At 71.5% G+C, this 110,981-nt stretch carries 112 protein-coding genes, 5 tRNA genes and 2 pseudogenes (1 of these 119 running past the window's edge); 50 read left to right on the forward strand and 69 right to left on the reverse strand.

Annotated features, from left to right (window positions below):
• The 3 genes from FQ330_RS03635 to FQ330_RS03645 all read left to right on the forward strand — a co-directional run.
• Positions 1-814, forward strand: an 814-nt coding sequence (locus FQ330_RS03635) for an SDR family oxidoreductase (RefSeq protein ID WP_146355368.1), incomplete at its 5' end; no start/stop codon positions are given.
• Between the two features lie 262 nt (positions 815-1,076).
• Positions 1,077-2,039, forward strand: a complete 963-nt coding sequence (locus tag FQ330_RS03640) for a rhamnan synthesis F family protein (protein WP_192575835.1) — start codon at positions 1,077-1,079, stop codon at positions 2,037-2,039.
• Between the two features lie 2 nt (positions 2,040-2,041).
• Positions 2,042-5,452: a glycosyltransferase gene (locus FQ330_RS03645; RefSeq protein ID WP_146355372.1), complete on the forward strand. Its 3,411-nt coding sequence runs from the start codon at positions 2,042-2,044 to the stop codon at positions 5,450-5,452.
• Positions 5,453-5,814: 362 nt separating this feature from the next.
• Here FQ330_RS03645 and FQ330_RS03650 read toward each other — a convergent pair whose 3' ends face one another.
• The 3 genes from FQ330_RS03650 to wecC form a co-directional block, all read right to left on the reverse strand.
• A complete protein-coding gene (locus tag FQ330_RS03650; protein WP_146355374.1) occupies positions 5,815-6,810 on the reverse strand; it encodes a glycosyltransferase family 61 protein in 996 nt (331 codons plus the stop codon).
• Between the two features lie 273 nt (positions 6,811-7,083).
• The gene (locus FQ330_RS03655; protein WP_192575836.1) at positions 7,084-10,356 is read right to left on the reverse strand and encodes a glycosyltransferase; all 3,273 of its coding nucleotides are present in this window, start codon (positions 10,354-10,356) and stop codon (positions 7,084-7,086) included.
• Between the two features lie 64 nt (positions 10,357-10,420).
• Entirely contained in the window at positions 10,421-11,665 is a 1,245-nt protein-coding gene (wecC, locus tag FQ330_RS03660) for a UDP-N-acetyl-D-mannosamine dehydrogenase (RefSeq protein ID WP_146355378.1), read from the reverse strand.
• A gap of 151 nt (positions 11,666-11,816) precedes the next feature.
• Here wecC and FQ330_RS03665 point away from each other — a divergent pair, with 151 nt between their 5' ends.
• A complete protein-coding gene (locus tag FQ330_RS03665; RefSeq protein WP_146355380.1) occupies positions 11,817-12,593 on the forward strand; it encodes a DUF6270 domain-containing protein in 777 nt (258 codons plus the stop codon).
• 22 nt (positions 12,594-12,615) lie between these two features.
• On the opposite strand, the gene FQ330_RS03670 is transcribed toward FQ330_RS03665, so the two are convergent.
• A complete protein-coding gene (locus tag FQ330_RS03670) occupies positions 12,616-14,505 on the reverse strand; it encodes a glycosyltransferase family protein (protein ID WP_146355382.1) in 1,890 nt (629 codons plus the stop codon).
• A 94-nt stretch (positions 14,506-14,599) separates the two neighbouring features.
• Between FQ330_RS03670 and galE the strand changes: the two genes are divergently transcribed.
• Entirely contained in the window at positions 14,600-15,619 is a 1,020-nt protein-coding gene (gene galE, locus FQ330_RS03675; RefSeq protein ID WP_146355384.1) for a UDP-glucose 4-epimerase GalE, read from the forward strand.
• Between the two features lie 12 nt (positions 15,620-15,631).
• Here galE and FQ330_RS03680 read toward each other — a convergent pair whose 3' ends face one another.
• Positions 15,632-16,291 (reverse strand): arsenate reductase/protein-tyrosine-phosphatase family protein, encoded by a 660-nt coding sequence (locus tag FQ330_RS03680; RefSeq protein ID WP_225792678.1) that lies wholly within the window; start codon positions 16,289-16,291, stop codon positions 15,632-15,634.
• Between the two features lie 163 nt (positions 16,292-16,454).
• Between FQ330_RS03680 and FQ330_RS03685 the strand changes: the two genes are divergently transcribed.
• Complete coding sequence (locus FQ330_RS03685; protein ID WP_146355386.1) at positions 16,455-16,949, forward strand: VanZ family protein; 495 nt, start codon at positions 16,455-16,457, stop codon at positions 16,947-16,949.
• Positions 16,950-16,979: 30 nt separating this feature from the next.
• Here FQ330_RS03685 and FQ330_RS03690 read toward each other — a convergent pair whose 3' ends face one another.
• A complete protein-coding gene (locus FQ330_RS03690) occupies positions 16,980-17,402 on the reverse strand; it encodes a MarR family winged helix-turn-helix transcriptional regulator (protein WP_146355388.1) in 423 nt (140 codons plus the stop codon).
• Positions 17,403-17,533: 131 nt separating this feature from the next.
• On the opposite strand from FQ330_RS03690, the gene FQ330_RS03695 reads away from it, so the two are divergent.
• From FQ330_RS03695 to FQ330_RS03705, 3 genes are all read left to right on the forward strand, one after another.
• Positions 17,534-18,982 (forward strand): HNH endonuclease signature motif containing protein, encoded by a 1,449-nt coding sequence (locus FQ330_RS03695; protein WP_146355390.1) that lies wholly within the window; start codon positions 17,534-17,536, stop codon positions 18,980-18,982.
• A gap of 145 nt (positions 18,983-19,127) precedes the next feature.
• The gene (locus FQ330_RS03700; RefSeq protein ID WP_146355392.1) at positions 19,128-20,654 is read left to right on the forward strand and encodes a hypothetical protein; all 1,527 of its coding nucleotides are present in this window, start codon (positions 19,128-19,130) and stop codon (positions 20,652-20,654) included.
• A gap of 60 nt (positions 20,655-20,714) precedes the next feature.
• Positions 20,715-21,311 (forward strand): NADPH-dependent FMN reductase, encoded by a 597-nt coding sequence (locus tag FQ330_RS03705; RefSeq protein WP_146355394.1) that lies wholly within the window; start codon positions 20,715-20,717, stop codon positions 21,309-21,311.
• 30 nt (positions 21,312-21,341) lie between these two features.
• On the opposite strand, the gene FQ330_RS03710 is transcribed toward FQ330_RS03705, so the two are convergent.
• Together FQ330_RS03710 and FQ330_RS03715 are read right to left on the reverse strand one after the other, a co-directional pair.
• Entirely contained in the window at positions 21,342-22,181 is an 840-nt protein-coding gene (locus FQ330_RS03710) for a phosphatase PAP2 family protein (protein ID WP_146355396.1), read from the reverse strand.
• A gap of 87 nt (positions 22,182-22,268) precedes the next feature.
• Positions 22,269-23,543, reverse strand: a complete 1,275-nt coding sequence (locus FQ330_RS03715; protein WP_146355398.1) for a glycosyltransferase — start codon at positions 23,541-23,543, stop codon at positions 22,269-22,271.
• Positions 23,544-23,608: 65 nt separating this feature from the next.
• On the opposite strand from FQ330_RS03715, the gene FQ330_RS03720 reads away from it, so the two are divergent.
• Positions 23,609-24,085 (forward strand): hypothetical protein, encoded by a 477-nt coding sequence (locus tag FQ330_RS03720; RefSeq protein ID WP_146355400.1) that lies wholly within the window; start codon positions 23,609-23,611, stop codon positions 24,083-24,085.
• A 51-nt stretch (positions 24,086-24,136) separates the two neighbouring features.
• On the opposite strand, the gene FQ330_RS03725 is transcribed toward FQ330_RS03720, so the two are convergent.
• The 5 genes from FQ330_RS03725 to FQ330_RS03745 form a co-directional block, all read right to left on the reverse strand.
• A tRNA-Ala gene (locus FQ330_RS03725) sits at positions 24,137-24,212 on the reverse strand.
• Positions 24,213-24,272: 60 nt separating this feature from the next.
• Positions 24,273-25,481 (reverse strand): hypothetical protein, encoded by a 1,209-nt coding sequence (locus FQ330_RS03730; RefSeq protein ID WP_146355402.1) that lies wholly within the window; start codon positions 25,479-25,481, stop codon positions 24,273-24,275.
• A 57-nt stretch (positions 25,482-25,538) separates the two neighbouring features.
• The gene (locus FQ330_RS03735) at positions 25,539-26,204 is read right to left on the reverse strand and encodes a GNAT family N-acetyltransferase (protein ID WP_128188590.1); all 666 of its coding nucleotides are present in this window, start codon (positions 26,202-26,204) and stop codon (positions 25,539-25,541) included.
• Positions 26,205-26,214: 10 nt separating this feature from the next.
• Positions 26,215-27,135 (reverse strand): NAD-dependent epimerase/dehydratase family protein, encoded by a 921-nt coding sequence (locus tag FQ330_RS03740; protein WP_146355404.1) that lies wholly within the window; start codon positions 27,133-27,135, stop codon positions 26,215-26,217.
• The gene (locus tag FQ330_RS03745; RefSeq protein ID WP_146355407.1) at positions 27,132-28,121 is read right to left on the reverse strand and encodes a GDP-mannose 4,6-dehydratase; all 990 of its coding nucleotides are present in this window, start codon (positions 28,119-28,121) and stop codon (positions 27,132-27,134) included. Before FQ330_RS03745 ends, FQ330_RS03740 begins: the two co-directional genes overlap by 4 nt.
• Positions 28,122-28,257: 136 nt before the next feature.
• Between FQ330_RS03745 and FQ330_RS03750 the strand changes: the two genes are divergently transcribed.
• From FQ330_RS03750 to mscL, 3 genes are read left to right on the forward strand one after another with little or no spacing between them, the layout of a single operon-like run.
• Positions 28,258-28,848, forward strand: coding sequence for a 5-formyltetrahydrofolate cyclo-ligase (locus FQ330_RS03750; RefSeq protein WP_225792679.1), 591 nt, complete (start codon positions 28,258-28,260; stop codon positions 28,846-28,848).
• A gap of 10 nt (positions 28,849-28,858) precedes the next feature.
• The gene (locus tag FQ330_RS03755; RefSeq protein ID WP_128188586.1) at positions 28,859-29,131 is read left to right on the forward strand and encodes an FmdB family zinc ribbon protein; all 273 of its coding nucleotides are present in this window, start codon (positions 28,859-28,861) and stop codon (positions 29,129-29,131) included.
• A 39-nt stretch (positions 29,132-29,170) separates the two neighbouring features.
• The gene (gene mscL, locus FQ330_RS03760; RefSeq protein WP_146355411.1) at positions 29,171-29,575 is read left to right on the forward strand and encodes a large conductance mechanosensitive channel protein MscL; all 405 of its coding nucleotides are present in this window, start codon (positions 29,171-29,173) and stop codon (positions 29,573-29,575) included.
• A 107-nt stretch (positions 29,576-29,682) separates the two neighbouring features.
• Here mscL and FQ330_RS03765 read toward each other — a convergent pair whose 3' ends face one another.
• Positions 29,683-29,892, reverse strand: coding sequence for a hypothetical protein (locus tag FQ330_RS03765; RefSeq protein WP_128188584.1), 210 nt, complete (start codon positions 29,890-29,892; stop codon positions 29,683-29,685).
• Positions 29,889-33,740 (reverse strand): AAA family ATPase, encoded by a 3,852-nt coding sequence (locus FQ330_RS13220; RefSeq protein WP_192575837.1) that lies wholly within the window; start codon positions 33,738-33,740, stop codon positions 29,889-29,891. Before FQ330_RS13220 ends, FQ330_RS03765 begins: the two co-directional genes overlap by 4 nt.
• Before the next feature lie 162 nt (positions 33,741-33,902).
• On the opposite strand from FQ330_RS13220, the gene FQ330_RS03775 reads away from it, so the two are divergent.
• Positions 33,903-34,394 carry a DUF305 domain-containing protein gene (locus tag FQ330_RS03775; protein ID WP_225792680.1) on the forward strand — a complete coding sequence of 164 codons (492 nt, stop codon included), beginning with the start codon at positions 33,903-33,905 and terminating at the stop codon, positions 34,392-34,394.
• Positions 34,395-34,485: 91 nt separating this feature from the next.
• Entirely contained in the window at positions 34,486-34,896 is a 411-nt protein-coding gene (locus FQ330_RS03780) for a four-helix bundle copper-binding protein (protein WP_128188582.1), read from the forward strand.
• Positions 34,897-34,975: 79 nt separating this feature from the next.
• Here FQ330_RS03780 and FQ330_RS03785 read toward each other — a convergent pair whose 3' ends face one another.
• Together FQ330_RS03785 and FQ330_RS03790 are read right to left on the reverse strand one after the other, a co-directional pair.
• Positions 34,976-36,040, reverse strand: coding sequence for a lipid II:glycine glycyltransferase FemX (locus FQ330_RS03785; RefSeq protein WP_146355413.1), 1,065 nt, complete (start codon positions 36,038-36,040; stop codon positions 34,976-34,978).
• A 145-nt stretch (positions 36,041-36,185) separates the two neighbouring features.
• Positions 36,186-36,707, reverse strand: a pseudogene (locus FQ330_RS03790) (AAA family ATPase).
• A gap of 69 nt (positions 36,708-36,776) precedes the next feature.
• On the opposite strand from FQ330_RS03790, the pseudogene FQ330_RS13715 reads away from it, so the two are divergent.
• Both FQ330_RS13715 and FQ330_RS03800 read left to right on the forward strand, forming a co-directional pair.
• Positions 36,777-36,974 (forward strand): annotated as a pseudogene (locus FQ330_RS13715) (hypothetical protein); the annotation flags it as partial.
• A 19-nt stretch (positions 36,975-36,993) separates the two neighbouring features.
• Entirely contained in the window at positions 36,994-37,185 is a 192-nt protein-coding gene (locus FQ330_RS03800; RefSeq protein ID WP_128188579.1) for a hypothetical protein, read from the forward strand.
• A 47-nt stretch (positions 37,186-37,232) separates the two neighbouring features.
• Here the strand turns inward: FQ330_RS03800 and FQ330_RS03805 are convergent.
• Positions 37,233-37,304, reverse strand: a tRNA-Arg gene (locus FQ330_RS03805).
• 100 nt (positions 37,305-37,404) lie between these two features.
• Between FQ330_RS03805 and FQ330_RS03810 the strand changes: the two genes are divergently transcribed.
• The 3 genes from FQ330_RS03810 (at position 37,405) to FQ330_RS03820 (ending at position 39,485) form a co-directional block, all read left to right on the forward strand.
• On the forward strand, positions 37,405-37,824 hold the full coding sequence (locus FQ330_RS03810; protein ID WP_128188578.1) for a DUF6153 family protein: 420 nt from the start codon (positions 37,405-37,407) through the stop codon (positions 37,822-37,824).
• A 97-nt stretch (positions 37,825-37,921) separates the two neighbouring features.
• Positions 37,922-38,527: a DUF305 domain-containing protein gene (locus tag FQ330_RS03815; RefSeq protein WP_128188577.1), complete on the forward strand. Its 606-nt coding sequence runs from the start codon at positions 37,922-37,924 to the stop codon at positions 38,525-38,527.
• Positions 38,528-38,630: 103 nt separating this feature from the next.
• Entirely contained in the window at positions 38,631-39,485 is an 855-nt protein-coding gene (locus FQ330_RS03820; RefSeq protein ID WP_128188576.1) for a WD40/YVTN/BNR-like repeat-containing protein, read from the forward strand.
• On the opposite strand, the gene FQ330_RS03825 is transcribed toward FQ330_RS03820, so the two are convergent.
• The 5 genes from FQ330_RS03825 to FQ330_RS03845 form a co-directional block, all read right to left on the reverse strand.
• Positions 39,482-42,589, reverse strand: a complete 3,108-nt coding sequence (locus FQ330_RS03825; protein ID WP_146355415.1) for an HAD-IA family hydrolase — start codon at positions 42,587-42,589, stop codon at positions 39,482-39,484. The genes FQ330_RS03820 and FQ330_RS03825 overlap by 4 nt on opposite strands.
• Before the next feature lie 115 nt (positions 42,590-42,704).
• Complete coding sequence (locus FQ330_RS03830; RefSeq protein WP_146355417.1) at positions 42,705-45,095, reverse strand: heavy metal translocating P-type ATPase; 2,391 nt, start codon at positions 45,093-45,095, stop codon at positions 42,705-42,707.
• Positions 45,096-45,345: 250 nt separating this feature from the next.
• Positions 45,346-46,137: an NlpC/P60 family protein gene (locus FQ330_RS03835; RefSeq protein WP_146355419.1), complete on the reverse strand. Its 792-nt coding sequence runs from the start codon at positions 46,135-46,137 to the stop codon at positions 45,346-45,348.
• Between the two features lie 99 nt (positions 46,138-46,236).
• On the reverse strand, positions 46,237-47,034 hold the full coding sequence (locus FQ330_RS03840) for a C40 family peptidase (protein ID WP_146355421.1): 798 nt from the start codon (positions 47,032-47,034) through the stop codon (positions 46,237-46,239).
• A 144-nt stretch (positions 47,035-47,178) separates the two neighbouring features.
• On the reverse strand, positions 47,179-47,850 hold the full coding sequence (locus FQ330_RS03845) for a metal-dependent transcriptional regulator (RefSeq protein ID WP_146355423.1): 672 nt from the start codon (positions 47,848-47,850) through the stop codon (positions 47,179-47,181).
• Between the two features lie 80 nt (positions 47,851-47,930).
• On the opposite strand from FQ330_RS03845, the gene serC reads away from it, so the two are divergent.
• Complete coding sequence (serC, locus tag FQ330_RS03850; RefSeq protein ID WP_146355425.1) at positions 47,931-49,031, forward strand: phosphoserine transaminase; 1,101 nt, start codon at positions 47,931-47,933, stop codon at positions 49,029-49,031.
• On the opposite strand, the gene FQ330_RS03855 is transcribed toward serC, so the two are convergent.
• Together FQ330_RS03855 and FQ330_RS03860 are read right to left on the reverse strand one after the other, a co-directional pair.
• On the reverse strand, positions 49,032-49,646 hold the full coding sequence (locus FQ330_RS03855) for a DUF3027 domain-containing protein (RefSeq protein ID WP_146355427.1): 615 nt from the start codon (positions 49,644-49,646) through the stop codon (positions 49,032-49,034).
• A complete protein-coding gene (locus FQ330_RS03860) occupies positions 49,630-50,004 on the reverse strand; it encodes a cold-shock protein (RefSeq protein ID WP_146355429.1) in 375 nt (124 codons plus the stop codon). The genes FQ330_RS03855 and FQ330_RS03860 overlap by 17 nt, the downstream gene beginning before the upstream one ends.
• Before the next feature lie 95 nt (positions 50,005-50,099).
• Here FQ330_RS03860 and FQ330_RS03865 point away from each other — a divergent pair, with 95 nt between their 5' ends.
• The 6 genes from FQ330_RS03865 to FQ330_RS03890 all read left to right on the forward strand — a co-directional run bounded on the left by FQ330_RS03865 (position 50,100) and on the right by FQ330_RS03890 (position 56,563).
• Positions 50,100-50,411 carry a hypothetical protein gene (locus FQ330_RS03865; RefSeq protein WP_146355431.1) on the forward strand — a complete coding sequence of 104 codons (312 nt, stop codon included), beginning with the start codon at positions 50,100-50,102 and terminating at the stop codon, positions 50,409-50,411.
• A complete protein-coding gene (locus FQ330_RS03870; RefSeq protein WP_146355433.1) occupies positions 50,411-52,087 on the forward strand; it encodes a helicase-associated domain-containing protein in 1,677 nt (558 codons plus the stop codon). Before FQ330_RS03865 ends, FQ330_RS03870 begins: the two co-directional genes overlap by 1 nt.
• A 102-nt stretch (positions 52,088-52,189) precedes the next feature.
• Positions 52,190-53,842 carry a DNA repair helicase XPB gene (locus FQ330_RS03875; RefSeq protein WP_146355435.1) on the forward strand — a complete coding sequence of 551 codons (1,653 nt, stop codon included), beginning with the start codon at positions 52,190-52,192 and terminating at the stop codon, positions 53,840-53,842.
• Between the two features lie 64 nt (positions 53,843-53,906).
• Positions 53,907-54,602 carry a response regulator transcription factor gene (locus FQ330_RS03880; RefSeq protein ID WP_128188567.1) on the forward strand — a complete coding sequence of 232 codons (696 nt, stop codon included), beginning with the start codon at positions 53,907-53,909 and terminating at the stop codon, positions 54,600-54,602.
• On the forward strand, positions 54,603-56,210 hold the full coding sequence (locus FQ330_RS03885) for a sensor histidine kinase (protein ID WP_225792681.1): 1,608 nt from the start codon (positions 54,603-54,605) through the stop codon (positions 56,208-56,210).
• Positions 56,211-56,272: 62 nt separating this feature from the next.
• On the forward strand, positions 56,273-56,563 hold the full coding sequence (locus tag FQ330_RS03890; protein WP_146355437.1) for a WXG100 family type VII secretion target: 291 nt from the start codon (positions 56,273-56,275) through the stop codon (positions 56,561-56,563).
• A gap of 314 nt (positions 56,564-56,877) precedes the next feature.
• On the opposite strand, the gene groL is transcribed toward FQ330_RS03890, so the two are convergent.
• The 3 genes from groL to FQ330_RS03905 all read right to left on the reverse strand — a co-directional run bounded on the left by groL (position 56,878) and on the right by FQ330_RS03905 (position 59,500).
• On the reverse strand, positions 56,878-58,497 hold the full coding sequence (gene groL, locus FQ330_RS03895) for a chaperonin GroEL (protein ID WP_128188565.1): 1,620 nt from the start codon (positions 58,495-58,497) through the stop codon (positions 56,878-56,880).
• 110 nt (positions 58,498-58,607) lie between these two features.
• Positions 58,608-59,150 carry a LytR C-terminal domain-containing protein gene (locus FQ330_RS03900; RefSeq protein ID WP_146355439.1) on the reverse strand — a complete coding sequence of 181 codons (543 nt, stop codon included), beginning with the start codon at positions 59,148-59,150 and terminating at the stop codon, positions 58,608-58,610.
• Positions 59,147-59,500 (reverse strand): DUF3263 domain-containing protein, encoded by a 354-nt coding sequence (locus tag FQ330_RS03905; RefSeq protein WP_146355441.1) that lies wholly within the window; start codon positions 59,498-59,500, stop codon positions 59,147-59,149. The genes FQ330_RS03900 and FQ330_RS03905 overlap by 4 nt, the downstream gene beginning before the upstream one ends.
• Before the next feature lie 73 nt (positions 59,501-59,573).
• Here FQ330_RS03905 and msrB point away from each other — a divergent pair, with 73 nt between their 5' ends.
• Positions 59,574-59,972 (forward strand): peptide-methionine (R)-S-oxide reductase MsrB, encoded by a 399-nt coding sequence (gene msrB / locus FQ330_RS03910; RefSeq protein WP_146355443.1) that lies wholly within the window; start codon positions 59,574-59,576, stop codon positions 59,970-59,972.
• Here msrB and FQ330_RS03915 read toward each other — a convergent pair.
• A complete protein-coding gene (locus FQ330_RS03915; protein ID WP_128188561.1) occupies positions 59,956-60,939 on the reverse strand; it encodes a DMT family transporter in 984 nt (327 codons plus the stop codon). The two genes, msrB and FQ330_RS03915, sit on opposite strands and share 17 nt — an antisense overlap.
• Positions 60,940-60,987: 48 nt before the next feature.
• On the opposite strand from FQ330_RS03915, the gene FQ330_RS03920 reads away from it, so the two are divergent.
• Together FQ330_RS03920 and FQ330_RS03925 are read left to right on the forward strand one after the other, a co-directional pair.
• A tRNA-Thr gene (locus tag FQ330_RS03920) sits at positions 60,988-61,062 on the forward strand.
• A 122-nt stretch (positions 61,063-61,184) separates the two neighbouring features.
• Positions 61,185-62,006, forward strand: coding sequence for a DNA-methyltransferase (locus FQ330_RS03925; protein ID WP_146355445.1), 822 nt, complete (start codon positions 61,185-61,187; stop codon positions 62,004-62,006).
• Here FQ330_RS03925 and FQ330_RS03930 read toward each other — a convergent pair.
• On the reverse strand, positions 62,003-62,578 hold the full coding sequence (locus tag FQ330_RS03930) for a PDDEXK family nuclease (RefSeq protein ID WP_146355447.1): 576 nt from the start codon (positions 62,576-62,578) through the stop codon (positions 62,003-62,005). The genes FQ330_RS03925 and FQ330_RS03930 overlap by 4 nt on opposite strands.
• A gap of 64 nt (positions 62,579-62,642) precedes the next feature.
• On the opposite strand from FQ330_RS03930, the gene FQ330_RS03935 reads away from it, so the two are divergent.
• Positions 62,643-63,056, forward strand: coding sequence for a hypothetical protein (locus FQ330_RS03935; protein ID WP_146355449.1), 414 nt, complete (start codon positions 62,643-62,645; stop codon positions 63,054-63,056).
• 102 nt (positions 63,057-63,158) lie between these two features.
• On the opposite strand, the gene FQ330_RS03940 is transcribed toward FQ330_RS03935, so the two are convergent.
• The 11 genes from FQ330_RS03940 to FQ330_RS03990 all read right to left on the reverse strand — a co-directional run bounded on the left by FQ330_RS03940 (position 63,159) and on the right by FQ330_RS03990 (position 70,348).
• Positions 63,159-64,295 (reverse strand): tyrosine-type recombinase/integrase, encoded by a 1,137-nt coding sequence (locus tag FQ330_RS03940; RefSeq protein ID WP_146355451.1) that lies wholly within the window; start codon positions 64,293-64,295, stop codon positions 63,159-63,161.
• Positions 64,279-64,521 carry a hypothetical protein gene (locus FQ330_RS03945; protein ID WP_146355453.1) on the reverse strand — a complete coding sequence of 81 codons (243 nt, stop codon included), beginning with the start codon at positions 64,519-64,521 and terminating at the stop codon, positions 64,279-64,281. The genes FQ330_RS03940 and FQ330_RS03945 overlap by 17 nt, the downstream gene beginning before the upstream one ends.
• A 107-nt stretch (positions 64,522-64,628) precedes the next feature.
• Positions 64,629-65,267, reverse strand: coding sequence for a recombinase family protein (locus FQ330_RS03950; protein WP_225792682.1), 639 nt, complete (start codon positions 65,265-65,267; stop codon positions 64,629-64,631).
• On the reverse strand, positions 65,264-65,503 hold the full coding sequence (locus FQ330_RS03955) for a DUF4314 domain-containing protein (RefSeq protein WP_146355455.1): 240 nt from the start codon (positions 65,501-65,503) through the stop codon (positions 65,264-65,266). Before FQ330_RS03955 ends, FQ330_RS03950 begins: the two co-directional genes overlap by 4 nt.
• A 107-nt stretch (positions 65,504-65,610) precedes the next feature.
• Positions 65,611-66,081 (reverse strand): HGGxSTG domain-containing protein, encoded by a 471-nt coding sequence (locus FQ330_RS03960; RefSeq protein WP_146355457.1) that lies wholly within the window; start codon positions 66,079-66,081, stop codon positions 65,611-65,613.
• Between the two features lie 182 nt (positions 66,082-66,263).
• Entirely contained in the window at positions 66,264-68,405 is a 2,142-nt protein-coding gene (locus FQ330_RS03965; protein ID WP_146355459.1) for an AAA family ATPase, read from the reverse strand.
• The gene (locus FQ330_RS03970) at positions 68,398-68,628 is read right to left on the reverse strand and encodes a MerR family transcriptional regulator (protein WP_146355461.1); all 231 of its coding nucleotides are present in this window, start codon (positions 68,626-68,628) and stop codon (positions 68,398-68,400) included. The genes FQ330_RS03965 and FQ330_RS03970 overlap by 8 nt, the downstream gene beginning before the upstream one ends.
• A gap of 254 nt (positions 68,629-68,882) precedes the next feature.
• Positions 68,883-69,359 (reverse strand): hypothetical protein, encoded by a 477-nt coding sequence (locus FQ330_RS03975; RefSeq protein ID WP_146355463.1) that lies wholly within the window; start codon positions 69,357-69,359, stop codon positions 68,883-68,885.
• Between the two features lie 72 nt (positions 69,360-69,431).
• Positions 69,432-69,875 (reverse strand): hypothetical protein, encoded by a 444-nt coding sequence (locus tag FQ330_RS03980; protein WP_146355465.1) that lies wholly within the window; start codon positions 69,873-69,875, stop codon positions 69,432-69,434.
• On the reverse strand, positions 69,872-70,099 hold the full coding sequence (locus tag FQ330_RS03985) for a hypothetical protein (RefSeq protein WP_146355467.1): 228 nt from the start codon (positions 70,097-70,099) through the stop codon (positions 69,872-69,874). Before FQ330_RS03985 ends, FQ330_RS03980 begins: the two co-directional genes overlap by 4 nt.
• Before the next feature lie 12 nt (positions 70,100-70,111).
• Positions 70,112-70,348, reverse strand: a complete 237-nt coding sequence (locus FQ330_RS03990; protein WP_146355469.1) for a hypothetical protein — start codon at positions 70,346-70,348, stop codon at positions 70,112-70,114.
• A 168-nt stretch (positions 70,349-70,516) separates the two neighbouring features.
• On the opposite strand from FQ330_RS03990, the gene FQ330_RS13225 reads away from it, so the two are divergent.
• Positions 70,517-70,693: a hypothetical protein gene (locus tag FQ330_RS13225; protein ID WP_192575838.1), complete on the forward strand. Its 177-nt coding sequence runs from the start codon at positions 70,517-70,519 to the stop codon at positions 70,691-70,693.
• Between the two features lie 156 nt (positions 70,694-70,849).
• Positions 70,850-71,080, forward strand: a complete 231-nt coding sequence (locus FQ330_RS03995) for a DUF2188 domain-containing protein (RefSeq protein ID WP_146355470.1) — start codon at positions 70,850-70,852, stop codon at positions 71,078-71,080.
• Between the two features lie 457 nt (positions 71,081-71,537).
• Here the strand turns inward: FQ330_RS03995 and FQ330_RS04000 are convergent, their stop codons facing one another.
• Both FQ330_RS04000 and FQ330_RS04005 read right to left on the reverse strand, forming a co-directional pair.
• Positions 71,538-72,527, reverse strand: a complete 990-nt coding sequence (locus tag FQ330_RS04000) for a DsbA family protein (RefSeq protein ID WP_146355472.1) — start codon at positions 72,525-72,527, stop codon at positions 71,538-71,540.
• Entirely contained in the window at positions 72,527-73,411 is an 885-nt protein-coding gene (locus FQ330_RS04005) for a DsbA family protein (protein WP_128188559.1), read from the reverse strand. The genes FQ330_RS04000 and FQ330_RS04005 overlap by 1 nt, the downstream gene beginning before the upstream one ends.
• A 174-nt stretch (positions 73,412-73,585) precedes the next feature.
• Here FQ330_RS04005 and FQ330_RS04010 point away from each other — a divergent pair, with 174 nt between their 5' ends.
• Positions 73,586-74,659: an ABC transporter ATP-binding protein gene (locus FQ330_RS04010; RefSeq protein ID WP_146355474.1), complete on the forward strand. Its 1,074-nt coding sequence runs from the start codon at positions 73,586-73,588 to the stop codon at positions 74,657-74,659.
• Positions 74,660-74,766: 107 nt separating this feature from the next.
• Positions 74,767-76,071 carry a DUF4032 domain-containing protein gene (locus FQ330_RS04015; RefSeq protein WP_146355476.1) on the forward strand — a complete coding sequence of 435 codons (1,305 nt, stop codon included), beginning with the start codon at positions 74,767-74,769 and terminating at the stop codon, positions 76,069-76,071.
• A gap of 30 nt (positions 76,072-76,101) precedes the next feature.
• Here FQ330_RS04015 and rlmB read toward each other — a convergent pair whose 3' ends face one another.
• From rlmB to FQ330_RS04035, 4 genes are all read right to left on the reverse strand, one after another.
• Positions 76,102-77,073 (reverse strand): 23S rRNA (guanosine(2251)-2'-O)-methyltransferase RlmB, encoded by a 972-nt coding sequence (gene rlmB / locus FQ330_RS04020; RefSeq protein ID WP_146355478.1) that lies wholly within the window; start codon positions 77,071-77,073, stop codon positions 76,102-76,104.
• Positions 77,070-78,479, reverse strand: a complete 1,410-nt coding sequence (gene cysS / locus FQ330_RS04025; RefSeq protein ID WP_146355480.1) for a cysteine--tRNA ligase — start codon at positions 78,477-78,479, stop codon at positions 77,070-77,072. The genes rlmB and cysS overlap by 4 nt, the downstream gene beginning before the upstream one ends.
• Positions 78,480-78,585: 106 nt before the next feature.
• Entirely contained in the window at positions 78,586-79,731 is a 1,146-nt protein-coding gene (gene ispD / locus FQ330_RS04030) for a 2-C-methyl-D-erythritol 4-phosphate cytidylyltransferase (protein ID WP_146355482.1), read from the reverse strand.
• A 134-nt stretch (positions 79,732-79,865) separates the two neighbouring features.
• Positions 79,866-80,354, reverse strand: coding sequence for a CarD family transcriptional regulator (locus FQ330_RS04035; protein ID WP_128190352.1), 489 nt, complete (start codon positions 80,352-80,354; stop codon positions 79,866-79,868).
• Positions 80,355-80,567: 213 nt separating this feature from the next.
• On the opposite strand from FQ330_RS04035, the gene FQ330_RS04040 reads away from it, so the two are divergent.
• Complete coding sequence (locus FQ330_RS04040; RefSeq protein ID WP_146355484.1) at positions 80,568-81,032, forward strand: hypothetical protein; 465 nt, start codon at positions 80,568-80,570, stop codon at positions 81,030-81,032.
• 6 nt (positions 81,033-81,038) lie between these two features.
• Here the strand turns inward: FQ330_RS04040 and FQ330_RS04045 are convergent, their stop codons facing one another.
• Positions 81,039-81,719, reverse strand: a complete 681-nt coding sequence (locus FQ330_RS04045; protein ID WP_146355486.1) for a response regulator transcription factor — start codon at positions 81,717-81,719, stop codon at positions 81,039-81,041.
• A complete protein-coding gene (locus tag FQ330_RS04050) occupies positions 81,716-82,861 on the reverse strand; it encodes a sensor histidine kinase (protein WP_146355488.1) in 1,146 nt (381 codons plus the stop codon). Before FQ330_RS04050 ends, FQ330_RS04045 begins: the two co-directional genes overlap by 4 nt.
• Positions 82,862-83,001: 140 nt before the next feature.
• Between FQ330_RS04050 and phoU the strand changes: the two genes are divergently transcribed.
• Positions 83,002-83,703: a phosphate signaling complex protein PhoU gene (gene phoU / locus FQ330_RS04055; protein ID WP_146355490.1), complete on the forward strand. Its 702-nt coding sequence runs from the start codon at positions 83,002-83,004 to the stop codon at positions 83,701-83,703.
• 68 nt (positions 83,704-83,771) lie between these two features.
• On the opposite strand, the gene FQ330_RS04060 is transcribed toward phoU, so the two are convergent.
• On the reverse strand, positions 83,772-84,518 hold the full coding sequence (locus FQ330_RS04060; protein WP_128190699.1) for a phosphoglyceromutase: 747 nt from the start codon (positions 84,516-84,518) through the stop codon (positions 83,772-83,774).
• Between the two features lie 24 nt (positions 84,519-84,542).
• Between FQ330_RS04060 and FQ330_RS04065 the strand changes: the two genes are divergently transcribed.
• The 3 genes from FQ330_RS04065 (at position 84,543) to FQ330_RS04075 (ending at position 87,052) form a co-directional block, all read left to right on the forward strand.
• Complete coding sequence (locus FQ330_RS04065; protein WP_225792683.1) at positions 84,543-85,562, forward strand: DUF305 domain-containing protein; 1,020 nt, start codon at positions 84,543-84,545, stop codon at positions 85,560-85,562.
• 122 nt (positions 85,563-85,684) lie between these two features.
• Complete coding sequence (locus FQ330_RS04070; RefSeq protein WP_225792684.1) at positions 85,685-86,182, forward strand: DUF305 domain-containing protein; 498 nt, start codon at positions 85,685-85,687, stop codon at positions 86,180-86,182.
• Between the two features lie 30 nt (positions 86,183-86,212).
• Entirely contained in the window at positions 86,213-87,052 is an 840-nt protein-coding gene (locus tag FQ330_RS04075) for a class I SAM-dependent methyltransferase (RefSeq protein ID WP_146355492.1), read from the forward strand.
• 8 nt (positions 87,053-87,060) lie between these two features.
• Here the strand turns inward: FQ330_RS04075 and ygfZ are convergent, their stop codons facing one another.
• Genes ygfZ through FQ330_RS04090 form a run of 4 tightly spaced genes read right to left on the reverse strand, consistent with a single transcriptional unit; the run spans position 87,061 to position 89,168 of the window.
• Positions 87,061-88,128: a CAF17-like 4Fe-4S cluster assembly/insertion protein YgfZ gene (gene ygfZ / locus FQ330_RS04080; protein ID WP_146355494.1), complete on the reverse strand. Its 1,068-nt coding sequence runs from the start codon at positions 88,126-88,128 to the stop codon at positions 87,061-87,063.
• Positions 88,125-88,745, reverse strand: coding sequence for an FABP family protein (locus FQ330_RS04085; RefSeq protein WP_146355496.1), 621 nt, complete (start codon positions 88,743-88,745; stop codon positions 88,125-88,127). Before FQ330_RS04085 ends, ygfZ begins: the two co-directional genes overlap by 4 nt.
• A 3-nt stretch (positions 88,746-88,748) precedes the next feature.
• Positions 88,749-88,871, reverse strand: coding sequence for a hypothetical protein (locus FQ330_RS13625; RefSeq protein ID WP_263970107.1), 123 nt, complete (start codon positions 88,869-88,871; stop codon positions 88,749-88,751).
• A gap of 36 nt (positions 88,872-88,907) precedes the next feature.
• On the reverse strand, positions 88,908-89,168 hold the full coding sequence (locus FQ330_RS04090) for a hypothetical protein (RefSeq protein WP_128190066.1): 261 nt from the start codon (positions 89,166-89,168) through the stop codon (positions 88,908-88,910).
• A gap of 79 nt (positions 89,169-89,247) precedes the next feature.
• Between FQ330_RS04090 and FQ330_RS04095 the strand changes: the two genes are divergently transcribed.
• From FQ330_RS04095 to FQ330_RS04120, 6 genes are all read left to right on the forward strand, one after another.
• The gene (locus FQ330_RS04095) at positions 89,248-89,889 is read left to right on the forward strand and encodes a winged helix-turn-helix domain-containing protein (protein ID WP_146355498.1); all 642 of its coding nucleotides are present in this window, start codon (positions 89,248-89,250) and stop codon (positions 89,887-89,889) included.
• Positions 89,886-90,689: a mycothiol synthase gene (gene mshD / locus FQ330_RS04100; protein WP_146355500.1), complete on the forward strand. Its 804-nt coding sequence runs from the start codon at positions 89,886-89,888 to the stop codon at positions 90,687-90,689. The genes FQ330_RS04095 and mshD overlap by 4 nt, the downstream gene beginning before the upstream one ends.
• Positions 90,690-90,701: 12 nt before the next feature.
• On the forward strand, positions 90,702-92,960 hold the full coding sequence (locus FQ330_RS04105; RefSeq protein WP_146355502.1) for an RNA degradosome polyphosphate kinase: 2,259 nt from the start codon (positions 90,702-90,704) through the stop codon (positions 92,958-92,960).
• Positions 92,957-93,904, forward strand: coding sequence for an NUDIX hydrolase (locus FQ330_RS04110; RefSeq protein ID WP_146355504.1), 948 nt, complete (start codon positions 92,957-92,959; stop codon positions 93,902-93,904). Before FQ330_RS04105 ends, FQ330_RS04110 begins: the two co-directional genes overlap by 4 nt.
• 211 nt (positions 93,905-94,115) lie before the next feature.
• Entirely contained in the window at positions 94,116-94,463 is a 348-nt protein-coding gene (locus FQ330_RS04115; RefSeq protein ID WP_146355506.1) for a GIY-YIG nuclease family protein, read from the forward strand.
• Between the two features lie 337 nt (positions 94,464-94,800).
• Complete coding sequence (locus FQ330_RS04120; RefSeq protein WP_146355508.1) at positions 94,801-95,865, forward strand: IS110 family RNA-guided transposase; 1,065 nt, start codon at positions 94,801-94,803, stop codon at positions 95,863-95,865.
• Positions 95,866-95,931: 66 nt separating this feature from the next.
• On the opposite strand, the gene pstB is transcribed toward FQ330_RS04120, so the two are convergent.
• The 8 genes from pstB to FQ330_RS04160 form a co-directional block, all read right to left on the reverse strand.
• Positions 95,932-96,711 carry a phosphate ABC transporter ATP-binding protein PstB gene (gene pstB, locus FQ330_RS04125; protein ID WP_146355510.1) on the reverse strand — a complete coding sequence of 260 codons (780 nt, stop codon included), beginning with the start codon at positions 96,709-96,711 and terminating at the stop codon, positions 95,932-95,934.
• 7 nt (positions 96,712-96,718) lie between these two features.
• On the reverse strand, positions 96,719-97,804 hold the full coding sequence (gene pstA, locus FQ330_RS04130) for a phosphate ABC transporter permease PstA (protein WP_146355512.1): 1,086 nt from the start codon (positions 97,802-97,804) through the stop codon (positions 96,719-96,721).
• Between the two features lie 3 nt (positions 97,805-97,807).
• Positions 97,808-98,740, reverse strand: coding sequence for a phosphate ABC transporter permease subunit PstC (gene pstC / locus FQ330_RS04135; protein ID WP_146355514.1), 933 nt, complete (start codon positions 98,738-98,740; stop codon positions 97,808-97,810).
• A gap of 109 nt (positions 98,741-98,849) precedes the next feature.
• A complete protein-coding gene (locus tag FQ330_RS04140) occupies positions 98,850-99,950 on the reverse strand; it encodes a phosphate ABC transporter substrate-binding protein PstS (RefSeq protein WP_146355516.1) in 1,101 nt (366 codons plus the stop codon).
• 341 nt (positions 99,951-100,291) lie between these two features.
• Entirely contained in the window at positions 100,292-100,876 is a 585-nt protein-coding gene (locus FQ330_RS04145) for a hypothetical protein (protein WP_146355518.1), read from the reverse strand.
• A 111-nt stretch (positions 100,877-100,987) separates the two neighbouring features.
• Positions 100,988-101,617: a DNA-directed RNA polymerase subunit beta gene (locus FQ330_RS04150; RefSeq protein WP_146355520.1), complete on the reverse strand. Its 630-nt coding sequence runs from the start codon at positions 101,615-101,617 to the stop codon at positions 100,988-100,990.
• 32 nt (positions 101,618-101,649) lie between these two features.
• On the reverse strand, positions 101,650-102,234 hold the full coding sequence (locus FQ330_RS04155; protein WP_146355521.1) for a hypothetical protein: 585 nt from the start codon (positions 102,232-102,234) through the stop codon (positions 101,650-101,652).
• Positions 102,235-102,299: 65 nt separating this feature from the next.
• On the reverse strand, positions 102,300-104,849 hold the full coding sequence (locus FQ330_RS04160) for an HAD-IC family P-type ATPase (RefSeq protein WP_192575839.1): 2,550 nt from the start codon (positions 104,847-104,849) through the stop codon (positions 102,300-102,302).
• Positions 104,850-104,970: 121 nt separating this feature from the next.
• On the opposite strand from FQ330_RS04160, the gene FQ330_RS04165 reads away from it, so the two are divergent.
• Positions 104,971-105,043: transfer RNA gene (locus FQ330_RS04165), tRNA-Lys, on the forward strand.
• 15 nt (positions 105,044-105,058) lie between these two features.
• Here the strand turns inward: FQ330_RS04165 and FQ330_RS04170 are convergent.
• The 4 genes from FQ330_RS04170 to FQ330_RS04185 form a co-directional block, all read right to left on the reverse strand.
• A complete protein-coding gene (locus tag FQ330_RS04170) occupies positions 105,059-105,364 on the reverse strand; it encodes a transcriptional regulator (protein ID WP_146355525.1) in 306 nt (101 codons plus the stop codon).
• A complete protein-coding gene (locus FQ330_RS04175) occupies positions 105,357-105,821 on the reverse strand; it encodes a hypothetical protein (protein WP_146355527.1) in 465 nt (154 codons plus the stop codon). The genes FQ330_RS04170 and FQ330_RS04175 overlap by 8 nt, the downstream gene beginning before the upstream one ends.
• A gap of 66 nt (positions 105,822-105,887) precedes the next feature.
• Entirely contained in the window at positions 105,888-106,517 is a 630-nt protein-coding gene (locus tag FQ330_RS04180; protein ID WP_146355529.1) for a phosphoribosyltransferase, read from the reverse strand.
• 13 nt (positions 106,518-106,530) lie between these two features.
• Positions 106,531-107,622 carry a baeRF11 domain-containing protein gene (locus FQ330_RS04185; protein WP_146355531.1) on the reverse strand — a complete coding sequence of 364 codons (1,092 nt, stop codon included), beginning with the start codon at positions 107,620-107,622 and terminating at the stop codon, positions 106,531-106,533.
• Between the two features lie 149 nt (positions 107,623-107,771).
• Here FQ330_RS04185 and FQ330_RS04190 point away from each other — a divergent pair, with 149 nt between their 5' ends.
• Positions 107,772-108,197, forward strand: a complete 426-nt coding sequence (locus tag FQ330_RS04190) for a universal stress protein (RefSeq protein WP_128190082.1) — start codon at positions 107,772-107,774, stop codon at positions 108,195-108,197.
• A 33-nt stretch (positions 108,198-108,230) separates the two neighbouring features.
• On the opposite strand, the gene FQ330_RS04195 is transcribed toward FQ330_RS04190, so the two are convergent.
• The gene (locus tag FQ330_RS04195) at positions 108,231-109,163 is read right to left on the reverse strand and encodes an aldose 1-epimerase family protein (RefSeq protein ID WP_146355533.1); all 933 of its coding nucleotides are present in this window, start codon (positions 109,161-109,163) and stop codon (positions 108,231-108,233) included.
• Between the two features lie 108 nt (positions 109,164-109,271).
• Between FQ330_RS04195 and FQ330_RS04200 the strand changes: the two genes are divergently transcribed.
• Complete coding sequence (locus tag FQ330_RS04200; RefSeq protein ID WP_146355535.1) at positions 109,272-110,060, forward strand: helix-turn-helix transcriptional regulator; 789 nt, start codon at positions 109,272-109,274, stop codon at positions 110,058-110,060.
• On the opposite strand, the gene FQ330_RS04205 is transcribed toward FQ330_RS04200, so the two are convergent.
• On the reverse strand, positions 110,057-110,488 hold the full coding sequence (locus FQ330_RS04205) for a hypothetical protein (protein WP_146355537.1): 432 nt from the start codon (positions 110,486-110,488) through the stop codon (positions 110,057-110,059). The two genes, FQ330_RS04200 and FQ330_RS04205, sit on opposite strands and share 4 nt — an antisense overlap.
• A gap of 103 nt (positions 110,489-110,591) precedes the next feature.
• Positions 110,592-110,665: transfer RNA gene (locus tag FQ330_RS04210), tRNA-Leu, on the reverse strand.
• 159 nt (positions 110,666-110,824) lie between these two features.
• Between FQ330_RS04210 and FQ330_RS04215 the strand changes: the two genes are divergently transcribed.
• On the forward strand, positions 110,825-110,981 hold the start of the coding sequence (locus FQ330_RS04215) for an extracellular solute-binding protein (protein ID WP_146355540.1). The gene runs 1,202 nt beyond the window's last position; 157 of the gene's 1,359 nt are visible here — the first part of the coding sequence; its start codon is at positions 110,825-110,827; its stop codon lies beyond the right edge, outside the window.

The following is a 110,981-nucleotide window of genomic DNA, read 5'->3' on the forward strand; positions in this document are numbered from 1 at the left end:
GCTGCGGCACCGCTGGGCCGACCGCGCCGACGTCGAGTTCGCCGGCCGCGACCGCATCGACCTCGCCGACCCGGCGGCGCTCGAGGGCATCCGCTGGTCGGGCTACGACACGATCGTGAACGCCGCCAGCTACACGGCGGTGGATGCGGCCGAGACCGACGAGGGACGCCGCGACGCGTGGGCGGTCAACGCCGTCGCCCCCGCCCGGCTCGCCGCGATCGCCGCCGAGCACGGGCTCACGCTCGTGCACGTGTCGAGCGACTACGTCTACGCCGACCGCGAGGGCGAGCGCCGCGAGGACGACCCGCTCGGCCCGCTCGGCGTGTACGCGCAGACGAAGGCCGCCGGCGACCTCGCCGTCGCCGCCGCCCCCCGCCACTACATCGTCCGCACCTCCTGGGTCGTCGGCGAGGGCAGGAACTTCGTCGCCACCATGGCCTCCCTCGCCCGCCGCGGCGTCGCCCCCGAGGTCGTCGACGACCAGGTCGGCCGGCTCACCTTCGCCGACGAGCTCGCCCGCGCGATCGACCACCTGCTCGCGACCCGCCCTGCCTCCGGCGTCTACAACGCCTCCAACGGCGGCGAACCCGCCAGCTGGGCGGCGATCGCCCGGCGCCTGTTCGCGCTCGTCGGCGCCGACGAGGGCGCGGTGCGCCCGGTGACCACCGACGCCTACTTCGCCTCGAAGACGGGCATCGCGCCCAGGCCGCGCCACAGCGCGCTCAGCCTCGCCAAGCTCGAGGCCACCGGCTTCGAGCCCCGCGACCAGCTCGCGATGCTCGAGGAGTTCGTGGCGGCCCTGCCCTCGGCGTGAGGAACCAAGAGCTCGAGGTTCTCCGGCGGCCGCGACGGCATTCACTCGAAGATGATCTTCGCGATACATGGCGACGGCTGGACGCCTACCTCGTGTCCCGACTGCACAGGCCCCAACCACAGCCTCTATAGACTCCTCCTGGGCGCTGCGGCTCGGACAGTGTCGAAGTGACCTCGCTCTGACGGTCCACCGCCCAGCCCCATGATGATCGGAAGCGATCGGTCCTTGCGGCCGAGGTCTGGACTTACTTATGAGCTTGCTGGTGGTTGCCGCCCACTTCGACGCGTTCCGCGTGCTTCGTGCGCACGTCCGTCAGACGCTGGAGAACTACGCTGCTCACGCCGATCGAGTGGTGGTGGTATCGACCTCTGGCATCGATGCCAGTTCGATGGAAAGGCTCCCCGAACAGGTCGAGTTCGTCGAGCGCAGGAACTTCGGGTACGACTTCTTCAGCTACAAATGGGGCCTCGACATCGTCGGAGACTACGCCGACTACGACCAAATCCTCATCGCCAACGACAGCTTCGTGGGCCCAACGATCCCGTTGGCAGAGATCACCGGAAGCCCGCAGGCCCACACTCATGATCTCATGGGAATGACACTCTCTCACAACCATGGCGATCACGTTCAGAGCTTCTTCATGCTCGCGAATGGATTTGTGGCACGCTCCAAGGCCTTCCGTAGCTTTTGGAAGGACATGGTCCCGGTGAGTGACCGCATGGATGTCATTCAGCGATACGAGTTCGGATTCTCGCGAGCAATCACGGACGCAGGCTTCCGGTTGGGCTCATACTTCCAGCCGACCGCGCAAGAAGAGCAGCTGGCGGCGGCACGCTTCCAATGGCACGCCGAGCACCGGCTAGATCGAAAGTATCCGGACCGGACCATCGCGGAGATGCGCCAGATTGATCTGGAAAGCAGGCCCTGGAACCCAGGACTCGCCTACGCGGATCGAGTGCTGCTTGACGATCGGCTGCCTTTGCTGAAGTTCGATGCCCTTCGCTTTGACCCCTATTCGCTCGGCGCCGACCACCTGCTGGCGATGAGTGTGGAGCAGAAGCCCGAGCACTTCGGTTCCATCCCGAACTTCCTGAGCGAGACGCGCTCCCGCTACCCGACTCGCCCGGGCGAGCAGAACAGGCCGACGACGCGAGAGTCCCTCAGGCAGTCAGGCCTGGGGTATGGCTTCGATGCAGAGTTCGCGAACCCGGCGGAGGAGAACTAGTCATGAACATCAGGTCAGTTGCACTCGCTGGCGTTGCCATAGTGGTCCTTGCCATCTATGTGGCTGCCGCGCTGCTCGAATGGGACGGCCTGCTCTGGGTGGCGACTGCGACACTACTGCTTGCAAGCCTGGCGCTCCAGATCAGCAGCCGGGCAGTCATCAGTGACCGCCTCTTCGCAGTTGGACGGAAGCTCGAGCGTCTCGTCACGCGGAATCAGCAGGTGCTCGCGAAGAGGACGCCGAATGCCACCGTCACCAAGACATCGTCCTCAGCGATCGAGCCGGTGAGTCCGACCGCTTCCCGGACCGCCGTCGCACCGCCAGCACCCGCAGCAAGATCAGTCTCTTCAGCGACTTCTCTGAAGTCGGCGGCAGAGCCGCAGGATCCGGTCACTCGAATCGCGCAATCGGGCATCTTTGACGTTGAACTGTACTCGATGCAGGTCAGTTTCCACTTTGACGAAGCGGAAGCTGCCATCCGTCACTACCTGCGTCGAGGGCGACGATCGGGTTTTCTGCCGCACCCGCTGTTTCTGCCGTCTTTGGTCGATTCCAATTGGTCCAAGAGCGACGTTGATCCTCTGGTGGCCTATTTGTCAGACCCGAAGGCGGCTCGTGAGACCGTAACGCACCCCCTCTTCGATCCATCCGAGCTCGATCTGGAGGCTCTGCCGGATGGAGAGACCCCCTTGGAGTGGTTCCTTCGTACATCCGACCCGGCCTTCTCCCTGCCCTCGTCCCCCGGCGCGCTGAGGACTGACAGGACTGTCGCGGACGTTCGCGAAGAAGTCATCCAGAGCTTCAGCGAGCTGCGGCGCGTGCACCTGAACTTCGATCCGCTACGCGGCTCCAGTGAGCCTCCCGCGTACGACGCCGCCCTTCAGGCCAAGGTTCGAGAGTTCACTCGGTCACGCTCGCGACCGCTCGTCTCAATCGTCCTTCCGACGTGGAACCGCGGAGCGTCCATTCGAACTGCGATCGAGAGCGTCATCGAGCAGACCTACGCCGAGTGGGAACTGTTGATCGCTGACGACGGCTCGACTGACGACACGTGCCTCGTGGTTGATTCGATCGCGGCACGAGACGCTCGAGTACGGCTTCTACGGCTGCCCCACCGCGGCGTGAGCGCGGCTCGAAACGCTGCGCTAGCGGCCTCGGCCGGTGAGTTCATCGCGTTTCTCGACTCTGACAAGCGGTGGGATCGGCGGTTCCTGCGCACGATGCTTGCCGTGCTGCAGATCGACAACGTGGACGCGGCCGTGGCCGCCTGCGAAGTCACGTACGGCGACAAGGTCGTGTACCGCGCGATCCAGCCAACCGTCGGCTCACTGGCGATCGCGAACTCTGTCGACCAGACCGCCATCGTCGCTCGCCGGTCGCTCATCCTAGAAACGGGCGGCTTCGATGAGTCGCTTCGCCGAGCGGTAGACTACGACCTAGTGCTCAAGATTGCCGAGCACACGACCTTGCATCAGGTGCCGTACGTTGGCTTGCGCTACTCGGAGGACGACACCGATCCGAACCGCATCAGCGAGTTCGAGACTAAAGCCTGGAACCATCACGTCAGCGACCGGCACGCATGGTCTGCCTTCCGAGCGGCGAGAGAGCACCGCTCGCTGGACGAAGACTTGGTCACAGTCATCGTGGACGACGTTCGCTCGCTGCTCGACGCGAAGGCGCAGATAGACTGGCTGCACGAGCATCGCGGTCGGTTCGAGTTGGAAGTGATCCTCGTGCCGCACTCCGGCGGGTGGGCGCTTCGCGCGGCCCTGGGATCCCTGACGCATGCCACGTTGGATGTCCGTGTTCTCACAACCGGCTTCCGCGCGGATCGCCCGCGATACCTCAACGCAGCTATCCGCATGGCTCGTGGCGCCACATGCGTCATCTTGGAAGCTAGACAGCGTGTACTGGCAGGTGACGTCGAGGCGCTGTGCTCGCGACTGGACCGGGCTAGCGCCACTCACCCTGTGGTGCTCGGGCCTACCCGACTGATCGACAACGCAGGCGTGATTTACCCGGAGTACGGGAGCGACCCCATCGCGTTCCTCCGAGGCATGCCGGCCGACATCCTGCACGGCATCGACGATCTGCCAGTTCCCGCGGCGCCGTTTCCACTCGCTGCACGTACGCGGGACCTGTTCGACGTGGAGGGCGCGACCGCCCTGCTGGATTCGCTGATGGCAGACGTCGAGTTGTCACAGAAGCTCGCACGCCACACCAAGCGAGATGTCGTTGTCGCCTCAGACGTGCTCGTGCAGCAAGGGGGCGTGATTTGGACGGCGCGCTCGGATAAGGCACCCGACGACGTTCGCACGCTGCGCCAGCTCTGGCCATCGCCTCCCGAGGGCTCGCGTAAAGCGATGGACGCAGTCGGAGTGGATGCAGCGTTCAACGGCTTCACCGCACTCTCATTCCCCACTGACCATCGCAAGTGGTCGAACGCCGTGCTCACGCCACAGGTGTCGAGGGTCGCTCACCGCGAAGCTCCTCTGCGGTTCGCGATCCGTACGGCGGCACCATCGGACGAAAGAGCTGTCAACTGGGGCGACTACCACTACGCGCAGTCGCTCGCCGACGCCTTCCGCCGCGCTGGCCAAATCGCCAGCGTCGATTACCAGCCCAACGCCGACCGGGGCACGAGTGGCTTCGACGACGTCGTCATCAACCTCAGGGGCCTGCGAGACGTCCCGGTGCCGAGTAACGCGACGAGCATCCTTTGGATTCTCAGCCACCCGGACATGGTGACTGCGAAGGAGGTTGAAAAGTACGATCTCGCTTACGCGGCAAGTGTCAGCTGGGCCAAGCGCCAATCGGAGCAGTGGGGGCTACCGATTCAGGCGCTCCTGCAGAGCACAGACCCGACCCGATTCCACCCTGCCGCGGGCGAGCGTTCCGAATTGGCCGACTCGATCGTCATGGTTGGCAACTCGCGTCGGCAGTTCCGCCCCGCCGCGTGGCACGCCGCCAACGCTGGCTACCCCGTGAAGATCTGGGGCACGCTCTGGGAGGGAATGGTTCCCGACGAGTGCATCGTAGGACAGAGCTTGCCGAACCAGGACCTCGCTCCCGTCTACCGTTCGGCGCGCTGGACGCTCAACGATCACTGGTCGGACATGCGCGACGACGGTTTCATTTCGAACCGCATTTTTGACGTCCTGGCGGCGGGAGGTCGACTGATCACAGACGATGTGGCCGGGCTGGACCAGGTGTTTGGTGATCGGCTCGCGGTCTTCCGTTCCCCTGCGCAGTTGCTGGAGTTGCTCGACGCAGATCCGAATGCCGTCTACCCGAGCGAGACACTTGAGGCCCTGTCCGCCGAGGTGCGCGAGTTCCACTCCTTCGACGCTCGCGCTGTCCGGCTCCTCGAGGACGTGCGGCAGCACCGCGCTCTCCGACGAGCGGGATGGTGAACGTTGCGTCGCGGAGTGAGGCGACATCCGACTCAACAGACGACGTCTCGTTGTGAGGGCCGACGCGATCGCGTTGGCGCCTGAAACGGCTCTCGCAACAACGCTCAGGGTTGGAAGCGGTCTACTTCGCCAGGAGGCCCGCGTCTAGCCGTACTTCCCCGGCGCCCGGACCGGGTTGCCAGGCCTGGTGGCGTGGGTCAAACCCCACCAGGCGCTCTATCGCCGCTCGGCCCGTACGCCGCTCGCGCAGGAAGCGACGGCGCCGCGCTGCTGCTCCGTGGGGTACGGCGCCTCACGCCGCGAGCGGGCGCCTCCAACGTTCAGCAAGTCACGCCCGTTTGAACTAACCGCGTGCCCAGACCTCACAGCAAGACGAGTTCCCGGATATCTCGCACCATTTGAGAAATGGGCCCGAAGGGCACCAGCGCAACCCGATTCCCGACAGCTCTGTCGATGGCAGGCTGAGCACGGTTTCCACCCGGGCGGCGCTCCGTACCGAGAACCAGCACCTTTGTGCCGGGATGGGCGAAGGCAGAGAGATGCAGCGCAGAGCCCTCGAACCCAGCGAGGATCGAACTGCTGCGAGCGATCTCAATCTGCTCCCGAATGGACAAGGTCTCGGGGAAGATCACCTCAAAACCGAGGGACGCGAACTCGTCGTCAAGCTCGCCGAATCCTAGTGTCCGGTTGACGGCTGCTCCCCCTGCTTCCGCCTGAGTCCGAGACAGCCACACGCGTCTGGAGCCAGACGCGTCCCCCGCGGCAGCGCGTGCCACACGCCTCCAAAGCCGAACAGCCGCTGGGGACGCGAAGCGGTTAAGCGACACGGGCCGGCTGGGCACAACCAGATGCTCCACGCGGAGCGCACGGTCGACAAAAATTGGTTCGCTCGTCACGCCACAGAGGTCTAATAGTTCACGCTTGAAAGAGTCAACGTCACCCAGGCGGTGGAAGAGGACCGGCTGAACCCCGTCGTGCGCCCACAGAGTCGGGAGCGTCTCGATCAGAAAGTGACCGAAATGCTGCATCCAGAGCCCGCCGTAATAGAACGACCCTTCGATACGGTCGGCACCGGGGGGCAGTTCGACGTACTCCTGATCCAGGGAGTGCAAGAAGTCCCCGCGATAGCCGCCTGCCCGCCGAGCGCTGCTGACGAGCTTCCCTTCAGCGTCGTATGGGGCCCCCACATGCCACGTGATTCGGCGGCCGCTAGTGAGCTCAAGCGTGCCGTGATCCTCTGCGGTCAGCTGCGCCTCTGTCACGTACTGAATCGAGTCATCAAGGGTCAGGTTGGGTGGGCTTGGGAGGCTCCACCAGCGGCGCGAGTTTGGAGCCGGGGAGTCGTCGTGCTCCGTCATCGTAGGGCCTTTCGCCGGTCAGATCGCGACTGGCATCTCAGTGCTCCAGCGTCGCTGTCAGCCTAGCGATCGTGCAAGACGGTCGCACGTTGGAGCGCAAGCGCGACCCGCGCGCCGCGCTTGGCCCGTCCCATGTCGGAGAGCGCTTGGCGCGTCGAAACACTCCGCAGCGAGAGCGCCGGGAGGATCGCCGTCGCGCACTGGCTGGCAGGTCTCGGTGAAGTCTCACATTGCATCTGTGCCTCTGAGATTTCGCTAGGATTCGCCACTACATCAAGTGGTTCGAATCCCCTCGTGCCGCATCTCATCGACGTGGCTGACCAAGGTGGTCGCTCTCGCGTCGAATGAATGTTGACTTCGAATACTCTGCGCTAGCGCCCGTCGTGCCGCCCAGTCGCCTGCGGGGTGGCTGAAAGAAGCGGCGCAGAATTTCGCAAGGTCTTCCTGCGAATTGTAGATCGCAACAGCACCGCCGAAGGTTTCGTCCAGTCCTTGCACCGGGTCGCTAATGACTGGAGCGGCACAAGCCAGTGCGTCAAAGATGCGATTCTGGATGAAACCTTCGTCCGCCATCGTCCGCCAGTGGTCCGCGAGGACTCGTGACGCAGATCGGTAGACTTCGGCAAGGCGCGCGGAGTCGACAAAGTCGCGCTCGAGGACTCCGGGCGGCAGCGACGAATCCCAGCCTTGCCCTATCACGGTCAGTGCCACACCAGCCGCTACCGCGTCCGCCACCACCCTACGTCGTCGCCCAGGGTGCACGCTTCCAACGAATACCGCCGGCCTGCTCGCCTCTAGTTCGCGATCCGCCGGGAAAAATCGCGTTGCATCGGTGCACTGCAGCAACGTTCGGATCTCCACACCAGAGTCCTTTGACCGGCGCGCAGCCCAAGAGGCAGACGCTGCGTAGACGATGTCGAACTCCGCCAGTTCTTCGTCGCTCACCTCGTCGGGATGGCTGATCACCCAGAGGATGTTGCACGCTCCCGGAACGGGTGGCAACCGCTTCTTCCCACGCAGCACGACCGAAACATCATCGTGCATGTCATCGAGTCGCTCGTTGGCACCGTCTCGGTAGGTGACAACGTTCTTTCCCTCGGCGCGAAGAGCGTCGGCGAGAGCGGCGACAAAGATTGTGTCGCCCCACGCGTCGCCGGCGGCGCCCCCCGGGGCGGCATGACGGATGCCCCAGCGAGCCGGGAGTTCCCCCCGATCGAAATGAAACCGCGGCAAGGGGCTCGGGATGGCCATGTTGTCGTGCTCGATCTCGGCAAGCACCAAGCCGTGGTTCCGAAAAATCTCGTGGCTGGGACGGGGCAGCCGCCCCGACCAGCGGTCCATGAACAGGCGACGGTTCTCGTCCTTGTGCCGCGAGCGGCCCGGAGTCCTGCCCTCGTCGTGCACGACCTGAGCCCGCGGCAAGACCCTGAACACGCCGCCGTGCAGCTCTCGGAGACGAAGACAGAAGTCGACATCTTCCATACCGTTGCGGTACCTGGGGTCGAACCCATGAAGCGCCAGTGCCTCATGCGCGCGAACCGCCAGCGCCGCGGCAGTCAGCGCCGGGAACTCGTCGAGTTCCAGGCCGGCAGCGTCTTCTGGAGGATGGCCGGTCATGAAGTGGACGGGCAGGACATTGTCCTCCACCCAGACTGTGCCTCCCGTCTGGATCGAGTTGTCGGGGTACACAAGGAGCGGCTGTACCCCAGCTACGTCCCGTGATTGCAACGCGTCCACGAGCGGCGTGAGCCAACCAGGGCGAACGATGGTGTCGTTGTTGAGGAAGACGACGAACTGTCCGGTCGAACGCGATAGGCCGACATTCGAGCCAATGGAGAAATCGAGGTTGCGGTTGATGTACGCCACCCGAACACGCGCTTCTCCGCACAATGCGCTCGCCAGCTGTACCCGGCTCGCAAAGCTCGATCCGTTGTCGACGACGACTACTTCTACATCAAGCACCCTGGTTGTCTCTAGAGCGGCACGGACTGCCCGAACCGTCATGTCGGGCTGATCCTTCATCGGAATCACGATCGATACTCGACCGGACACGCGCCCCTCCACGCAGCTCTGCGCCTCTTCCCACCGCGACCACGCCTTATCGAGGACTACGCGTTCCCAGTCTCCGCTCTCGCGCTCAGAGATGCGGTTCACGTCGTCACTGTCGGAATACTCGCAACCCACAAAAGGCAGGAGTTCAGGAACCGCGTGCTCACTCAAACGCAAAGCGAAATCGTGATCGACCCAGCGGCGCAGGCTCTCGTCGAAACGCCCAACGCGCTCGAGCAGACTGCGATGAACTATCAACGAGTTCAGATCGATGTGGTTCTTGGTGAGAAGCTCGTCACGGCCACCTTCGAAGGCGAGGTATCGAGCTGCGTCCGCGCGCTGGCTCTTCAGCACCGCGTGTCCGATGAGCCCGCTCGATCGCTGCAGGGCAGCGATTCCGCAGGAGAGGAAGTCCTCACGCCAGATGTTGTCCGAATCGAGGAAGGCGACCCACGAGCCTCCAGCTAGATCTAGCCCACGATTCCTCGCCGCCGAAACTCCAGCGTGCTCACTTCGCACAACCTTGATCCGCCTGTCGAGTTCCGCGATGGCCTGGACAGCTTCGAAGCTGCCATCCTCGGAGCCGTCATCGACGACAATCAGCTCCCACGCACTCCACCGTTGTGCCTGCACTGACGCGATTGCCTTGCGCACGGCTCGTCGCCGATTCCAGACCGGCATGATTACACTGACCAACTCCGAGGGCTCCGCAGCTGAACGGCGTGAAGCATTCAAGGTGCGCTTCCAACTCTTTTCCGCGGCCTCGTCCCAGACCGCGGTCCAGCGAGCTTCGTCGAGCCGCCACCTTGCGTGTTCGGCGGCGACAGCCGACTCGGTCGCCGCCGTGAACTGCGACCAGCGCGCGTGCACCTTGCGAGACGGCAACAGGTCATCGTGTCGCGCGTTCTCGACGAACCAGCCGAGCGCGCCTCCCGGATGCGTGCGGAGGTGCTCAGCGGATGCCTCCACCATGGAAGGCGAGAAGGAGTCGCTCAGTCCGGGTAGCGATGCAGGCGACTGGCGAAGGAACTCAAGTAATGCGACAAGATCGCCCTCTCTGTAGCGCTGCTGCAGGGTGCCCGGTAAGCGCGCCGGATCGAGCAAGCGATTGGGCGACTCCAGGCGGCCCATGCCGGAGCCCAGAAAGTCAAGGCGCGCGGCCCTTGCGTCTGCAAAAGCGTGTCTCCGCTGCGCCTCGTAGTAGTCCTGCTCGAAGATGCGCGAGCTCTGCAGCAGGACGTCGAGCACGTCCAGGCCCACGTCGTTCGAACTGCCGTCGCGCTGCGGCATCGCCTGCCCACCCCGTCTATCAGCGCTTGCACGAGGCGCCTGCCTCTGCGCTAGCGCGATGCGCTTCAGCCATCGCTGCGACTTGATTGCGCTTCGGCGCTGGTAGAAGGCCAGCATCACGATCGCAGGCAACAGGATGGCCACCGTGACGCCCGAGCCACGATCCGCAGTCCACGCTAGAACGGTGCCGAGCGCAACGGTCGCCACGATTGCCGCAAGGATCGCGGCGCGTCTTGCTCGAGCCAAACCTGTCATCCGTCCTCCCGCACGCTCATCGCAGCAAGCCCTTCGTGTCGACGACGACCTTGCCGGTCAGGGCTTTCGGATCCAGTTGCTTGAAGAGCTGATGGTCGACCAAGATCAGAACCACATCGGCGAGCGCTATTGCCTCGTTCAACTCCGCAAGCTCTACGTTAGCCAGCGACTCGAGCTCGCTGGGCAGCCGCTCGATGTGAGGTTCCACCACCAGCAGGCGCGCTTCAGGAAGCTTCTCGGCCAAGCGCCCGACGATCGCGCGGGACGGCGACTCACGCAGGTCTTCGATGTCGGCTTTGAAAGCGATGCCAAGCGCGACGATCCTCGGTGCTCGGAACGCAGACGCCTCTGCGACCACTTTCTCCACCACGAAGTCGGGCTTCTGGTCATTGACCTCACGGGCAAGGCGAATAAGGCGCGCTTCATCTGGCGCCGCGGAGACGATGAACCATGGGTCCACCGCGATGCAATGCCCCCCGACTCCGGGTCCCGGCTGCAGGATGTTCACCCTCGGGTGCCGATTCGCCAGCTCGATGAGCTCCCAAACGTCGATCCCGAGTCGATCGCAGATGACGGACAACTCGTTCGCGAAGGCGATATTGACATCTCTGAACGAGTTCTCAGCAAGCTTTGCCATCTCGGACGTGCGGGCATCGGTCACGAGCAGCGAACCCTTGCAGAAGGTGGCATACAGAGCGCGGGCGCGCTCACCGGCTAGCGGCGTAACGCCACCGATGATGCGGTCGTTATCGACGATCTCTGTCATAATCCGGCCAGGCAAGACGCGTTCAGGACAGTGTGCGAAATACAGGCTGTTCGGCATGCCACCATCGCCTGACAGATCTGGTCGCTGCTCGAGTACGAATGCAGCCATTTCTTCCGTCAACCCTGGGGGCGATGTCGACTCCAGGATGATCAGCTCATCACCGCGGAGCACAGGCGCAATAGCGGCAGCGGCAGCCCGAACGAAGCTCGGGTCGACGTCTCGATCGTGCCCGAACGGAGTCGGCACCGCGACGATGAAGACGTCAGCGGCGGGCACGTCCAGTTGCGCCGACAGCCTACCCTGCGCCACGACGCCAGCAACCACAGACTCAAGGTCGGGTTCGACAAATGGAACCCTGCCGGCGTTGATCTCGGCAACGCGGTGCGCGTCGACGTCAACGCCGATGACTCTGCTGCCATTCGCGGCCAAGATTGCAGCGCTAGGCAAACCGATATAACCGAGTCCGATGACACACACTGTGCTGGACGATTCCATGCGATTCCTTCTGCTCGACGGAGCACCCGGCCGACTGGCGCCCCTTAGCCGATTCCAATGTACCCACCCCTCAGCGCGCTCCACGCGCAGCAGGGTCGCCCTGGCTAGGCTTGGTACGTGGCCAACCTCCTCAACGACCTTCTGGAGTGCTGTGGCTGAGCATGACCGGGCGAGCGCCCGGATCCTTGTGTACGGCAGCTGCGTCGCCCGCGACACCGTCGAGTTCGCGGCGTCCGACACTGTCGACCTGCGCGGCTACATCGCCCGCCAGTCGCTCATCTCGGCGGGCAACGACGCCTCGACGCACCTCCCGGAGCACATGACGGTGTCGTCGAAGTTCCAGGAGCGCATGATCCGCGCCGACTTCTCCGGCGGGCTCTTCTCGCGGCTCGAGACGCTCGCCGCCGACGTCGACGTGCTGCTGTGGGATCTCGCCGACGAGCGCCACGGCGTCTACCGCTTCGCCGACGGCACCGTCGCGACCCGCAGCATCGACACCATCCGCATCCCCGAGCTCGAGGAGCGCTTCGCCGAGGCCGAGCACATCGAGTTCGGTACCGATGAGCACTTCGCCATCTGGTCGTGGCACGTCCACGACTTCGTGCAGCGCCTGCGCGCGCTCGACCTCTTCGTGCGCACCGTCGTGCTGGAGGTGCCGTGGGCGGTGCTCACGACAGAGGGCAAGCCCTCCCCCTGGAGCATGGGCGTGCGCGCCGCCGAGGCGAACAAGCGCTACCGCCCCTACTACGACCATCTGCGGTCACTCGGCTTCCGCATGGTCGAGCTGCCTGAGGAGGTCGTGCTCGCCGACCCCGAGCACAAGTGGGGCCTCGCCCCGTTCCACTACACGCCGGCGGTCTACCGCGAGGTGCTGCGGCAGCTGCGCGAGGTGCACGGCGTGGCAGGCCTCGAGGACGCCGGCGCCTGAGCGCCCTCCTTCCCGGAGCGCGTCAGACCAGCACGTGCTCCGCGGCCAGGCCGAAGCTCAGCACCTGGCTGTTCGCCAGGATCCGCTCGTCCTCGGTGCTCCAGGTGTGCCCGTCCCGGGCGCCGCGCATCTGGATGAAGCCGAAGCGGTCGGCGCTGTAGATGCCGCCTCCAGCCGCGAGGATGCCGCGCTGGAAGGTGGTGTCCTCCCCCAGCGTGCGATCCTCGAACGGCGTCGCGAGCCACGTCGAGCGCGGGCCGACCATCGTCGGGCCGCCGACGAGATCCACCCACCGGTGCTCGCGATGCGGGTTCTGCAGCACGGTGGCGCCCACCGCCTCGAGGTGCAGATAGCGCGCCTCCTTGCCGACCAGCTCCGCCCCCGAGTAGTCGAGCGCGAAGCACGCGTCGGCGAGGTAGTGCTCGCCGTAGAGGTCGTCGTCGTCGAGCTTCGCGATCACGTCGCCGTCGCTCGCCGCGACGAGCGCGTTGAGGTTGGCGCCGAGCGAGCGATCCATACCTGCGCGCAGCACGACCAGTTCGGCGAGCCCCGCCTCGCGTGCGAGCGCCTGCAGCTCGGCCTCGTCCTGGTCGAAGCCATGCAGCAGCAGCAGCAGCTGCACGTCGACGCCCACCTGCTTCGCCGCGGTACGGATGATGCCGGACACGAGGTGCGGGCGGATGGTCGGGGCGATCACGCTGACGCTGGGCCGCCGCCACGCGGCAGGGTCGTCGACCCCGAGCGCGCCGAGCACCTGTGTCGCACGATGCGAGAAGGTGTGGTGCCGCCAGATGTGGCGCTGCGCCAGATGCACCTGCCGGTCGCGCAGCTCGGGGCTGCGCACGAGGGCGCGCAGCATGAGCTCCGCCTCCTCCCGATCGTCGACGATCGTCACCTCGCCGTTGGGGAACCAGTGCTCCACCGCGGCGCTGCGCGTCGACACGACGGGCGTGCCGCTCGCGAGGATCTCGAAGACGCGGCGCGCGAGCATAGTCGGGCTGTCGACGACCGAGTTCACGTTGAGCATGACCTTGTGCGCGCGGTACGCGGTCAGCATCCGCTCGTAGTCGAGGGAACCGCGCACGTACGGCAGGAAGGCCTCCGGGAAGCGGTACTTCGGGTCGTTCTCGAAGCGGGAGTAGATGTCGAAGCCGATCCCACGCCGCTCGGCGACGTCGGCGGCCGCGCCCAGCAGCAGATCCATCTGCGCCTGGCGCTCGGGGAACTTGTGCGACCAGTAGCTGCCGCCGAAGCCGATGTCGCGCACCTGGTGCAGGCCGCGCTGCCGCATCGGGTGGTGCAGCGCCGGCTGCGCCGCGAACGCGAGCTCCTCGACCCGGTCGTGGCCGAGCGCCGCGCGGTAGCGGTCGATCAGCGCCGCATCGGTGGTGAACACCTGGTCGAAGATGCGCGCCGTGTCGAGGAAGTCCTCGAAGTGCGGCGGATCCTCCTTGTTCCAGAAGGCGGTCGGGATGCCCTGCTCGCGGCAGTGCGCGACGAGCGCGCGCAAGGGCTCGCTCGGGGCCTTCGAGCCCGTCAGCTGGTAGCGCCAGGCGCCGCCGGAGCCGGCCCAGGCTGACTCGACGAGCAGCAGGTCGATCGGCGCCTCTCCGAGCTGCCGCCGCCAGCCGTCGGGCGTGAGCTCGACGACCTCGAACTCGTACCCCCACGCGCTCGCCGAGAAGGTGTCCATGATCACGCCGACCCGCACGCCCGGGCGCCGCGTCGGCCGGTCGGCGACGGGCCAGACCGGCATGTCGTCGGTGAGGCTCCTCCGGGCGACGGGCACGACGTCGCCGTTCCGCGCCGCGGCCCCGCGTCGCAGGCGCCACGAGCGCAACTGCTGCACGCCTCCCTTGCGCAGATGCCACAGGCCGGTCCTCAGGGTCTGCAGCGTCTTCACGGTCTCCATCCACGGTCGCGTCGTGCTCTGCCCGCCATCCTAGGCGGCTGCACGAGCGGCCTCATTAGGCTGAAGCGACCCCTGAACGTGATCTGGAGAGTGCATGCGCGTCCTTCTGACTGGCGGAGCCGGCTACATCGGCTCCCACACAGCCATCGCGCTGCTCGAGAGCGGGCATGACGTCGTCGTGCTCGATGACTTCTCGAACTCCAGCTCCGAAGCGATCAGTCGCGCCGGCGAGATCGCAGGCCGAGAGATACCGCTGGTCCGTGGCGACGCGGCCGATCGTTCGCTGGTGTTGGAGGTGCTGCGCGGCTACCAGATCGATGCGGTCGTGCATTTCGCAGGCCGGAAGTCGGTCGGCGAATCGGTGGATGACCCGCTTCGGTACTACAGCGTCAACCTCGGCAGCGCTCTCGCGACGCTGGTAGCGATGGCCGACGCGGGAGTGCACCGGTTCGTGTTCTCGTCCTCCGCGACGGTCTACGAGCGGCCGGGCGAGGGGTTGGTCGAGCATGACCCGGTCGGCATCGACCTGCCGAACCCGTACGGGCGCACGAAGGCGATGATCGAGGCCATCATCGCCGACGCGGCGAGAGCCGACGCCCGGCTTCACGCAGCGGTGCTCCGCTACTTCAACCCGGTCGGCGCGCACCCCTCCGGCCGCATCGGAGAGGACCCCAAGGGCGTCCCGAACAACCTGATGCCGTTCGTCGCCCAGGTGGCGGTCGGCGAGCGCGAGCGGGTGCGCGTCTTCGGCGACGACTACCCGACCGCCGACGGCACAGGCGTGCGCGACTACATCCACGTCGTCGACCTCGCGCTAGGGCACGTCGCGGCGCTTGAAGCACTCGAGCCCGGTCTCTTCACGGTGAACCTCGGCACCGGTCGCGGCGCATCGGTGTTCGACGTGCTGCGAGCCTTTGAGGCGGTCGCGGACCGCGCGGTGCCGTACGAGGTCGTCGAGCGACGTCCTGGCGACGCAGCGGTCTCGACGGCTGATCCCTCGCTCGCGCACCAGCGCCTCGGCTGGAAGGCCCAGCGGTCGCTCGACGATGCCGTGCGGGACGCATGGCGGTGGCAACGGGCGAACCCGCACGGCTACCGCGAAGGTGAAGAGTAGCTCGATCCCGCTTCAGGCCGCGTTCGCGCGCGCGAGCGAGGCCAGCGCGACGACCAGTCGGTCGACCTGCCGTGCCACCGCATCCGCCGACCGCCGGTAGACGGCCGCCGATCGCCGATACGGATCCTCGATGTCGAGGTCGGCCCGCTGCGCGTGGTCGATCATCGAGCGGTCGGCGCACGCTGCGACGACGCGCGACAGGAAGGCGGGGATGCCGTCCTCGCCGAGCGGCCGCACCTGCGCGCCGCGATGGCCGGCGGCGACTCGCTCCGCCAGGCACGCGAACTCGACGAGCGTGAACGCCCGTCGATGCGCGGTCGGCGCCGCGGCGACGGCGGCGCTGCGATGCTCGCGCGCGAGGGCGAGCACCAGGTCGGCGCGCTCGACGAGCGCGGGCTGCAGCCGCCGGGCGCGGTGGCCGTCGGCCCCGTGCAGGCCGAGACGGCCCGCCTCCGCCACCGCGAGCGGCTCCATACGATGGCCGTCGATCGCCATCATGCCGGCGCTCGTCACCTCGATCACTGCCGGGTCCCACCCGGGGAAGGCGCTCGGCAGGCGCTGCCGCAGCAGCAGCTCGGCCTGCGGCGAGCGGCAGATGTTGCCGGTGCAGACGGTGAGGATGCGGAACGTGGGCGCCGTCGACCGGATCATCGCGTGTCGAGGTCCCGTCATGATCCGAACGGTAGACCCGGCGCCGTCGCGGCGGGCGGTGCTCGGCGAGGGCTGATCGAGGCTTCGCACACGGGTGCGGATGCAGTGTGGTCGGTGCTGAGGATCGGTGCCGTTGCGCGCCCTTCATCAGGTCGCGCAAAGCCTCCCGCGACAGACTCGACGCATGCCCTCCGAGCCTCGCGTCGTCGTCGTGCCCCGCGCGCGACGTGCGCCGCTGCGGCGGCTCGGCATCGTCGGACTGCTGCTCGGCATCCCCGTGGTGCTCGTCGTGACGCTGTGGCCGACGCACTTCCTGCTGCGGGCGAAGCCGCGCGTCGTGCGCGGCATCGAGTGGCTGCAGGCGCGCGACCTCGCCGACTGGCTGAGCTGGACGCGGCTCGAGGTGCTCGCCAACGTCGCGATGTTCGTGCCGCTCGCGCTCCTGCTCGTCTTCGTGCTCGGCGCCCGGCGCTGGTGGATCGCGGTCGCGCTGTGCGTCGCGCTCAGCCTCGGCGTCGAGGTGGTGCAGCACTTCCTGCCTGGGCGCGTGGCCTCCGTGCGCGACATCGTCGCCAACAGCATCGGTGCGCTGCTGGGGGCGCTGCTCGGCGTCGTCGTTCGGGCTGTGCAGCGTCGCGGGGCGCTCGCAGAGGCGCAGCGCCGAGCCAGCGCGGGCTGAGACGCCCACGAGTCGCCGCGACCGCGCGCGTCAGGGCCGGTCGCGCTCGAGCGTCGATGCCAGGATCAGCGCCGCCCGCTCCAGCGCCGCGCGCTCGCGCCGCCCGAGGTGGGTGAAGCGCGGCTCGAGCAGCACGCCGTCGGCCTCGCGCTGCGCGTCCCGGGCGGCGATGCCCGCGGCCGTCGGCTCCAGCCGGGTCGTCCGTGCTGAGCCGCGCCGGCGCATCCAGCCCGCCTCCTCGGCCTGCCGCACGAGCGCCGTCATCGTCGGCTGCGCGACGTGGCAGCGGCGTGCGAGCGCGGTGACACCCATCGGGCCCTCGAGCTGCAGCACGACGAGCGCGCGCACGGTCACCGGCGACATGCGGTGCGCAGTGCGCTCGCCTGCCAGCCGACCGAGCAGATGGCCGCTCTCGGCGAGCCGCACGAGGGTGGTTGCGAGTCTGGTGGGCATGGCGCGACTCTATAGCGACCAGATGCCTGAACGGCACGCCTGCGCAAGTCTAAGCGAGACTGTGGAAAGTTCGCGCGTGTCGTAGATACGTTCGATAGACTAGCCGCATTCCAACGTTGGAGGGGGCGACCATGGCACAGCAGCCGACCGGCCACACCTCCGATGCGCTGCGCTCCCTCGACATCGCGCTCGACGCCATCGCGGCCGCCGCGGGCACCCTCGACGCCCTGCTGCCGCACCTAGACGACGCGCAGCGGCGCGACGTGGTCGCCCGGGTCGGCGACATCGGTCGCGGAGGCGACGCGCTCAAGGTGCGCGTCGCCGACGACCTCGCGAAGCGCCACGACGGCCTGCCGAAGGACGAGCGCTTCCCGCTGTGCTGCGGCTACAAGGATCCGCTCGAGATGCTCACCGCCGAGCTCGGCGCGTCCCGGCGCACGGCTCGGCAGCTGCTGCGGGCCGCGAGCGCCACGCGGGCGTCGATCGGCATCACCGGGGCCACCGTGCCCGCGAGGTTCCCGATCCTGGGCGGCGCGCTCGAGACCGGCGCCATCTCGCTCGAGGCGGTCGGGGCGGTGCTCGATGCGCTCGGCGATGCACCCGATCGCGCGCACGCCGACGACGTCGCGGCTGCCGAGGAAGCGCTCGTCGCATCCGCCATCGGCGACCGGGGCACCCACCGCGACGACACCGCCACCGACGCGCCGATGCCGCCCGAGCTGCTCGCGCGCCTCGCACGCATGTGGCGCGACGCGATGGATCCGGATGGCGCTGAGCCCCGCTACGAGCGGCAGCTGGCCGAGCGGGGCTTCACCTTCGGCACCCGTCCCGATGGCATGGTGCAGGGCCGGCTCGTCTGCACGCCCGACCAGGGCGCCGTGCTCGCCGCCGCCTTCGACGCGTTCACCGGACCACGCACGAAGCCGCGCTTCCAGAGCGACGACGAGCGCGCCGCAGCAGCGCTCGAGGTCGATGATCGCTCGCGGCCGCAGCAGATGGTCGACGCGCTCATCGCCATGGTCGGGCGGTCCGTCGAGCAGCGCGACGTGCCGCGGGTCGGCGGTGAGGCGCCGGTCGTCGTCGTGCACGTCGCCAAGCAGAGCCTCGAGGCCGCTGCGACGGGCACCCCGGGCTGCACAGCGACGGTCGAGCGCACGGGCGACTGCATCCCCGTGCACCTCGCCGCCGCGATGCTGTGCGACGGCCGCATCCAGAGTGCCGTGACCGGCGCCGACGGCCTCCCGCTCCACCTCGGCCGCACCGACCGCCTCTTCTCCCGTGCCCAGCGGCGCGCGCTCGCCATCCGCGACGGCGGCTGCCGCGCCCCGGGCTGCACCTTCCCCGTCGGCTGGACGGAGGCGCACCACATCGTGCCGTGGGAAGCGGGCGGCCCGACCGACCTCGACAACGGCATCCTCCTCTGCTCCCACCATCATCACGAGGTCCATCGCGGCACGCTCGAGGTGCAGTGGGCATCCGGAGGCTGGGTCGTCGTACCGAGGATCAGGCGCCCCCGGCGCATCCGCGGCTTCAGTCGCCGCATCACCGGCGCCGCACCGCAGCTGCAGCCCACCGCGTAGGCACTCGCCGCCGGCGCGCCTCGCGAGCGCCGCAGGCCGCACCGCCCGCCGAGCCGAGCCGCGCAGGCAGCCGTCGGATACGCTCGATCGAGCCGCAGCGACCCGGTCGCGACCGGCGCACGACGCCGACCACGGGAGCCCGACGATGCTGGAAGCGCTGCTCGGCGACCGCCACGAGCGCCGACAGCGCCAGGCGATGCAGGCGTTCCGCCGCCGCGAGCAGCAGCTGCGCCCCGCCTACAAGGTCTGGGGCTACAAGAACGTCTTCGCCAAGGGCTTCCTCGTCACCCGCGGCCCGACCGCCCACACGCCCGTCGAGACGTGGGCGCACGATGCGGTCGGCCCCTGGCACGTGCGCGTCGACCCGGTGCTCGACCGGCAGGTAGCGCGCGGCGAGCGTGCCGAGGTGCTCGTGCTCGGGCAGGCGTTCGACGACGGCGGCCCGAAGACCCGCGACCGAGTGGCCGAGCGCATCCTGCGCGCGGTCACCGCGCATCCCGACTCCGCCGCGCAGACGCGCGCGCTCGACGAGACGATCGCCTGGCTCTCGGGCCGCTATGTCGTGCTCGTCGCCCGCGGCGAGCGGCTCGACGCCTGGGGCGACCCGCTCGCCACCCGCTCGCTCTACTGGCACCGCTCCGCGGCGGGCGTCGCGCTCGCCTCGCACAGCGCGATCCTGGCCGAGCTCGCCGGCGGGCTCGACAGCAGCCGCATGCGCTGGGTGCTCGAGCACCCTCACTACCGCTCCCCCGCCGGCCGCTGGCTGCCGGGCCTCATCACGCCGCACGACGAGGTCGGGCAGCTCTACGCCAACGGGCGGCTCACCGTCGAGGGCTCGACCGTCTCGAACGAGCGCTTCTTCCCGCTCGCCGACCGCGTCGAGCTGAGCACGGCGGATGCGTCGGCGCGGTTCCGGGACGACCTGCGGCAGCAGGTGCGCAACTGGATCTCGGTCGCTCCCGTCACCGTGCTCTCGCTCACCGCGGGCCGTGACTCGCGGGCCGTGCTCGAGGCCGGGCTCGTCGACCTGCAGCGGGCCGGTGCGCTGACGCTCACCTACCACCCGTTCCACGTCGCCTCGAAGAGCACCTACGCCGACTTCCTCACCGCCGGGCGGCTCTCCGCCGCCGCCGGGCTGCCCCACATCGGGCTCGACGTGCCCATCCTGAAGCCCACCTCCGAGATGTCGCGCCTCTACCGCGCCACCTTCCCCACCTGGCAGCGCTACGCCAACCTCGCCGGCGCGCTCTACCTGCACGCGCCCGCGCGGGCTGCCACGATCTTCGGGGTCGGCGGCGCCATCGTCACCGGCATGTGGAAGGACACCTCGGTCCGCGAGCTCACCCCGCAGCTGCTCGCCGCCAAGTACGCCGCATCGCCCTTCCAGCACGACCCCGAGCTGCACGACGAGCTGGCCCGCTGGATGGACTTCACGGGCTTCTCCGACGACGCCCTGCGAGGCTACGACTTCTACGACTTCTTCCACTGGGAGCACCGCATGACCAAGTGGGGCGGCAGCGGCTACAGCGAGTACGACCTCGCGACGATCCCCGCACCGGTGCTCAGCTCCCGGCGCCTCCTCACCGCGGCGCTGTCGCTCCCCAAGGAGCAGCGGGTCGCGGCCGAGGTCTACCGCGCCATCTCGGAGACCGGGGCGCTCGCCGCCCGGTAGCGCCCCGCGCATCCGCCCCTCCCCCTCGACGCATCCAGGGAACGGGTGCAGGGTGGAGCCATGCCTGAGACCTACAGCCACGAGCCCCCGTACACGATCGGCGTCATCTGCGGCAGCATCGCCGCCTCGTCGATCAACCGCCGCCTCGCCCGCGCGCTCATGAAGCTCGCGCCCGCCGACCTCGAGTGCTCCTTCATCGAGATCGACCAGCTCGCCCTCTACGACCGCGATCGCGACGACGCGTACCCGCCCGAGGCGACCGCCTTCAAGGAGGCCATCCTCGCCGCCGACGGCATCCTCATCGTCACGCCCGAGTACAACCGCTCGATCCCCGGCGCCCTCAAGAACGCCATCGACTGGGCGTCGCGCCCGTACGGCGAGAACGCCCTCACGCGCAAGCCCGTCGGCGTCATCGGCGCCTCGCCCGGCGGCATCGGCACGGCCGTCGGCCAGCAGCACCTGAAGACGATCCTGTCGTTCTGCAACGCCCCGATGATGAACGAGATCGAGGCGTACGTGCAGTACCCCGACGGCCTCGTCGACGACGACGACGAGGTCACCGTCGCGTCGACGAAGGATTTCCTCAGCACCTACATGCAGGCGTACGACGACTTCGTGCGCCGGGTGCTGACGGTGGTGCCGCAGCAGCAGGCCTGAGCGGCGCCGCCGCGCGAGGCCGGGCCCGCCCTACGGCGCGGGCACGGCCTCGCCGTCGGGCTCGACGGAGGCGCGCCTGACGGTCAGGTAGAGGCGGTGCGCCGTGATCACGAGCACGAGCCACGCCGCCCCGAGCGCCCACGCCGCGACCACGTCGGTGAGCCAGTGGTGGCCGAGCACCACGCGGCTCAGCCCGATCGTGATCGCGAAGACCGCGGCGACCGCGATCGTGAGCACCCGCTGCCAGCGGCGCTCGAGCCGCAGCACGATGAGGTACGCGACGATGCCGGCGATCACGGTCGCGTTGAGCGTGTGCCCGCTCGGGAACGAGGCGGAGTGCTCGTACGGCGGCACCGCGAGCTCGAGCTGCGGCCGCGAGCGGCCGATGAAGCCCTTCGCGACGATCGTCATCAGCAGCGAGCCGAGGCCCGCCGACAGCATGAGGATGACGGGCGTCCACGAGCGGCGGCGGATCGCGAGGAGGAGCATCACCGCGATCGCCAGCACCGGCATGCCGATGACGCCCGCGACATCCGTGTAGGCCGTCACCGCCGGCCCGAACCACCCGGGCCGCCAGTCGGCGAACCACGCCGTGATGGGCATGTCGAGGTTGGCGAGACCGTCCTCGTCGGTGACCGCCTCGTACACCTCGGCACCGCCCGCGGCGAGCCCGGCCGCGAGCGCGAGGCCGATCGCGAGCGTCAGCAGCAGCGCCGCGTGCGGGCCGAGCCTGCGCCCGAGCTGCTCGACGAGCCGCGCCACCGCGCGACCGATGCGCGTCGTCCAGTGCGTGAGGTCGCGCCCGCCCACGTAGCGGTCGCGGCGCACCTCCCCCGCCGGTCCCTGCTCCGGTCGCGCGTCGTCGTCCATGCCCACCCCGTCCCGATCGTGGCGACGATCCTCTCGCGCGCGCCTGAGCGGCGGCCCGCAGCGCGCCGGTGCTCCGTCGCCCGGTGCTCAGTCGCATGGGGGCGTCGGCACGAGCAGGCACTCGACGAGCTCAGCAGCGCGCGACGCCCCGCCGAGCGCCGAGAGCTCGTCGGCGATCTGACGGGCTCGCGTGCGGTAGCGCGGCTCCCGCAGCACCTTGCGCACCGCCGCGAGCACGCGCGGCGGCCGCGGACGCCCGGTGCGCAGGTCGATGCCCGCGCCCGACCACGCGACCCGCGCGGCGACCTCGGGCTTGTCGGCCGAGCCGCCCGCGACCACGAGCGGCACGCCGCACGCGAGCATCTCGAGCACGCCGCCCCAGCCCCCGTTCGTCACCCCGACGTCGGTGTGCGGCACGACCGCCGAGTAGGGCACGAAGTCGACCAGCCGCGCGTTCGCCGGCACCTCGCGCTCGATGGAATGCCCGGCGGTCGTGCCGATGACGCGCACCGGCACGTGCGCGAGCGCCTCGATCGTGGGCAGCAGCAGGGCGCTCGGGTCGGTGTCGACGGTGCCCTGCGTGACGAACACGACCTGGCGCGGCTCGTCGGCGAGCGTCTCGGCCCACAGCGGCGGCGGCGCGAGCGGCCCCGTCCTCGGCTCGAGCCAGCCCACGAAGCGCACCGAGGCCGGCAGGTCACCGGGGTCGTACTCGAGCGACGGCGAGCCCGTCGCGAGCACCAGCTTCGGCGAGTAGAGCGCCTCGTCGAACGGGCGCCCCGGCCCGAGCCCGAGCTCGGCGCGGGCGGCGCGCAGCGAGCGGTCGAGGGGGCCGGATGCGTTGCGCACGACGGCGCGCAGCATGCGGTCGCGCGCGCGGCCGAGCCACGTGCGCGCGGGCTGCATCGCGAGGCCCGGCGGCGGCAGGTCGCGGCTGCGCATGGTGAGCGGCATGAGCGACACGCTCGCCCACGGCAGCCCGAGCACCTCGGCCGCGAGGCCGGTGCCGACGGCCATCACGTCGCCGACCAGCGCGTCGAAGGGCGTGCGCTCGTGCGCGGCGCGGATGTCGCCCACCTGGCCGGGCGCGGTGCCGATGAAGAGCTCGCCGAGGTTGGCGAGGGTGCCGAGAGGCCCCGGGGGCGCGACGCCGGGGAACGCCTCGGCGAGGCGATGCTCGTCGAAGTCGAGCGCGTCGCGCCAGACGAGCGTCTCGCAGCCGAGCCGGTCGAACGCCTCGACGTGGCGGTCGCCGGTGTAGGCGGTCACCCGGTGCCCCCGCGCGAGCAGCGCAGCGGCGACTGCCGTCATCGGCCGGACGTGTCCGGCGAACGGCATCGCAGTCACGAGCAGGTGCGCCACCTTCGCACGATACGCCCGCGGCGCGCCGATTGAGGGGATTAGTAGAACACTGTTATGGTTACGCTGTGCCTCGAGCCCTGCAGCTCGCACTCGGCATCGTGGCGGTCGTCGTCGGGCTGGCGCTGGGTGCGGTGATCGCTACGGTGTGGCGGCCCTGCGCCGCCGCGGTGATGCCGCTCGATCCCGTCACCTCACCGGCGTGCGCGCAGGTCGCGAGCGGCCCGAACACCGCGTGGATCGGGCTGCTGCTGTGGCCGGTCGCGCTCGCCGCCGCCGGCCTCGCCGCGATCCGTGCGATCTCGCGCGGATGGGGCGCCGTGACCGCCGCGGTGGTCGTCGTGCTGGCGCTCGCCGCGCTCGCGGCGAACCCCATGGTCGAGTACGTGCTGCTCAACCAGGTGCCGCAGTCGTGGGACGAGCCGCCCGGCACCGGGTCGCTCACCGCCGCCCTGTTCGTGCTGGCGGGGCTCGTCATCGCCACGACGCTCGTGCCGCGGCCCCGCGGCAGGCCGCGCATGGCGGAGGAGCGGCGCTGGGTCTGACGGATGCGCCGGAGACGACGAGAGCCCCGCCTCGCGGCGGGGCTCTCGGTGTGGTGGACCCGGGGGGAATCGAACCCCCGACCTTCTCATTGCGAACGAGACGCGCTACCAACTGCGCCACGGGCCCGGACCGGTTCAGAGTACCCGACACCCGCCCCAGCGGCGAAATCGGGGCGGCCGCTCGGGCTCAGACGACGCGACGCGCGAACGCGGCGTGCACGTCGAGCCCGTCGAGGTCGTCGTCGACGAGCCCCATGGCGGCGAATCGGGAGCCGCCTGCGGGCGCCGGGCGGCGCGCCGGAGCCTCGCGACGGATCGCGTGCTCGTCCTCCTGCGTCTCGAGCGGCGCATCCGACCGCACGACGTCGAGCGACTCGGCCGCGCCGATCGCGGCGTCGAGCTGCACCTCGCGGATCGGCACCGCGGGCGCGGTCGGCGCCATGCGTCGCTCGGTCTCGGTCGGCACCTGGGCGAGCTCGCCCGTGACGATCTCCTCGAAGCTCGGCTCGAGCCGCGTGACGCGCGCGAGCGGGCCGGAGATGGCCTTGCGGTCCTCGGCCAGTTGCTGGCGCGCCCGGCGCAGCAGGTCGTCGCTCGGCGACGGCGCCTGGTACTGCACCCGCGTCCGCGGCTCGGGCAGCGGCTGCGGCGACCAGGCGCGCGAGGCGAGCACCTCGTCGGTGCGGAGCGCAGCCGCCGGCGCGGCGGCCGCGACGCGCGGCGCCTCGCCCGTGCGCGACGCCTGGCGCGCCACGACCTGCTCGGCCATGCGCGCCTCGGACGCGACCGCCTCGGCCGCGACCTGCCGTGCCTCGACGAGCGTGCGCACGTGCGGCGCCGTGGCCTCGGCGACCCGGCGCATCCGCGCCGACGACGCGTTCACCGCGACGAGCCCGGCAGCACCGAGCACGGCGACCGCGCCGCCGACCGCGAGCAGCACCTGCATGCCCGGCACCGCGGCGCCCACGACCATCGCGGCGACCGCGACGAGCACGAGCGCGAAGCACGCCAGGCGCGTGCGGCGCAGCCGCTGCGCGCGCGACACCGACGACTTCACGGCGGCGCGCACCTCGCGCTCCACCGCCTTGATCTGCTCGTCGAGCTCGCGGGCGCGGGCGACGGCCTTCGCGTGCTCCATCGCCTGCTTGAGGCGGGCCTCCTTCGCGACCGCGCGCTGCTGCACGGCGATGGTGCGCGCGTCGGCCTCGAGCCGCACCTCCTCCGGCGACTCGGCCGACTCGGCCATGATGCGGAGCGTCTGCTGCAGCCGGATGGCGTTGCGCTCGGTCGCCAGGTACTCGCGCTTCCGCGTCCACACGGGCACGAGGTAGACGACCCAGAGCACGACGGCGACGATGAGGATGAGGGTCGTCCCGAGACCTGCGAACTCTGGCATGCCCTGCACGGTAGTGGCGCGGCGCACCCGATCATGGGAGGGCGCGCGGCGGTTCGATCAGGCGCGCGGCGAACTTCCCGCGCGCGGGTCGCCGCCGACCGGCACGGGGTAGACCGAGCGGTCGAACGGCGGCACCCGACCGGCCTCGAAGCGCTGCAGGAGCGGCTCGGCGAGCTCCTCGCGCACGAGCGCGAAGCACAGGTGGTCGCGCCAGTCGCCGTCGATGTGGATGTAGCGGCGGCGGCAGCCCTCGTAGCGGAAGCCGAGCTTCTCGACCACGCGCAGGCTCGCGACGTTCTCGGGCCGGATGCAGATCTCGACGCGGTGGAGGCCCATGCCGAGCATGAGGTGATCGGTGACGAGCGCGACCGCCGTGGTCGTGGCGCCGCGGCCCGCGAAGCGTCGCGCGATCCAGTAGCCGAGCGTCGAGGAGGCGAGGGCGCCGCCGGAGATGTTGGCGACGTTCAGCTGGCCGGCGAACTCGCCGTCGACCTCGATCGCGAAGGCGAGGCCGCTGCCGTCGCGGTCGCTCTCGAGCAGCGACCGGATCGACGAGCGGGTGTCGAAGCGGCCGCTCGGGCGCGTGCCCGGCAGCGTCGCCTCCCAGCGCTCGAGCCAGGGCCGGTTGGCGAGCAGCTCGCCCTCGAGGGTCTTCGCGTCGCGCATGCGGATGCCTCGCACGGTGACGGCGCCGTGCGAGAGTCGGGGCGCGCTGTCGAACACGCTGTCGAGCCTAGAGCGTCGCCGCGCGCATCCCCTGGGCCGCGAAGTCGCGCACCGTCTCGGCGAGGCCGATCCGCGGCCGCCAGCCGAGCTCGTCGCGCAGGCGCCCCGCGTCGCCGACCACCTCCTGGGCGTCGACCGGGCGACGCTCGCCCGCGATCCGCACCCGCGGCGGCATCGGCACGCCGAGCGCCGCGCAGAGCGCGGCCAGCACCTCCTCGCCCGATCGTGCGATGCCCGAGGCGACGTTGTAGAGCGGATGCTCGAGCACGGGCGCCTCGCACAGGGCGAGGTAGGCGGCGGCGACGTCGCGCACGTCGGTGTAGTCCCGCCGGGTGGTGAGGTCGCCGACGGGCAGCGCCTCCCCCGGCCGCAGGCGCCGGAGCCCCGCGGCGAGGTCGGGCAGCAGGAACCCTTCGCCCTGGCCCGGCCCCAGGTGGTTGAAGGGCCGCACGGCGATCGTCTCGAGTCCGCGGCCCCGGTAGTAGTCGAGCTGCAGCTCGACGAGCAGCTTGCTGACGACGTAGGGCGACGCGCACGCGGTCGGCGCCCGCTCGTCGAGCGGGCCCTCCCCCGGCGCGTAGACGGCGCCGCTGCTCGCGCCGATGAGCCGCGGCCGCTCGTCGGCCTGCAGCAGCGACTCCGCGAGGTGCGTCACCATCGCGGAGTTCTGCTCGAGGTAGCGCTGCGGCTGCGCGAACGACGGCCCCACGGCGGCGAGGCCCGCGAGGTGCAGCACGACGTCGACGGGCGGGAGCGCGGAAGCCGCGTGCGCGAGGTCGGCGACGACCGCCTCGTCGAGGTCGGGCGGCGGCTCGCGCCGCTCGGAGCGCAGCACCCCCACCACGCGGTGGCCGCGCTCGGCGGCGAGCCGTGCGACGTGCCGGCCGACGAAGCCGTCGGCGCCGGTGATCGCGATCCTGAGGCTCATGCAGGCACGCGCCCGCTGACGAGCTCGCGGTCGTGCGCGACCATGCGCCGCACGAGCCCCTGGAAGTCGACGTCGCGGCGCCAGCCGAGCAGCGCCTCCGCCTTCGAGGGGTCGCCGAGCAGGATGTCGACCTCCGCGGGCCGCATGTACTCGGGGTTCTGCCGCACGTAGGGGCGCCAGTCGTCGACGCCGATCTCGGCGAACGCCCGCGCGAGGAAGTCCTCGATCGAGTGCGTCACGCCGGTGGCGAGCACGAAGTCCTCGGGCGTCGGGTGCTGCAGCATCTGCCACATGCCGCGCACGTAGTCGCCGGCGTAGCCCCAGTCGCGCTTGGGCCACAGGTCGCCCAGCTCGATCGCGTCCTGCAGGCCCGCCTCGATGCGCGCGACCCCGTCGGTGATCTTGCGGGTGACGAACTCGACGCCGCGGCGCTCCCCCTCGTGGTTGAAGAGGATGCCGCAGGAGACGAACATGCCGTAGCTCTCGCGGTAGTTCTTCGCCGTCCAGTGGCCGTAGAGCTTCGCGACGCCGTAGGGGCTGCGCGGGTGGAACAGCGAGTCCTCGGCGTAGCCCCGGCCGGGGCGGTTGTAGTCGAGGCCGCCGAACATCTCGGAGGTCGACGCCTGGTAGAAGCGCGTCAGCCCGCCGCGGCCGGTGACCCGCACCGCCTCGAGCAGGTTGAGCACGCCCTTGCCGGTGACCTCGGCGGTGAGCGCCGGGTTCTTGAAGGAGTAGCCGACGTGGCTGATCGCGGCGAGGTTGTAGAGCTCGTCGGGCGCCGCCATCTCGACGGCGCGGATGAGCGAGGTCGGGTCGGTGAGGTCGCCCTCGAGCAGCGTGACGGCCGGGAACTCCTCCCGGACGGCGTGGCGCTTCGGGTTGTGCTGCCCGCGGATGAGGCCGAACACCTCGTAGCCCTGCGCGAGGAGCAGCTCGGCCAGGTGTCCGCCGTCCTGCCCCGTGATGCCCGTGACCAGCGCTCGCATCGCACCCTCCGTCGCTCCTGCCCTCACAGTACGGTTTGCGTCACACCTTTATCAAACAGTGTTCCGCAACGTCGGCTCAGGAGAGCGGCAGGACCCAGGCGAAGCCCGTTCACCGGCACGCGCTAGATTCCGGGGCGTGAGCGACCCGGAGCACGACGTCGAGGAGGCCAAGAGCGCCCTGCGCCGACGCCTGCGCACCGAGCGAGCCGAGCGCGGCGCGGCCTTCGCCGCCGAGCGCGCCGACGGCCTCGCTGCCAACCTGCAGGCGCTCACGCGCGCGCTCGGCGCCCGCACGATCTCGGCCTACCTCTCGCTCCCGGAGGAGCCCGACACGCGCGCCTTCCTCCGCTGGGCCGACGCCCAGGGCATCCGCGTGCTGCTGCCGGTCATCCGCCCCGACGGCCTGCTCGACTGGGCCGAGCACGACGGCACCGAGACCGTCGAGGCGACGCTCGGCATGCCCGAGCCCACCGCCGATGCGCTCCCGCCGACCGCGCTCGACGAGGTCGACCTCATGCTCGTGCCCGCGACGGCGGTCGGCCGCGACGGCTCGCGCCTCGGCGGCGGCCGCGGATTCTTCGACAAGACCATCGCCGCGATGGCAGAATGTCCTCCGGTCTATGCCGTCGTGCACGACGAGGAGCTCTTCGACTCCGTGCCGCACGCGGCCTACGACCAGCCGGTCGACGGCGTCGTCACGCAGTCCGGCATCCACCACACGTCCTGAGGAGCGCACCGTGCCCGTCTACGCCTACGCCTGCACCGCCTGCGGCCACGCCTTCGATGCGCGCCAGAGCTTCGACGAGCCGTCGCTGACCGTCTGCGAGGTCTGCGGCGGCGCGCTGCGGAAGCAGTTCGGCACCATCGGGGTCACCTTCAACGGCTCCGGCTTCTACCGCACCGACTCGCGCGCGAAGAGCGCACCCGCTTCCGGATCCCCCCAGCCCGGTATGGCGAAGACGTCCGCATCGACGACCCCGTCGTCGGGCGGCGCCGGCACGGCCACCTGACCGCGCCGGGTTCCCCGCACCCACACAGAGGAGGACCCCATGGAGGGCTTCAAGAAGTTCCTGATGCAAGGCAACGTCGTCGAGCTCGCCGTCGCCGTCGTCATCGGCACGGCGTTCACGGCCATCGTCGCCGCGTTCACCGAGGCGATCATCAATCCACTGCTGGCGCAGGCCTTCAACGCCGACGACCTCGCCGGAGCAACGGTCGGCATCTTCAAGATCGGCCTGCTCATCGCGGCCATCATCAACTTCCTCGTCATCGCCGCCGTCGTCTACTTCGTGCTCGTGCTGCCGATGGCGAAGCTCAAGGAGCGCCAGGACCGCCGCCGCGGCGTCTCGCCCGAGGAGCCGGCCGAGACCGACGTCGACGTGCTGCAGGACATCCGCGAGCTGCTGCGCGCGCAGCAGGCGCCGGGCGCGGCGCCCGGCTCCCCGCGCGGCTGACGCAGCTACCGCGAAGCTCGGGCCCGTAGCGGATGTAGGGCCAACGGCTCCCATCGGGCCGCCCTGGCATCCGCCTGCACCTGCATCTGCGGGTGCAGGTGGATGCGTCAGCCCCAGTGGGGCGGGACGTCACGACGCAGCTGCTCGTCGTTCTCGCTCCCGCGCTCCTGCCGCTCGACCGGCGGCTCGCCCGTGTACCCGGGCGACGGCTCGGTCGAGACGCGCTTGCCCCGCCGGCGGATGACGAGCGGCGCGGGCTGCGGCGCCGCCGCATCCGCTGCCTCCCCGCCGTCGGCCGGGCCGCCCTCGTGCGTCACGACGACGCATCCGCCCCGACGAGCTCGGCGATGCGGTCGGCGACGCCCTCGGGGTCGGTGAAGAGCTCGAAGGCGTGCACGCGCATCGTGTGCCAGCCGAAGCGGCGCAGCACCTCGGGCCGCAGCCGCAGCGCCTCGCGGAGCGTGCGGTCGCCGTCGTCGTGGTCGGCCTCGATCGCGGCGCAGATGCCGCCGTTCGCCACCACGAGCGGCAGCTGGTCGTCGTAGGAGACGTCGGCGCGGAGGCCCCGGCGGCGCAGGCGCGTCGCGAGGTCCACCATGAGCGGGTCGCCGCCGAAGAACGTCGGGGCGCGATCCTCGGCCGCGATGTCGAGCAGGATCTCGCGCAGCATCGCCGCGCCGTGCGCGAGCCGCTCGGGGTCGAGCTCGGCCGCGTCGAACGACGTGACGATCTGCAGCGCCTTGCGGGCGCGGGTCATCGCGACGGCGAGCAGGCGCTCGCCGCCCGGCTGCCCCAGCGTGCCGAAGTCGACGTTGCGGCCGTGCTTCGTGCGGCCGTAGCCGACCGAGAAGATCACCCGGTCGCGGCTGAGCGCGCTCGCGTGCGTGACGTCGACGATGACGAACGGCTCCTCGCGGTCGGCGACCACGAAGTCGGTGAGCTGGTTCGACGACGCGAGCGCCGCCATCACCGCCTGCTGGATGCGCACCTCGTGCTTCTCGTTGGCGGTCACCACCATGAGCGATTCCTGCGGCCGCGAGCGCGCGTGCTGCGTGACGAGCTGCACGACCCGGTCGACCTCGGCGTCGGGGCTCTCGACCGTCGCCGCGCCCTGCTCGGGCAGCCCGTGGGCGCCGTGCACGATCGAGGCGGTGAGCGAGGCGTGCCCGAGGTAGGCGCCGGCCCACGGCAGCGCCTCGATGCGGCCCTCGTAGAAGCGCTCGTTCACGGCCGCGACGAGGTCGGCGCCGCCCGTGCGGTACGAGCGCGTCAGGTGCAGCGTCGGCAGCACCTGCCCGAGCCGCGACAGCGCCGACTCGGCGTGCAGCTCGTCGGGCGTCGCGAGCTCCTCGCTCGGGCGGATGCCGAGGGTCGAGATGCCCACGTCGAACGGCGCGGGCGTCTGCGTCGCCGAGTCGCCGAGCGCGATCACCTGCCGCGCGCGGCTGATGGCGCCGGCGGCCTCGGCGATCGTGATGGCGCCGGCGTCGGCGATGATCACGGCGTCGAAGGGGAGGCGCTTCGGCACCCGGTGCAGGTCGTACGGCGAGGCGAGCCACACGGGCGCCACCGAGCGCGTCAGGTGCGGCGCGAGGCGCTGCAGCTCGTCGGCGTCGACGGGACCGGCCTTGATGAGGCGACGCAGCGCATCCGCCTCGTCCGGGTGGTCGTCGACCGCGAGGCGCCATCCCTGCGCGACCTGGTGCGCGAGGCGTGCGCTCGACGCGTCGACGTGCGCCTCGTCGACGAGCGCGAAGTCCTGCTCGAGGCGTCGCAGCACGTCGGTGTTGCCGCGCAGCAGCGCCCGCTCCCGGCCCAGCATCGACTGCAGCGCCGACTGCCACCATGCGAGGTCGAGCTCGTGCTCGACCTGGTCGTCGGCGACGTGCCGGTCGGCGAAGTCGGTCAGCAGCGCGTCGAGGCCGAGCCGCTCGACCGAGCTCATCAGCTCGGCCCGCTCCTGGATGTTCTGCAGCGCGTCGCTCGGAGCCGCGAGCTCGGCGATGCGCGCCTCGAGCTCCTCGATCGGCAGGTCGACGCTGCGCACCTCGGGCTTGAGGGCCGCGTCGAGGCGGTCGAGCCGCACGACGACGTCGCGCAGGCGCGCGTCGAGCGCGGCGAGGCCCGCCGGCACCGACGGGATCGAGCCGTCGGGCGCGAACTTCGCCCACAGCCGCCGCTGCTGCTGCGCGGCGACGAGCACGTCGTGCAGGTCGGGCACGTGGCTGCCGGGGCGGATGTACTCCTCGGCGAGCTTCTTGAGCCGCCGGCGCTGCATCGCGCCGAGCGACTGGATCGCCTCGCGGCGCGGGCCCGTCGCGGTGATGAGCTCGCCGAGCGGGCGGTCGTAGAGCGACGGCGTCATGACGTCGAGCGTGGCCCGCACGTCGGTGAGCAGCGCGACCTGGATGCCGAGCTCGGCGAGGGTCGCCGCGGGCCGCAGCTTCGTGTCGCCGATCACGCGGCGCGCCTCGGTGAGCAGCGCCTCGAGGTCGCCGCCGGAGGTGCCCGGCCCGGTCGTCGCCGACCCGGCGAGCGCCTGCGAGTCGGCGAGGGCGGCGGATGCGTCGCCCGAGGAATCGAAGGAGGCCCCGTACCAGGGCGTGTCGCTCGGCCCGTAGCGGAACTGCCCGAGGGCCGCGGCCTTCCGCATCGTCGCCGCCACGCGCGGCCGGTCGGTCGCGAGCGCGACCGTCGCCTGCTCGCTCAGCCGCGCGCGCGTCGACGGCGGCGTCGGCAGCATCGCGAGCCGCGACAGCTCCTTGAGCGCGTCGAGCACCGACACCTGCAGCTTCGGGTCGACCCGCTGCAGCGCGGCACGGTAGTCGAGCAGCACCTTCCGCAGGCGCAGCATCGCCTCGTCGATCTCGCCGGTGTCGGGGCGCTCGGACTGCTCGATGCGGCGGATCGCGCCGATGAGGTCGCGCCGCAGCGTCGCCTCCGAGACGGCGAGCGACTCGAGCTTCGTGCTCGCGAGCCGATCGCCGATGTCGCGCAGCGTCGCTCGGCGGGGGCTGACGACGAGCACGCGGCGGTCGTCGCCCACGAGCGCCGCGATCACGTTGACGATCGTCTGCGTGAGGCCCGTGCCGGGCAGCGCCTCGACGACGAGCGAGTTGCCGGCGGCCGCCTCGGCGATCACTGCGTCCTGCTCGGCGTCGGCGTCGAGCACGAGCCGGTCGACCTCGGGGTCGCGGCTGTCCTGCGGGGTCTCGTCGACGCCCGCGCGGCCCTCGCGCACGCGCCACGCTGCCTGCTCGTCGCCGCGCACCGCGTCGAGCACGTCGTGCGGCTGCTGCTGCAGGTCGGCGGCCATCGGCTCGCCGACGTCGGCGAAGGTCGAGGCGAGCAGTCGCGCCTCGACGGTGAAGCCGGGCACGTGCGCCGCCGCCTGGCGCAGCGCGTCGAGCACGGCGTTGGGCGTGAAGGTGCCCTCGCCGGAGCCGAGCTCGATCAGCTGCCGCTCGTCGAGCCGCACGCCGTGGTGGCCGCGCAGGATGCTCGCGATGCGCGGGTTGACGAAGGGGCGGCCGAGCAGCTGCAGCTCGAAGTCGCGCCCGCGGCGGCGCACGACGAGCGGGCGCAGCAGCACCGGGCCGTACACCTCGCCGCGGCCGCCGCCGGCGTCGGCGTGCGGGAACCGCGCCATGCCGATGCCGAGGTGCACGGCGTCGATCGAGCGGGCGGCCGCGAGCTCGATGCCCTTCGACGCGATCGCCGCGGCCGCCGAGCGGGCGGCGCGGAGCGCGAGGTCGTCTCGGATGAGGCTCGAGAGCGCCGTCGGCCGGCCGGTGATGAACTGGGCGAGGCCGCCCGGATGCGTCGTCGAGAGCTCGATGCGGGTCGCGGTCGTGTCGATGAAGTCGGTCAGCGGGCTCCGCCCGCCCACGCGCCGGAGCGCATCCGCCCACGCCTGCCACTCCCCCTCGCGCCGGCGCACGCGCGGCGCCGGCTCGGCGGCGGCCGGCTCGGGCGCGAGGCTGCGGTCGGGGCCGGGCTCGGGGGCGTCGTGGGCGTCGAGGATCGCGTCCTCGGCGGCGTCGGCCACGGCCTCCGCCTCGTTCAGCGCAGCGCGGTCGACGGCGGCGCCGCGGGCGCCCGCCGTCTCGTGCGTCGCCTCGTCGACGGGCCCGTCGCCCCGGATCTCGGTCTCGTCTTCACGCACACCGTCACGATAGCCACGCGGCCGGGAGCCGCGCGGGTGCCACACCGCCTGGTGCCACGGCGCGTGGAGGACACTCCAAGGTGGACCCGGTTCCATGGCCTGCGTCAGCGACGGGCAGCTGGGTGCTGCCCGATCCGACACCCCGACCAGGGAGGAGCAGCCATGACCCGCTCGGAACAGACCGACGCACACGAGCAGTCCGGGCATGGCCCAGCACGGATGTACCTCAAGTTCGGCGCGATCCTGCTCGTCAGTCTCGGGCTCATGTGGGTGCTCTCGATGTCGATGATCCGCGAGCTCGGGCACTTCACCTTCAACATCAGCAACTTCTACATGGCGCTCATCATGGTCGCCGCGATGGGGATCGTCATGACGATCGGCATGTGGTCGATGTTCCCCAGCAGGAAGGCGAACATCGCCATGGTCGTCGGGTTCGCTGCCCTGTTCGTCGTCGCCCTCCTCATGGGCAGGAGCGAGGCGTTCGTCGGAGACAAGGGCTTCCTCGAGTCGATGATCCCGCACCACTCGCGGGCGATCCTCGTGTGCCAGGAGTCGGACATCACCGACCCGGAGATCGTGCAGCTGTGCGACGACATCGTCGAGGCCCAGCAGGAGGAGATCGCGCAGATGGAGGAGATCCTCGAGCGCTACTGACGTCGGACGGGCCGGCGGCGCGAGCTGCGCCGCGGGACCGGACGGACAGGCTGCGACCGTCGCAGCCGAACTGGAAGAAGGAGAGAGAACGATGACCCATCACGTCATGTCGATGCTCGACACCTATCCCAAGGACCTCGGAGGCGTCGATCGGGACAAGCTCGCCGCATGCATCGAGGCATGCTTCGAGTGCGCCCAGACCTGCACGGCGTGCGCTGACGCGTGCCTGGCGGAGGACATGGTCGCCGAGCTGACCACGTGCATCCGCACCAACCTCGACTGCGCGGATGTGTGCGAGGCGACCGGCCGCATCCTCTCGCGTCGCACCGGTGCCGACGCCGCGGTCACGCGCGCGGTGCTGGAGGCCTGTCAGGCCGCGTGCAAGGCGTGCGCGGACGAGTGCGAGCGCCACGCCGACATGCACGAGCACTGCCGGGTGTGCGCCGAGGCCTGCCGGAAGTGCGAGCAGGCCTGCGCCGACCTTCTCGCGTCGCTCGGCTGAGCCGGACTCGACTGCCCTGGCGAGTCCTCGTGGACGCGCCAGGGCAGTCGAGCGCAGGCGTCGGGACGAGCCGCGCCGCTCAGAACCAGGCGTCGCCCGTGCGGCGGGTGTAGACGGCGCGCAGCCAGCGGCCCGCCTTCTGCCACAGCGCGTAGCGGCCGGTGAGCGGCAGCTCGAAGGTGGGCATGTACGTGACCGGCTCCGCCGCCCATGCGGTCTTGAAGGTGTAGAGGCCGCGGATGTCGCTCGTCTCCCACTCGGCCGGGTCGGGGATGTTCGCGAGCTCGTAGAGCGTGACGCCCTGCGCGTGCAGGTCCTGCATGATCTTCCACTGCATGAGGTAGGGCGCGAAGATCTTCGCGTTCTCGCGGATGCTGCCGGCGTCCTTGTACCAGGCTGTGTCGCCGAAGCGCATGACGAACGCCATCGACTGCACCTCGCCCTGGTAGTGCGCGACGTAGAAGTGGCCCTGGCCGACGGTCTTGTAGACGTCCCAGATGCGCTGGAAGTATTCGGGGTGACGGAAGTAGCCGCCCGAGCGCTCCTTCGTCTCGCCGATGAGCCGGTGCATCTCGGCCTCGTGCTCGGGCGTCATCGCCACCTTCTCGACCGTCACGCCGAACTTGTTCTCGGCGGCGCGGTACGAGTTGCGGGCGCGCTTCTTGAAGCGCGCGGCGACCTCGTCGAGCGTGCCGGTGAGGTCGACGGCGACCGCGTGCTGGTACTGGCTCGAGGCGGCTCGCACCCAGCCGTTGCGCTCGAACGCGGCGATGAGCTCGGGGTCCTCCGCCTGGAACGTCTCCATCTTCAGGCCGAACCAGCGCTTGGGGTAGGCCTTGGCCCGGGCGGTGATCGCGTCGACGGCCGCGGCGTCGATGCCGGCCACGCGCGGCAGGAAGAGGATGCGGCCGGCAAGCGGCACGCTGCGCTCGAAGAGCTGGATCGGGAGAGGCCGCTCGCCGCCGGCGACCGGCACGGTCACGACGTCGCGGAGCGCCCGCCACGGGCTCTCCTCACGGGTGCGGGCCCACGCATCCGACTGCATGTAGTGGGCGCGTGGCTGCCCCTCGAGCACCTGCGCGTCCCACGCGGCCCCGTCGGTGGCCTTCGCGGGCCTCGGCTCGGCCGCAGCGGTGATGCTCATGCGCTCGCTCTCGTCGTGGGACTGCCTGGATGATCCGCTCGGGCGGCCCGGTCCCGGGCTCGCCGGAGCGGCGGATGCACGGGGCCGCGCATGCGTGGCCCGTCGCGCTCGATGCTACCGGCGTGCGGAGCGAGGGCATGCGCAGCTAGAGCCGATCGAGGATGAACGCGACGCGATCCGCCGGGCTGAGCACGGGCACGGTCACCACCGGGCTCGGGAGTTCGCGGTACACCTCCGTGAGCAGGGCATGGATCCGGGACTGGGCTGCGGCATCCTCGATGCGAGCGTAGTCAGGGGCGAGCGGCAGCAGGTCGAGGATGAAGACCTTCCGATACGACACCCGTGGGAGCGCGTCGAGCAGTTGGGCGTGGGGCTCCAGATCGAGGAATCGATGGTAGGCCAGCGAGTCAGGGAGGGCGCGGTCGAGGAAGACGGTCTCATCGGGGTCGAGGCTCGCCTCCTGCTCGAGCTGCATGGCGAAGACACCGCACTGGAACTCGCGCTACCGCCCGCGCACTTCCTCGACGCTCCTGCCCTCGATCCGCTGGAGGTCGATGTAGTGACGGGCGTGCTCGACGGTCGTGGCGTAGCCCCGCTCATGCAGCAGGTTCACCGTCGTGGTCTTCCCCGAGCTCGGCCCGCCGGTGATGACGTACCAGTTGCTCATGTCGCCCCTTTCACCCGGCCGGCGCCGGGACTAGCGTCATCGACGAGCACCGTACACCGATGCAGGCGCGGACCCGGCGCTGGCGGTGTGGCTGACATCGCTCACCGTGTCTCGAGGACAGGCGGTCGCGTCTTCACCGCCCGCCTCGGCGGCGGCCGCAACGCCCTCGAGTACGTGCTGCCGCTGCTGGGCGTCCGGCAGAAGAACGGCAAACCCGGCCACCCGCAGACGCAAGGCAAGATCGAACGCTTCCGCACCAGCTACAAGCCTCCGCCGAGCTGGCCGCATGCACCACCTCGCCATCGGCGCAGCCCACCGAGGCCGACGCATCCTCGCCCTCATCGACGACACCACCGCCACCGTCATCGACCTCGACACAGGCGAGATCCTCGCCACCAACACCATCGACCCGGCACGCAGCTACTGGCGCAACACGAGAAGAGCCCCCGGCCGATGGCCAGGGGCTCTCTCTTCGTGACACATGTCGCGACTCAGGTGAGACCTATGTCGCGACTCATCACAGCGTGCCCCTGGAGGGACTCGAACCCCCAACCAGCTCCTTAGGACGGAGATGCTCTTCCATTGAGCTACAGAGGCCAGGCTCACCGAGCCTATCGCGGCACCACGGTGCCGCAGGACTGGTGCGCAGGGATCACCCCGACCCGCCGACTATCCTCGAAGAGGAGAGGGGGCGGACATGGGCGCTAGCGGCATCGTCGCGAGACGGTTGCTCCTGCGCTGGCTCCCGGTGGCGGTCCTCCTCGTCGCCGCCCTGACCATCGGCCTGCTCGGGATGCACACGGTCAGCGGCCCCGACGGCCACCGCCCGGCCGTCTCCGATGCGTTGCCGCTGGCGGCATCGGGAGCGCCGACACTCCCGGAGCACGCGCAGGCGCAACCGTGCGAGTGCGCCGCTCCGTCGCCTGATCACTCGTCGGTGCTGATGTCCTGCGTGCTCGCCCTCCTCGCGGGGCTGCTCGTCGTGACCCCTCGCCGATGGACCGGAGCCCTCACCATCCCGTTGACGCGCGGCGGCGCGATGCTCGAGCATGACCCGCGCGCGATTCCCCGTCCACGGCCTCCCTCATTGATCTTCCTCTCGATCAGTCGGACCTGATACGTCCAGCACCGCGCCGGATGCGTCCGGTACGCCGCCGCGTCCTGTGGGACGCGAGACCCATCTGCAATCCGAATGATCGAAGGACAGAATGACTATGAAGAAGCACTTCCGCACCATGACCATCGCTTCCGGCCTCATCGCATCCGCTGTGATCCTGGCTGGATGCTCGACCCAGGGGGGAACGGCCGCAGGCACCTCCGAGAGCCCGGGTGCCAGCACCTCTGCAGAAGCATCCGCCGACTTCAACTCGGCAGACGAGATGTTCGTCACCATGATGATCCCTCACCACGAGCAGGCGGTCGAGATGGCCGATGTCGTGCTGGACAAGAACGGCGTCGACCCGCGCGTGCTGGACCTAGCGCAGCAGATCAAGGACGCACAGGGTCCCGAGATCGAGACGATGCGGGGCTGGCTCGAGGCATGGGGCATCGAGTACGAGGACAGCTCGATGGGCGGCATGGATCACGGCGACGGCATGATGACCGATGACGACATGCGCCAGCTCGAGGATGCCGAGGGTGCAGAGGCGAGCCGCCTGTTCCTCGAGCAGATGGTCGTGCACCACGAAGGAGCAGTGGAGATGGCCGAGGTGGAGGTGGAGACGGGGCAGAACGCGGAGGCGGTCGCCCTGGCCGAGCAGGTGATCGAGGACCAGACCTCGGAGATCGAGACGATGCAGGAGCTGCTCGAGCAGCTCTGACCTTGACCGGCACGGGGAGGCCTGCGGCTGCGCGCCCGGGCCCGGGCCTCCCCATGCCGGCACCAACCCGATCCCTGGTTCGACACCCCTGGAGGCACCGACGATGAAGACCCCCCGCTCGCGAGCGCTCCTCGCCATTCCTGTGCTCGCGCTCATGCTCGCCGGGTGCGCCCAGGAGCCCGCTCCGGACGCAGCCGCAGCTCCGCTGCACGACGATCCGTTCGCACACGTCCACGGCATCGGCGTGCTCCCGGGCGACCCCGACATCCTCGTCGCCAGCCACGCAGGCGTCTACCGCGTCGACTCCGCCGGCGAGGCGGAGGGGCCGCTCGGAGGCGAGGACTTCGACGCCATGGGCTTCACCGTCGCCGGCGGCACCCTCTTCGCCTCAGGGCATCCGGGAGCCGCGACGTCTCCCGAGCTCGGCGCTCCCAATCTGGGGATCGTGCGCAGCGTCGACGGAGCGGCGACGTGGGAGCCCGTCGCGCGGACGGGGGTCGAGGACTTCCACGTGCTCACCGGCGGCCCCGACGGCAGCCTCTTCGGGATCGGCTCATCGTCGCCCAGCGTGCAGGCGAGCAGCGATGCCGGCACCACCTGGACCGCCGGGGCAGTGCTGGCAGCCGCTGACCTCGCCGTCGGCGCGGGCGACGAGCTCTACGCGGCGACCGAGGACGGCCTGCAGGTCAGCGTGGACGGTGCTGCGACGTTCGCTCCGGTGCCCGACGCGCCGCTGCTGTTCCAGATCGCCGCCGGCGCCGACGGCACGCTCGTCGGCGCGGGCATCGACGGCCAGCTCTGGCGCGCGCAGGACGGCCGCTGGACGGGCGGCGAGCGCTTCAGCGGCGCGCTGCAGGCACTCGCCGTCGGTGAGGGAGGCTCGCTGCTGCTCGTCGACGACCGCGGCCTGGTGCGCATCGATGCGAACGGCGCCGACGTGATCCGTCCCGCCGGCTAGGTTCGGCGACCGACGCTCACGCGGGTTGCGGCTGCACCGCGTCTGAGCTGTCGCGCCCGACGCCGTACGAGAACTCGCGAGCCTGCCCGGTATCGATCGGGCCCGACTGCGACATCCAGCAGATGGCCCCGGAAGCGGATCCTGAACTCGAGACGCGACAGGCGCGGGGGCAGCCTCGGGTCGAGCGCGAGGAGATCGTCCTCGAGCGTCAGCCCTGCGAACGCGCGGACGGGGATGTCGACGGTGCCGGCCATCGCGCCCAGGTGCACGCCCTCCCTGGTCGTGCCGCCCTGCGCGTCGTCCAGGTCGGCGACGAGCGCCTCCCGGAACGCGCTCCACGATCTTGCCGGGTCGATGGCCGCGAGCACCGAGGCATGCACCACGCGGCTGAGGGTCGAGCCGTGCGACGTCCGTGCGACGTAGTAGTCCATGGTCCGCAGCAGGTCGCCTTGGCAGAACGCGTAGCCGAGCGACGCCAGCTGGCGGCAGACCGTCTCGCAGCCGAGGAGATGAACCAGCATGACGACATCGGGCTGCTTGGAGAGCTTGTAGCGGTTCGTGCTGTCGTCCTCGGATTCGAGGATGAGGTCGAGCCGGCCGATGTTGCCGTAGCGCCGGCGGTAGCCCTCCCAGTCCAGCTCCTCGAGCTGCTCATAGCCGTCGAACTGGGCGAGCACGCCATCGCTGTGGAAGCGGAGGGAGAGCCGCCTGCTCAGATGCCGCCATCGCTCGACCTCGGCGTCGGTGACGGCGAGGCGGGCTCGGACGGAGTCGCCGAGGTGACCGTGCAGCACCGTGAACGACTGCGCGGCCCGAGCGGCGAGCCAGGACACGAGGACGTTGGTGTACGCGTTGTCGCGAAGGCCCGCCCCCGGCCGGCCAGGAGGGCCGTCGTGGAACTCGTCGGGCCCCATCACTCCGTCGATGTGGAACCGATCGGTGCGCGGATCGTGCTGCGCGAGCGAGGCGAACAGGCGCACGACCTCGATGATCAGCTCGGCGCCGCGATCCGCGAGCCACTCCCGGTCACCGGTCGCCTGGAAGTGCAGCCACGCGTTGTACCCGATCGCGAGACCGACGTGGTGCTGCCTGCGGGAGTTGTCCGGCATCCACCGCTCCGACCGGGGGTTGAAGAGCGCGGTCGGAGTCTCCTCGCGCCCGTCGCTGCCGCTCTGCCAGGGGAACAGCGCACCTTCCAGCCCGGCTCGGGATGCCGCCGCGCGCGCGGCCCCGAGCCGTCGCCAGCGATAGTCCAGCAGCGCCCGGCTCAGGTCGGGCAGCCGCAAGGCGACGACGGGCATGACGAACACCTCATCCCAGAACACGTGTCCCCGATACCCCTCCCCGTGGAGCCCCCGCGCCGGTACTCCAGCGTCCAGCTCGACGGTGTGCGGTGAGAGCGTCTGCAGGATGTGGAAGACCTGGAGGTTGAGGATGAGCTGGCTCTGGCGGTCTGCATCGACCGACACCTCGAACAGCTCCCACAGCCGCCGCCATGCCTCGCTGTGGCGCTCGCGGAGCACGGCGACGTCACCGAGCTCGCGGACGCGCCCGAGGGCGGCCTCGCCCGGCTCGCTGATCGCACGATCGCGGGAGGTGAAGATCGCGACGAGCGTGGTGAACGTCACGGCGCGGCCGTCGGCCAGCTGCAGCCGGAACTCCTTGACGCGCCGTCGGACTCCTGAGGGCACATGCAGCGCCTCCACGCCATCGGCTCCGTCCATGCGCCATCGCACGGCGGCGGCGATCCCCACCCGGCTCTGGCTGGTCTGCACCTCGCAAAGCACCACATCGTCGAACTCACGGAACGCCACGGGAGACAGGTGTGTCACGTCGGTGCCGACGGATGCCCGCACGTTGGCGTTGCGCACATCCGCATCGATGCCGGCTCGGAGCTCGAGCGATCCGCTCCAGCCGCGTGCCGTGAGGGTGGTCTCCAATGCGGCCACGTGCGGATCGTCCATGGAGACGAAGCAGCGCTGCACGAGCTCGGCGGTCCCGCCCTCGGGCCCGACGAGCGTCGCCCGCCGCACCGCGACAGCACGACGCAAGTCGAGCTCCCGCAGGTCCGAGGAGACGAGCCGGCCGCTCGAGAGCCAGCGTCCCCCACCGAACCGCACGTCGACCCGCAGCCAGTTCGGGGCGTTGACGAGGTGCTCCTCCGCCATCTCTCGCCCGTGAACGGTGCTCAGCGTGCGGTTGTAGACGCCCGCGAGGTAGGTGCCCGGGTAGTGGACGCCGTCGTCGCGGTGCTCGGGGAGGACTCCCCTCGTCGCGAAACGGCCGTTGCCGAGCGCCGTGAGCGCCTCTCGATGCCCTTCGTGCGCCGGATCGAAGCCTTCATAGGCGAGCAACCAGGGATCGCCAGCACGTGCGCCCAGGTCGAGCTGCGCCACATCGAGCAGCACGACATCGGCCCCGGCAGCTTCGAGTTCCTCCCGCTGCCCCGACCTCGCGATGCCGATGACGAGCCCGAAGCCGCCCCGTCGCCCCGCCTCCACGCCGGCGACGGAATCCTCGACCAGCGCGGCCCGCCCCGGAGAGACGCCCAATCGCGTCGCGGCCTCCAAGAACATCGCAGGGTGCGGCTTCCCGGGCAGGCGGGCGGTCAGCGCGGCCACACCGTCGACGACGGTGTCGAAGGCGCCCGACAGGTCAGCGGCCTCCAGCAGCGCATGCGCATTGCGGCTGGCCGTGACCAGGCCGGTGGGCACGCCCGCGTCTCGCAGGCGCTGCAGCAGCGCCAGCGTGCCGGGGTACGTCTGCAGCCCCCGGCTCCGGAGCTCGCCGATGTAGAGCGCGTCCTTCCGTGCCGCGAGACCTGCGACCGTCCACGCATCGGACGCGTCGCCGACGCTCCCAGCAGGCAGGGCGATGCCGCGCGCGCCCAGATAGGCGGCGACGCCGTCCTCGCGGCTGCGGCCATCGACGTACCGCAGATAGTCGGCCACTGCATCGAAGCGGCGCCCCGGATCTCCGACCCGCACTCGCGGGTCTTGCAGCACCTCGTCGAAGAGGCGCTTCCACGCCGCCGCGTGGACGTCGGCGGTATCCGTGACGACGCCGTCCATGTCGAACAGCACGGCGTCGAAGACGGCGTCCATGCGGTGCGCGCCGCTCGCGCCGCGGCGGCGAGGCGCTCCTCTGCTCGTCCTCCGGTCCCGTGACTCCGATGCTGCGTCCAACCGCTCTCGCCACCTGCCGCCGATCAGGTCGTCGTCATCGCCGCGGCGCTGGGGCCGCCGCCGCTTGCTCAGCGGCGGGGGCCGCCTGCGCGGGCAGGCTGAGCCTCTTGAGCAGCAGCGCGTTGACGGCGACGATGACGCTGGAGCCCGACATGCTGATGGCCGCGATCTCCGGGCTCAGCATGAGGCCGAAGGCCGGATAGAACACGCCTGCGGCGATCGGCAGCGCGATGGCGTTGTATCCGATCGCCCAGCCGAGGTTCTGGCGCATCTTGCGCAGCGTGCCCTTGCCGATCCGCAGCGCGACAGCGACGTCGAGCGGATCGGAGCGCATGAGCACGACGTCCGCTGTCTCGATCGCGACGTCGGTCCCGGCACCGATCGCGATCCCGAGGTCGGCCTGCGCGAGCGCGGGGGCATCGTTGACGCCGTCCCCCACCATCGCCACCTTCTTGCCGGCGGCTTGGAGCTCGGCGATCCGCGCGCTCTTGTCCTCGGGCAGCACCTCTGCGATCACCGTGTCGATGCCCAGCAGGGATGCGATCCGCTCGGCCGTCGGCTGGTTGTCTCCGGTCAGCATCACCACGTCGATCCCGGCGTCGTGCAGGGCATCGATGGCTGCCTTGGCCGTCTCGCGCGGCGCGTCCGCGAGCGCGATCACGCCGGCGGCCCGACCGTCCACGGCGAACATGATGGCAGTCCGGCCGCCCTCGGCGAACGCCCGGTGCTGGGCCGCGACGGCCGCGAAGTCGACTCCCTCCGCCGTGAGGAGCCGCGTGCTCCCGAGCACGACCGTCCGGCCCTCCACCGTCGCGACCGCTCCTTGGCCGGTGATGTTGCGGAAGGCGCTCGCGCTGCGGCGAGGCGCCCCGCGTCGATCCGCGTAGTCCACGATCGCACGGGCGAGGGGGTGCTCCGACTCCCGCTCCGCGGCCGCCACCAGCGCCAGCAGCTCGAGAGCGTCACCTCCGACAGGGACGTAGTCGGTGACTTCCGGCTCGCCCTTCGTGAGGGTGCCCGTCTTGTCGAGGACGACCGCATCGATGCGTGCGGCGGTCTCGATGCCGGTCGCGTTCTTGAACAGGACCCCGCGCTTCGCGCCGAGCCCCGTGCCGACCATGATGGCGGTCGGCGTCGCGAGTCCGAGCGCATCGGGGCACGTGATCACGACGACGGTGATCGCGAACAGGATTGCCATCGGCACGTCGGCGCCGGCCAGCCACCAGGCCAAGAAGGTGGCGGAGCCGCCGACGAGCGCGACGAGCACGAGCCAGAACGCGGCACGGTCCGCGAGTCGCTGCCCGGGCGCCTTGGAGTTCTGTGCCCGCTGCACGAGCTGCACGATCTGCGCCAGCGCTGTATCGGCGCCGATCCTGGTCGCACGCACCCGCAGCGTGCCCACGGTGTTCACCGTCGCTCCGATCACCTCGGATCCGGGCTCCTTGGCCACGGGCATGGACTCGCCCGTCACCATCGACTCGTCGACCTCGGAGACGCCCTCCTCGACGTCGCCGTCGGTCGGGATCTTCGCCCCGGGCCGCACCAGCATGAGATCACCGGGCATGACCTCGGACGTGGAGACCTCCACCTCGACGCCGTCTCGGATGACGACCGCCCGTGGCGGCGCGAGCTCCAGCAGCCGGCGGATCGCGTCGTTCGCCCCGCCTCGGGCGCGCATCTCCACCCAGTGGCCGAGGAGCACGAAGGTCGCGAGCACGGATGCCGCCTCGTAGAAGACCTCGCCGCCGCCCGTGAGCGTGACCACCAGGCTGTACAGCCAGCCCGCACCCACGCCGACGGCTACCAGGACCATCATGTCGAGGGTCCGCTCGCGCAGCGCTCGCCAAGCACCGTCGAAGAAGATCCAGGCGGCGTAGAAGATCACCGGCAGCGAGAGGATCAGCGCGAAGACGTCGTCGCGAAGCCCGAACGGGGCCGGAATCGCGAACCCCAGCACCTCCCGACCGATCGGCGACCAGAGCGTGATGGGGATCGAGAGCAGCGCGGCGACCACGAAGCGGTTGCGCATGTCGCGCGTCATCGCCGCCATGGACATGTCGGCGTTGTGGCCTCCATGTCCCATGACATCCTGCGCGGAAGCTGCGGCCTGGTGCTCTCGGCTGCCGTCGTCGACCGGGGCGGAAGGCCCCCCGTGCGTGTCGTGCAGGCCCGCGGCTGGATCGCAGATGTGGTCCGGCACGGACTGACCGGAGCAGTGATAGCCGCACTCGATCACCCAGTCGCGGAGCTGCCCGACGGTGGTGACGCCGGGGTCGTAGGTGACGTTGGCGGTCTGCGCGACCGGGTTGGCGTCCACTGCGACGACCCCCGGGCGGCGCAGCAGCGCGGATTCAACGACGGACTTCGAGGACGCCCAGTGCACGCCGCCGACCTCGAGGACCACGGTGCTCGGCGCGGTGGTCATGCGGCCCGCCGCCGATCAGCGTCGATCACAACGCGTCGCATCCGGCGACCGAGCCGATCCTGCACCACCGAGCGCCGCAGGGACATGGGCGACCTCCCGTCCGAGCCTATGCTAACCGCGCTCGGGACTCGCGTGCAGGAGCCTCCTTCTGCTGCATGGGCTGCACCCGGAGGATCGCGAGGCTCGTCCTCACGGCGCTGCACGACGAAGCGCCCGCCCCCAAGGGGGCGGGCGCTTCGTGCTGCAAGGATCAGGTGATGTCGATGAACACCGGTGCCGTACCGCCGATGTTGACGCCTGCGACGACCGTGTTGTAGCCCGACCAGCCGCCGTGCACGGCCTGGCCACCACCGATGTAGATGGCGATGTGCGCGCGTCCCACGCCGCCGTCGGCGTAGTAGATGACGTCGCCGGGCGAAGCCTGGGACATCGGGATGGTCGGGCCGAGGTTGAACAGCGAGCCCATGCCCGAGTACGGGAGCCCCGCAGCGCCGATGGCCTTGCGCACGAGCTGCACGCAGTCCTGCGAGACGCCGACCTGTGCGAGCGCGGTGTTGGCGATGACGCTGCCGGACGCCCCGGCCGACACCGCGGCGGACGGCGCGCTGGAAGCGGGCGAGGAGGAGGCTCCTCCCGCCGTGCCCCCAGCGGTCGCCTGCTCGGCATCCTGCTGCTGGGCCTGCTGCTCCTGCTCAGCCTGCTGACGCTCCAGCTCGGCCTGCGCCGCAGCCTCGAGCTCCGCTCGGATCTGCTCGAGCTCCTCCGCCGTCGTGGCCTGCACGTCGAGACGAGCCTCGAGGCCGGGGCCCCCTGCCGTCACGACGCCCGAGACCGACTGCGCGTCCTGCGCGACGATGGACGAGTACGAATCGGAGGCGTCGGCGTTGGAGCTCGACGCGAAGGCGGGGAGGGCGAGGGGCGTGGCGAGTGCCGCAGCGACAGCGATCACGCCCACACGACGGGCGTTGCGCACCACCGACGCGCGGGTGAAGCGCTTCTTGTCGGTAGACTCGAAGCCGGTCATCTCGGTTGAGGTCGTCACAGGCTGATACTCCAAAAATCTCGGTGGAACGAAGCGCCGACAGGCGGCACTTCGACCCACGTTACCAAATCGTTATCGTTTTGTCACCCGACGTGCAGGTCAGCCGAACCGGCGGACCTCGGGCGTGCCGAACGCCGCGACCATGGCCGCATAGTTCGAGTACTTCACCGGCTTGCCGCTCGTCGCGGCATGCACGATCTGCCCACCTCCGACGAACACGGCGACGTGCCCGTTCCACACCAGGAGGTCACCGGGAGCGACCTGCGACGCCGGCACCGGAGTGCCGTAGCCGGCCTGGGCGTTGGACGAGTGCGGCAGATAGTGCCCTGCCTGCCCGTACACCCACACCGTGAAGCCGGAGCAGTCGAAGCCCGTAGCCGGGCTCGAGCCACCCCAGACGTAGGGCACGCCGAGCTGCGACTGCGCGATCGCGGCGATCGAGCCGTTGGCTGGGATGCTCGCCGCCGCAGGCGTGCTGACGGCCTCGCCGCCCGTCGCCGCAGCGGAGGCGACCTCCGCTGCCTGCTCCCGCGCCTCGGCCAGCTCGGCCTGGCGCGCCTCCTCGGCGGCGGCGGCGGCCTCCTGCAGCTCGGCGAGCTGCTCGGCGGTCGTGCCGGCGATGCCCTCGCGAGCGACGAGGTCGACGCGCGCGTCGGCGGCGACGGTGACGGTCTGCGAGTTCTCGGCGACGATGCTCGCGAGCTCGTCGGCGGAGAACTGCTCGCCCTGCGGCCCGAAGGCCGCCGCGGGCAGCGACAGCGCCCCGACGAGGGCGGCCGCGATGCTGACCACGCCGACGCTCTTCACGCCGCGGCGGAGCGGCGCGAGCGCGCGCTCCCTCGGAGCAGGTCGTCCGGCCATCGGGACGGCGATGGCCGTCGAGTGCTGCTGATCCATGCTTCGGTGTTCCCCCAGATGCGTGCAGATCCCCGCACCACGGTGCAGGGCTGACGCGGCGAGACTAGCCGACCGTTACCAATCCGTCACAATCCGTCCACCCCCGTCGGCGAGCCTCTGAGGGGCCTGGACGAAGCCTGGACGTCACGCCTCGAGGTAGACGTGCTGCGCGAGCTCGACGGGCAGGTCGATCGCGGCGCCGCCGACCACGGAGAGGCGGATGCGCGTGCCGACGTCGGTCACGGCGACGCGCGCGCCGGGCTTCACGCCGGCGGCCTGCAGCTCGGCGAGCCCCTCGATGTCGTGCTGCACCGGCTCCCCGAGCCTGCGCACCACGTGCTCGCCCCGCGCATCCGTCGCCGGCACGACGCCTGCGAGGAACGCCTCGGCGGGCTCGAGCCCGAGCTCGGCCAGGCCCGGGATGGGCGTGCCGTACGGCGACTCGCGCGGGTTGCCGAGCAGCGCGAGCAGCCGGCGCTCGACCTGCTCGCTCATGACGTGCTCCCAGCGGCACGCCTCGTCGTGCACGAGGCTCCAGTCGAGCCCGATGACGTCTGCGAGCAGCCGCTCGGCGAGGCGGTGCTTGCGCAGCACGCGGATCGCGAGCGCGCGGCCCTCCTCGGTGAGCTCGAGGTGGCGGTCGGGGGCGACGACGACGAGCCCGTCGCGCTCCATGCGCGCGATGGTCTGCGACACCGTGGGGCCCGAGTGGTGGAGCCGCTCCGAGATGCGGGCGCGCAGGGGCGTGATGCCCTCCTCCTCGAGATCGAGGATCGTGCGGAGGTACATCTCTGTCGTGTCGACGAGATCCGTCACCCGCAGCTCCCGCTTCCTTCGCCCCGTCCGCCTGCCATCCGGCTCCACCCTATTGTCGCCGCGCTCGTAGGATCGTCAGCGTGAGCGACATCGTGATCCCCGCCGACCTCCTGCCCGCCGACGGACGATTCGGCTGCGGCCCGTCGAAGGTGCGGCCCGAGCAGGTCGCGCGCCTGCAGTCGAGCCTCGACCTGCTCGGCACGAGCCACCGGCAGGCGCCGGTGAAGGGGCTCGTGCGCTCGGTGCGCGAGGGGCTCGCCGAGCTCTTCTCGCTGCCCGACGGCTACGAGGTGCTGCTCGGCAACGGCGGCTCGACCGCCTTCTGGGACGCCGCGGCGTTCAGCCTCATCGAGCGCCGCTCGCACCACCTCACCTTCGGCGAGTTCGGCGCGAAGTTCGCGAAGGCCGCCGCCGCGCCGTGGCTCGAGGCGCCGAGCGTCGCGAGCTCCGAGCCGGGCTCGCGCCCGGCGCTCGAGCACGTCGAGGGCGTCGACGTCGTCGCCTACCCGCACAACGAGACCTCCACGGGCGTCTTCCACCCGGTCGTGCGGGGCCAGGCGGATGCGCTCACGGTCGTCGACGCCACGAGCGCGGCGGGCGGCCTGGCCGTCGACGTCGCCGAGAGCGACCTCTACTACTTCGCGCCGCAGAAGAACTTCGCCGCCGACGGCGGCCTGTGGCTCGCCCTCGCCTCCCCGGCGGCGATCGAGCGCATCGAGCGGATCGGCGGCTCCGGCCGCTACATCCCGGAGTTCCTGTCGCTGCAGCAGGCGGTGACCAACTCCCGCCTCGACCAGACCCTCAACACGCCTGCGCTCGCGACGCTGCTGCTGCTCGACGAGCAGATCCGCTGGATGCTCGCCTCCGGCGGCCTCGACGCGATGGCGGCTCGCACGGCCGAGTCGGCGTCGACGCTGTACGCCTGGGCCGAGGCGCGCGCCGAGGCGACGCCGTTCGTCGCCGACCCGGCGCACCGCTCCGACGTCGTCGTCACGATCGACTTCGACGAGTCGGTCGATGCTGCCGCGCTCGCGAAGGCGCTGCGCGCCAACGGCGTGGTCGACACGGAGCCCTACCGCAAGCTCGGCCGCAACCAGCTGCGCGTCGCGACCTTCGCCGCGATCGAACCGGCCGACGTGCTGCAGCTGACCCGCTGCCTCGACTTCCTGCTCGAGCGCTAGTCAGCGGTCGGCGCCGGCGGCCTCGTCGTCGGCGTCGTCCGCCTCGTCGTCGTCGCCGAGGTCGTGCTCGTCGTCGATCGCGAAGTCGTCGTCGAAGTCGTCCTCGAGGTCGGCCTCGAGATCCGACTCCAGCTCCTCGTCGTCGACGAAGTCGTCGTCGTCGTCGTCCGCGCCCTCGGCGCCCGATGCCTCCTTGGCCGCCAGGTAGTCGGCGAGCCGGTCGGCCCACGGCACCCAGGCGGGCGCGAGCAGGGAGCCCTCGCCGGGCAGCAGCGCCACCTCGAGCACGGTGGGGCCGCCCTCGAGGCCGCGCGAGAGCAGCACCGTCCACGACCAGTCGGGGTAGCCGCCGAGCGTCGAGGCGTGGCGGATCGCGAGCACGTGGTCGCCCTCGGCGAAGGCGTCCTGCACCTCGCCCACGGCGCCCTTCGGCGCGACCTCGTCGAGCGCGGCGATCGCGAGCTCGAGCTCCTGGAGCGTCGGCGTGGCAGGCACGGGCGCGGGCGTCTCCGCCTGCGGGGCGGCCGCAGCCGGCGACTCGGCTTCCGCGGCCGCGTCGGCTTCGGCGGTCGGGACGGCGTGAGCGGGCGACTCGGCCTCAGGCATCGAGGTCATCGGCGACCCTCCGGAGCATCTGCGCGACGGTCGAGCCGTGCGCGGCGCTCGGGTAGCGGCCGCGACGGAGGTCGTTGCCGATGGTGTCGAGCAGGCGCACGAGGTCCTCGACGATGATCGCCATGTCCTCCGTGTCGCGGCGGGCGGCCTTCACCGCGGCGCCGCCGACCGTGCGCAGCGAGAGCGCCTGCGGGCCGCGACGGCCCTCGGCGATGCCGTACTCGACCTTCGCGCCGGGCTTGATGACGACGCCCTCGGGCACCGCGGACGCGTGCAGGAACACCTCGACGCCGTCGTCCCCGGCGATGAAGCCGAAGCCCTTGGCCTCGTCGAAGAACTTCACCCTGCCCGTCGGCATGGCACCCTCCCCAGCGTCTGCACTGCGGCGCCCTGCCGCTTGCGCCCCAGCGTAGTCGGCGCCGGATGGGCGGATGACCGCGTTATTCTGGTCGGATGCCGAAGGCGAGCAGCAACCCGACGCAGCGCCCCAGGAAGCGGGAGCGCGGCACCGCGACCGAGGAGCGCTCCGCGCGCGGCCTCACGGAGCGCGTGCTCGCGATCGGCGTCGTCGCGTTCGCCGCCATCGCCCTGCTCGGCTTCGCCGCCACCATGCTCCACGTCGGCCTCCGCGACTCGGTCGAGCTCTTCGCCGCCACGCTGTGGCAGTGGGCGTTCTGGCTGCCGCTCGTGGCGCTGCCGCTCATGATCGTCTGCCTCGTCGCCCTCGTGATCGTGAGCGCCGCCGGCAAGGCCCGCAGGCGCTGATGGACGTCGTCGCGCTCGCCGCCCGCATCCAGGCGATGCCCGACGACGCGCTCGACGCGCTCGTGGTCGAGCGGCAGGCGCCGCTGCAGCTCTCCTCCACGTTCGACCTCGCCGAGCACCTGCTGTCGGATGCGTCGATCGCGCAGGCGCTCCGGTGGCGGTCGGCGGCCGAGCTGGCCGCGCTCGCCGAGGGCGGCTCGACGCCGAGGCTCGAGGCGCTGCTGCTCGCCGTCGACGGCGTCGCGCTGGCGCCCGTGCAGGCCGCCGCGCGGGCGGCTCGCGAGGCCGCCGGCCTCGACGAGGCGGCCCCGCGCGCGACCGAGCCCATCGAGAGCCCGACCGCGCCGCAGCTCGCGATCGACGAGGCGATCAAGGTCGCCGAGCTCGTGCACCGCATCGCCGACCACCCGGTCGTGCTCCGCAGCCGCTCGCAGCTGCCCGCGGCCGTCGCGCGCGACCTCGCCGAGGCGGTGGACGCCGACCCGGCGCAGCTCGAGGAGCGGCTCGAGCCCGCGCTCCTCGCCGGCCTCGTCGACCGCTCCGACGGTCGGCTGCGCGCCACCGTCGACGCCGACGCCTGGCTCGCCGCCCCCGTGCCCGACCGCTGGCTCGTGCTCGCGCAGGCCTGGCTCGCCGCCACCCCCGACGTCGAGGCGGTCGCCGGCGACCCGCGCACGGGCTTCCCGCTCGCCGGCGACGCCGAGCGCGCGGTGCGCGAGCGGCAGCACCGGCAGGCGCAGCGGCTCGGCCTCGTCGCTCGCGGCGCGCTCACGACGCTCGCCACCGACCTCCAGAGCGGGCGCACCGCCGACGGCGAGCCGGCCGCCCGCGCCGCGCTCGCCGCCCACGTGCCGCCGGCCACCGCATCCGTCTACCTCCAGCCCGACCTGTCGGCCGTCGCGCCCGGGCCGCTCACGCCCGAGGTCGAGTCGCGCCTGCGCCGCATCGCCCGCATCGAGCGCGCCGGCATCGCCTCGCAGTGGCGCATCACGGCGCAGAGCATCACCGCGGGCCTCGCCGGCGGCGAGACCGCCGAGGGGCTGCTCGCCTTCCTCGCCGACGCCTCGCTCACGGGGCTCCCGCAGCCGGTCGCCTACCTCGTGCGCGACACCGCCGCCCGCTTCGGCAGCCTGCGCGTGCGCGCCGTCGACCCCGTCGCCGAGGGCGGCGCCCGCTCGCAGGCGCGCAGCGACGACGCGCAGCTCATCCGCACCATCGCCGTCGACCGGGCGCTCGCCGCGATCGGGCCCGCGCAGACCGGGCCCCACCGCGTGACCTTCCGCCCGAGCGCCGAGGAGGCGCTCGACGCGCTGCTCGACGAGCGCTACCCCGCGGTGCTCGAGGACGAGCACGGCGAGCTCGTCGTGCGCGTGCCCGAGCGCGCGCCGCGGCGCGAGCGCGAGCAGCACCGGCTCGTGGCGCGGCTGCGCGACGCCGGCTTCGAGGTGGGCGAGCACGAGCGCGCCTGGCTCGAGCGGCAGCTGCAGACCGCCGTGCGCGAGCGCGTGCCGGTGCGGCTGACGCTCATCACCGCCACCGATCCGGTCGACATCGAGCTCGTGCCGCTCGCCGTCGCGAACGGGCGCCTGCGGGCGCGGGACGCGAACCGCGACGTCGAGCGCACCCTGCCGCTCAGCGCGATCACGAAGGTCGCGGGGCTGGGCGCGCTGCGCTGACGCCTCCTGACGTCCGCGACGGACGTCAGCGCTGGCGTCGCGGCGACGACGCGAGGGCGTCGTCGCCCTCAGCTCCACCGCGCGGCAGTAGGCTGGAACGCTATGGATCAGCCCGGCCCGCTCATCGTCCAGTCCGACAGGACTGTGCTGCTCGAAGTCGCACACCCCGACGCCGCCGCCGCGAGGCAGGCGCTGCAGGTGTTCGCCGAGCTCGAGCGCGCGCCCGAGCACATCCACACCTACCGCGTCACGCGCCTCGGCCTGTGGAACGCGCGCGCCGCCGGCCACACCGCCGACGAGATCATCGGCACGCTCGACCGGCACGCGAAGTTCCCCGTGCCCGCCGGCGTCGCGCAGGACATCCGCGAGACGATCGGCCGCTACGGCCGCCTCGTCATCGAGCGCGACGACGAGGGGCTCGTGCTGCGCAGCCAGGACCGCCCGGTGCTCGAGGAGGTGCGGCGCTCGCGCAAGATCGCGCCGCTGCTCGGCGGCCCCGCGGGCGACGGCATCCGCGTCGTCGACTGGGCGCGCGGCGAGCTGAAGCAGGAGCTCGTGAAGCTCGGCTGGCCCGCCGAGGACCTCGCCGGCTACACGCCCGGCACCCCGCTCGAGATCGACCTCGTCGAGGACGGCTGGAGCATGCGGCCGTACCAGTCGGATGCGGTGACGCACTTCTCCGAGGCCGGCTCGGGCGTCGTCGTGCTCCCGTGCGGCGCGGGCAAGACGATCGTCGGCGCCGCGGCCATGGCCGCGACCGACACCACCACGCTCATCCTTGTCACGAACACCGTCTCGGCCAGGCAGTGGCGCAGCGAGCTGCTCGCCCGCACGAGCCTCAGCGAGGACGAGATCGGCGAGTACTCCGGGCAGAGCAAGGAGATCAAGCCGGTCACGATCGCGACCTACCAGATCCTCACCGTCAAGCGCGGCGGCGAGTACGCCCACCTCGGGGTGCTCGACGCGCTCGACTGGGGCCTCATCGTCTACGACGAGGTGCACCTGCTGCCGGCGCCGGTCTTCAAGCTCACCGCCGACCTGCAGGCGCGTCGCCGCCTCGGCCTCACCGCGACGCTCGTGCGCGAGGACGGCCGCGAGTCCGACGTCTTCAGCCTCATCGGCCCGAAGCGGTTCGACGCGCCCTGGAAGGAGATCGAGCAGCAGGGCTTCATCGCGCCCGCCGCGTGCTTCGAGGTGCGCATCGACCTCGACGAGGACGCGCGGCTCGAGTACGCCGCGTCCACCGACCGCGACCGCTACCGGATCGCCGCCTCCAGCCCCCGCAAGATCCAGACCGTGCGGCGCATCCTCGACCAGCACCCCGACGAGCCGACGCTCGTGATCGGCCAGTACCTCGACCAGCTCGACGAGCTCGCGGCGGCGCTCGGCGCGCCGCTCATCACCGGCGAGACACCGGTCTCCGAGCGCGAGCAGCTGTTCCAGGCGTTCCGCGACGGCAGCGAGCGGGTGCTCGTGGTGTCGAAGGTCGCCAACTTCTCGGTCGACCTGCCGGACGCGTCGCTCGCGGTGCAGGTCTCGGGCTCGTTCGGCTCGCGGCAGGAGGAGGCGCAGCGCCTCGGCCGGCTGCTGCGACCGAAGGGCGGCCGCACCGCGAGCTTCTACACCGTCGTCGCGCGCGACACGGTCGACCAGGAGTTCGCGCTCGGCCGGCAGCGCTTCCTCGCGGAGCAGGGCTACGCCTACACGATCCTCGACGAGCACGACCTCGGCGTCGCCGACCACGCGATCGTCTGATCGCGTGCACCGACGTCCCGCTGGTTCTCAGGAAGCACTCAGTGAACGACCAGAGACTTTGCCCATGACCGAACCCAGCGCCAAGATCCTCGTCGTCGACGACGAGCCCCACATCCGCGACCTGCTGACCACGAGCCTGAGGTTCTCGGGCTTCGACGTGCGCGCCGTCGGCGCGGGGGCCGCCGCCATCTCGGCGGTGCTCGAGGACGAGCCCGACCTCATCCTGCTCGACGTGATGCTCCCCGACATCAGCGGCTTCGGCGTCACCAAGCGCCTCCGCGCATCCGGCTTCACCTCGCCCATCCTCTTCCTCACCGCGAAGGACGACACGGAGGACAAGATCACCGGCCTCACCGTCGGCGGCGACGACTACGTCACGAAGCCCTTCTCGCTCGACGAGATCATCGCCCGCATCAAGGCGATCCTCCGCCGCACCATGGCCGAGGCCGACGACGCCACGATCCACGTCGGCGACCTGGCGATGAACCAGGACACGCACGAGGTGACCGTGCGCGGCGCCGAGATCGAGCTCTCCCCCACCGAGTTCAAGCTGCTGCGCTACCTCATGCTCAACGCGAACCGCGTGCTGTCGAAGGCGCAGATCCTCGACCACGTGTGGGAGTACGACTTCAACGGCGATGTCGGCATCGTGGAGTCGTACATCTCGTACCTCCGCCGCAAGATCGACGACGGCAGCAGCGACCCGATGATCGTCACGAAGCGCGGCTTCGGCTACATGCTGAAGTCCCCCAAGGCGTAGGTGGTCGAGCGCGTCAGGAGCCTGCTCGGCCGCATGTCGCTGGCCGGGCGCATCAGCGCGCTGACGGTGCTCGTGATGGCGCTCGGCCTCGCGCTCGCGGGCGTCGGCACGCTCGCGATCATCCGCGACGCGCAGCTCGTCGAGCGCGACATCGAGATCGAGCAGGCGATGCGCGCGTTCACGAGCGAGCCGGTGACGCGCTCCGACTCGCCCGAGCAGTGCGACCTGGCGCAGCGCATGCCGAACACCTACTTCCTGGGCGTCGCCGACGCGTTCGGCACGGTCCTGTGCGACAACAAGCTGCCGGGACCGGCCAACCCCGACGTGAGCGGCGTCAGCATCGGCACGGTCGTCAGCCAGGACGAGGCCTTCACCGTCCCCTCCATCGACGGGCAGACCCGGTGGCGGATGCTCGTGGCACCGACGACCGTCGAGGGCTCGGGCGAGCTGCTCGTCTCGATCGTCGCCGCCGACATGACCTCGATCGAGACGTCGACCGCCACGTTCACGCTCGTCTTCGCCGGGTTCTCGGTGCTCGCGGTCGTGCTGGGCGCCGCGCTCACGCGCATCCTCGCCGTCTCGACGCTGAGCGGCCTGCGTCGCGTCGCATCGGAGGCGCAGCGCTTCGCCGACGGCGACTACGACACGCGCCTGACCGGCGAGCATCCGCACACCGAGGTGGGCTCGCTGCAGCAGTCGCTCAACGCCATGCTCGACCGCATCGAGGCCGCGATCGAGCAGCGCGACGAGTCGGTCGCGCAGATGCGGCAGTTCGTCGGCGACGCGAGCCACGAGCTGCGCACGCCGCTCGTGTCGGTGCGAGGGTATGCCGAGCTGTACCGCATGGGCGCGATCACGAAGCCCGAGGATGTCGGCAGCGCCATGGAGCGCATCGAGGGCGAGGCGAAGCGGATGGCGCGCCTCGTCGAGGACCTCCTCCAGCTCGCCCGCCTCGACGAGCGCAGGCCCCTCGACCTGCAGCCGCTCGACCTCGTGCCGCTCGTCAACGACGCCGCGAGCGACACCCGCGTCGGCGCGCCCGACCGGCACGTGCAGGTGCTGCCGGTCGACGCTGACGCGCTCGGGCCGGTCGCGGGCGCCGACGACGAGTCGACGGCGCTCTTCACGCCGCCGCCCCTCACCCCGCCCGCGATCGTGCTCGGCGACGAGCACTCGCTGCGGCAGGTGATCTCCAACCTGATCGGCAACGCGCTCCGCTACACCCCCGAGGGCTCTCCGCTCGAGCTCGGCGTCGGCGTCGCGACGCGCCGCCGCGAGGCGATCGTGCTCGTCATCGACCACGGGCCCGGCGTGCCGGAGGACCTCCGCCACCGCATCTTCCAGCGCTTCTACCGCGCCGACCCGTCCCGCACCCGGGAGAGCGGCGGCAGCGGGCTGGGCCTCGCGATCGTGCGCGGCATCGTGCGCGCCCACCACGGCCGCGTCGACGTGGTCGACACCCCGGGCGGCGGCGCGACGTTCCGCATCGCCATCCCGCTCGCCGACGACCGCGCCGTGATGGCGCTCAGCGAGCGGCTGCGGCCCGATGCGAGCACGACCACCGAGGGCGGCCGCGATCCACAGGTGCCGCTGCGCGGCCTCGCCTGAGGCGCCGACCTCCGTACGGTGTGCCCTCGAGCGCGGATGCGCCGCGCAGGAGAGAGGGCATCATGAGCAGGTTCGTCGTCGACGCCGACGCCATCCACGGCGCGCACCTGGCGGTGCGCGGCACCGCCTCGCGGCTGCAGTCGGAGGCCGCCGCCATGCACGGGCAGCTGCAGGCGCTGCAGGACTCGTGGACGGGCCAGGCGTCCGTCGCGTTCCAGGGCGTGCTGCAGGACTGGCGCGCCACCCAGCTGCGGGTGGAGGAGTCGCTCGCGAGCATCAACGAGGCGCTCGCGCACGCCGGCAGGCAGTACGCGGAGGTGGAGCAGGGGAACGCGCGCATGTTCGCCGGCTGACCCTCGCTCCCTCCGTCGGTCGAGCAGCCGCCGCTCACCTCACCCACTGGTCGAGCCGCGGCCGCAGCCGCGAGTCGAGACCACCGCCGCGGGGGCGTCACCCGTTGGTCGAGCAGGCGCTCATCTCACCCGCTGGTCGAGTAGCCGCCGCAGGCGGCGTATCGAGACCCAGACACGGCGAAGGGCCCCAGCATTGCTGCTGGGGCCCTTCGCTCTGTGGACGGGGTCTCGATACGCGGCCGCCGTCGGCGGCCGCTACTCGACCTTGAGTCCTCCGGCGTCAGGTCCGCGTCGCGGACCTGACGCCTGCGGACTCAAAAGTCCATGCCGCCCGTCGGGTCGGCGGGCATGGCCTGCGCCTTCTCGGGCTTGTCGGCGACGACGGCCTCGGTGGTGAGGAAGAGGCCGGCGATCGACGCGGCGTTGGCGAGCGCGGAGCGCGTCACCTTCACCGGGTCGGCGATGCCCGCGGCGAGCATGTCGACGTACTCGCCCGTGGCGGCGTTCAGGCCGTGGCCGACCGGGAGGCCGCGCACCTTCTCGGCGACGACGCCCGGCTCGAGGCCGGCGTTCAGCGCGATCTGCTTCAGCGGAGCGTCGACGGCCACGCGCACGATGTTCGCGCCCGTCGCCTCGTCGCCCGTGAGCTCGAGGCCCTCGAACGCCGTCTTCGCGGCCTGGATGAGGGCGACGCCACCACCGGCGACGATGCCCTCCTCGACGGCTGCCTTCGCGTTGCGCACGGCGTCCTCGATGCGGTGCTTGCGCTCCTTCAGCTCGACCTCGGTCGCGGCACCCGCCTTGATGACGGCCACGCCGCCGGCGAGCTTCGCGAGCCGCTCCTGCAGCTTCTCGCGGTCGTAGTCGCTGTCGGTGTTCTCGATCTCCGAGCGGATCTGGCGCACGCGACCGGCGATCGCGTCGGCCTCGCCGGCGCCCTCGACGATGGTCGTCTCGTCCTTCGTGATGACGACCTTGCGCGCACGGCCCAGCAGGTCGAGCGTGGCGTTCTCGAGCTTGAGGCCGACCTCCTCGGAGATCACCTGGCCGCCCGTGAGGATCGCCATGTCGGCGAGCATCGCCTTGCGGCGGTCGCCGAAGCCGGGGGCCTTGACGGCGACCGACTTGAAGATGCCGCGGATCTTGTTCACGACGAGCGTGGCCAGGGCCTCGCCCTCGACGTCCTCGGCGATGATGACGAGCTGCTTGCCCGCCTGGATCACCTTGTCGACGATCGGGAGCAGGTCCTTGATGTTCGAGATCTTCGAGTTGACGATCAGGATGTACGGGTCCTCGAAGACCGTCTCCTGGCGCTCGGGGTCCGTGACGAAGTACTGCGACAGGAAGCCCTTGTCGAAGCGCATGCCCTCGGTGAGCTCGAGCTCGGTGCCGAAGGTGTTCGACTCCTCGACGGTGACGACGCCCTCCTTGCCGACCTTGTCGATGGCCTCGGCGATGAGCTCGCCGATCTCCGGGTCAGCGGCCGAGATCGATGCCGTCGCGGCGATCTCCGCCTTGGTCTCGACCTCCTTGGCGTTGGCGAGCAGCTGCTCGCTCACCGCGGCGGTGGCCTTCTCGATGCCGCGCTTGAGGCTGATCGGGTCGGCGCCCGCAGCCACGTTGCGCAGGCCCTCGCGGACGAGCGCCTGAGCGAGCACGGTCGCCGTCGTCGTGCCGTCGCCGGCGACGTCGTCGGTCTTCTTCGCGACCTCCTTGACGAGCTCGGCGCCGATCTTCTCGAACGGCTCCTCGAGCTCGATCTCCTTGGCGATCGAGACGCCGTCGTTCGTGATGGTGGGGGCGCCCCACTTCTTCTCGAGCACGACGTTGCGGCCGCGCGGGCCGAGGGTCACCTTCACCGCGTCGGCGAGCGTGTTGAGTCCACGCTCCAGCCCGCGACGGGCCTCCTCGTTGAATGCGATCATCTTTGCCATTGCAGTTCGTCCCTCCTGGACGCTGTGGACGTTCAACTGGCACTCCGACGAAGGGAGTGCCAGTAGCCAAGTCTGGCACTCGACCCATGCGAGTGCAAGCCGCGCGAGGCTCAGGGCTCGGGCGCGTGCGAGACCTCGCTGTCGACGTCCGGTTCCGTGCTCGGCGCGGTGCCCACCGCATCCGTGCCGAGCACCACCGTGATGGGCGTGCCCGAGATGCGGCCGTCCGACTGCAGCGCCTCGCCGACCCCCAGCTGCTGGGCGATGCCGCGCGCGACCGGCTCGAGCTCGGGCGCGTCGAACCACACGACCGTGCGGTCGTCGCCGCCCGTGCTGCCGCCGGTCGCCACGACCGGCCAGCCGGCGTCCGCGAGCGCCTGGCCGACGCCCGCCGCGAACGCGTGGTCGTCGCGGTCCTCGTCGAGCACGGTGATGGATGCGTCGAGCGCGGGGTCGATCTGGCTCGGGTCGGTCACCACCGCGGGTGCGGTCTCGGTCGGCACGGGCGCCTGCGGCCGGAGGCGGTCGAGCACGAAGAGGCCGACCGCCGTCAGCACGACGGCGACCGCGAGCGCGCCCAGCAGGATCGCCCAGCGCGGCCAGCTGCGCGTCGACGCCGACCGGTGGGCGCCGACGCGGTGCGGCCGGCTCACCGGCCCTCTCGCAGGCTGAGCAGCCGCCGCACGAGCATCGGATCGTGGCGCAGCGCCTCGGTCGTCTCGAGCACGCCGTCGAGCACCTGGTAGTAGCGGGTCGTCGTCCAGCCGAACTCGGCACGGATCGCGCGCGCCTTCGCACCGCCGTGGCTCGTCCAGCCCGCCTCGAAGTCGAGGAGGCGGCGGATGCGCGCCTCGCGCGCCGCCTGCAGGTCGTGCGCCGACGCATCCGTCACCGCCGCCGCGCCCGGCGACGCGGGCTCGGTCTGCGAGTCCGCGGCCGCGAACGCGAGGGCGGCCGCCTCGTCGGCGGAGCCCTCCCTGCGCGGGCGAGGGTCGGTCGGCATGCCCTCGATCCTACGACCGGCGCGGGCGTCCGCTCACCGCGAAACGCGAACCGGGCGGGCGTAGCATCGAGGCATGACCCCTTCGATCGATCGCTCCGACGCCGAGTGGCGCGAGGCCCTCTCCCCCGACGCCTACCGGGTGCTGCGCGAGGCCGGCACCGAGCGCCCCTGGACGGGCGCGCTGCTCGACGAGCAGCGGCAGGGCGTCTACGCGTGCGGCGCGTGCGGCAACGAGCTCTTCGACGACGAGACGAAGTTCGACTCCGGCTGCGGCTGGCCGAGCTTCTTCGACGCGCGCGACGACGCGGTCGAGCTCATCGAGGACACCTCGCTCGGCATGGTGCGCACCGAGGTGCGCTGCGCGAAGTGCGGGAGCCACCTCGGCCACGTGTTCAAGGACGCGCCGCAGACCCCCACGGGCGACCGGTTCTGCATGAACTCGCTCGCGATGACCTTCACGCCCGAGGACTGACCCGGGGCCTCCTGCGCCGCATCGCAGAGACGGCGACCGCGACGATCGTGAGCGCGGCGCCGATGAGCGACCACACCGTCACCGGGTGACCGGCGGGCAGCAGCGCATCGAGCAGGAGCGACGTGACGACCTGCCCGCAGATGACGCCGAGGCCCATCGTGAGCACGCCCAGGTGGTGCACCGCGACCGACATGAGCGCGATGAACATGATGCCGAGCAGCCCGCCGGCGTAGAGCCACGGCTCGGTCGGCAGCGGCTGCGCGGTGACGCCCGCCGCGGTCTGCACGAGCACGATCGCGCCGAGCGCGATGGTGCCGACCAGGAAGTTCGAGACGGTCTGCGCCATCGCTGAGCCCGAGCGGCGCTGCACGATGCCGCCGAACGCCTGCTGCACCGACTGCAGCAGGCCCGCGATGAACGGCAGCACGACGAGCCAGGCGCCCTCGAGCCGGCCTGCGCCGACGAGCGCCACCGCCACCGCGACGAGGGCGAGGAGCGCGCCGAGCACGCGCTGCGGCGTGATGTGCTTGCGCGCCAGTCCCCCGATGCCCAGGCGGTCGATGAGCAGACCGCTGACGGTCTGGCCCGCGACGACCCCCACCGTGTAGAGCGCGACGCCGGTCGTGCCGACGACGAGGCCCTGCGTCGCCACGAGGAACGCGCCGAACAGGCCCGTGGAGGCGAACCACCACGGCAGCGTGCCGTCGCGGAGCACGCCCACGAGCCGCCGCAGGCCGGCGCGGATGCCGGGCGAGACGGCGAGCAGCGCCGCGAGCACCGCGAGCCCCACGCCGAACGAGATGAGCGCGGCGAGCATGCCGTGCTCGAGCCGGGCGCCGAGCTCGCCGTTGATGCGGCTCTGGATCGCGAGGCCGGTGCCTGCGGTGACCGAGGCGAGCACCCACAGCAGCCCGCCGAGGCCGGGCGCCGCGTCGCGCTGGGTGCTGGACGGGCGCAGTCGACTCACCGGTCAAGCCTAGAATGGCGGGGCGCCGCGGGCGAATCCGCCCGGCCCGCCTCCTTAGCTCAGTGGTAGAGCAACGCTCTTGTAAAGCGTAGGTCGTCAGTTCGATCCTGACAGGGGGCTCCAGGCAAGCACTGGGAAGTCGGCCGACTCGGGGCGCATGCCGCTACCGGAATCCCCGCCAGAACCCCGCCCACCGGCGGAAGGCGCGTTGGTGGCGAGACGTAGAGTTCGGTCGACCTGGAGGGATGACGATGCAGATCGCGTTTACGACCGAGCTCGGCACGCTGTACCAAGGCGACTGCCTGGATGTGCTCGCCAGCATGGCCGACGAGTCGGTCGATCTAGTATTCGCCGACCCGCCCTTCAACCTTGGCAAGGACTACGGACACGGCATCGACGACCTGCTCGATGAAGACCACTACCTGGCCTGGTGCGAGAAGTGGATCAACGAGTGTGCCCGTGTGCTGAAGCCCGGCGGCGCGTTCTACCTCTACAACATCCCGAAGTGGAACATTCCACTAGGCGGCTTCATGAACGCGACCGGACTGATGTTCCGGCATTGGATTGCGCTCGACATCAAGTTGTCGCTGCCGATCCAGAAGAAGCTCTACCCCTCGCACTACAGCTTGCTCTACTACACCAAGGGTAAGCCGAAGTTCTTTGAGCGCCCGCGTCTCCCGATTCAGGTGTGCCGTCACTGCGGCGGCGACGTGAAGGACTACGGCGGGCACCGCAACAAGCTGCACCCTGATGGCATCAATCTGTCTGATGTGTGGACCGACATCCCGCCCGTACGCCACCGCTCCACAAAGGTTCGAGGCGCAAACGCGCTGTCGGAGAAGTTGCTGGAGCGCGTGCTGACCATCAGCAGCGAACCTGGCGACGTGGTATTCGACCCATTCGGTGGCTCCGGCACAACCTTCGCGGTTGCGGAGCGGATGCACCGCCACTGGTCTGGCAGCGAGATCGGCGACGTCGAGCCGATTCGTCGTCGCCTTGCGGGAGAGGCGGCCCTGGACGTAATGCCAGGGCTCGGCGACGCTGCGAAGGGCGTCAAAGCTTCTTAGAGCAAGGCGCGACCGTCAGTGCCCTTCGCGATGGTGGGCACAGTGTGGTCCAGTCGATCATGCTCGACGCTCGCGATGCCGAGGTAGCCGAAGCCCGGTTGCCCCTGCCAGCGGCTCCAAAGCTCGAGATACGGACGCAGCTCCCGCAGGTTGCCGATGCGGTCGGTCAGGTAGGGGTAGAGCGCAGCGGTCGGCAGGACGAGCAACCCGCCCGCAATGCGACCCTCCAGCATGCCCTTAGCCATGCGATTGATGGCGCGATGCGACGACGAGATGTTGCCCGTCTCCCATTCGACCACGAACGGCAGTGAGTCGCCCCTCGGAAAGGTGTAGTGAGCATCGAAGTAGTCGAACTCGTCCTCCCAGCCATACTGAAGGAGTCGAGTGATGAACGCATCCTTGATCGGCTTGACGCCGTTGCCCTTCCGGGTGGGATTGATCGCGAAATCGTCCGAACCGTGTGGCCACCGGATGGCGTCGATGCCATCGAGAATGTGGTCCTGCACGACCTCAAACTCGGCTGACGTTGAATAGCCGTCGTCCACCAGGGTGATCCACTCGTCAAATCGCACGTGGTCATGCTGTCAGCGGTGTGATGCGGCTGCAACTGTGGGTGGCTTGCGAGACAGTCGACGCATGAAGCCGCGCATCACGACAATGCAGGATCTCAAGCCCGAAGACATCGGGCATGTCATCTCGTTCCCGCACTACCGGCCGCAGCCCGGCCTCGGCGCAGTGACCGGCGAGCTTGTCGGAATCGACCCGTCGACCACCTACAAGGGCAACATGCCGGTGCACTGGTTTTCCGTCCGCCTCCGCCAGGGGCGCGGCTTCGATCGCAGACGCCCCACCTCCTACGGTCCCTTCGCAGCCGATTACCCCGTAACGGTGGGCGACACGTCGACGCCGCCCAGGCCGAGAGCGCCGGGCCGACCGCAGCGGCCCACGGAAGGTGGCGTGGTGTGGAGCAGCGAATGGAGCCAGCGACCGACTCGGCCCCGCACACTCCCTCGCCCGACTCGCGTGGAGCCCGCCGCAGAGCAGGACTAAGCGGCATCCGCCCGACGCCGTGGCTCCCTGGCTCGTAGGCCAACGAACGAACGCGCCGAGCCCTCCTGTGTGGGAAGAGCCCGGCGCGTTGGCGAGATGTGGCTACGCGGTCGCGGCGTCCAACGCGTCGAAGCGGGCACGGTGCAGAGCGTCGTCGCCGGGATACAGGTGGGCGTACACGGTGTCTGTCGTGACGAGCGAGCCGTGGCCGAGCCAGCGGGACACCCGGTAGGGCTCGATCCCCGCTGCCAGCCACAAACTGGCGGCCGTGTGCCGCAGGTCGTGGAAGCGCATCGGCGGAAGCTCGGCGGCGGCGACCGCGCGGGCGAAGGCGTTGCGGCGGAAGGCTTGCAAGTCGAGTGGACGCGAGTAGTCGAGCCGCTGTCCGGCGTTAGTCCGGGCAGGCCATAGCAGCGCAGTCGGGTCGCCCGAGCGCGGGTGCAGCATCAGGTAGCGGCGCAAGTCGGCGACGAGCGCCGTGGACAGCAGCGGCACGTCCCGAGACGAGCGGCGCGACTTCGGCGTGCCTGCGACCCACTCCCCCGCGATCCGCTGGAGCGTCTGCCGCACCGAGACGCGCTGCCGCGCCAGGTCCACGTCACCCACTCGCAGCCCGACGATCTCCCCGGCGCGCAGGCCCGTGAACGCGGCGAACCGCACCAGCAGGTCGAACGGTGCCTGGTCGTCGGCCCCGAGCGCCGCTGCGAGTTTGTCGACCTGGGCCTTGGTCAAGAAGCTCGCCGAGGTGTCCTCGTCGTGCGACTTCGGTAGCCGGACGCCGTCGCACGGGTTGTAGGCGACCTCCCGGTTCAGCAGGGCGTGCTTGAACACCTTGCGCAGCGCGACGTAGGCCTTCGCGACGGTCGCAGGAGCCAGTCCCTCGGCGGCCATCTCCGACACCCACAGCTGCACGTCCGCCGTCGTCACCGCCGTGACGCGCCGTGCGCCGAAGCGCGGCAGCAGTCGGGCGCGGTTGATGCGCCGAGCTTCTTGCAGCGAGCGCGCCTTCAGCACCAGCTCGGCACCGCACATCATGTCCTCGGCGACCTGGGCGACGGTGCGGCCCTTGGCGTGCGCGGCCGTGGACGTGCCGGCAGCGACCTCGGTCTCGACCTTCAGTGCGAAGCGCTCGGCGTCACGCTTGACGCTGAAGGTCCGCTGACGCTCCTTGCCGCGGTCCTTCCAGCGCACCTCGTAGGCGCGACCGGCCTTGCGGGTGACTTCACGGACGTGCGCCATCGGGCACCTCCACAGTTGCGCCGGGGCCGTAGGTTCCGGCGATGAACGGCGTCATGAGCGAGCGGCTCGCGCGCTGTCGGTAGGCCCACACGCGCACGCGGCCGGTGCGGTGCAGCGTTTCGGTTCGGACGACCTCCACGACGGCGGGCTCGGCCTGCGGGCTGGCGCGGTAGATAAAGCTGTTGCCGGGCAGTAAGTCGGCAGCGAGGCGGGTGGTGATGTTCATCGGGTGCTCCTGTCTGGCCGTTTGGCCATTTGCGTGGTTAGAAGTGATCGGGATGGGCGGGAGTGCTCGGCTGGGGCGTTCGTCCGCCGCATGGCCAGCGGCGTGGCCTACGGGGCAGACGCGGCGGCGAGGTAGGCGCGGCGAACGGTGCTCTCGTGCCAGAGCGGCAGTCCGGTGGGCGAGAGGACGCGCTCGGTGGTGAGGGCGTCGGCGATCGCGCCGTAGGTTGTGCCTGCCTCGCGGTCGGTGACGATCCGGCGCAGCACCTGAGCAGGTATCGCCGAGCGCCGTCCGTTGTGCAGCCCGCGTGCCTTGCGGGCCGCGAGGGCCTCTCGGGTCCGAGTGGCGATCATCTCCCGCTCCAGCTCGGCGAACGTCGCGAGCATCTGGGCCATGGCCCGTCCGCCGGGTGTCGTGAGGTCGAGCGCGTTGTCGAGCACGACCAGCGACCACCGCTGCCGGAGGGCGTCGTCGATGATCGCCGAGGCGTGCCGCACCGAGCGTGCGAGCCGGTCAAGCTTCGCGACGATGAGCCCGTCGGCCTGGCCGGTCGCGAGCATGTGCAGGGCTTCGCGCAGGCCGGGGTTGACGTGCTTGCCCGAGCGGCCGAGGTCGTCCACGTACTCGAAGGTCCAGCCGCGTCGCTCGCACTCGGCCGCGAGCGCGACGCGCTGAGCCTCCACGCCGAGGCCGGAGCGCTCCTGCTCTTCGGTGCTGACCCGGACATAGGCGAGCATGTGGCTCATCGCTCCGCCTCCCATGCAGGGTCACCGACTGTGACGCAGCAGCCAGGCACGAGCGGGTCGCCGCAGCGCTCGCAGAGCAGCTCCCACTCGTCCACGCCCGGCACGAGCCCGAGCGTCGACCCGTTGTCCCAGCGGGTTTGCACGCCGCCGAGGTCATCGACATTCAGTACGGTGCCGGTGTCACCCGGCCTCAGCCCGGTGTGTGGGTCGGTGGTTGCGATCGGTCGCACTTGCATGTCGTGCTCCTTGTGTCGGTTGGCAGGCGGAAGGCGTTGGGGGACGTTTCCGCTCGACGAGGAAGCTTCGTCCAACGGCGTGGCCGCGGCAAACGGCCGTGTGATCCTCACGGCGAGTCATGGTCTGAGGATCGGTAGGAGCGCTTCGAGCGCTTGGGGCGCAGGGGTCGGCGCTCGGGTGCGGGCGGCTCGGGCTCGACCACCTCGGCGTCCACCACGTCCTCGCCGTAGTCGATGATCACGTCGGCGAGGTTGCGCTCCAGCAAGCTCGGCCCGTGCACCGCAACGTCCACATCCACAGCGGTGCGAGCAGACAGCCCGGCGCGGTCGAGCAGGTCGCGGGCGGCGGCGAGCCGGACGGCGTGCGGCGCGGTCTTGTCGTACATCAGCACCACCAGCTGCGCCGCTGCACGGTCGGCGGCCATCAGGATGCGCACCTGCGCGGCGGCCTTCACCTGCGGCGCTGCCCCGCCATGCATCCGGCACACGGTCGCACCTCTGATCGCGTAGTTGCGACACGCACCTCCGGACTTCCGCCGTGCACTGCATCGGGTCTCGGTCTTCATCAGGTCCGTCATCTCATCTCTCCACTTCTTCATTCATCTGTCGGACTGGCCCAGGCGGGACGGCGTACCGGACCGAACCTGAACCGGCCCCTAAAGGGGTCCCGGTTCGGTTCGGTGCCGGGTACGCGCCCGCCCTCCCGCAGGTGACCGAACCGGGTTCGGTCCCGGTTCGCGGTTTGGTCCCCTCGGTTCGGTCACGCATCGGTCGCTCCGGAGCCTGGGAAGTGCCGATGCGAGCCCCTGCCGCCGATCTCGATCTCGCGCAGTATCTGACCGGACTCGACCAGCTCGGTGATGACGTCCTCGACGTACTCGCTGCTCTTGCCGTTGCCGCGCGCTCTCGCCTTCAGCTTGTTGAGCGCGATGCCCGGCTCGGCGGAAACCGCCCCGAGCAGGGCAGGGACGATCGCGGCGCGGGCCTCCGCCTGTTTCTCGGAGAGCATGAGCTTCCGCGACTGCTCTCGGTGCTGGCGCTCGCCGGTTACCTTCTCGGCGGCGTACTCCGCAGCGGACATCTGCCGATGCAGGCGCATCACCAGCGAAGCCTCGCCGTCGGGGAGCGCCACGACCTCAGCGTCGAGCTGCACGGCGAGCAGAGGGCCGTTCTTCTGCTTCTCCTGCACGAGCCCGACTCGGTCGCTCGCGAGACTCTCGACGCGGATGTGCGCGCCGGAACGCATGCGGGGATGGTCCGTGCCGCGTGCCCGCTCGCCAGCCGCATTCGTGTGCGCGCCGACGAGAACGGCGACAGGCGATCCGGTGAGGTCCTCCAACACACGCGCCAGCGCTCGCAAGCCGCGCGTGGCAAGCTCGGTGCCCTCGGCGTTCTCGTCCCCGGACATGTACTCCACGAGCGGATCGAAGGCCACAGCTACGACGGGCTGGCCGAGCCGCTCGTGCACGTCCATCACCGTTCGCACCACCCTGGCGACGCCCTCAGGGGCGGTCAGGTTGACAGGCGTGGAGACGTACTTGATGGGGGGCTTGCGTGGTGGGTCGTGGACGACGTTCCAGGCGTCGATGCGGGCTCCGAGCTGAGCTAGGCCCTCGCCTTCGAACAGCACCGCCGCGCCCTGGCGCACCTCGTGGCCATGCCAGGGCTGGCCCGTCGCGATGTGACGCAGCATGTCGAGCATCACGAAGGTCTTCTTCGCGCCCGGCGCGCCGTACAGGTTTGTGAAGAACCCCTCCGGCACCCAGCCGTCGATGACGTAGCCGGCAGGCGGTAGCGCCATCACCTGATCGTCGTCTAGCGCATCGTCGATCAACGACTGCCGCGCGTCGTCGGCGTGGTTGTCGAAGTACACCTGCACGGCGGCGCGGATTGGGTCGGCGGCGTCGGCGGCGCGCTCGCGAGCCTTCTCCATCTGAGCGAGCACGCCCGAGCCGGTCGCGCCGCTCATGAACGCAACCGTCAGGTCGCCGCCGACGTGGCCCCGCTCGACGCCGAGCTCGCAGACGTCGAGTACGTGCGCTGCTGTGACTCCAGCGGCGAGCGCGCGCCGAGCGAACGTCTCGGCACCCTCGTGTCCGGCGTTGTCGTTGTCGTAGTAGACGAACACCTCGCGTCCAGCGAGCTTCGACAGATCGTCCGGCACCTTGCCCGCACCGCCCGTACCCGTGACGACGGCGTAGAGCCCCTCGGCCTTCTGCCACGCGAGCATCGCGTCCATCTCGCCCTCTGCAACCAGCACAGGCAGCGTGTTGCCGGACAGCGTCTCCGTGAAGGCCAGCGCCGCTGTGCCGTGGTCCTTCACGTTGAGCATCTTCGGGTCGCCGCCCGGCTTGTAGCGGCGGACGTTGTGCCAGGGGCCGAGCCCCTGGCGCACGGGGATCATGTAGCGCTTGCCGTCCCAGCCGAGCTTGAAGCGTTCGATGGTCTCGACGGTCAGGCCGCGCTGCGTCTTCAGGTACTCCACGCGCTCGGGGTACTTCGCCATCATCTGGTCGTGCCACTCGTAGGGCTTGTTCTGGTTCGGCAGAGGCACGAGCGCCGGAATCGGTCGCGCGCTCGGCGCGCTCAGCTGACCTGTCGGCGCGGCGTCGAAGCTCGTGAACTGCCGCACGACGCTGCCCAGCGAGAGGCGATGATCGTTCTCCTCGGCGCGCGTGTAACACCACCACCGCATGTCCGCGAGATTGACGCTGGCAGAGGCCGACTTGCTGGTGGCGGGGTCTTCACAGACCGGGCACCAAAGCATCTGCTCGTCGCCGGACGGTTCGCCGACGAACCGGCTGCCGAGCGCTTCGACTACTTGCTCGGCGGAGTAGCTGCGATCGTCTACCGCGTGCGCCCGAGAGCGTCGGCCCTTGCGAGGAATGACGTGGTCAGGCACGGTCGCCGTCCAGGGGCGAGCCGTCGCCGGTGATCCAAGCCTCGAGGTCTTCGGCGGCGATCAGTACACGGAGCCCGCCGGGGCGGGCGTAGCGGATGCGGTTGGTCTGGATCGCGCGGCGCACCTGGCGCTCGGTGATCGCGTAGCGCATCGCGAGCGGGTGTCGGGGTGCCTCGGCGGGCGTGTAGACGGGTTGACGTAGCGGGGTGTCCTTGGCGGACATGGCGGAACCTCCTCGTGAGTCGAGGAGGTTCGGGAGGGTGTGCCGCCGCGGACCCCCTCGACGTGTTGTCGATGGTGGGTCCGCTGACCGGCTACACGGGCCTCGTGGTCCCAGCGAGCGCTGCTCGCCGTCTGGTTTCTCCGAGGCCTTCACGTAGCCGCTATGCGTCGCCTGGTCTCTGCTTGCGCTACAAGCCAGGTTCGAACAGCGGGTCTAACTGATGGTTGATCGTAGGGCAGGTCAGGCGAGGACTGTCAACCGGCACGCCCTTCGAACTCGGCAAGTCGTGCCGCGAGCCGGACGCGCTCGCGGGTGTCGTCGGACGCGAGTTTGATGCGGACAAGGTCGGCGGCGTCGAGCGCGGCCAACAGTGCCCAGCCGTATCGGGCGAGCCGCCAACCAGCCGGGTGCGCGGGTCGGGCCTGCGCCTGCTGGAGGTGCCGCGCTAGCCGGTTCATGGAGTAGAACCGCACGCCGCGCTCGGCGTGCCACCCGCGCAGCCGCACGAGAGCTTCCCCGACAGAGTTTGCGGGTGGTTCGCTGTCGAAGTCGATCCAGTGGAGATGCGCGGTGGCCTTCTCATAATTCGACAATCGCGTGATCAGTTTTCTGTCAGACAACTCGATTGGCAGAATTGGACGGCCGGGGTTGGCGGTCCAGAATTCGACGACAGAAGGCACCGGCGTAGCGGGCCGCAATTGCGGCGAGTAGAATTGTTCTGCGGGAATCATGACGTGTCTCATCTCTCGTGGGTTGGGAACCTCTGGGGCCGGACGGTCGAGCTATCCGGCCCCTTCTCGCGCTCAGACCGCGAGTGCCGGTCGGAGGATCGGGTAACGCTGCATGAGCATCGAATAGCCGGCATACGGGTCCTGAAGCTTCTCCGCGTGCCAGGCGCTCTCGCGCTCCGCCCGCTCCAGCGCGCCGAGGGCGGTCTCCGCGTCACGCCGCAGCGCCTCGAAGCGCTTCGCAACGGCGGTCGGGTCCGCGCCGCTGTCGAGCGCCTGGCGCACCTCCTCGGCCAGCGCGAAGCCGATCTCCTTGGCGGCTGTCATGTCGTCCGCTGCGTTGGCGACGAAGTCCTCCGCCGCCTCGACGATGGCGGCCTCGTAGGTGCGGACCTTCTCGAACACGAGCGCGTCGATCTGCTTCACGGTCTCGACTTCGAGGTTGGAGTTGCCGTACTGCTGCTCCCGCGCGAGCAGGCGCAGGTCGTGGGGCGTCGGGCTCGCTGCGTTCGTGCTCATCGGGGCACCCGCTGGGTGTTCGCGCGGGCAGCGTCGGCGATGCGGTCGCGCACGGTGCGCTGTCGGTCTGTGACCTCGAAGGCTCGGTCGAAGGCCTCGACCGTCCTGTCGAGTTCGCGCTGGAGGGTGGCACGTGCGGCGGCGGAACGCTCGCGCAGGGTGTTGACCCGCTTGGCTGCGGCTGGTCCGGCGGACGCCGGGTACTCGGGAAGCTGAATCTCCATGAGTGGTTCCTCTCAGTAGGTGATGGGTGAGTCCGTGTCGGGCTGGAGGCGCGGTCGCCCGCGCCTGACGACGTAGATGTCGGGGTCGGCCTCGAACACAGCGCCGAGCTGCTTGAGCCCGAGCGCGAGCGCCAGGCGGACGACCTGCTTGCGGTCGATGTCGAGTGCCCAGGCAACGTGCTGAGCAGCGTTATCGAGGGTGGCGGGAATGCCGATGTCCAGTCGGACGGTTTGCACGGGATGGGGCATGAATTCTCCTGTGGGCGGAAATGCGTACAGGAGAATCCTCCCTCGTTACTGCCGCCCGTGGCAAATAACTTCCCGACCGAGGGAGACCCCAATGTGCAATAGCACTATGCACATCGGCATTTCATGCCGTATGCCTCGAAGCATGAATGCCGAGGGAGAATAGAGGGCATGAAGAAGAATCCCAACCCGGACGACGACCGCCACTTCCTCGAACGGGGTGAACAAGCGAAACTCCGCCCCACCACAGCCGCAGAGCAGGCTCGCGCCGAGCGCCGAGCTTCGATCCGCCGCGAGCCGCTGCCCCCGCAGGCTCACGGGACAGGAATCAGCCGCCGCATCAAGTAAGGGTCACTACACCCGACCCCAAGATGAACTCTGCTTTCAACACCGCGTGTCGGAGGACTGGTTTGTGCATGCCATGGATCACCCTGGACGCAACACGGTGATCGATCGAGGCCTCCGCCTCATCAGTCGGCACCGTCCGACATTGAGGAGGTGAACATGAGCAAGGACTATTCGATCGTCCAGCATCCGGACGGCTGGGCTGCGCAGGGCCACGGCAACTCGCGTGCTTCGGCGGTGAAGTCTACCCAGGCCGAGGCGTACGACGCGGCGCGGAGCTTCGCTGCCAACGCGGGCGGAGGCGAGATCTCGATCCACGGCACCGACGGCAAGATTCGTGACAAGAACACGATCGCGCCCGCCAAGGACCCGCGGAACATCCCGGGTTGATGCGAGAGGCGTCGGGCCGTCGTAGGGGAAGATGCGCGGCCCGGCGTCCTCGCAACGCAGAACCCCGTGTGATCCCCTCCGGCCGCGCCGCTCCACGGGGTTCTGTGGTGCTCCGAACCGCACCACGTAGACCACTCGGAGGTCATGCAACTTCGTCGTAATACCGAGGCAAAGCGGACCATACTGGTCCGGTTCGGTCGAGTTCGGTAACGGCGTCCCGGCGCTCTTGTAAAGCGTAGGTCGTCAGTTCGATCCTGACAGGGGGCTCCCTCCCTCTTCCCTCTCCTGCCGAGTGGCGCCTTGCGCGATCGAGTGGCGCCTTGCGCGATCGAGTGGCGCCTTGCGCGATCCAGTGGCGCCACTCGATCGCCGAGCGCGCCACTCGATCGCCAGAGGCGCCACTCAGGCGCGGGAGGCGCCACTCGGCCGGCAGGCGGCACGCATGGCCGCGGCGCGCCTAGGAGGGCTGCTGCTCCGCCACGAAGGCGGCGAGCGCCGCGGGGTCGCTCACGTCGCCGGCGAAGGTGACGCCGTCGACGATCACCGTCGGCACCCCGCGCAGCGGCTCGACGCCCTGCAGCGGCTGCTCGATCGCGCGCACCGTCGCCTGCCGCACCCACCACGCGAAGTCGGCGCCGTCGATGCACGCGCCCACGTCGGCGCCGTGCTCGGCGGCGAGCGCCGTCACCTCGCTCGCCTCGAACGGCCGCTCCTGCAGGTGGGCGACGAGCGCCGTCTGGAACGGCCGGTACGCCTCGGGCGCGCCGTCCGCGACGCACGCGAGCGCGTTCGCCCCGAGCGTCGACGCGTAGCCGTTCTCGATCTGGTCGCCGAGCGACACCGGCAGGTACGACACCCGGGCCTGCCCCGCATCCGCCATCGCCGTCAGCTGCTCGCCGCTCGCGGTCAGCAGCCGCGCGCAGTACTCGCACGACGCGTCGAGCACGACGAGGATGTCGTGCACCCCGGATGCCTCGGGCAGCGCCTCGGGGACGCCGTCGGCGGGCACGGGGTCGGCCTCGATCGCGCCGCCCGCCTCGAAGGCGATGGCGTCGGCCATGTTCGCGGGCCCGTCGGCCGCGCCGAGCGTGACGATCTCGCCGCCGAGCTCCTGCTGCAGCGCCTCGAGCGCCGGGTCGCGGATCACCCAGCGGCCCGACACGAGCACCGTCTGCTCCTGCAGCTGGCGCTGCGTGGCGATCGCCTGCGCGGCGTCGGCGTCGGCGGCGAGGATCAGCTCGGTGTCGGCGCCGCACGCGGCGACCACCGGGTCGTCCTCGGCGGCGCGGTACTGCTCCACGAGCTCGGCGCACTCGCCGCCGGCCTCGAGGTAGGCGGCGCCCAGCTCGCCGATCGTGGTGATCGGCGGCGGGGGCGTCGCAGCGCACCCTGCGAGCAGTGCGAGCGCGGCGACCGCGCCCCCTGCCAGCAGGGTGCGCAGGCGCATCAGCCCTCGCTCGGGGCGGGCGTCTCGGTCGGCTCGCCGCCCTGCTGGCCGGCGGCCGCGGTGACGAACGCCTGGAAGCCGGCGGCGTCGGCGGGCGAGCCCGGGTACTTCTGACCGTTGACGATGACCGTCGGCGTGCGGTCGGCGACCACGCCGTCGGTGCCCGGGAGCGGCTGCGTGCCGGCGCGCACGGTGGCGTCCTCGGCCCAGCTCATGAAGCGGCCCTCGTTGATGCAGTCGGCGAGGCCGCCCTCGGTGTCGATGCCCGCGCCCTGCGCGAGGCCGATGATCTCCTCGTTGGTGAGGCCCGCGGTCGACTCGGCCGGCTGGTTGTCGTACATGGCCGAGTTGAAGGCCCAGAACTGGTCGGGCGCGAACTCTGCGACGCAGCCGGCGGCCGATGCGGCGCGGGTCGAGAACTTCGTGCCGAGCGAGGCGCGGTCGAGGATCGTGATCGGGTGGATCTCGACGGTGGCGGCGCCGGTCTGCATGAGCTGCTCGAGCGTGGCGCGGTTGGCCTCGTCGAAGGTGCCGCACACGGGGCACATGTAGTCCTGGTAGATCTCGATCTGCACGACGTCGTCGCGCGGCTCGGTCGGCGTCGGCTCGGCGTCGGCGGGCGTCGCTGCGGTGCGCTCGGCGACGAAGTCCTGGCCGATGACGATGCCGTTCGACGCCATGTTCTCGGGGCCGGGGCCGGCCGGCCGGATGCTGTTGACGATCACGACGGCCACGATCGCGACGATCGCAACCGCGGCGACGATGATGCCGCCCACCGTGAGGCCCTTCTTCAGGCGTTCGCGCCGCTGGCGCTCCTCCTGCATCTTGCGGGCCTGCTCCCGCGCCTGTGCGCGACGCTCGTTCTTCGTCAGCTTCTCGGTCATGCGTCCTGTCCTGGGGTCGGCCGGGATGTGTCGGCGGTCGGCGCGGAGGGATCGCACCGTCCCTCTAGGGTACCGGGCCGCCGACGTGCCAGGATGTCCCTGCGGGCGATGCCGCCCGTCCTCACCACTACGGATCGTCCGGCACGTCCCTGCCGGTGGAAAGGAAGCACGACGATGGCGTCTGTGACGTTCGACAACGCAACCCGGCTCTATCCGGGGAGCACCAAGCCCGCGGTCGACTCGATCGACCTGGAGATCGCCGACGGCGAGTTCCTCGTCCTGGTCGGCCCCTCCGGCTGCGGCAAGTCCACCACCCTCCGCATGCTCGCGGGCCTCGAGGAGGTCAACGACGGCCGGATCATGATCGGCGACCGCGACGTCACCGACATGCCGCCGAAGGACCGCGACATCGCGATGGTCTTCCAGAACTACGCGCTGTACCCGCACATGACGGTGGCCGAGAACATGGGCTTCGCGCTCAAGATCGCGGGCGTCGCCAAGGAGGAGCGCGCGAAGCGCGTCGAGGAGGCGGCGAAGCTGCTCGACCTCGAGCCCTACCTCGGCCGCAAGCCGAAGGCGCTCTCGGGCGGCCAGCGCCAGCGCGTCGCCATGGGCCGAGCGATCGTGCGCCAGCCGCAGGTGTTCCTCATGGACGAGCCGCTGTCGAACCTCGACGCCAAGCTGCGCGTGCAGACGCGCACGCAGATCGCGTCGCTGCAGCGCCGCCTCGGCGTCACGACCGTCTACGTCACGCACGACCAGACCGAGGCGCTCACGATGGGCGACCGCATCGCGGTGCTGAAGGACGGCATCCTGCAGCAGGTCGGCACGCCGCGCGACCTCTACGCGAACCCGGCGAACGTCTTCGTCGCCGGCTTCATCGGCAGCCCGGCCATGAACCTCATGTCGCTGCAGATGAGCGACCAGGGCGTGCACTTCGGCCAGCACCTCACCACCATCGAGCGCGAGCGGCTCGCGAAGGCGAAGGAGGGCGTCATCGTGGGCGTCCGCCCCGAGGACGTGTCGGTCTCCGAGCAGGGAGACGGCCTGCCGGTCGAGGTCGACCTCGTCGAGGAGCTCGGCGCCGACGGCTACCTGTACGGCCACGCCGACGTCGAGGGCAAGCGCGTCGACATCGTCGCGCGCGTCGACGGCCGCAACCACGCGACCGCCGGCGACACGGTCTACATCACGCCCGACCCCGAGCACCTGCACGTGTTCGACAAGGAGTCGGGCACGCGCCTCTGAGCGCGCACCGAGCGACGGGCCCCGGCATCGCGCCGGGGCCCGTCGCCGCGTCCGCAGGCGCCGGGATCGCCCCGGGGCGGATGCGCGGGCGGGCCTACGATGGCCGCATGCGCTCCGACATGCGGATCACCTCCTCGGTGATGGACGCGACGCTGCTCGACCTGCCCTGGGACCTGCCGCTCGACGAGTGGGGCGAGGACGACGTCGTGCAGCTGCCCAAGGGCATCTCGCGCCACCTCGTGCGCTTCGCGCGGCTCAACGGCCGGGTCGTCGCCATCAAGGAGACGACCGAGGAGATGGCGTCGCGGGAGTACTCGATGCTCCGCACCCTGCAGCGCCTCGACGTGCCGTGCGTCGAGCCGCTCGCGGTGATCGCGGGGCGCTCGGACGCCGACGGCGAGCCGTTGAACGCCGCGCTCGTGACCCGGCACCTGCGCTTCTCGCTCCCCTACCGCGCGCTCTACTCCTCCTCGATGCAGCCGTCGACCGCGCAGCGCCTCGTCGACGCCCTCGCGGGCCTGCTCGTGCGGCTGCACCTCGTGGGCTTCTACTGGGGCGACGTGTCGCTGTCGAACACACTGTTCCGCCGCGACGCGGGCGCCTTCGCCGCCTACCTCGTCGACGCCGAGACCGGCACCCTCGAGCGCGACGGCCTCTCGGACGGCCGCCGCGAGGACGACCTCGAGGTCGCGCGCGTCAACATCGCGGGCGAGCTGCTCGACCTCGCCGCCGGCGAGCGCCTCGACCCCTCGATCGACCCCGTCGCGGTCGCCGGCTCCATCGTCGAGCAGTACCGCTCGCTGTGGCACGAGCTCACCACCGAGCAGGTGATCCCCGCCTCCGAGCGCTGGCGCATCCGCGACCGCATCGAGCGCCTGAACCTGCTGGGCTTCGACATCGAGGAGCTCTCGATCAGCACGGGCGACGGCGGCACGACCGTGCGCATCCAGCCCAAGGTCGTCGACCCCGGCCACCACCACCGGCGGCTGCAGTCGCTCACCGGCATCGACGCGCAGGAGAACCAGGCGCGGCGGCTGCTCAACGACCTCGACGAGTACGTCGCGGTGCAGCACGACCAGCGCCCGAACGTCGGCGACGAGGCGCTCGCCAACGAGTGGTTCGAGCAGGTCTTCGCGCCGATCGTGGAGTCGGTGCCGCTCGAGCTGCGCGGCAAGCTCGAGGGCCCCGAGGTGTTCCACCACGTGCTCGAGCACCGCTGGTACCTGTCGGAGCAGCGGCAGTGCGAGGTGCCGCTCGTCGAGGCGGCCGCGAGCTACATCGAGACGCAGCTCGCGTACCTGCGCGACGAGGCCGCGCTGCTCAACGTGCCGACGACCATGACGATGCCCATCGTGACCCAGCAGGACCTGCAGGACGACGACGACGGCGTCGATTGGCGCGACAAGGTCTGAACCGCCGGGCGCTGCGCCGAGCGCGGCGGCTCAGCGCTCGGAGCGGCGCTTCGCGACCTCGTAGAGCGTGACGGATGCGGCGATGCCGGCGTTCAGCGACTCGGTCATCGACTCGATGGGGATCGAGACGATCGCGTCGCACGTCTCGGCGACGAGGCGCGACAGCCCCTTGCCCTCGCTGCCCACGACGATCACGAGGGGCCCGTTCGCGAGCTCGAGCTCGTGGAGCGCCACATCGCCGTCGCCGTCGAGGCCGATGACGAAGCAGCCCTGCGACTTCAGCTCCTTGAGCGAGGCGGTGAGGTTCGACGCCATCGCGACCGGCACGCGCGCGGCGGCGCCGGCGCTCGTCTTCCAGGCGCTCGCGGTGACGCCCACCGAGCGTCGCTGCGGCACGATGACGCCCTGCGCGCCGAACGCGGCGGCCGAACGGATGATCGCGCCGAGGTTGCGCGGGTCGGTGACGCCGTCGAGCGCGACGAAGAGCGGCGTCTGGCCGCGGTCGACGACCTGCTCGAGCAGGTCGATCGGGTGCGCGTACTGGTACGGCGGCACCTTGAGCGCGACGCCCTGGTGCACGGTGTCGTGGCCCGAGATGCGGTCGAGCTCGGGGCGCATGACCTCGAGGATGGGCACGCCGCGCTTCGTCGCGATCGAGAGGATCTCCTTCACGCGGTCGTCCATCTCGAGGCGCGCGGCCAGGATGAGCGACGTCGCCGGGATCTTCGTGCGGAGCGCCTCGAGCACCGCGTTGCGGCCGGTCACGAGCTCGGAGTCGTCCTTGGCCGACGTGGGCTTGCGGTGCCGCGGCGGCTGCGACGGGCGGCCCTTCGACGAGGCGGCCTCGTAGCGCTCGCGCGCCGCCTTGCGCTTGCCGGCGACGTGCCAGGAGCGGTCCTCGGCCTTCGGCGTGGGGCCCTTGCCCTCGAGGGCCTTGCGGCCGTGGCCGCCGGTGCCCTTGAGGGGGCCCTTCTTGCGCGGCGTGCGCTGCGGCTTGCTCATGCGATGCTCCAGGTGGTCGTGTGCTTGCCGTCCTCGACGAGGATGCCGGCGGCCGCGAGCGCGTCGCGGATGCGGTCGGAGGCGGCGAAGTCGCGCGCCTCGCGGGCCGAGCGGCGCTCCGCCAGGAGCGTCTCGACGAGGCTCGCGAGCGCGCCCGCCTCGGCCGACTGCCCAGAATGCCACACCTCGTCGCCCGGGTCGAGCCCCAGCACCCGCAGCATCGCGAGCACCTGGCCCGCCCGCTCGAGGGCCGCCCGGTCGTCGCCCGCGTCGAGGGCGATGTTCGCGGCGCGCGCGGTGTCGTGCAGCACCGCAACCGCCTGCGGAGTCGAGAGGTCGTCGTCCATGGCCGCGCCGAACGCATCCGGCACCGCCTCGTCGGGCAGCGCGCCGATGCGCGCGGCCCGGTCGAGCATCGCCTCGATGCGGCCGAACGCCGTCTCGGCCTCGGCGAGCGAGCCGCCCTCGAGGCTGCCGTCGGCGGTGCGCAGGTCGATCGTCGAGCGGTAGTGCGGCGCGACGAGGAAGTAGCGGGCGACGATCGGGCGCACGGCGCGCAGCAGGTCGGCGGCGAAGATCGAGTTGCCGAGCGACTTCGACATCTTCTCGCCGTCGACGTTGACGAGCCCGTTGTGGCTCCACACGCTCGCGAAGCCGAGCCCCGCCGCGGTCGACTGGGCGAGCTCGTTCTCGTGGTGCGGGAACCGCAGGTCGAGGCCCCCGCCGTGGATGTCGAACGCGTCGCCCAGGTAGCGGCGCGCCATCGCCGAGCACTCGATGTGCCAGCCCGGCCGGCCGCGGCCCCACGGCGACGCCCACGAGGCCGACTCCGGCTCGTCGTCCTTCTGCGCCTTCCAGAGCGCGAAGTCGCGCGGGTCGCGCTTGCCGCGCGGATCGGCGTCGGCGGCCGGCTCCATCTTCTCGACCGACTGGCGGGTGAGCGCGCCGTAGGCCTCCCACGAGCGCACGTCGAAGTAGACGTCGGCCGAGCCGTCGAGCGCCGGGTAGGCGTGGCCGCGCTCGATGAGCAGCGCGATGAGCGCGTGCATCTCGGGCACGGATGCGGTGGCGCGCGGCTCGTAGGTCGGCGCGAGCACGCCGACGGCCCGGTAGGCCGCCGAGAACTCGAGCTCGACGCGGTACGCGAGCGCCCACCACGGCTCGTCGACGGCGTTCACGAGCACCTTGTCGTCGATGTCGGTGACGTTGCGCACGAACGCGACGCGCAGCCCGCGGTGCTCGAGCCAGCGGCGCCACACGTCGTAGGCGACGGCGCTGCGCACGTGCCCGATGTGCGGCGACGACTGCACCGTCGGGCCGCAGACGTACATCGACACCCGGCCCGGCTGCAGCGGCTGCAGGTCGACGACGGCCTGCTGGCGGGAGTCGTAGATGCGCACGGTCACGGGCCCAAGGCTACTGCGCCGGGCTACGGCGACCCGTTCCACCGGGAACGACCCGGTGCACCGGGTCGGCGCGGGTCGAGGGGGTCGGACGCGCGGCGGCGGCGTATCAGGACCTGTGGATGAGCGCGGTCGCGATGGCCTGGACGCCCTCGCCGCGCCCGAGGGCGCCGAGCCCGTCGGTGGTGGTGCCGCTGACGCTGACCGGCGCGCCCACCATCGCCGAGAGCACCCGCTGCGCCTCGTCGCGCCGGCTGCCGATGCGCGGGCGCACGCCGAGCACCTGCACCGCCACGTTCGACGGCCGCCAGCCGTGCTCGGCGAGCAGCGCGACCGCGGCGCCGACGAAGACCTCGCCGCGCGCGCCCGCGTAGCGGGGGTCGTCGACGCCGACGAGCGCGCCGATGTCGCCGAGGCCCGCGGCGCCCAGCAGCGCGTCGACGATCGCGTGGCAGACGACGTCGCCGTCGGAGTGGCCGGCGAGGCCCTGCCCCTCCCACTCGAGCCCGGCGAGCCGCAGCGGGCCGTCGCCGCCGAAGGCGTGCACGTCGGCGCCGATGCCGACGCGGACCTCGGGAGCAGGAGCGGGCTGCGGCGCCAGCAGCGATGCCGCGCGCTCGGCGTCGGCGGGCGTCGTGATCTTGAAGGCGAGCTCGGCGCCCGCGACCGCCACGACGTCGACGCCGAGCGCCTGCACGAGCTGCGCGTCGTCGGTCGAGGCGGCCCGGTCGGGCGCCTCGGCGTAGGCGCGACGCAGCACCGCGGCGTCGAAGCCCTGCGGGGTCTGCATCGCGCGCAGCCGCGAGCGGTCGACGATCCCGCCGAGCTCGCCGTCGTGCGCTTCGCGGATCGTGTCGATCACCGGCAGCACCGGCACCACCGCCGCGGCGCCCGCCGCGAGCGCGTCGATCACCCGCTGCACGACCTCGCGCGGGGTCAGCGCCCGGGCCGCGTCGTGCACGAGCACGCGGCGCGCGTCGCCGACGGCGGCGAGGCCCGCGGCCACCGAGTCGGCGCGCGTCGCGCCGCCCGCCACCACCGACGCGACGACCCCCGCGCGCTCGGCGATCGCCGACGCATCCGCCTCGAGCCCGTCCGGCGCCACGACGACGAGCCGCGCGTCGACGCCCGCGAGGCCGCGCAGCGCGTGCTCGAGGATGGTCGCGCCCGCGACCTCGGCGAAGGCCTTCGGCACGCCGCGGCCGAGGCGCGTGCCGCTGCCGGCGGCGACGACGATGAGGGCGGTGTCGGTCACCCGGTCAGCCTAGGGCGCGCGGGGCGGCTCGGTCTCGAGACGGCGGCACTGCGCGCCGCCTCCTCGACCGCCGGAGGGCACAGCAGAAGAGGCGCCCTGCCTTGGGGACAGGGCGCCTCGGTCTGCGGTGCGGCTCAGCTCGCGGGGGCGAGGGCCTCGTCGAGGCGCGACGCGGCCGCGTCCTCATCGGTGTGCTCGGCGAGCGCCAGCTCGGACACGAGGATCTGGCGCGCCTTCGCGAGCATGCGCTTCTCGCCCGCCGACAGGCCGCGGTCCTGGTCGCGGCGCGACAGGTCGCGCACGACCTCGCTCACCTTGATCACGTCGCCCGAGGCGAGCTTCTCGACGTTCGCCTTGTAGCGGCGGGCCCAGTTGGTCGGCTCCTCGGTGAAGTCTGCGCGCAGCACCTCGAACACGCGGCCGAGGCCCTCCTCGCCGATCACGTCGCGCACGCCCACCATGTCGACGTTCTGCGCGGGGACCTCGATCGTCAGCCCGCCCTGTGCGACGTTGAGCTTGAGGTAGGTCGTCTCGACGCCCTTGATCTTGCGGACCTTGACCTCGGTGATCGTCGCGGCGCCGTGGTGGGGGTAGACGACCGTCTCTCCGACCTCAAAGTTCATCGAATGCTCCTCGTCATCGCCAGAACCTTGATTTTATCACAGCGTGTCGCTCGCGAGCGCGTGCCCGAGGGTGGTTGGATCGCGCTCCGCGCTGGCTCCTCGGCCGCATCGACCGGTCGCCCCGACGCCCGCCGCGGCGGGCGGCGTACTAGAGTGAAGCCCGACCGGCGGCGCATCCGAAGCAGCGCTGCCGGCCTCGTCGAAAGGGTCCCCGTGCGTCACCGCTCCCTCGCCGCCGCAGCCGCAGCCGTCGTCGTCGCGCTCGCCGCGACCGGCTGCAACATCCTCACGCCGCAGGCGACGACGATCCAGTACGACGCATCCGACGGCATCTCGGGCCAGACCGGCACGGTCGAGTTCCACAACGCCATGCTCATCGGCGAGCCCGAGGGCGACGCGCTCAACCTCGCCGTCACCTTCACCAACGACGGCGAGGCCACCTTCGTCGAGGTGCGCGTCGACGACGAGGCGCAGCAGGTGCGCATCCCGAGCGGCGTCACCACCTACGGCTTCCCCGAGCAGCAGCTCGTCTTCGAGGCGGGCAGCGACATCGAGTTCGGCGCGCAGCGCAACGTCTCGTTCCAGGCCGACGGCGCGGAGCCTGCGGGCGTGGGCGTGCAGGTCTTCTCGACCGAGTTCCCCGACTACGCCGACCTCGCGCCCGTCGACGGCGAGTGACTCCGGCTACCGCTCGAAGCGGTAGCCGAGCCCCCGCAGCGTGACCACCCGGGTCGGGTTCGAGGGGTCGTCCTCGATCTTCGCCCGCAGCCGCTTGATGTGCACGTCGAGCGTCTTCGTGTCGCCGAAGTAGTCGCTGCCCCACACCCGGTCGATGAGCTGACCGCGCGTCAGCACGCGTCCGGCGTTGCGCATCAGGTACTCGAGCAGCTCGAACTCGCGCAGCGGCATCGCCACCTCGGCGCCGCCGACGGTGACGGTGTGGCTGTCGGCGTCGAGGCGCACCGGGCCGACCTCGACCACCGAGTCGTCGTCCTCCTCCTCGGCCGCGCGGCGGCGGAGCACGGCACGGATGCGCGCGACGAGCTCGCGGGACGAGTACGGCTTCGTCACGTAGTCGTCGGCCCCCAGCTCGAGCCCCACGATCGTGTCGACCTCGCTGTCCTTCGCGGTGACCATGATGATCGGCACCTGCGAGGTGCGGCGGATGTGCCGGCACACCTCGATGCCGCTGCGCCCGGGGAGCATCAGGTCGAGGAGGATGAGGTCGGCGCCCTCCTGCTCGTACATCTGCACCGCGCGGTCGCCGTCGTCGGCGTGCGCCGTCTCGTAGCCCTCGAGCTCGAGCAGGTACGACAGGGGCTCGGCGAGCGCGTGCTCGTCCTCGACGATCAGGATGCGCGTCATGCAGTCTCCTTCGCGGGGGCGCCGGCGACCGGCAGCCGCAGGGTGAAGGTCGAGCCCTGACCGGGGCGCGACCAGAGCGTGATCTCGCCGCCGTGGCTGGCGGCGACGTGCTTCACGATACTGAGGCCGAGGCCGGTGCCGCCGGTCACCCGGCTGCGCGCGGGATCGACGCGGTAGAACCGCTCGAAGACCCGTTCCTGCTCCTCCGGCGCGATGCCGACGCCCTTGTCGGTCACCGCGATCTCGACGATGCCGTCGGCGACGCGCACGCCGACGCCGACGTGCGTCGCCTCCGGCGAGTACTGCACGGCGTTCGCGACGAGGTTCTGCACGGCCATCGTGACGAGCTCCTCCGAGCCCAGCACCTCCGCCTCGTCCAGCACCCGCGGGATGATGCGCATCCGCTTCGCCGCCGCCTGCACCTTGTTGCGGTCGATCGCGACATCGACGATGCGGCTGATCGAGACGCGCTCCGCGTGCGCGAGCGGGTCGGCGGCCTCGATGCGCGACAGGTCGATGAGCTCCTTCGACATGCGCGCGAGCCGATCGGCTTCGAGCTGCATGCGGCCGGCGAAGGCGCGCACGCGGGCGGGATCCTCGGCGGCCGCCTCGATCGCCTCGGCGAGCACCGCGACGGCGCCGATCGGGGTCTTCAGCTCGTGGCTGATGTTGGCGACGAAGTCGCGCCGCACGCCCGCGAGCCGCAGCTCCTCGGTGCGGTCGGCGGCGAGCACGAGCATGAAGCGGTTGCCGAGCGGCGCGATGCGCACCCGCAGGTGCATCTCGGTGCCCGTGCCGATGCGGCCGCGGCGGTGCACGAGGTCGAGCACCTCGGCCTCGCCGGTGCGCCACACGCGCCGCACCGCGGCGAGGATCTCGGGCGAGCGCAGCGCGCGCCCGTCGACGAGGTCGAGCGCGACGGCGCCCGGGGAGGAGAGGATGACCTGGCTCGAGCCGTCCATGACGATGCCGGCCGACTCGAGCACGTGCACCATCGCGGCGATGCCGTCGGGCACCGGCTCGCTCGCGATCGCCATCACCCGGCGCCCGCGCTGCGCGGCCACGCCGAGCAGGTGCACCGACGCCGCTCCGATCGCGAAGCCCAGCAGGAGCGCGAGGAGCACGTACCAGGAGGCGTCCACCCCGCCAGCGTAGTGGCGCGCGTCGTACCCCCCTGGGGTTCAGACTGCGGACACCCCCCGGTAACCTGGCGACGAAACACTCGGTGTCCGACCATGCCCGTGCTGCGACGCAGTGGGTGGCACAGCAAGGAGCAGGAGCAATGCGCGACGTCTTCCAGCAGGAGCTCGCCGAGGTGCAGGACCGCCTCGTCGACATCGCCAACCACGTCATCGTCTCGATCGAGGCGGCGGTGCGGGCGTTCGGCGACTCGAACGTGCAGCTCGCCGAGCAGGTGATCGCCGCCGACCCGCTCATCGACGACAAGGCGTCCGCCCTCGACGAGCTCGCGATCGACATCATCGCCCGCCAGTCGCCGGTCGCCCGCGACCTGCGCATCGTCGTCTCGGCGCTGCGCATCTCGGCGTCGCTCGAGCGCATGGGCGACCTCGCCCGGCACATCGCGATGCTCGCGCGCTACCGCTTCCCGATGCAGGTGGTGCCCGAGTCGCTGCAGCCGACCTTCGTCGAGATGGGCGCGAGCGACATCGAGATCGCCAAGCTGCTGCGCGACCTGCTCGCGACCCAGGACCTCTCGATCGCCGAGCGCATCGAGGCCTCGGACGAGCACGTCGACCAGCTGCACCGCGACGTGTTCTCGCACGTGCTCGGCACCGAGTGGCAGGGCGCAGCGCACACGACCGTCGACGCGACGCTCGCGAGCCGCTACCACGAGCGCTTCGCCGACCACGCGGTCGGCATCGCCAAGAAGGTCAAGTACCTCGCGACCGGCGACTGGGTGGGCGACGAGGATGCGCACGCGGCGCTGTCGCCGGAGCCGGTGCAGCCCGCCGACCTCGGCTGAGCCGCCCCGCACGACGAGAGGGCCCCGCGATCGCGGGGCCCTCTTCGCGTGCGCGCGTCAGCGCGCGGTCAGTGCTTGCCCTGGCTCGCCACGGCGGCGGCACCGGCGGCCGCGGCCTCCGGGTCGAGGTACTCCCCCGGCCCGAGCGGCATGTTGTCATCGCCGAGGCGGTAGACGAGCGGGATGCCGGTGGGGATGTTGAGGGCCGCGATGTCGTCGTCGGAGATGCCGTCGAGGTGCTTCACGAGCGCGCGCAGCGAGTTGCCGTGCGCGGTGACGAGCACGGTGCGGCCCGCGTCGAGGTCCTTCGTGATCGTCGACTCCCAGTAGGGCAGGAAGCGCTCGATGACGTCCTTCAGGCACTCCGTCTTCGGCACCTCGCCGTCGATGTCGGCGTAGCGCGGGTCGTCGGCCTGCGAGTACTGGTTGTCGTCGGCGATGGGCGGCGGCGGGGTGTCGAACGAGCGGCGCCAGAGCATGAACTGCTCCTCGCCGTACTGCTCGAGCGTCTCGGCCTTGTCCTTGCCCTGCAGGTCGCCGTAGTGGCGCTCGTTGAGCCGCCACGAGCGGTGCACGGGGATCCAGTCGCGCTCGGCCGCGTCGAGCGCGATGTTGGCGGTCTTGATCGCGCGGGTGAGCAGCGACGTGTAGAGCACGTCGGGCAGCACGCCGTGCTCGCGCAGCAGCTCGCCGCCGCGCTTCGCCTCCGCCTCGCCCTTCGGCGTCAGCGGCACGTCGACCCAACCGGTGAACTGGTTGCTCTCGTTCCACGTCGACTGGCCGTGGCGGAGCAGGATGAGGGTGCGCTCGGTCATGCCGCCAGCCTAGCCCGCGAGCGCGTGCCGGAGCCGGGTGCGGCCGCTGGGGCGGCTGCGCCCGAGCGGGGCCGGCGCGCCCGCGCCCGTCGGGCGCAGCGGCCCCCGTCGGCGGCGGCGCCTGGGGCCCGGCTGCGCGGCCGGGGTAGGCATGCCGCCCACGAGGCGGGCATCGCGCAGGCCGCCGCCCACGACGGGCACGCCGCACCCGCTGCGGCCGCCGCGCACGGCGACCACGCCGGGCACGCGATGCCGGTCGCAGCGCCGGCCGAGCCGGCCGGGCTGCTCGCTGCGCTCGACTGCAGCGACGACGGCTGCGAGGGCCTCGCCGCGATGGCCGCGGGCTGCGTGCTCGCGCTGCTCGCGCTCGTCCTCGTCGTGCGGCCCTCCGTCGCGGCGACGCTCCTGCGGCTCCCCCGCGGCGTCCTCGCCGAGCGCGCGCTGCTGCTCAGCGCGCTCACGACCGCGCTCGTGCTCACGGGCTGCAGCAGCAGCCCCGACGCCGAGCCCGCCTCGACCCCCACCGCCGCCGAGACCGCGCCCGCCGCCACGAGCGGGGCGGATGCGTCGGAGGGCAACCAGCACGACGTCACGTTCCTCGAGAACATGATCCCCCACCACCAGCAGGCCATCGACATGAGCGAGATCGTGCTCGCGAAGGACGGCGTCGACGAGCGCGTCGCCGACCTGGCGGAGCGGATCCGGGCCGCGCAGCAGCCCGAGATCGACGAGATGACCGCCCTGCTCGAGGAGTGGGGCTACGAGGTGGACGCCTCCGGCGGCCACGGCGGCCACGGCATGGGCACCGGCGGCGGCATGATGATGTCCGAGGACGACATGGAGGCGCTCGAGGCCGCCGACGGCGCCGAGGCGTCGCGCCTGTTCCTCGAGCAGATGATCGTGCACCACGAGGGCGCGATCATGATGGCCGAGGCGCAGCTGAGCATGGGCCGCGCCGACGCCGTGGGCGAGCTCGCCCAGCGCATGCTCGACGACCAGACCGCCGAGATCGCCGAGATGCGGCAGCTGCTCACCGAGCTGTGACGCAGGCGGGGACGGCCTCCGGGTCGTCCCCGCCCCTCCCGCGCCGCAGCCCAGCGCCGCCCACTCCTGCGCGCTCCCGCGCACCGCGAACCGTCCACCGCCGATCCCTCGAGGAGGACCGCATGTCCCACCACCACGACCAGTCCCGCCACGGCGCATCCGACCACGGCAGCCCCGCCCGCATGTACGTGAGGTTCGGCATCATGCTCCTGCTGAGCCTCGGGCTCATGTGGGTGCTGTCGATGTCGATGGTGCGCGAGCCCGGCCACTTCATCCTCAACCTCAGCAACTTCTCCATGGCGCTCATCATGGTGGCCGCGATGGGCATCCTGATGCTCGTCGGCATGTGGTCGATGTTCCGCAGCACGAAGGCCAGCATCGCGCTGCTCATCGGCTTCGCTGCGCTGCTCGTCGGGGCGTTCGCGCTCGGCCGCAGCGAGGCGTTCGTCGGCGACCGCGCGTTCCTGGAGTCGATGATCCCCCACCACTCGCGGGCGATCCTCGTCTGCCAGGAGGCCGACCTCAGCGACCCCGAGGTCGTCGCGCTGTGCGACAGCATCGTCGAGGCGCAGCGGGAGGAGATCGCCCAGATGCAGGGCATCCTCGACCGGCTGGAGTGACGCGCGCCGGCCCGCCGCGACAATGGAGGCGTGGCGAAGCCGACTGGGCGCATCACGCGCGGCACGACCGGGGTGAACCGGCTGCGCCGCGTCGACCGCTGGATCGCCGCGCAGCCGGCCGCGCGCGTGCCCGGCTGTCTCGTGGTCGACCTCGGCTACGGCGCGAGCGCCACCACGAGCCTCGAGCTGCACGAGCGGCTCGCGCGCGGCAACCCGACCCTCGAGGTGCTGGGGCTCGAGATCGACCCGGAGCGCGTCGCCCGCGCGACCGCCGAGCTCGCCGCGGCCCGCGAGGCGGGCCCGACGCGGTACGGCCGCGCGATCGCGGCGGATGCGCGGGTGTCGTTCGCGCTCGGCGGCTTCGAGGTGCCCGCGCCGCGGCCGCCGCACGTGATCCGCGCGATGAACGTGCTGCGCCAGTACGACGAGGCCGAGGTCGTTGGCCACTGGGCGACGATGCTCGAGCGGCTCGCGCCGGGCGGTCTGCTCGTCGAGGGCACCTCGAACGAGGTCGGCCGCGTCTGCTCCTGGGTGGCGCTCGACGCCGCCGGCCCCCGCTCGCTCACGATCGCGCTCAAGGTCGACGAGCTCGGCTCCGACGCGATGGAGGCGCCGTCGGTGGTCGCGGAGCGGCTGCCGAAGGCGCTCATCCACCGCAACGTGCCGGGCGAGCGCGTGCACGCGCTGCTCGCCGAGCTCGACCGCGCGTGGGCGTCGCACGCGCCGCTCGCCGACTTCGGCGCGGTGCAGCGCTGGCAGGCGACGGTGCGGCGGATGCGCGACACCGGCTGGCCGGTGCTCGGCACGGCGGCGAGGTGGCGGCTCGGCGAGCTGACGGTCGCGTGGGAGGCCGTCGCGCCGCGAGCGTGAGCGGCGCGCTACGCCGGCGGCGCGGGCCGGCGCACCGCGCCGAGCCGCGGCAGCCGCGGCGGCCGGTGCGCGTGGCCGGCCGTCGGCGGCACGAGCACCTGCTGGGCGGCGGCGACGAGCACGCCGTCGGCCGTGCGCACCGCGAGGTCCTCGTCGGCGGGCGCGCCGCGCTTGACCACCGCGAGGGCGATCGGCCCGAGCTCGTCGTGCATCGCGGCCGAGGTGACCGTGCCGACCTCTGCGGCGTCCTCGCCCGGCCGCACCACCGCATCCCCCGCCGCCACCGGCGCGTTCTCGGAGCCGTCGAGGTGCAGCAGCACCACGCGGCGCGGCGGGGCGCCGAGGTTGTGCACCTTCGCGACCGTCTCCTGCCCGCGGTAGCAGCCCTTCTGCAGGTGCACCGCGGTCGTGAGCCAGTCGAGCTCGTGCGGGATCGACCGCTCGTCGACCTCGGCGAGCGCCGGGCGGCCGGCGGCGATGCGCAGCGCGTCGGCGGCGAGCGTGCCGACGAAGCGCGCCGGGTCGAGCGCGGCGGCCTCGTCGGGCGCGAGGATCGCCTCCGACCAGCGCCACGGCTCCCCCGTCGGCTCGCCGTAGCGCACGCCGCCGGGAGCGACCTCGGGCCAGCCGTCGATCCAGGCGAGGTCGGCGGCCGGCTCGCCCGCGGTGCCGACGACCACGACGCCCGGCCGGTCGATCTCGACCTGCTTGAAGAAGCGCATCCGCGTCAGCCACGCCTGGAGCGCGTCGCCGGTGCCGGCGTCGACGAGGATCCAGAGCTCGTCGCCCGTCCACCGCAGCCGCAGCGCGTGCTCGATGCGCCCCTCGGGCGAGAGCACGAGCGTCTCGGCCGAGTCGCCCGGCGCGAGCGCCGTGAGCGCCTGGCTCGTGATCGAGTCGAGCCACGGGAGCGTGTCGGGGCCGCTCATGCGCAGCACGTCGCGCGGCAGCAGCACGAGCGCGCCCTGCCGCAGCCGGCGCTGCTCGGCCATCGGGTTGCCGACGTGCAGCGGCAGGCCGGTGGCCTCGTCGAGCACGGCGCCCGGGATCGCGGCGGCGAGCGCGGCGGCGCTCATCGGCCCTCGTTCGCCTCGCTCGGCGTGACCCGGGCGAGCCTCGCCGAGGCGTGGCTCTCGAGCCCCTGGCCGAGCGCCGCGAGATCCCACGCCCACAGCAGGTGCTGGTCGACGAGGCCGAGCATGCGGGTGGAGGCGGTGTGCTCCTTCGCGCCGGCGCCGCGCAGCACCGCGTCGGTCGCGAGGTCGATGCGCGGGCCGTCGATCGTGCCGAGGTAGAGCTCGGCGACGCCGGCCGGATGGGCGATGAGGGCCTGCAGGTCGAAGGCGCCGTCGGGGCGGCGCAGGGCCTCGACCGCCTCGGCGGAGTCGTAGGCCGGGGCGCCCTCGGGCGGCAGCATGCCGGGACCGGCGTCGGCCTCGGCCGCGGGCCGGGCGAGCCGCCAGAAGCCCGTCTCGGCCGCGAGCGGCGTCAGCTGGTCGTCGAGGATCCAGGCGTACGCCTCGTACGCGAGGTAGGGGTGGCCGTGATGGGCGAACGAGACGCGCTGCCCGAACTCGCGCTCGACGGTGCGGTCGCCGACCGGGAAGGAGAGCACGCCCGTGCCCTTCCAGCTGCCGATCAGCCACTGCAGCGGGCCGAGCTCCGCCGGGAGCGTGGGATCGAGCTCGAGCACCGGCTAGCGCTGGCCCTTGAAGAGGTTGCGGATCACGACGAACGAGACGCCGAGGATCGCGACCATCGCAAGGCCGAGCAGACCGAGGAAGAAGATCTCGAGGGCGACGACGGGGATTCCTGCCATGCGTCGATCCTAGCCCTCCCCCGGCGGCCGCCCGGCCTACAGCGCCGTGAGCGGCACCAGGATCGCGCTCGCGAGCGCCAGCACCACGACCGAGCCGAAGACGGCCGCCGCGAGCCGGTCGACGAGGCCCGGCACCGTCGGTCCGCCGAGCTGGATCGCGAACGCGGTGAGCGTGCACACGCCCAGCACGATCGGCAGCCAGACGATGCCGTCGTCGGGCTGCAGCAGTGCCACGAGCACGGCGCCCACGGCAGCGAGCAGCCACACCGGCCACACGCTCGCCCATCGCCACGTCATGCCGCTCATTGTGTCGCAGGTCGGGCGACGGCGCAGGCCGCACGCGGCGCTGGGTAGGATCGTGCTGGCAGGAGGCTGGATGGCGCACGTCGTGATCTTCACCCGCCGCGACCAGGGCGTGCTGCCGAGCATCGAGCTCCTCGAGCATCGCGTCACCACGCTCCCTGGCACCGCGGCCGCCGTCGCGCACGCCCCCGACGCCGACCTCACGATCGTCGACGGCGCGGTCGAGCTGGCCGCCGCCAAGGCGATCTGCCGCCTCCTCGACGGCGACTCGACGCCCGTGCTGCTCGTGCTGTCGGAGGGCGGCTTCACGGCCGTCACCGCCGACTGGGGGGTCGACGACATCGTGCTCGACTCCGCCGGTCCCGCCGAGCTCGAGGCGCGCATCCGCCTCGCCTCCTCGCGCCGCCACAAGGCCGGCCCGATCGTCACGAGCGGGCTCTCGATCGACGAGGCCAGCTACCAGGCGAAGGTCGACGGCAAGCCCATCGACCTCACCTACAAGGAGTTCGAGCTGCTGCGGTTCCTCGCCTCGCACCCGGCGCGCGTGTTCACCCGCGAGCAGCTGCTGAGCGAGGTGTGGGGCTACGACTACTTCGGCGGCACCCGCACCGTCGACGTGCACGTGCGGCGGCTGCGCGCGAAGCTCGGCGACCTCGAGAGCGTCATCGGCACGGTGCGCGGCGTCGGCTACCGGTTCGAGCTGGTGGACGAGTGATCGTCGAGGTGCGGGCCCTCGCCGACGCGTGCGCGGCGCACGACGGCAGCCGCCCGTTCAACGACCAGGCGCTCGTCGAGCTCGAGCGCGGCGAGCGCCGCGTCGTCGGCGAGGCCGGCGCGCTCGCGGTCGTGAGCGACGCCGAGCGCGAGGTCGAGCTCGCCGTCGCGCCCGAGCTGCGCCGCCGGGGCCTCGGCCGCGCGCTCGCCGAGCGGGTCGCCGCCGAGCTCGACGGGTTCGATGCATGGGCGCACGGCGACCTGCCCGGCGCGCGCGCCATCGCCGAGCGGCTCGGGATGACGCAGGTGCGCACGCTCCTGCAGCTGCGCGCGCCCGTGCCGGCCGGGGCCGACCGCCTGCCCGACGGGGTGCGTCGCTTCGAGCCCGGCGACGCATCCGCCCTCCTCGCGCTCAACGCCGCCGCCTTCGCCGACCACCCCGAGCAGGGCCGCATGTCGGCCGACGACCTCGCCGCGCGCATGGCCGAGCCGTGGCACGACGACGCGAACCTCCTCGTCGCGCCCGGCGAGCGCGGGCTCGACGCGTTCGCGTGGGTCAAGCCCGACGGCGACGTCGCCGAGCTGTACGTGCTCGGCGTCTCGCCCGCGCGCCAGGGCGCGGGGCTCGGGGGGCGGATGCTCAAGGCCGCGTTCGTGCGCATGCGCGCGCTCGGCGCGGGCACGGCCCACCTCTACGTCGAGGGCGAGAACGCCGCGGCCCTCGCGCTCTACCGGCGTGCCGGCTTCGACCAGTGGGCCATCGACGTGCGCTGGCACCGCGCGCCGTCCACCCGTCGTTGACACAATGGCGGCATGACTGACGTCACCGCCCCCGGCTCGGCCCCCGCGACCGACGAGCCGCCCCTCGAGCGCCGCACGCGCTCGCTCGAGGAGGAGCAGAGCTTCCACGACGCCAACGAGGCCGACTTCGACGACTACGACGACGAGTCGAGCTGGTCGGCCGAGATGCAGGGCACGCCCACCGACGACGGGCTGCCCGCCGACCGCTTCCTCGACCGCGAGCTGTCGTGGCTCGCCTTCAACGAGCGCGTGCTCGAGCTGGGCGAGGACCCGCGCGTGCCGCTGCTCGAGCGCGCCAACTTCCTGGCGATCTTCGCCTCCAACCTCGACGAGTTCTTCATGGTGCGGGTGGCGGGCCTCAAGCGCCGCATCACCACCGGCCTCGCCGTGCCGACCAACGTCGGCATCGCCCCGCACGAGCTGCTCGACCAGATCGTGCACCGCGCGCACGAGCTGCAGCAGCGGCACGCGCGCGCCGCGCAGCAGTCGTTCGCGCCGGAGCTCGAGGCGGCCGGCATCAGCATCGTCACGTGGGGGCAGCTGAGCGACGCCGAGCGCGAGGCCATGTCGGCGCGCTTCGAGGCCGAGATCTTCCCCGTCCTCATGCCCCTCGCGGTCGACCCCGCGCATCCGTTCCCCTACATCTCGGGGCTCTCGCTCAACCTCGCCGTGCGCGTGCGCGTGCCCGACGAGGAGGAGGAGCAGTTCGCTCGCCTCAAGGTGCCCGCGGTGCTGCCCCGCTTCGTCGAGCTCTCGCGCGGCGGCGACGGCTCGCAGCGCTTCCTGCCGCTCGAGGAGCTCATCGCCAACAACCTCGACGAGGTCTTCTCGGGCATGGAGATCGTCGAGCACCACGTCTTCCGCGTCACCCGCAACGAGGACGTCACGATCGACGAGGACGACACCGAGAACCTCATCAAGGCGCTCGAGCACGAGCTCTCGCGCCGCAAGTTCGGCCCGCCCATCCGCCTCGAGGTCGCCGAGGACATGGACGACGACACGCTCGACCTGCTCGTCGACGAGCTGGGCATCACCGACCGCGAGGTGTACCGGCTGCCCGGGCTGCTCGACCTCAGCGGCCTGTTCCAGCTCGCCGGCATCGACCGGCCCGACCTGCACTACACGAAGCGCGTGCCCGTCACCGCGCCCTCGTTCCTCCCCGGCGAGCAGGACGACCAGCCCGACCTCTTCCAGGCGATCACGCGCAAGGACGTGCTCGTGCACCACCCCTACGAGTCGTTCGCGACGAGCGTGCAGGCGCTGCTCGAGCAGGCCGCCGACGACCCCGACGTGCTCGCCATCAAGCAGACGCTCTACCGCACCTCCGGCGACTCCCCCGTCGTCGCGGCGCTCATCCGCGCGGCCGCCGCCGGCAAGCAGGTGCTCGCGCTCGTCGAGGTGAAGGCGCGCTTCGACGAGCAGGCCAACATCCGCTGGGCGCGCCAGCTCGAGCGCGCCGGCGTGCACGTCGTCTACGGCATCGTCGGGCTCAAGACGCACTGCAAGCTCATGATGATCGTGCGGCGCGAGAACGGCCGGCTGCGGCACTACTGCCACATCGGCACCGGCAACTACAACCCGAAGACGAGCCGCATCTACGAGGACTTCGGGCTCTTCACCGACAACGACCAGGTCGGCCGCGACATCACGCGGCTGTTCAACGAGCTCTCGGGCTACGCGAAGGAGAAGTCGTTCCAGCGGCTGCTCGTCGCACCCCGGCACCTGCGCAAGGGGCTGCTGCAGCGCATCGAGCGCGAGACCGCCGCCGCCACCGCCGGCCGCACCGCGCGCATCCGCCTCAAGCTCAACTCCATCGTCGACGAGCAGATCATCGACGCGCTCTACCGCGCGAGCCGTGCGGGCGTCGAGGTGCAGATCTGGGTGCGCGGCATCTGCTCGATCAAGCCGGGCGTGCCGGGGCTGAGCGAGAACATCGTCGTCCGCTCGATCGTCGGCCGCTACCTCGAGCACTCGCGCGTGTTCGCGTTCTGGAACGACGGCAGCGAGGAGGTCTTCATCGGCTCGGCCGACATGATGCACCGCAACCTCGACCGCCGCGTCGAGACGCTCATCCAGCTCACCTCGAGCGAGCACATGCGCGACATCTCGCAGCACTTCGACAAGGCGATGTCGCCCCAGACCGCCGCCTGGATCGCCGAGTCGGACGGCACGTGGACGCGCCGGTTCTACACCGAGGACGGCGCCCCGCTCGACGACCTGCACCGCGACCGCATGATCCAGATCCAGCGGCGGAAGCGGACGAACCGGTGACCGACCTGCCTGCGACGCCGGTGCTCGCCGCCGGCGCCGTACTCTGGCGGCGCGTCGACGGCGAGGTGCTCGTGCTGCTCGTCGAGCGCACGCAGCACCGCGACCACTCGCTGCCGAAGGGCAAGCTCGACCCGGGCGAGACGCTGCCCCAGTGCGCGGCGCGCGAGATGGAGGAGGAGACCGGCCTCGCGATCGTGCTCGGTGCGCCGCTCGGCCACAGCGAGTACCGGCTGCCCGACGGCCGCGACAAGGTCGTCTACTACTGGCAGGCTTCCGTCGACGAGGAGGCCGTCGCGGCGTCGGCGTTCGCGCCGAACGACGAGATCCTCGAGCTCGAGTGGCTGCCGATCGCCGACGCGAAGGCGCGCTGCAGCTACCAGCACGACGTCGCGATCATCGAGCGGTTCGAGGAGCGCCTCGAGCGCGGCCACGAGCGCACGTTCCCGATCGTCGCGCTGCGGCACGCGAAGGCGGCGAGCCCGTTCTCCTGGGAGGGGGCGGATGCGTCGCGCACGCTCACGGAGCGGGGCGAGCGGCAGTCGCGGTCGATCGCGCCCGGCATCGCCGCCTTCGGCCCGGAGCGCATCGTCACCTCCGACGCCGTGCGCTGCCGGCAGACCGTCGAGCCGCTCGCTGCGCTCACGGGGCTCGAGCCCAAGGCGACGGCCGACATCAGCCAGGAGTCGCCCGTCGACCCGCGCGATGCGCTCGCGCGGCGCATCGGCACGGCGGTGCGCAAGCGGCGCGGCACGGTGCTCTGCTCGCACGCGCCGATCATCCCCGAGATCGTGACCGCGGTCGTGCACGCGACGGATGCGCTGGAGTCGGAGCGCACGCACCGCGCGTCGATGCTGCACACGGCCGAGTTCACCGTGCTGCACGTGAGCGCCGGCGACGAGCCCGCGCTCGTGGCGCTCGAGACGCACTGCTCCCCCGAGCGCTGACCCCTCCCGCCACCGCTACCCCGCTCGTCGAGCAGGCGCCGCACGCGCCCGCCCCACCCCGCTCGTCGAGCAGGCGCCCCACTCCCCCTCCCCACCGCTCGTCGAGTAGGCGCCGCAGGCGCCGTATCGAGACGAACCGGAACCGCACTTTCTCCACAGCCCCGACGCATCCACGCCCCCGCGCCACCGCCAGAGCCGCACGATGACCCCCATGCCCTGGGTCTACATCCTCCGCTGCAGCGACGGCTCCACCTACGTCGGCAGCACCTGGGACGTCGAGCGTCGCCTCGACCAGCATCAGCGCGGCGAGGGCGCTGCGTACACGAAGCGGCGACGGCCGGTCGAGCTGGCGTTCGCGCACTTCGACGACTCCATCGCAGCGTGCTTCGCGCTCGAGAAGCAGCTGCAGGGCTGGAGCAGGGCCAAGCGCGAGGCGCTGATCCGGGGCGACTTCGCAGCGATCTCCGCGAGCGCGAAGAAGCGCGACTGGGAGGGATACCGCGAGCGTCGGCGGGCGGGAGGGCGGGTGGAGGGGGCGCCTCCTCCGCGCGTCGAGTAGGCGCCGCAGGCGCCGTCCCACCCCGCTCGTCGAGTAGGCGCCGCAGGCGCCGTATCGAGACGAACCCGCGCGGGTCTCGATACGGCCGCTGCGCGGCCTACTCGACATTGAGAATGGGCGCGGCGGCCTCGCGGGCGCCTGACTTGCTACTCGACAGGCTCCTCGGATGCCTTGCGCTGGATCTGTCGGTGGCTGTCGTGGCCGTCGCGTCCTGGCGTGGTGCCGGACGGGGCCTGACTTGATAGAACCTTGCGAGATCTCGCTCGTCAATGTGGTGTCGGCCCCGCCCGGATCGGTCATCCGCGCCGAAACGTGATTCGGAGGGAGACAGATTCTGATGGTACTCACCGCACCCCCGCTCGCGCGGGCCGTTGTCGCCGGCGTGGACACGCATCTCGACACGCACCACGCCGCGGTCGTGACGCTCACCGGCGAGCTGCTGGCCGACGCGGCGTTCCCCGTCTCGAGCGCCGGCTACCAGGCGCTGCTGGACTGGGTCGCCGGCTACGGCCTGATCGACCGGATGGGGGTCGAGCTGACCGGCTCGTACGGGGCAGGACTGGCCCGGCACCTTCGGGCCGCGGGCGTTACCGTGCTGGAGGTGAACACCGCTGACCGCGCGACCCGGGCCCGTCGCGGCAAGGACGACCGCACCGACGCGATCGCCGCGGCCGGGAAGGTCCTCGCAGGCTCCGCGAGCGCGATCCCGAAGGACACCACCGGGCCGGTCGAGTCGCTGCGGCTGCTGCACTCCGCTCGCGAGAGCGCGGTCAAGTCCCGCACGCAGGCGCTGAACGAGCTGCAGGCGGTCCGCACCACTGCGCCCGCATCCCTGCGGGAAACGCTGCCGACCACGACCGGCGCGCTGGTGACGGCGGCCGCGCGACTGCGGCCCGACACCGCCAGGCTCGACGAGCCGGAACAGGCCGCCAAGCTGGCGCTGCGGCGCCTCGCGACCCGCGCTCGGCAGCTCACCGAAGAGATCGATGCGGCCGAGTCCGACATCGCCGCGCTCGTGCAGGCGGTCGCGCCGACGCTGCTGGCAGCGACCGGCGTCGGCCCGATCACCGCCGCGATCCTGCTGGTCGCCGTCGGCGAGAACTTCGCCCGCATCCGCTCCGAGTCGGCGCTGGCGCGCCTGACCGGCACCGCGCCGATCCCGGTCTCCAGCGGCAAGACCCACCGGCATCGCCTCCACCGCGGCGGCAACCGGCAAGCGAACCGCGCCATCCACACGATCGCACTCACCCGACTCGCGCACGACCCCCGCACCCGCGCCTACCGTGATCGACGGCTTGGCGAGGGCCTCTCCAAGCGCGACATCATGCGATCGCTGAAGCGAGCGATCGTCCGAGAGATCTTCCGCAACCTCAGAACCGATCTTGCGCATCCCGAGACATAGAACTATCCAACGGAGGGGGCGCGGTCTACGGCCGCTTCGCGGCCTACTCGATCAACGGAAACGGGATCAGCCGAAGCGGCCGGAGACGTAGTCCTCCGTGGCCTGCACGGACGGGTTCGAGAACATCTTCGTGGTCTCGCCGAACTCGATGAGCTTGCCCGGCTTGCCGGTCCCCGCGATGTTGAAGAAGGCGGTCTTGTCGGAGACGCGGCTCGCCTGCTGCATGTTGTGGGTCACGATCACGATCGTGTACTCCTGCTTGAGCTCCTCGATGAGGTCCTCGATCGCGAGCGTCGAGATCGGGTCGAGCGCCGAGCACGGCTCGTCCATCAGCAGCACGTCGGGGCTGACGGCGATCGCGCGCGCGATGCACAGGCGCTGCTGCTGGCCGCCGGAGAGGCCCGAGCCCGGGATGTTGAGGCGGTCCTTCACCTCGTTCCAGAGGTTGGCGCCTCGCAGCGAGCGCTCCACCAGGTCGTCCTGGTCGCTCCTCGACATGCGGCGGTTGTTGAGCAGCACGCCGGCGAGCACGTTCTCGCGGATCGACATCGTCGGGAACGGGTTCGGGCGCTGGAAGACCATGCCGATCTGGCGGCGCACGTTGACCGGGTCGACGCCCGGGCCGTAGAGGTTGGCGCCGTCGAGCAGCACCTCGCCGTCGACCCACGCCCCCGCGATGACCTCGTGCATGCGGTTGAGCGTGCGGAGCACGGTCGACTTGCCGCAGCCCGAGGGGCCGATGAACGCGGTCACGCTGCGCGGCTCGATCTCGACCGAGACGCCTTCCACCGCCTTGAAGCTGCCGTAGTAGACGTCGAGGTCGTTGACTTCGATGCGCTTGGACATGTCGGGATTACCTTCCGGCCTTCGGTGCGAAGAAGTGGGCGATGAGGCGCGCCGCGACGTTCAGCACCATGACGATGAGGATGAGCACGAGCGCGGCCGTCCAGGCGCGGTCGAAGTAGGCCTGCTCCTGCACGCCCGGGCTCACGTACTGGTTGTAGGCGAACACCGGCAGCGTCATCATGCGGCCGTCGAACACGTTGTAGTTCATGTTCGTGGTGAAGCCGGCGATGATGAGCAGCGGCGCGGTCTCGCCGATGACTCGGGCGATGGCGAGCGTCACGCCCGTGACGATGCCCGCGAGCGCGGTGGGCAGCACGACCTTGGCGATCGTGAGCCACTTGGGCACGCCGAGCGCGAGCGACGCCTCGCGCAGGTCGTTCGGCACGAGCTTCAGCATCTCCTCGGTCGAGCGCACGACGGTCGGGATCATGAGCAGGCTGAGCGCCACCGCGCCGCCGAAGCCCGAGCGTACGCCCTCGCCCGCGAACAGCGCGAAGAGCGCGTACGCGAAGAGGCCGGCGACGATCGAGGGGATGCCGGTCATGACGTCGACGAAGAACGTGATCGCCTTCGACAGCGCGCCCTTGCCGTACTCGACGAGGTAGATCGCGGTGAAGATGCCGACGGGGACCGAGATGATCGCCGCCCAGAGCGTCACGAGCAGGGTGCCGATGATCGCGTGCAGCACGCCGCCGCCCTCGCCGACGATGTTGCGCATCGTCCAGGTGAAGAACGTCATGTCGAAGCGGGCCGCGCCGTTGATGACCACGGTGACGATGAGCGACACGAGCGGCACGAGCGCGAGCGCGAACGCGCCCACGACGACGCCGGTGACGAGCCGGTCTGTGGCCTTCCGGCCGCCCTCGATCAGCTGGCTGACGACGGTGATCGCGACGAGGTAGATGACGTAGCCGATGACGACGGTCGAGACGATGCTGAAGTCGGTGCCGGAGGCGCCCGCGACGAGGCCGGAGACGGCGGCGCCGATGAGCACCGCGACGCCGAGCAGCGCCCACGGGCCCCACGCGGGCAGCTGGCCCGCGGTGAGCGGGTTCGACGTCTCGCGGCGGGGAGCGGTCGTGGTGGTGGTCATGGCCTACCTCCCTCCGTCCACGGTCGTCTTCGCGATGATGATGCGCGAGACGGCGTTGACGATCAGCGTGATCGCGAAGAGCACGAGGCCGGAGCCGATGAGCATGTTGACGGTCAGGCCATGCGCCTCGGGGAACCGCAGCGCGATGTTCGCGGCGATCGTCGAGGGGTTCTGCGAGCCGACGAGCACGAACGTGACGGCGCCGGAGGAGGCGAGCACCATGGCGACCGCCATCGTCTCGCCGAGCGCCCGGCCGAGGCCGAGGATCGAGGAGGCGATGATCCCGGAGCGCCCGTGCGGCAGCACCGCCATCGTGATCATCTCCCAGCGCGTCGCGCCGAGCGCGAGCGCCGCCTCCTCGTTGAGGCGCGGCGTCTGCAGGAAGATCTCGCGGCAGAGGGCGGTGATGATGGGGAGCACCATCACGGCCAGGACGATGGATGCGGTGAGCACGGTGCGGCCGGTGCCCGAGGCGGGCGGGGTGAACAGCGGCAGCCAGCCGAGGTTCTGCGCGAGCCACACGTACGACGGCTGGAGGAACGGCGCGAGCACGGCGATGCCCCACAGCCCGTAGATGACCGAGGGGATGGCGGCGAGCAGGTCGACGAGGTAGCCGAGGCCCATCGCGAGCCGGCGCGGCGCGAAGTGCGTGATGAACAGCGCGATGGCGATCGCGACGGGCACCGCCATGAGCATCGCCAGGAACGCCGACCAGAGCGTGCCGAAGGTGAGCGGCCACACCCACGCGAGGAAGCTGTCGTCCTCGGGGAGCGGCCCGATGATCGCGGGGACGGCCTGCGCGACGAGGAAGATCGCGACGCCCGCGAGGGCGACGAGGATCAGCACGCCGGCGGTCGTGGAGACCGCCTTGAAGATGACGTCGGCGGGCCGGTTGGGCGCGGCCGTCCTCGTCGCGGGCGGTGCTGCGGTGGTCATGGGGCTCCAGCAGTCGGGGGTGGACCGGAAATCGGAGTCCGGCCGGGGCGATGGTATTCCATGCCCCGGCCGGACGGAGCAGCCCGAGGGCTGCGGGGTCTCGACGGCCCTACTGGATGGTGTCGACGACCGCCATGATCTCCTCGCGCAGCGAGTCCGAGATGGGCGAGCTGCCCGCGTTGGCGGCGGCGGCCTCCTGGCCCTCGGCCGACACGACGTAGGCGAGGTACGACTTCACGAGCTCGGCGGTGGCGTCGTCCTCGTAGTCGGTGCAGGCGATCATGTAGGAGATGAGGACGAGCGGGTAGACGCCGGCCTCGGTCGTGGTGCGGTCGAGCTCGACGGCGATGTCGCCCTCGTGGCGGCCCTCGATGCGCGGCGACGCGTCGACAGCTGCAGCGGCGGCCTCAGCCGAGAACGGCACGAACTCCTCGCCGACCTGCAGCGCGACCGTGCCGAGCCCGCCGGCGCGCGACGCGTCGGCGTAGCCGATCGTGTTCGAGCCGTTGGTGACGGCGTCGACGACGCCCGAGGTGCCCTGGGCGCCCTCGCCGCCGTAGGCCCACGTCTCGAAGACGCCCTCGGTCCAGACGTCGGGAGCCGTCGCGGCGAGGTACTCCGTGAAGTTCTCGGTGGTGCCCGAGTCGTCCGAGCGGTGCACGGCGGTGATGCGCGCGTCGGGCAGCGTCACGTCGGGGTTCAGCTCGGCGATGGCCGGGTCGTTCCAGTTGGTGATCTGGTCGGAGAAGATGCCGGCGATCGTCGCTGCGTCCATGTTGAGCGACTCGACGCCCTCGACGTTGAAGATGACCGCGATCGGGGAGATGTAGACGGGCAGGTCGACGGGCAGCGTGTCGGGCGCGCACGCGGCGAACTCGCCCGCGAGCTCGTCGTCGCCGAGGATCGCGTCGGAGCCGCCGTAGCCGACGCCGCCGGCGATGAACTGCTCGCGGCCGGCGCCGGAGCCCGAGGGGTCGTACGTGATGTTGACGTCGGGGCTCTGCCCCTGGAAGCCGGCGATCCACGCCTCCTGCGCCGCGCCCATCGCCGACGAGCCGGCGCCGGCCAGGTCGCCCGACAGCGTCGACTCGGGAGCCTCGGAGCCGTCGGTGGCCGGCCCGGCTGCGGGCTCGTTGGCGGCGCAGGCCGAGAGCAGGAGCGCGCCCGCTGCGGCGACGACCGCAGCGCGGCCGAGCTTCGTGAACTTCACAGTGTTCCCTTTCGGAAAGTGTCGGTGCGGGGGCTGAGGCTCCCCGTGACTGGGCGCACGATCGCGCGCCGGGGACCACGGTAGGCAGGCCGGGTGGCGGCGAGGCTCCGCGAAGGTGAACAGCGGGTGAACGCGCCGCAGGCTTCCGGGCATGGAAGTGCCGGACCGCGAAACGCCTCTCGGCGGAAAGGCCGCTCGCAGCGGCGAATATTGGAGCCCGGGGTGACGCGGCCCGGCCTCTCCAGGGTAGCGAGCCTCGGTGTGACACGCGGGCGGATGCGCTCCCCGCGAACGCGGCAGGGGCGCCCGGAACCGGGGCGCCCCTGCCGCTCAGCGGTCGGTCACTGCACGTCGATGACCGTGTCGGGCACCTCAGGCTCGCCGTAGACGGAGCGGAAGATCAGCTGGGCGGGCGTGACGCCCTCGGGCAGCTGCACGGCCGCGCGCGCGCCGGTGAAGGACTGCGTGTCGGCGTAGAAGATGTCGTCCTCCGCGGTGGCGGTGCCGATCGTGTCGGCCCAGTCGTACTGCTCGCCGTCGCTGCCGACGACGAGGATGTCGAAGCAGCCGGTGAAGTCGAGGCTGCCCTCGAGGTGCTCGCCGTCGATGACGATGCCGATGAAGGCGGTGCCGGGCTCGGGCTCGGCGAACTCCATCGGCGGGTCGGCCTCGACCGCGACGACCGAGAAGGTCCACACGTCGCCGAACCCGTCGTCGACGGTGAACTCCTCGCCAGCGACCTGGCCTCCCGTGCCGGGCTCGGCGGTCGCGCCGGGCTCGGTCGACTCGGTCGGCTGCATGGGGTCGCCCGGCTCGACGGGCGCCGTGGGCGCCGCGGGGACCGCCGGGGGCAGCGGGATGCAGCCGGTGAGGGCGAGCGCGCCCGCGGTGAGGATGATCGCTGCGGCGAGGGTGCGGCGTGCCATGTCGTGCTCCTTGGTCGGACGCCGGCGCCCGTGCGCCGACCCGGCCGTCAGCCTATGACGGATCCTCATCGGCGACGCTGAGGCTGTGCACAGGCGCGCCGCGCCCGCGGCTCAGACGAGGCTCTCCGAGCGCCACATGCGCGCGCAGACCTGCAGGTCGCCCGCGATGTCGGCGAGCGACGCCGCCATGCGGGTGCGCTCCCCCGCGCGCTCCGGATGCGTCGCCTCGTCACGGTGGGCGGCCTCCACGGCCCCGGCGGCCGTCACCGTCGCGAACGCGGCGGCGCGCTCGAGCGCGAGCGCGAAGTCCCCGGCGAAGACGCCGCGGAGGATCGTCTCGGTGAGCGCCCGGAGCTCCGCGGGGCTCGCCGGTGCCGGCACCCCCGCGACGACCGGCGCGGCCGTGTGGAGCGCATCCGCCCCCTCCTGGTAGAGCGCGGCCGCCTCGGGCGCGCACTGCGTGACGAGGGCGTGCAACAGGTTGACGCGCCACAGCGCCCCCGGCAGCGAGTGCGGCCTCGCCTGCGACCAGAGCTCGGCGACCGTGTCGATGCCGTCCTCGCGCGCGACGCGCAGGATGCGCTCGACGACGCCCGGGTCGGCGCCGCTGCGCACGCGCGCGAGGAGCGCCTGCGCCGTCTCGCTCGCCAGCTGCAGCCGCACCGCGGGGTCGACGTCGCCCTCGACGCGGTCGAACCAGTCGTTCGAGAAGAACGTGGGGCGGGTGAAGTCGTCAGCCATCCGCCCCATCATCCCGGATGCGCCCGGCGGCGTCAGCCGGTGAAGTCCCAGACGCCGCCCTGGTCGGTCGTGACGCGCACGTGGTTCAGCTCGACGGTGTCGGGGATGTGGAAGATGCCGACGCCGTCGACGAACGACGGCTCGGTGCCGGTGGTGAACAGGTCGCCCTCGGCGTAGTAGTTTGATGCGGAGCTCAGGCCGTACTGCGAGCCGGTGGCGTCGTCGACGATGTAGATGTGGAAGGCGTGGAAGAAGTCGGGCTCGGCGCCCTCGAGCATCTCGCCCGACACGAGCACCTCGACCAGCTGCTTGCCCGGCTCCGCAGCATCGCCCGCGGCATCGGTCTCGACGACCGCGATGTCGGTCACCTCGAAGCTCCACACCGACCCGTCCTGGCCCTCGGCGGTGATCTCGTAGGGGCCCTCGGCCGGCGCGGCCGTGTCGCTCGGCGCCGCGGTCTCGGTCGCCGCGGGCGCCTCGCTCGGCACCGGCTGCGCCTGGGTCTCGGTGGGCTGCGGCGGCGCGGCCGGCGGCTGCGGCACGCACCCGACGGTGAGCATGGCGGCGGCGGCGCCGACGAGCAGCGCGAGCGCGGGGCGGCGGAGGGACGGGGTCATGGCGGCTCCTCGAGTGGCGGTCCTGCGAGCACGATAGGCGGCGAGGCTGGACGCTCGCCGCACCGTCAGGCCGTGTCGCCCGCCGCCCGCGGCGCATCCGCGACGATCGCCGGCGGCAGCTTCGGCGCGAGCCGGTGCCAGAGCTCGATGAGCACGCTCGCGACGAGCCCGAGGCCGATCGAGCCGAGCAGCAGGTCGGGCTCCGGCGGCCGGAACTCGAAGAAGTCGCGGATGGGCGGCAGCAGCACCGCGATCACGAGCGAGGCCGCCATGAGCGCGACGATCGCCGCCCGGGTGGGGGTGAAGGGCCGGCAGGCGATGCCGAGCACCCACAGGCCGCAGACGGTGAGCGTGATGACCGCCGCGGTCTGCACCTGGCGCTCGTCGGCGCCGGCGGCGCGGCCGAGGAGGGTCGTCGCGAGGATCGCGAGCGCCACCGTCACCCCCGACGGCACGGTGAAGCGCAGGCTGCGGAACAGGAAGCCGGGCACGTAGCGGGTCGCGGCGGGCATGAGCGCGAGGAAGAAGGCGGGGATGCCGATGGTGAGCCCGTCGGTGGCCGACAGCTGCCGCGGCAGGAACGGGTACTGCAGCAGCAGCGCCCCGAACAGCAGCGCCATCGTGAAGGCGTACGTCGTCTTCGTCAGGAAGATGCGCGAGACGCGCTCGATGTTGGCGATCACCTGCCGCCCCTCGGCGACCACGCGCGGCAGGTGCGAGAAGCGCCCGTCGAGCAGCACGAGCCGCGCGACGGCCTTCGTCGCGGACGCGCCGGAGCCCATCGCGATGCCGAGGTCGGCGGTCTTGAGCGCGAGCGCGTCGTTGACGCCGTCGCCGGTCATGGCGACCGTGCGGCCCATCGCCTGCAGCGCCTCGACGATGCCGCGCTTCTGCCCGGGCGTGACGCGCCCGAGCACCCGGTGCTCGGCGAGCACCGCCGCGAGCGCCGCGGGCTCCGCCGGCAGCTGCCGCGCGTCGAAGGCGTCGCCGGGCAGCTCGACCCCCACCTGCCGCGCGACCGCGCCGACGGTGCGGGGGTGGTCGCCCGAGAGGATGCGCACCTCCACCCCCTGCGCGCGGAAGTAGTCGAGGGTCAGGGCCGCGTCGTGCCGCACGTGCTCGCCGAACGCGAGCACCGCGACGGGCCGCGCCGCGGGCAGCTCCTGCCGCTCCGCCTCCTCGGGGGAGATCGGATGCGGTGCGTGCGCGAGCACGAGGGCGCGGCGTCCGCCGGCGGCGATCTCGAGCGCTCGGGCGGCGACCGCCGGGTGCGCGCCCTCGTCGCCGACGACCGACTCGGGGGCGCCCAGGATCCACGTGCCGCGCATCCGCCCGGCGGCGAACGCGACAGCGCTCCTGCGGCGCGCGGAGGAGAAGCCGATGACGGCGCTCGCGCGCTCGGCGGGCCTCGCGAGCGCGGGGGCGATCGCCTTGGCGGTGGCGTTGGCGCTCTCGTCGTGCCCGAACCAGGCGAGCGCGTCGAGCCACCCGCCCGACGCGTGCCCGAGGTCGTCCGGGGTCAGCGCATCCCCCGGGCTCCCGTCGTCGCCGACCGGCGCGACCGAGAGCATCTCGACGTCGCCCTCGGTGAGGGTGCCGGTCTTGTCGAGGCAGATGACGTCGACGCGCGCGAGCCCCTCGACCGCGGCGAGCTCCTGCACGAGCACCTGCCGGCGTGCGAGCTTCACCGCGGCGACGGCGAAGGCGATCGACGTCATGAGGATGAGCCCTTGCGGCACCGAGGCCGAGATCGCGGCGGTCGCGAGCACGACCGCGTCCTGCCAGGCGCCGCTCTCGATCGCCGCGGCCCAGCCGCCGCGGGCCTGCATCTGGCCGTTGAGCACGATCGCGATGAGCGGCACGAGCGCGATCGAGATCCAGCGCACCACCCGGTCGAGCGCCGCGCGCAGCTCGGAGTGCACGAGCGAGAAGCGGCGCGCCTCAGCGGTGAGGCGAGCCGCGAAGGAGTCGCCGCCGACGCTCGTGAGCTGCACGGCGGCCGACCCCGCCGAGACGGCCGAGCCCGAGAGCACGCCGTCGCCGACGTGCTTGAGCTGCGGCTCCGACTCGCCGGTCAGCAGCGACTCGTCGACGTCGATGCCCTCGGTCGCGACGATCACGCCGTCGGCGGGCACCTGGTCGCCGAGGCGCAGCAGCAGGATGTCGTCCTGCACGAGCTGCTCCATGGCGACGTCGAGCCGCTCGCCGTCGCGCACCACCGTGCTGCGCTGCACGTGCAGCAGCGCGAGCGAGTCGAGCTTGCGCTTGGCGCTGTGCTCCTGCACGACGCCGATGACGACGTTCGAGATCGCGGCGAACGAGAAGAGCGCGTCCTGCCAGCGGCCGAGCAGCAGCAGCACCGCCGTGCAGACGGCGATCACGAGGTTGAACAGGGTGAGCAGGTTGGCGCGCAGGATCGACATGAGCGTGCGGCTGGAGGCGTGCGCGAGCCGGTTCGTGCGCCCGTCGGCGACCCGCTCCACCACCTCGGCCGCGGTCAGCCCGACCTCGGGATCGGTGGTGGTGAGCAGCCGCTGCCGCACGGGCTCGCCGGCGATCGCCGCAGCCGTCGCGTCGTCGGGCGACGACGGGCGCGCGGGGGTCTCGGCGGTCATGCGGCCTTCCTGGTGGGGCGGGTCGGGCCAACTCTGACGGATGCGCGCCATGCTCACCAGGGGGAGCGACCGGAATCATCCGCGCGGCCGACCCCCGTGCCGCTCGGTACGCTGGAGGGAGGGGCCTGTAGCTCAGTCGGTAGAGCGTCGGACTTTTAATCCGCTGGTCGTGGGTTCGAGCCCCACCGGGCCCACCGTCGGCGCCGCGGTCATGAGGACGGGCCGGCGATCTCCTGCAGCGCGCGCACGTGGGCATCGAAGGCCGTCCGGCCCGCGGCGGTGAGCGCGAGCCACATCACGCGCCGCGCGTCGCTGCGCCCGGCCGATGCGGTCTTCCGCGAGGTGACGTAGCCGGCGTCGGACAGGGTCCGCACGTGCTTCGACAGCGTCGCGTCCGAGACGCCCAGCGTGTCGCGGAGCAGCGCGAAGTCGAGCCGGTCGACGCGGCGCAGGAGCCCGCAGATGCGCAGGCGCAGCGGCGCGTGGATGGTCTCGTCGAAGCGGGCGTCACGCACGGCGCACGTGCTCCACTGCCGCCCGATAGGCGACGCCCGCGAGCCAGGTCGTGACGGCGAACGCCACCGCGCTCGTGAGCGCCACGGCCCAGGCCAGCTCGAGCGACACCAGGCCCAGCGAGACGCTGAAGAGCGCGAGGCAGGTCACGAGGATCCCGGCCGTCGCCCACGCCGCCCGGGCGCCCATGACGCCGAGCCGCGCGCCCGTCTCCCGCTGGACGAGGTGGGCGACCACGAGCACGCCGAGCAGCGCGATCCAGCCGGTCGCGGGCGGCTCGTACGCCGCGCCGGGGCGGGCCGTCGCCGCCGACGCGACCCACCATGCGGCGAGCGCGCCGATCGCCGCCATCAGGGCCCACGGCACGCGCAGGCGCCCCGCGAGCCGCTCCCGGTCCATCGTCAGCGAGTCCAGTGCCTCCGCCGCCGTGCGCGACGCCTCCGCGTGATTGCTTTCCATGTCGGAAAGACTACACGGGAGTTTCCGATGCGGAAAGCCATTGCGGCGCCCGTCGATCGCGGCCCGTCAGCGCGGCCGCGACCGCTCGAGCGCCGCGAGCACCTCGGCCTCGGTCGTCTGCGCGAAGGAGCGGTAGTGGTCGCCGACGGCGCGGAACGCGAAGGGCTGCTCGAGGCAGACCACGGCGTCGGCGCCCTCGATGCGCCGTGCCGCGTCGGGAGCGCCGACGGGTGCCGCGACGAGCACGCTCCTGGCGCCGAGCGACCGCGCGACGAGGCACGCCGCGGTGGCCGTGGCACCGGTCGCGATGCCGTCGTCGACGATCACGACCGCGTCGCCCTCGAGATCCGGCGGCGGGCCGCGCCGCAGCAGCCGCGCCCGCTCGTCGAGCACCGCGCGCTCGCGGCGCTCGACGGCCGCCACCTCGTCCGCGGTCACGCCGGCGCGCGCGATGGTGCTCGCGTCGACGACCCGCACGCCGCGCTCGCCGATCGCCCCCATCGCGACCTCCGGGAACGACGGCAGGCCGAGCTTCCGCACCAGCAGCACGTCGAGCGGCACCCCGAGCACCGCGGCGACCTCGGCCGCGACCGGCACGCCGCCGCGCGGCAGGCCGAGCACGATCGAGACGGCGTCGCCCCGCTCGCGCAGGTGCTCGCCGAGGAGCCGGCCGGCCTCCTCCCGATCCGCGAACACCGCGCCTCCTCGGTCAGCCGCCCTGGCGCGCCACCGCGTAGCGGAGCACGGCCGCGACGGGCTCGACCTGGCCGGCGGCGTGCACCGGCACGACCCTCGCGCCGGTCGCGAGCGCCAGCCGGATGAGCTCGTCGCCGCGGTCGAGCGACGCCCCGCCCTCGCCCGTCGCCGCCTCGCGCCAGCGCGGGTCGACGAGCAGCGTGTCGACGGCGCCCTCGCGCGCCGCGGCCTCGACCTCGCCCGGATCCCGCAGCACCAGGTCGGGCGGCGTCTCGCGCAGCCTCGTCAGCTGCGCCTCGAGCGCCCGCGCCCGCAGCTCGTCGACCGCCGGCGCGGCGAGCTCGGCCAGCCGGTCGACGCTGTCGGCGTCGCGGTTGCCGGCGACCGCCGCCGCGACGGGCAGCGCCTCCGGCGCGGTCTCGCGCAGCGCGCTCAGCAGCGGCTCTGCCGCCGCGACCGCGAGCAGCGCATCCGATTCCCGCAGCACCGGCTCGATCGCGCGGTGCAGCTCGCGCGAGAAGCTGCGCAGGCGCTGCTTCGGATCCTCCGAGACCCGCAGGTGCGCGAGCGTGCCGCGGTCGCCGGTGAGGTCGAGGTCCTCGACATCGGTGAGCTCGCGCGGCATGCCCGGCACCTCGACCTCGCGCGCGGGGTGCGCGGTGACGTCGACGAGCCGCACGGCGCGCTCGGATGCGGCGAGCACGAGCACCGGCGGGCGCTCGGCCAGCGCTGCCTCGAGCAGCGGGCCCACGAGGTACCGGTCGCCGACGCCGAGCCGCTCGGGCGCCTCGGTCGTCATGGCCAGCACCTCGCAGCCGTCGGGCGAGGCGAAGATCCCGACCGAGCGGATGCGGCCGTCCCACGGCCCCTCCGCGTCGGAGGGCGGGCTCGCCTCCTGCTCGAGGCGCGCCCGCACGGCCTCGACGGCCTCGGGCGGCGCGCCCGCCTGCTCGAGCGCGACGATCGCATCTCGGATCCGGCTCCTCGCGGCCGTGGTCACGCGGTTGCCGCGCACCCACTCGTGGGCCGGCGCGTACGCGGTGACCCGCCAGGGGCCGCGGTCGTCGGCGATGCGGCGCACCGCATCCTCGGTCGGCGGCAGCATGCGTCCTCCTCTCGGCGTGCGCGATGCACACCGCCAGCGTGCCCCGGACGGCGCTCGCCGACAAGGGGCGATCCTGCGCCCGCGCGCCCTCCCCGGCCTCGCGCATCCGCCCCCTGTACAGCGCGCCGCGGCGGGAGGACGATGGCGCCATGGACGAGCGCGCAGCAGCAGACCGCATGGTCGTCGGCGTCGACGGCTCGCCGCAGTCGGTCGCCGCCCTGCGCTACGCAGCCACGCTCGCGACCGCCCTCGGCGCGTCGATCGAGGTCGTCACGACCTGGAGCTACCCGCCCGTCGCCGATTCGCCGATGCTCGCCGACTGGGATCCCGCCCAGGACGCGGCGCGGGCGCTCGACGCGACGGTCGCGGAGGCGTTCGACGGGGATCCGCCCCGCTCGCTCACCCGAGCGGTCGTCTCGGGCGGCGCCGCGAAGACGCTCATCGAGCGGAGCGCGGGCAGCCGGATGCTCGTGCTCGGCAGCCGGGGCCATGGCGGCTTCGTGGGCCTCGTGCTCGGCTCGGTGAGCACCGCGTGCGCCGCGCATGCCAAGTGCCCCGTACTGATCGTGCACTGACGCCGCCGCCCCGGCGGGCGGAGCGGCGCGGTGCTAGAACCCGACCGGCGCGATGCCCCACTGCCCGCGCCAGTGCTCCCCCGGCTCGAGCCACACGAGGCCCTGGCCGGAGTTCAGCGCGTTCGCCGGGGCGCTCATCGGCTCGACCGCGACCGCGTGGCGCACCCCGTCGATCGCCGGGAAGTCGCTCGGCGTGAACACGACCGCGTACGGGAACGACGCGTCCTGCCAGAGCTCGGCGCCCCTGCCCTCGCGATCGACGAGCGACGACGTGGCCACGCCGCCCACGAACTCGAGGCCCGCATAGTTGTGGTCGATGTCGAGCTCCGTCAGGCGTCGGCCGCCGCGCAGGTCGGGCGCCGACGCATCCATCGCGTCCACGAGCGTCTCCTCCGTGGGGATGAGGTCGACCGCGTTGAAGACGCGCGCCGCCGGCACGGTGAGCGTGAGCTCGTCGGCGGGCGTGCCGCCGACGGCGAGGTACGGATGCGCGCCGCACGCCCACGGGGCGCGCTCGGCGCCCGCGTTGATGGCCTCGTGCGTGACGCGCAGCCCGTCGTCGGTGAGCTCGTACGTGACGAAGGTGTCGATGAGGAACGGCCAGCCCGTCTGCGGGTGGATCGTCGCCTGCAGCAGCACCTTCGACTCGTCGTGCTCGAGCAGCCGGTAGGGCGAGAAGCGCAGCAGCCCATGGCTCGCGTTGCCCTTGTCGCGCTCGGTGATGGGCAGCCGCTGCGTCTCGCCGTCGAGCTGCCAGTCGCCGCCGGCGACCCGGCCGCCCCACGGCGCGAGCACGATCCCCTGCCCCTTCGCCGGGCGCTTCTCCTCGGCGAACGGCTCGACGAGGTCGACGTCGTCGACGGTCAGCTCGCGGAGCGTCGCCGCCACCTCGGTGATCGTGGCGCGCAGGCGGCGCCCGTCGACGTCGCGGGTGATGGTGAACTGCTGTCCTGTGGGCGGGCGCATGGGGCGAGCCTAGGAGATGGCGTCCCGATCCCGCTCGTCCCGGCCGCCGGCACCGGCGCCGGAACCGGCCTCTTCCCCGCCGCGCGGCGCGGATCTAGGCTTCGCGCCATGCACGGTCGCATCGTGGACGTGGTCGCCGACGTCCTCAACGAGCAGGACGTCGCGATGGCTCGGGCGCTGCTCGCGGAGGCGATGCTCGCCGACACCGACACCGAGATGGCCACGCGCGTGAGCGTGCGGGCGGGCAGGCCCGATGCGGTGCTGCGCATCCACGGCCACGGCTTCCGGCCTGCGGCCGAGCAGCTGCCGTGCGCGGCCGAGATCCGCGCGCACCCGCTCTACCGCTATCGGGCGCACACCGGCGACACCCGCCCCACGCGCCTCGAGGACGCGGTGCGCGCGGGATGGCTGCTCGGCGAGGCGACGCGGCGCGTGTTCGAGACGCTGCAGATCTCGGCGCACCAGGTGGAGGTGACGACCGCGCCCGGCCGCGAGTACGACGGCTGGACGCTCATCGCACCCAGCCCGATCCGGCGGCTGCAGCTGCGCCCGCTCGAGGAGCACGCGCGGCTGCTGCGCGGCCTCGACAGCCACATCGAGCTGCTGGCCCGCATGCGCGCCGTCGCGCCCGCCGTGCCGGCCGCCGACGCCCCGCTCCTCACCCCGCGCGAGCAGACGGTGCTCCACCTCATGCACGCGGGCCGCACCGCGGCGGCCATCGGCACGCACCTCGGCGTCTCGCCGCGCACGGTGCACAAGCATCAGGAGAACCTCTACCGCAAGCTCGGCGCCTGCGACCGGCTCGGCGCGGTGCTCGTCGGGCAGCGGACGGGGCTCCTCCCCTCCCCCGTCGCCGGGGAGGAGCCCGTCGCTGCCGGCGGCGCGCGCCGGGTCTAGGGCAGCTCGGCGGCGCAGGCCTCCACGCCCTCCATGAGCGCCATGCCGAGCACCTCGAACTGCGCCTCGCTCAGGTAGCTGAAGGGCATGTTGCCCTTGCCCTGGTATGCGGCGCCGCTGCCGACGGTCGCCTTGGAGTGGATGAGCGGCTCCTGCGTCAGCCCCTCGTCGGCCATCCAGTCGGCGACGACCTCGTCGGCGACCCAGCCGCAGTCGGCCTGCAGCTCGGGCGGGATGATGAACATGGCGCCGAGGTCGCTGAGCGACACCCACGCCGTGCCGCCCTGGATGTGGTGCTGGTAGGCGGCGGCCGCCCACTGGTCGCGGTAGCAGTGGTGCGCTGAGGCCGCGGCGGCCCCGACCATGCTCATGGCGGCGGTGAGCGCGACGGCGGCCGTGGCGCGGCGCGCGAATGCGGCGCGGTTCATGTGTCCTCCTCGACAGTGCCGGGAGCTGGGGCGCCCCGGTTCCCTCGATCATCGGCGCGCCGGGGCCGCGTGGGAATGCGCAGAGGTGCGTAGTCCTGTCCGGTGCCCCCGCCGGGATTCGAACCCGGACTGCGCGGAGTTTAAGTCCGCCGCCTCTGCCGGTTGGGCTACGGGGGCCGGGCCGCTGCCCGCTCCTACGGTACGCGGCGCTCGCGTGCGGGAGCGGCGGAGCGGTTCCTGGGAGAACCGCTTCCCTCTGGGGGACAGGATCGGGTTACGATCCAGCCAGGGCCGACGCGGGCCGCGCTCGGCCATCCCTGGCAGAAGGAGAACGACATGCGAGCACGGGCGGGCGCGGCAGGCGCCATCGCAGCAGCACTGCTGCTGACCGGGTGCGGCGGCGGCGGGGCGGCGGCCGACGCGGACTTCACCGCGGACCCCACGGGCGCGATGACGGGATGGGGCTTCGAGAACACCGACGACGTCGGGCAGG

This window comes from Agrococcus sediminis, from assembly GCF_007923295.1.
In the GTDB taxonomy this organism is placed as follows: Bacteria; Actinomycetota; Actinomycetes; order Actinomycetales; family Microbacteriaceae; genus Agrococcus; species Agrococcus sediminis.

Coding starts and splice junctions, on each gene's coding strand:
- FQ330_RS03970 (WP_146355461.1), bottom strand. CDS start 68,628: ATGTCCGCCAAGGACACCCCGCTACGTCAACCCGTCTACACGCCCGCC.
- FQ330_RS03820 (WP_128188576.1), top strand. CDS start 38,631: ATGAAGACCCCCCGCTCGCGAGCGCTCCTCGCCATTCCTGTGCTCGCG.
- FQ330_RS04105 (WP_146355502.1), top strand. CDS start 90,702: ATGACTGACGTCACCGCCCCCGGCTCGGCCCCCGCGACCGACGAGCCG.
- FQ330_RS04010 (WP_146355474.1), top strand. CDS start 73,586: ATGGCGTCTGTGACGTTCGACAACGCAACCCGGCTCTATCCGGGGAGC.
- FQ330_RS13225 (WP_192575838.1), top strand. CDS start 70,517: ATGAAGAAGAATCCCAACCCGGACGACGACCGCCACTTCCTCGAACGG.
- FQ330_RS04205 (WP_146355537.1), bottom strand. CDS start 110,488: ATGAACCGCGCCGCATTCGCGCGCCGCGCCACGGCCGCCGTCGCGCTC.
- FQ330_RS04045 (WP_146355486.1), bottom strand. CDS start 81,719: ATGACGCGCATCCTGATCGTCGAGGACGAGCACGCGCTCGCCGAGCCC.
- FQ330_RS03695 (WP_146355390.1), top strand. CDS start 17,534: ATGGCACAGCAGCCGACCGGCCACACCTCCGATGCGCTGCGCTCCCTC.
- wecC (WP_146355378.1), bottom strand. CDS start 11,665: ATGGAATCGTCCAGCACAGTGTGTGTCATCGGACTCGGTTATATCGGT.
- FQ330_RS03775 (WP_225792680.1), top strand. CDS start 33,903: ATGACCCGCTCGGAACAGACCGACGCACACGAGCAGTCCGGGCATGGC.
- FQ330_RS03860 (WP_146355429.1), bottom strand. CDS start 50,004: ATGCCGACGGGCAGGGTGAAGTTCTTCGACGAGGCCAAGGGCTTCGGC.
- FQ330_RS03730 (WP_146355402.1), bottom strand. CDS start 25,481: ATGCCAGAGTTCGCAGGTCTCGGGACGACCCTCATCCTCATCGTCGCC.
- FQ330_RS03800 (WP_128188579.1), top strand. CDS start 36,994: ATGCACCACCTCGCCATCGGCGCAGCCCACCGAGGCCGACGCATCCTC.
- galE (WP_146355384.1), top strand. CDS start 14,600: ATGCGCGTCCTTCTGACTGGCGGAGCCGGCTACATCGGCTCCCACACA.
- FQ330_RS04115 (WP_146355506.1), top strand. CDS start 94,116: ATGCCCTGGGTCTACATCCTCCGCTGCAGCGACGGCTCCACCTACGTC.
- FQ330_RS03890 (WP_146355437.1), top strand. CDS start 56,273: ATGAGCAGGTTCGTCGTCGACGCCGACGCCATCCACGGCGCGCACCTG.
- FQ330_RS03780 (WP_128188582.1), top strand. CDS start 34,486: ATGACCCATCACGTCATGTCGATGCTCGACACCTATCCCAAGGACCTC.
- FQ330_RS03935 (WP_146355449.1), top strand. CDS start 62,643: ATGAAGCCGCGCATCACGACAATGCAGGATCTCAAGCCCGAAGACATC.
- FQ330_RS04095 (WP_146355498.1), top strand. CDS start 89,248: ATGGCGCACGTCGTGATCTTCACCCGCCGCGACCAGGGCGTGCTGCCG.
- FQ330_RS03865 (WP_146355431.1), top strand. CDS start 50,100: ATGCCGAAGGCGAGCAGCAACCCGACGCAGCGCCCCAGGAAGCGGGAG.
- groL (WP_128188565.1), bottom strand. CDS start 58,497: ATGGCAAAGATGATCGCATTCAACGAGGAGGCCCGTCGCGGGCTGGAG.
- FQ330_RS03745 (WP_146355407.1), bottom strand. CDS start 28,121: ATGCGAGCGCTGGTCACGGGCATCACGGGGCAGGACGGCGGACACCTG.
- FQ330_RS03810 (WP_128188578.1), top strand. CDS start 37,405: ATGGGCGCTAGCGGCATCGTCGCGAGACGGTTGCTCCTGCGCTGGCTC.
- rlmB (WP_146355478.1), bottom strand. CDS start 77,073: ATGAGCAAGCCGCAGCGCACGCCGCGCAAGAAGGGCCCCCTCAAGGGC.
- FQ330_RS03905 (WP_146355441.1), bottom strand. CDS start 59,500: ATGCCGACCGACCCTCGCCCGCGCAGGGAGGGCTCCGCCGACGAGGCG.
- FQ330_RS03995 (WP_146355470.1), top strand. CDS start 70,850: ATGAGCAAGGACTATTCGATCGTCCAGCATCCGGACGGCTGGGCTGCG.
- pstB (WP_146355510.1), bottom strand. CDS start 96,711: ATGTCCAAGCGCATCGAAGTCAACGACCTCGACGTCTACTACGGCAGC.
- FQ330_RS03680 (WP_225792678.1), bottom strand. CDS start 16,291: ATGACGGGACCTCGACACGCGATGATCCGGTCGACGGCGCCCACGTTC.
- FQ330_RS03950 (WP_225792682.1), bottom strand. CDS start 65,267: ATGAGCCACATGCTCGCCTATGTCCGGGTCAGCACCGAAGAGCAGGAG.
- FQ330_RS03825 (WP_146355415.1), bottom strand. CDS start 42,589: ATGGACGCCGTCTTCGACGCCGTGCTGTTCGACATGGACGGCGTCGTC.
- FQ330_RS04015 (WP_146355476.1), top strand. CDS start 74,767: ATGCGCTCCGACATGCGGATCACCTCCTCGGTGATGGACGCGACGCTG.
- FQ330_RS03955 (WP_146355455.1), bottom strand. CDS start 65,503: ATGCAAGTGCGACCGATCGCAACCACCGACCCACACACCGGGCTGAGG.
- FQ330_RS04070 (WP_225792684.1), top strand. CDS start 85,685: ATGTCCCACCACCACGACCAGTCCCGCCACGGCGCATCCGACCACGGC.
- FQ330_RS03690 (WP_146355388.1), bottom strand. CDS start 17,402: ATGCCCACCAGACTCGCAACCACCCTCGTGCGGCTCGCCGAGAGCGGC.
- FQ330_RS13625 (WP_263970107.1), bottom strand. CDS start 88,871: ATGGCAGGAATCCCCGTCGTCGCCCTCGAGATCTTCTTCCTCGGTCTG.
- ygfZ (WP_146355494.1), bottom strand. CDS start 88,128: ATGAGCGCCGCCGCGCTCGCCGCCGCGATCCCGGGCGCCGTGCTCGAC.
- FQ330_RS03710 (WP_146355396.1), bottom strand. CDS start 22,181: ATGGACGACGACGCGCGACCGGAGCAGGGACCGGCGGGGGAGGTGCGC.
- FQ330_RS03815 (WP_128188577.1), top strand. CDS start 37,922: ATGAAGAAGCACTTCCGCACCATGACCATCGCTTCCGGCCTCATCGCA.
- FQ330_RS03990 (WP_146355469.1), bottom strand. CDS start 70,348: ATGCCCCATCCCGTGCAAACCGTCCGACTGGACATCGGCATTCCCGCC.
- FQ330_RS04200 (WP_146355535.1), top strand. CDS start 109,272: ATGCACGGTCGCATCGTGGACGTGGTCGCCGACGTCCTCAACGAGCAG.
- FQ330_RS03945 (WP_146355453.1), bottom strand. CDS start 64,521: ATGAACATCACCACCCGCCTCGCTGCCGACTTACTGCCCGGCAACAGC.
- FQ330_RS03960 (WP_146355457.1), bottom strand. CDS start 66,081: ATGACGGACCTGATGAAGACCGAGACCCGATGCAGTGCACGGCGGAAG.
- mscL (WP_146355411.1), top strand. CDS start 29,171: ATGGAGGGCTTCAAGAAGTTCCTGATGCAAGGCAACGTCGTCGAGCTC.
- FQ330_RS03870 (WP_146355433.1), top strand. CDS start 50,411: ATGGACGTCGTCGCGCTCGCCGCCCGCATCCAGGCGATGCCCGACGAC.
- FQ330_RS03975 (WP_146355463.1), bottom strand. CDS start 69,359: ATGATTCCCGCAGAACAATTCTACTCGCCGCAATTGCGGCCCGCTACG.
- FQ330_RS04190 (WP_128190082.1), top strand. CDS start 107,772: ATGGACGAGCGCGCAGCAGCAGACCGCATGGTCGTCGGCGTCGACGGC.
- FQ330_RS04005 (WP_128188559.1), bottom strand. CDS start 73,411: ATGACCGAGAAGCTGACGAAGAACGAGCGTCGCGCACAGGCGCGGGAG.
- FQ330_RS03855 (WP_146355427.1), bottom strand. CDS start 49,646: ATGACCTCGATGCCTGAGGCCGAGTCGCCCGCTCACGCCGTCCCGACC.
- FQ330_RS03980 (WP_146355465.1), bottom strand. CDS start 69,875: ATGAGCACGAACGCAGCGAGCCCGACGCCCCACGACCTGCGCCTGCTC.
- FQ330_RS03880 (WP_128188567.1), top strand. CDS start 53,907: ATGACCGAACCCAGCGCCAAGATCCTCGTCGTCGACGACGAGCCCCAC.
- FQ330_RS04160 (WP_192575839.1), bottom strand. CDS start 104,849: ATGACCGCCGAGACCCCCGCGCGCCCGTCGTCGCCCGACGACGCGACG.
- FQ330_RS04195 (WP_146355533.1), bottom strand. CDS start 109,163: ATGCGCCCGCCCACAGGACAGCAGTTCACCATCACCCGCGACGTCGAC.
- FQ330_RS03740 (WP_146355404.1), bottom strand. CDS start 27,135: ATGAGCCTCAGGATCGCGATCACCGGCGCCGACGGCTTCGTCGGCCGG.
- FQ330_RS04185 (WP_146355531.1), bottom strand. CDS start 107,622: ATGCTGCCGCCGACCGAGGATGCGGTGCGCCGCATCGCCGACGACCGC.
- pstA (WP_146355512.1), bottom strand. CDS start 97,804: ATGACCACCACCACGACCGCTCCCCGCCGCGAGACGTCGAACCCGCTC.
- FQ330_RS04000 (WP_146355472.1), bottom strand. CDS start 72,527: ATGCGCCTGCGCACCCTGCTGGCAGGGGGCGCGGTCGCCGCGCTCGCA.
- FQ330_RS03650 (WP_146355374.1), bottom strand. CDS start 6,810: ATGACGGAGCACGACGACTCCCCGGCTCCAAACTCGCGCCGCTGGTGG.
- phoU (WP_146355490.1), top strand. CDS start 83,002: ATGCGCGACGTCTTCCAGCAGGAGCTCGCCGAGGTGCAGGACCGCCTC.
- msrB (WP_146355443.1), top strand. CDS start 59,574: ATGACCCCTTCGATCGATCGCTCCGACGCCGAGTGGCGCGAGGCCCTC.
- FQ330_RS03785 (WP_146355413.1), bottom strand. CDS start 36,040: ATGAGCATCACCGCTGCGGCCGAGCCGAGGCCCGCGAAGGCCACCGAC.
- FQ330_RS04145 (WP_146355518.1), bottom strand. CDS start 100,876: ATGGCACGCCGCACCCTCGCCGCAGCGATCATCCTCACCGCGGGCGCG.
- FQ330_RS03840 (WP_146355421.1), bottom strand. CDS start 47,034: ATGGATCAGCAGCACTCGACGGCCATCGCCGTCCCGATGGCCGGACGA.
- FQ330_RS03830 (WP_146355417.1), bottom strand. CDS start 45,095: ATGACCACCGCGCCGAGCACCGTGGTCCTCGAGGTCGGCGGCGTGCAC.
- FQ330_RS04155 (WP_146355521.1), bottom strand. CDS start 102,234: ATGACCCCGTCCCTCCGCCGCCCCGCGCTCGCGCTGCTCGTCGGCGCC.
- FQ330_RS03700 (WP_146355392.1), top strand. CDS start 19,128: ATGCTGGAAGCGCTGCTCGGCGACCGCCACGAGCGCCGACAGCGCCAG.
- pstC (WP_146355514.1), bottom strand. CDS start 98,740: ATGACCACCGCAGCACCGCCCGCGACGAGGACGGCCGCGCCCAACCGG.
- FQ330_RS04090 (WP_128190066.1), bottom strand. CDS start 89,168: ATGACGTGGCGATGGGCGAGCGTGTGGCCGGTGTGGCTGCTCGCTGCC.
- FQ330_RS04035 (WP_128190352.1), bottom strand. CDS start 80,354: ATGAACTTTGAGGTCGGAGAGACGGTCGTCTACCCCCACCACGGCGCC.
- FQ330_RS03875 (WP_146355435.1), top strand. CDS start 52,190: ATGGATCAGCCCGGCCCGCTCATCGTCCAGTCCGACAGGACTGTGCTG.
- FQ330_RS04060 (WP_128190699.1), bottom strand. CDS start 84,518: ATGACCGAGCGCACCCTCATCCTGCTCCGCCACGGCCAGTCGACGTGG.
- FQ330_RS04150 (WP_146355520.1), bottom strand. CDS start 101,617: ATGGCTGACGACTTCACCCGCCCCACGTTCTTCTCGAACGACTGGTTC.
- FQ330_RS04120 (WP_146355508.1), top strand. CDS start 94,801: ATGGTACTCACCGCACCCCCGCTCGCGCGGGCCGTTGTCGCCGGCGTG.
- FQ330_RS03985 (WP_146355467.1), bottom strand. CDS start 70,099: ATGGAGATTCAGCTTCCCGAGTACCCGGCGTCCGCCGGACCAGCCGCA.
- FQ330_RS03645 (WP_146355372.1), top strand. CDS start 2,042: ATGAACATCAGGTCAGTTGCACTCGCTGGCGTTGCCATAGTGGTCCTT.
- FQ330_RS03670 (WP_146355382.1), bottom strand. CDS start 14,505: ATGGAGACCGTGAAGACGCTGCAGACCCTGAGGACCGGCCTGTGGCAT.
- FQ330_RS03940 (WP_146355451.1), bottom strand. CDS start 64,295: ATGGCGCACGTCCGTGAAGTCACCCGCAAGGCCGGTCGCGCCTACGAG.
- FQ330_RS03685 (WP_146355386.1), top strand. CDS start 16,455: ATGCCCTCCGAGCCTCGCGTCGTCGTCGTGCCCCGCGCGCGACGTGCG.
- FQ330_RS03925 (WP_146355445.1), top strand. CDS start 61,185: ATGACGATGCAGATCGCGTTTACGACCGAGCTCGGCACGCTGTACCAA.
- FQ330_RS03705 (WP_146355394.1), top strand. CDS start 20,715: ATGCCTGAGACCTACAGCCACGAGCCCCCGTACACGATCGGCGTCATC.
- FQ330_RS04175 (WP_146355527.1), bottom strand. CDS start 105,821: ATGGAAAGCAATCACGCGGAGGCGTCGCGCACGGCGGCGGAGGCACTG.